Source organism: Enhydrobacter aerosaccus, assembly GCF_900167455.1.
GTDB lineage: Bacteria > Pseudomonadota > Alphaproteobacteria > Reyranellales > Reyranellaceae > Reyranella > Reyranella aerosaccus.
The window spans coordinates 964650-1076955 of sequence record NZ_FUWJ01000001.1 but is presented as its reverse complement, the minus strand read 5'-3'; the positions used below and the strand labels follow the sequence as shown (position 1 = coordinate 1076955).

General features: G+C 64.6%; 108 protein-coding genes and 1 pseudogene (2 of these 109 only partly in view). 42 read left to right on the top strand and 67 right to left on the bottom strand.

Going from position 1 to position 112306, the window contains the following annotated elements; translation table 11 throughout:
• Positions 1-37: the 3' portion of an aa3-type cytochrome c oxidase subunit IV gene (locus B5D62_RS05055; RefSeq protein ID WP_085932693.1), read on the top strand. It extends 170 nt beyond the left edge of the window; 37 of the gene's 207 nt are visible here — the last part of the coding sequence; its start codon lies beyond the left edge, outside the window; its stop codon occupies positions 35-37.
• 67 nt (positions 38-104) lie between these two features.
• On the opposite strand, the gene ndk is transcribed toward B5D62_RS05055, so the two are convergent.
• Positions 105-527 carry a nucleoside-diphosphate kinase gene (gene ndk / locus B5D62_RS05050; protein ID WP_085932692.1) on the bottom strand — a complete coding sequence of 141 codons (423 nt, stop codon included), beginning with the start codon at positions 525-527 and terminating at the stop codon, positions 105-107.
• Positions 528-650: 123 nt separating this feature from the next.
• Here ndk and B5D62_RS05045 point away from each other — a divergent pair, with 123 nt between their 5' ends.
• Positions 651-2576: an ABC-F family ATP-binding cassette domain-containing protein gene (locus B5D62_RS05045; RefSeq protein ID WP_085932691.1), complete on the top strand. Its 1926-nt coding sequence runs from the start codon at positions 651-653 to the stop codon at positions 2574-2576.
• A 3-nt stretch (positions 2577-2579) separates the two neighbouring features.
• On the opposite strand, the gene B5D62_RS05040 is transcribed toward B5D62_RS05045, so the two are convergent.
• Complete coding sequence (locus B5D62_RS05040) at positions 2580-3809, bottom strand: MFS transporter (RefSeq protein WP_085932690.1); 1230 nt, start codon at positions 3807-3809, stop codon at positions 2580-2582.
• Positions 3810-3951: 142 nt separating this feature from the next.
• On the opposite strand from B5D62_RS05040, the gene B5D62_RS05035 reads away from it, so the two are divergent.
• From B5D62_RS05035 to B5D62_RS05025, 3 genes are all read left to right on the top strand, one after another.
• Positions 3952-4989: a cyclase family protein gene (locus B5D62_RS05035; RefSeq protein ID WP_085932689.1), complete on the top strand. Its 1038-nt coding sequence runs from the start codon at positions 3952-3954 to the stop codon at positions 4987-4989.
• A gap of 6 nt (positions 4990-4995) precedes the next feature.
• Entirely contained in the window at positions 4996-6075 is a 1080-nt protein-coding gene (locus tag B5D62_RS05030; RefSeq protein ID WP_085932688.1) for a class I SAM-dependent methyltransferase, read from the top strand.
• A gap of 132 nt (positions 6076-6207) precedes the next feature.
• On the top strand, positions 6208-6690 hold the full coding sequence (locus B5D62_RS05025; protein ID WP_085932687.1) for a hypothetical protein: 483 nt from the start codon (positions 6208-6210) through the stop codon (positions 6688-6690).
• Between the two features lie 439 nt (positions 6691-7129).
• Here the strand turns inward: B5D62_RS05025 and B5D62_RS05020 are convergent, their stop codons facing one another.
• Complete coding sequence (locus B5D62_RS05020) at positions 7130-7582, bottom strand: DNA polymerase III subunit chi (RefSeq protein WP_085932686.1); 453 nt, start codon at positions 7580-7582, stop codon at positions 7130-7132.
• Between the two features lie 7 nt (positions 7583-7589).
• Positions 7590-9080 (bottom strand): leucyl aminopeptidase, encoded by a 1491-nt coding sequence (locus B5D62_RS05015; RefSeq protein ID WP_085932685.1) that lies wholly within the window; start codon positions 9078-9080, stop codon positions 7590-7592.
• A gap of 147 nt (positions 9081-9227) precedes the next feature.
• Between B5D62_RS05015 and B5D62_RS05010 the strand changes: the two genes are divergently transcribed.
• Entirely contained in the window at positions 9228-10559 is a 1332-nt protein-coding gene (locus tag B5D62_RS05010) for a UDP-glucose dehydrogenase family protein (RefSeq protein WP_085932684.1), read from the top strand.
• A 42-nt stretch (positions 10560-10601) separates the two neighbouring features.
• Here the strand turns inward: B5D62_RS05010 and B5D62_RS05005 are convergent, their stop codons facing one another.
• Together B5D62_RS05005 and B5D62_RS05000 are read right to left on the bottom strand one after the other, a co-directional pair.
• Positions 10602-12179 (bottom strand): hypothetical protein, encoded by a 1578-nt coding sequence (locus B5D62_RS05005; RefSeq protein ID WP_085932683.1) that lies wholly within the window; start codon positions 12177-12179, stop codon positions 10602-10604.
• 24 nt (positions 12180-12203) lie between these two features.
• Positions 12204-13343 carry a tetratricopeptide repeat protein gene (locus B5D62_RS05000; protein ID WP_085932682.1) on the bottom strand — a complete coding sequence of 380 codons (1140 nt, stop codon included), beginning with the start codon at positions 13341-13343 and terminating at the stop codon, positions 12204-12206.
• A gap of 290 nt (positions 13344-13633) precedes the next feature.
• Between B5D62_RS05000 and B5D62_RS04995 the strand changes: the two genes are divergently transcribed.
• A complete protein-coding gene (locus tag B5D62_RS04995; RefSeq protein WP_085932681.1) occupies positions 13634-14860 on the top strand; it encodes an HAD-IIIA family hydrolase in 1227 nt (408 codons plus the stop codon).
• Here the strand turns inward: B5D62_RS04995 and B5D62_RS04990 are convergent.
• Positions 14854-16866, bottom strand: a complete 2013-nt coding sequence (locus B5D62_RS04990) for a B12-binding domain-containing radical SAM protein (protein WP_170920790.1) — start codon at positions 16864-16866, stop codon at positions 14854-14856. The genes B5D62_RS04995 and B5D62_RS04990 overlap by 7 nt on opposite strands.
• Positions 16867-17143: 277 nt before the next feature.
• Here B5D62_RS04990 and B5D62_RS04985 point away from each other — a divergent pair, with 277 nt between their 5' ends.
• Positions 17144-18229, top strand: a complete 1086-nt coding sequence (locus B5D62_RS04985) for a hypothetical protein (protein WP_085932679.1) — start codon at positions 17144-17146, stop codon at positions 18227-18229.
• A gap of 7 nt (positions 18230-18236) precedes the next feature.
• Here the strand turns inward: B5D62_RS04985 and B5D62_RS04980 are convergent, their stop codons facing one another.
• The gene (locus B5D62_RS04980; protein WP_085932678.1) at positions 18237-19208 is read right to left on the bottom strand and encodes an aldo/keto reductase; all 972 of its coding nucleotides are present in this window, start codon (positions 19206-19208) and stop codon (positions 18237-18239) included.
• 127 nt (positions 19209-19335) lie between these two features.
• Between B5D62_RS04980 and B5D62_RS04975 the strand changes: the two genes are divergently transcribed.
• Positions 19336-20310, top strand: a complete 975-nt coding sequence (locus B5D62_RS04975) for an NAD-dependent epimerase/dehydratase family protein (RefSeq protein WP_170920789.1) — start codon at positions 19336-19338, stop codon at positions 20308-20310.
• A 4-nt stretch (positions 20311-20314) separates the two neighbouring features.
• On the opposite strand, the gene B5D62_RS04970 is transcribed toward B5D62_RS04975, so the two are convergent.
• From B5D62_RS04970 to B5D62_RS04960, 3 genes are all read right to left on the bottom strand, one after another.
• Positions 20315-21403, bottom strand: a complete 1089-nt coding sequence (locus B5D62_RS04970) for an alpha-ketoacid dehydrogenase subunit beta (RefSeq protein WP_170920788.1) — start codon at positions 21401-21403, stop codon at positions 20315-20317.
• Between the two features lie 16 nt (positions 21404-21419).
• Positions 21420-22349: a thiamine pyrophosphate-dependent dehydrogenase E1 component subunit alpha gene (locus B5D62_RS04965; protein ID WP_218190944.1), complete on the bottom strand. Its 930-nt coding sequence runs from the start codon at positions 22347-22349 to the stop codon at positions 21420-21422.
• A gap of 121 nt (positions 22350-22470) precedes the next feature.
• Positions 22471-23421: an NAD-dependent epimerase/dehydratase family protein gene (locus B5D62_RS04960; RefSeq protein ID WP_170920787.1), complete on the bottom strand. Its 951-nt coding sequence runs from the start codon at positions 23419-23421 to the stop codon at positions 22471-22473.
• 195 nt (positions 23422-23616) lie between these two features.
• Between B5D62_RS04960 and B5D62_RS04955 the strand changes: the two genes are divergently transcribed.
• The 6 genes from B5D62_RS04955 to B5D62_RS04930 all read left to right on the top strand — a co-directional run bounded on the left by B5D62_RS04955 (position 23617) and on the right by B5D62_RS04930 (position 31068).
• On the top strand, positions 23617-24552 hold the full coding sequence (locus B5D62_RS04955) for a hypothetical protein (RefSeq protein ID WP_085932674.1): 936 nt from the start codon (positions 23617-23619) through the stop codon (positions 24550-24552).
• A 14-nt stretch (positions 24553-24566) separates the two neighbouring features.
• Positions 24567-27020, top strand: coding sequence for an O-linked N-acetylglucosamine transferase family protein (locus B5D62_RS04950; protein WP_085932673.1), 2454 nt, complete (start codon positions 24567-24569; stop codon positions 27018-27020).
• Between the two features lie 117 nt (positions 27021-27137).
• Positions 27138-28157, top strand: coding sequence for a GDP-mannose 4,6-dehydratase (locus B5D62_RS04945; protein WP_085932672.1), 1020 nt, complete (start codon positions 27138-27140; stop codon positions 28155-28157).
• Between the two features lie 56 nt (positions 28158-28213).
• Positions 28214-29200, top strand: a complete 987-nt coding sequence (locus B5D62_RS04940) for a GHMP family kinase ATP-binding protein (RefSeq protein WP_085932671.1) — start codon at positions 28214-28216, stop codon at positions 29198-29200.
• Positions 29201-29239: 39 nt separating this feature from the next.
• Complete coding sequence (locus tag B5D62_RS04935) at positions 29240-29749, top strand: dTDP-4-dehydrorhamnose 3,5-epimerase family protein (protein ID WP_085932670.1); 510 nt, start codon at positions 29240-29242, stop codon at positions 29747-29749.
• Positions 29750-29811: 62 nt separating this feature from the next.
• On the top strand, positions 29812-31068 hold the full coding sequence (locus B5D62_RS04930) for a glycosyltransferase (RefSeq protein WP_085932669.1): 1257 nt from the start codon (positions 29812-29814) through the stop codon (positions 31066-31068).
• Here B5D62_RS04930 and B5D62_RS04925 read toward each other — a convergent pair.
• Genes B5D62_RS04925 through B5D62_RS04905 form a run of 5 tightly spaced genes read right to left on the bottom strand, consistent with a single transcriptional unit; the run spans position 31053 to position 36825 of the window.
• Positions 31053-32474: a mannose-1-phosphate guanylyltransferase/mannose-6-phosphate isomerase gene (locus tag B5D62_RS04925; protein WP_218190943.1), complete on the bottom strand. Its 1422-nt coding sequence runs from the start codon at positions 32472-32474 to the stop codon at positions 31053-31055. The two genes, B5D62_RS04930 and B5D62_RS04925, sit on opposite strands and share 16 nt — an antisense overlap.
• Positions 32475-32501: 27 nt before the next feature.
• Positions 32502-33656: an AGE family epimerase/isomerase gene (locus B5D62_RS04920; protein WP_170920785.1), complete on the bottom strand. Its 1155-nt coding sequence runs from the start codon at positions 33654-33656 to the stop codon at positions 32502-32504.
• A 6-nt stretch (positions 33657-33662) separates the two neighbouring features.
• Entirely contained in the window at positions 33663-34655 is a 993-nt protein-coding gene (locus B5D62_RS04915; RefSeq protein ID WP_085932667.1) for a glycosyltransferase family 2 protein, read from the bottom strand.
• 11 nt (positions 34656-34666) lie between these two features.
• A complete protein-coding gene (locus tag B5D62_RS04910) occupies positions 34667-35740 on the bottom strand; it encodes an NAD-dependent epimerase/dehydratase family protein (protein ID WP_085932666.1) in 1074 nt (357 codons plus the stop codon).
• Positions 35741-35760: 20 nt separating this feature from the next.
• Positions 35761-36825, bottom strand: coding sequence for an NAD-dependent epimerase/dehydratase family protein (locus B5D62_RS04905; protein WP_085932665.1), 1065 nt, complete (start codon positions 36823-36825; stop codon positions 35761-35763).
• Between the two features lie 207 nt (positions 36826-37032).
• Between B5D62_RS04905 and B5D62_RS04900 the strand changes: the two genes are divergently transcribed.
• The gene (locus B5D62_RS04900; protein ID WP_085932664.1) at positions 37033-38418 is read left to right on the top strand and encodes a B12-binding domain-containing radical SAM protein; all 1386 of its coding nucleotides are present in this window, start codon (positions 37033-37035) and stop codon (positions 38416-38418) included.
• Between the two features lie 6 nt (positions 38419-38424).
• Here B5D62_RS04900 and B5D62_RS04895 read toward each other — a convergent pair whose 3' ends face one another.
• Both B5D62_RS04895 and B5D62_RS04890 read right to left on the bottom strand, forming a co-directional pair.
• Positions 38425-38673, bottom strand: coding sequence for a hypothetical protein (locus B5D62_RS04895; protein WP_085932663.1), 249 nt, complete (start codon positions 38671-38673; stop codon positions 38425-38427).
• Positions 38674-38780: 107 nt separating this feature from the next.
• Entirely contained in the window at positions 38781-40079 is a 1299-nt protein-coding gene (locus B5D62_RS04890; protein ID WP_085932662.1) for a glycosyltransferase family protein, read from the bottom strand.
• 62 nt (positions 40080-40141) lie between these two features.
• Here B5D62_RS04890 and B5D62_RS04885 point away from each other — a divergent pair, with 62 nt between their 5' ends.
• From B5D62_RS04885 to rsmA, 3 genes are read left to right on the top strand one after another with little or no spacing between them, the layout of a single operon-like run.
• Positions 40142-41461, top strand: a complete 1320-nt coding sequence (locus tag B5D62_RS04885; protein ID WP_085932661.1) for a peptidylprolyl isomerase — start codon at positions 40142-40144, stop codon at positions 41459-41461.
• On the top strand, positions 41458-42468 hold the full coding sequence (gene pdxA, locus B5D62_RS04880; RefSeq protein ID WP_085932660.1) for a 4-hydroxythreonine-4-phosphate dehydrogenase PdxA: 1011 nt from the start codon (positions 41458-41460) through the stop codon (positions 42466-42468). Before B5D62_RS04885 ends, pdxA begins: the two co-directional genes overlap by 4 nt.
• 2 nt (positions 42469-42470) lie before the next feature.
• The gene (gene rsmA / locus B5D62_RS04875) at positions 42471-43313 is read left to right on the top strand and encodes a 16S rRNA (adenine(1518)-N(6)/adenine(1519)-N(6))-dimethyltransferase RsmA (protein ID WP_085932659.1); all 843 of its coding nucleotides are present in this window, start codon (positions 42471-42473) and stop codon (positions 43311-43313) included.
• Here rsmA and gmk read toward each other — a convergent pair.
• Complete coding sequence (gmk, locus tag B5D62_RS04870) at positions 43310-43960, bottom strand: guanylate kinase (protein WP_085932658.1); 651 nt, start codon at positions 43958-43960, stop codon at positions 43310-43312. The two genes, rsmA and gmk, sit on opposite strands and share 4 nt — an antisense overlap.
• Positions 43950-44831 carry a YicC/YloC family endoribonuclease gene (locus tag B5D62_RS04865; RefSeq protein WP_085932657.1) on the bottom strand — a complete coding sequence of 294 codons (882 nt, stop codon included), beginning with the start codon at positions 44829-44831 and terminating at the stop codon, positions 43950-43952. Before B5D62_RS04865 ends, gmk begins: the two co-directional genes overlap by 11 nt.
• A 110-nt stretch (positions 44832-44941) precedes the next feature.
• On the opposite strand from B5D62_RS04865, the gene B5D62_RS04860 reads away from it, so the two are divergent.
• A complete protein-coding gene (locus B5D62_RS04860; RefSeq protein ID WP_085932656.1) occupies positions 44942-45691 on the top strand; it encodes an SDR family NAD(P)-dependent oxidoreductase in 750 nt (249 codons plus the stop codon).
• Here B5D62_RS04860 and B5D62_RS04855 read toward each other — a convergent pair.
• Positions 45677-46978 (bottom strand): SGNH/GDSL hydrolase family protein, encoded by a 1302-nt coding sequence (locus B5D62_RS04855; RefSeq protein WP_085932655.1) that lies wholly within the window; start codon positions 46976-46978, stop codon positions 45677-45679. The two genes, B5D62_RS04860 and B5D62_RS04855, sit on opposite strands and share 15 nt — an antisense overlap.
• Positions 46979-47047: 69 nt before the next feature.
• Entirely contained in the window at positions 47048-47755 is a 708-nt protein-coding gene (locus B5D62_RS04850; protein WP_085932654.1) for a hypothetical protein, read from the bottom strand.
• Between the two features lie 107 nt (positions 47756-47862).
• Here B5D62_RS04850 and B5D62_RS04845 point away from each other — a divergent pair, with 107 nt between their 5' ends.
• Positions 47863-49341, top strand: a complete 1479-nt coding sequence (locus tag B5D62_RS04845; protein WP_085932653.1) for a hypothetical protein — start codon at positions 47863-47865, stop codon at positions 49339-49341.
• A gap of 1 nt (position 49342) precedes the next feature.
• Positions 49343-50602, top strand: a complete 1260-nt coding sequence (locus tag B5D62_RS04840) for an MFS transporter (protein ID WP_085932652.1) — start codon at positions 49343-49345, stop codon at positions 50600-50602.
• On the opposite strand, the gene B5D62_RS04835 is transcribed toward B5D62_RS04840, so the two are convergent.
• Positions 50517-51455, bottom strand: a complete 939-nt coding sequence (locus tag B5D62_RS04835) for a division plane positioning ATPase MipZ (protein WP_231714717.1) — start codon at positions 51453-51455, stop codon at positions 50517-50519. The two genes, B5D62_RS04840 and B5D62_RS04835, sit on opposite strands and share 86 nt — an antisense overlap.
• Positions 51452-53563, bottom strand: coding sequence for a molybdopterin-containing oxidoreductase family protein (locus B5D62_RS04830; protein ID WP_085932651.1), 2112 nt, complete (start codon positions 53561-53563; stop codon positions 51452-51454). Before B5D62_RS04830 ends, B5D62_RS04835 begins: the two co-directional genes overlap by 4 nt.
• Before the next feature lie 59 nt (positions 53564-53622).
• Here B5D62_RS04830 and B5D62_RS04825 point away from each other — a divergent pair, with 59 nt between their 5' ends.
• Entirely contained in the window at positions 53623-55257 is a 1635-nt protein-coding gene (locus B5D62_RS04825; protein ID WP_085932650.1) for an AMP-binding protein, read from the top strand.
• Positions 55258-55649: 392 nt separating this feature from the next.
• Here B5D62_RS04825 and B5D62_RS04820 read toward each other — a convergent pair whose 3' ends face one another.
• Positions 55650-57404 carry an ABC transporter transmembrane domain-containing protein gene (locus B5D62_RS04820; protein WP_085932649.1) on the bottom strand — a complete coding sequence of 585 codons (1755 nt, stop codon included), beginning with the start codon at positions 57402-57404 and terminating at the stop codon, positions 55650-55652.
• Positions 57401-57706, bottom strand: coding sequence for an iron donor protein CyaY (cyaY, locus tag B5D62_RS04815; protein WP_085932648.1), 306 nt, complete (start codon positions 57704-57706; stop codon positions 57401-57403). The genes B5D62_RS04820 and cyaY overlap by 4 nt, the downstream gene beginning before the upstream one ends.
• 141 nt (positions 57707-57847) lie before the next feature.
• Between cyaY and rpmE the strand changes: the two are divergent.
• A pseudogene (gene rpmE, locus B5D62_RS04810) lies at positions 57848-58060 on the top strand (50S ribosomal protein L31); the annotation flags it as partial.
• Between the two features lie 136 nt (positions 58061-58196).
• The gene (locus tag B5D62_RS04805; protein WP_336470145.1) at positions 58197-60248 is read left to right on the top strand and encodes a molybdopterin-containing oxidoreductase family protein; all 2052 of its coding nucleotides are present in this window, start codon (positions 58197-58199) and stop codon (positions 60246-60248) included.
• Between the two features lie 31 nt (positions 60249-60279).
• On the opposite strand, the gene B5D62_RS04800 is transcribed toward B5D62_RS04805, so the two are convergent.
• Entirely contained in the window at positions 60280-61680 is a 1401-nt protein-coding gene (locus tag B5D62_RS04800) for an MFS transporter (RefSeq protein ID WP_085932645.1), read from the bottom strand.
• Positions 61681-61773: 93 nt separating this feature from the next.
• Here B5D62_RS04800 and B5D62_RS04795 point away from each other — a divergent pair, with 93 nt between their 5' ends.
• Entirely contained in the window at positions 61774-62436 is a 663-nt protein-coding gene (locus tag B5D62_RS04795) for a helix-turn-helix transcriptional regulator (RefSeq protein WP_085932644.1), read from the top strand.
• On the opposite strand, the gene soxR is transcribed toward B5D62_RS04795, so the two are convergent.
• Positions 62385-62861: a redox-sensitive transcriptional activator SoxR gene (gene soxR, locus B5D62_RS04790; RefSeq protein WP_085932643.1), complete on the bottom strand. Its 477-nt coding sequence runs from the start codon at positions 62859-62861 to the stop codon at positions 62385-62387. The two genes, B5D62_RS04795 and soxR, sit on opposite strands and share 52 nt — an antisense overlap.
• A gap of 89 nt (positions 62862-62950) precedes the next feature.
• Here soxR and B5D62_RS04785 point away from each other — a divergent pair, with 89 nt between their 5' ends.
• A complete protein-coding gene (locus B5D62_RS04785; protein WP_170920783.1) occupies positions 62951-63922 on the top strand; it encodes a questin oxidase family protein in 972 nt (323 codons plus the stop codon).
• A 16-nt stretch (positions 63923-63938) separates the two neighbouring features.
• Here B5D62_RS04785 and B5D62_RS04780 read toward each other — a convergent pair whose 3' ends face one another.
• Both B5D62_RS04780 and B5D62_RS04770 read right to left on the bottom strand, forming a co-directional pair.
• Positions 63939-64901 (bottom strand): hypothetical protein, encoded by a 963-nt coding sequence (locus B5D62_RS04780; protein WP_085932641.1) that lies wholly within the window; start codon positions 64899-64901, stop codon positions 63939-63941.
• Positions 64902-65207: 306 nt separating this feature from the next.
• Entirely contained in the window at positions 65208-65519 is a 312-nt protein-coding gene (locus B5D62_RS04770; RefSeq protein WP_170920782.1) for a putative quinol monooxygenase, read from the bottom strand.
• 283 nt (positions 65520-65802) lie between these two features.
• Here B5D62_RS04770 and B5D62_RS34250 point away from each other — a divergent pair, with 283 nt between their 5' ends.
• The 4 genes from B5D62_RS34250 (at position 65803) to B5D62_RS04750 (ending at position 68325) form a co-directional block, all read left to right on the top strand.
• Positions 65803-66936: a bifunctional transcriptional activator/DNA repair enzyme AdaA gene (locus B5D62_RS34250; protein ID WP_336470144.1), complete on the top strand. Its 1134-nt coding sequence runs from the start codon at positions 65803-65805 to the stop codon at positions 66934-66936.
• Entirely contained in the window at positions 66929-67453 is a 525-nt protein-coding gene (gene ogt / locus B5D62_RS04760; protein ID WP_085932638.1) for a methylated-DNA--[protein]-cysteine S-methyltransferase, read from the top strand. The genes B5D62_RS34250 and ogt overlap by 8 nt, the downstream gene beginning before the upstream one ends.
• Positions 67454-67564: 111 nt before the next feature.
• A complete protein-coding gene (locus B5D62_RS04755) occupies positions 67565-67939 on the top strand; it encodes a hypothetical protein (protein WP_085932637.1) in 375 nt (124 codons plus the stop codon).
• An 11-nt stretch (positions 67940-67950) separates the two neighbouring features.
• Positions 67951-68325, top strand: coding sequence for an MDR/zinc-dependent alcohol dehydrogenase-like family protein (locus B5D62_RS04750; protein WP_085932636.1), 375 nt, complete (start codon positions 67951-67953; stop codon positions 68323-68325).
• Between the two features lie 7 nt (positions 68326-68332).
• Here the strand turns inward: B5D62_RS04750 and B5D62_RS04745 are convergent, their stop codons facing one another.
• The 5 genes from B5D62_RS04745 to B5D62_RS33285 are packed head-to-tail and all read right to left on the bottom strand — an operon-like array spanning position 68333 to position 72241.
• Positions 68333-68794 (bottom strand): DUF934 domain-containing protein, encoded by a 462-nt coding sequence (locus tag B5D62_RS04745; protein WP_085932635.1) that lies wholly within the window; start codon positions 68792-68794, stop codon positions 68333-68335.
• Positions 68781-70454, bottom strand: coding sequence for a nitrite/sulfite reductase (locus tag B5D62_RS04740; protein WP_085932634.1), 1674 nt, complete (start codon positions 70452-70454; stop codon positions 68781-68783). Before B5D62_RS04740 ends, B5D62_RS04745 begins: the two co-directional genes overlap by 14 nt.
• Positions 70447-70761, bottom strand: coding sequence for a DUF2849 domain-containing protein (locus tag B5D62_RS04735; protein WP_085932633.1), 315 nt, complete (start codon positions 70759-70761; stop codon positions 70447-70449). Before B5D62_RS04735 ends, B5D62_RS04740 begins: the two co-directional genes overlap by 8 nt.
• Positions 70761-72101 (bottom strand): siroheme synthase CysG, encoded by a 1341-nt coding sequence (gene cysG / locus B5D62_RS04730; protein ID WP_085932632.1) that lies wholly within the window; start codon positions 72099-72101, stop codon positions 70761-70763. Before cysG ends, B5D62_RS04735 begins: the two co-directional genes overlap by 1 nt.
• A complete protein-coding gene (locus B5D62_RS33285; RefSeq protein WP_170920781.1) occupies positions 72098-72241 on the bottom strand; it encodes a hypothetical protein in 144 nt (47 codons plus the stop codon). The genes cysG and B5D62_RS33285 overlap by 4 nt, the downstream gene beginning before the upstream one ends.
• A gap of 246 nt (positions 72242-72487) precedes the next feature.
• On the opposite strand from B5D62_RS33285, the gene B5D62_RS04725 reads away from it, so the two are divergent.
• Together B5D62_RS04725 and B5D62_RS04720 are read left to right on the top strand one after the other, a co-directional pair.
• On the top strand, positions 72488-72937 hold the full coding sequence (locus B5D62_RS04725; RefSeq protein ID WP_085932631.1) for an Hsp20 family protein: 450 nt from the start codon (positions 72488-72490) through the stop codon (positions 72935-72937).
• A gap of 187 nt (positions 72938-73124) precedes the next feature.
• Positions 73125-73673 carry a VOC family protein gene (locus tag B5D62_RS04720; RefSeq protein ID WP_085932630.1) on the top strand — a complete coding sequence of 183 codons (549 nt, stop codon included), beginning with the start codon at positions 73125-73127 and terminating at the stop codon, positions 73671-73673.
• 21 nt (positions 73674-73694) lie between these two features.
• Here the strand turns inward: B5D62_RS04720 and B5D62_RS04715 are convergent, their stop codons facing one another.
• Together B5D62_RS04715 and B5D62_RS04710 are read right to left on the bottom strand one after the other, a co-directional pair.
• Positions 73695-74624, bottom strand: a complete 930-nt coding sequence (locus B5D62_RS04715; protein WP_085932629.1) for a fumarylacetoacetate hydrolase family protein — start codon at positions 74622-74624, stop codon at positions 73695-73697.
• The gene (locus tag B5D62_RS04710; RefSeq protein WP_085932628.1) at positions 74621-74953 is read right to left on the bottom strand and encodes a carboxymuconolactone decarboxylase family protein; all 333 of its coding nucleotides are present in this window, start codon (positions 74951-74953) and stop codon (positions 74621-74623) included. The genes B5D62_RS04715 and B5D62_RS04710 overlap by 4 nt, the downstream gene beginning before the upstream one ends.
• Positions 74954-75017: 64 nt before the next feature.
• Between B5D62_RS04710 and B5D62_RS04705 the strand changes: the two genes are divergently transcribed.
• Entirely contained in the window at positions 75018-75965 is a 948-nt protein-coding gene (locus B5D62_RS04705; protein WP_085932627.1) for a VOC family protein, read from the top strand.
• Here the strand turns inward: B5D62_RS04705 and B5D62_RS04700 are convergent.
• The 15 genes from B5D62_RS04700 to B5D62_RS04630 form a co-directional block, all read right to left on the bottom strand.
• On the bottom strand, positions 75962-76750 hold the full coding sequence (locus tag B5D62_RS04700) for an alpha/beta hydrolase (RefSeq protein WP_085932626.1): 789 nt from the start codon (positions 76748-76750) through the stop codon (positions 75962-75964). The genes B5D62_RS04705 and B5D62_RS04700 overlap by 4 nt on opposite strands.
• A 4-nt stretch (positions 76751-76754) precedes the next feature.
• Entirely contained in the window at positions 76755-77624 is an 870-nt protein-coding gene (locus B5D62_RS04695; protein WP_085932625.1) for a fumarylacetoacetate hydrolase family protein, read from the bottom strand.
• 11 nt (positions 77625-77635) lie between these two features.
• Complete coding sequence (locus tag B5D62_RS04690) at positions 77636-78493, bottom strand: DODA-type extradiol aromatic ring-opening family dioxygenase (RefSeq protein ID WP_085932624.1); 858 nt, start codon at positions 78491-78493, stop codon at positions 77636-77638.
• Positions 78494-78503: 10 nt separating this feature from the next.
• Positions 78504-80840 carry a xanthine dehydrogenase family protein molybdopterin-binding subunit gene (locus B5D62_RS04685; protein WP_085932623.1) on the bottom strand — a complete coding sequence of 779 codons (2337 nt, stop codon included), beginning with the start codon at positions 80838-80840 and terminating at the stop codon, positions 78504-78506.
• Between the two features lie 75 nt (positions 80841-80915).
• Positions 80916-82145 carry a VOC family protein gene (locus tag B5D62_RS04680; protein WP_085932622.1) on the bottom strand — a complete coding sequence of 410 codons (1230 nt, stop codon included), beginning with the start codon at positions 82143-82145 and terminating at the stop codon, positions 80916-80918.
• A 9-nt stretch (positions 82146-82154) separates the two neighbouring features.
• On the bottom strand, positions 82155-82928 hold the full coding sequence (locus B5D62_RS04675) for an FCD domain-containing protein (protein ID WP_085932621.1): 774 nt from the start codon (positions 82926-82928) through the stop codon (positions 82155-82157).
• An 8-nt stretch (positions 82929-82936) separates the two neighbouring features.
• Positions 82937-83641 carry an ABC transporter ATP-binding protein gene (locus B5D62_RS04670; protein ID WP_218191001.1) on the bottom strand — a complete coding sequence of 235 codons (705 nt, stop codon included), beginning with the start codon at positions 83639-83641 and terminating at the stop codon, positions 82937-82939.
• Positions 83634-85376 carry a branched-chain amino acid ABC transporter ATP-binding protein/permease gene (locus tag B5D62_RS04665; protein ID WP_139373722.1) on the bottom strand — a complete coding sequence of 581 codons (1743 nt, stop codon included), beginning with the start codon at positions 85374-85376 and terminating at the stop codon, positions 83634-83636. Before B5D62_RS04665 ends, B5D62_RS04670 begins: the two co-directional genes overlap by 8 nt.
• Positions 85373-86224: a branched-chain amino acid ABC transporter permease gene (locus tag B5D62_RS04660; protein WP_085932618.1), complete on the bottom strand. Its 852-nt coding sequence runs from the start codon at positions 86222-86224 to the stop codon at positions 85373-85375. The genes B5D62_RS04665 and B5D62_RS04660 overlap by 4 nt, the downstream gene beginning before the upstream one ends.
• Positions 86225-86228: 4 nt before the next feature.
• Positions 86229-87404, bottom strand: a complete 1176-nt coding sequence (locus B5D62_RS04655) for an amino acid ABC transporter substrate-binding protein (protein ID WP_218190941.1) — start codon at positions 87402-87404, stop codon at positions 86229-86231.
• Between the two features lie 163 nt (positions 87405-87567).
• Positions 87568-88275 (bottom strand): ABC transporter ATP-binding protein, encoded by a 708-nt coding sequence (locus tag B5D62_RS04650; protein ID WP_085932617.1) that lies wholly within the window; start codon positions 88273-88275, stop codon positions 87568-87570.
• Positions 88268-89017 (bottom strand): ABC transporter ATP-binding protein, encoded by a 750-nt coding sequence (locus B5D62_RS04645; protein WP_085932616.1) that lies wholly within the window; start codon positions 89015-89017, stop codon positions 88268-88270. The genes B5D62_RS04650 and B5D62_RS04645 overlap by 8 nt, the downstream gene beginning before the upstream one ends.
• Entirely contained in the window at positions 89014-89979 is a 966-nt protein-coding gene (locus tag B5D62_RS04640) for a branched-chain amino acid ABC transporter permease (protein WP_085932615.1), read from the bottom strand. The genes B5D62_RS04645 and B5D62_RS04640 overlap by 4 nt, the downstream gene beginning before the upstream one ends.
• On the bottom strand, positions 89979-90833 hold the full coding sequence (locus B5D62_RS04635; RefSeq protein WP_085932614.1) for a branched-chain amino acid ABC transporter permease: 855 nt from the start codon (positions 90831-90833) through the stop codon (positions 89979-89981). Before B5D62_RS04635 ends, B5D62_RS04640 begins: the two co-directional genes overlap by 1 nt.
• 93 nt (positions 90834-90926) lie before the next feature.
• Positions 90927-92114, bottom strand: coding sequence for an ABC transporter substrate-binding protein (locus B5D62_RS04630; RefSeq protein ID WP_419188770.1), 1188 nt, complete (start codon positions 92112-92114; stop codon positions 90927-90929).
• 76 nt (positions 92115-92190) lie between these two features.
• On the opposite strand from B5D62_RS04630, the gene B5D62_RS04625 reads away from it, so the two are divergent.
• Together B5D62_RS04625 and B5D62_RS04620 are read left to right on the top strand one after the other, a co-directional pair.
• A complete protein-coding gene (locus B5D62_RS04625; RefSeq protein WP_085932612.1) occupies positions 92191-93243 on the top strand; it encodes an alcohol dehydrogenase in 1053 nt (350 codons plus the stop codon).
• 24 nt (positions 93244-93267) lie between these two features.
• Positions 93268-94242: a class I SAM-dependent methyltransferase gene (locus B5D62_RS04620; RefSeq protein WP_085932611.1), complete on the top strand. Its 975-nt coding sequence runs from the start codon at positions 93268-93270 to the stop codon at positions 94240-94242.
• A gap of 23 nt (positions 94243-94265) precedes the next feature.
• On the opposite strand, the gene B5D62_RS04615 is transcribed toward B5D62_RS04620, so the two are convergent.
• On the bottom strand, positions 94266-94559 hold the full coding sequence (locus B5D62_RS04615) for a hypothetical protein (protein WP_085932610.1): 294 nt from the start codon (positions 94557-94559) through the stop codon (positions 94266-94268).
• Positions 94560-94587: 28 nt separating this feature from the next.
• On the bottom strand, positions 94588-95331 hold the full coding sequence (locus B5D62_RS04610) for a TlyA family RNA methyltransferase (protein ID WP_085932609.1): 744 nt from the start codon (positions 95329-95331) through the stop codon (positions 94588-94590).
• A 38-nt stretch (positions 95332-95369) separates the two neighbouring features.
• Between B5D62_RS04610 and B5D62_RS04605 the strand changes: the two genes are divergently transcribed.
• Together B5D62_RS04605 and B5D62_RS04600 are read left to right on the top strand one after the other, a co-directional pair.
• Complete coding sequence (locus B5D62_RS04605; RefSeq protein WP_218190939.1) at positions 95370-96113, top strand: SDR family NAD(P)-dependent oxidoreductase; 744 nt, start codon at positions 95370-95372, stop codon at positions 96111-96113.
• A 59-nt stretch (positions 96114-96172) separates the two neighbouring features.
• A complete protein-coding gene (locus tag B5D62_RS04600; RefSeq protein ID WP_085932607.1) occupies positions 96173-96832 on the top strand; it encodes a peroxiredoxin in 660 nt (219 codons plus the stop codon).
• Between the two features lie 130 nt (positions 96833-96962).
• Here B5D62_RS04600 and dxs read toward each other — a convergent pair whose 3' ends face one another.
• Genes dxs through B5D62_RS04585 form a run of 3 tightly spaced genes read right to left on the bottom strand, consistent with a single transcriptional unit; the run spans position 96963 to position 100085 of the window.
• Positions 96963-98870, bottom strand: a complete 1908-nt coding sequence (gene dxs, locus B5D62_RS04595; RefSeq protein ID WP_085932606.1) for a 1-deoxy-D-xylulose-5-phosphate synthase — start codon at positions 98868-98870, stop codon at positions 96963-96965.
• Positions 98871-98898: 28 nt separating this feature from the next.
• Positions 98899-99807, bottom strand: a complete 909-nt coding sequence (locus B5D62_RS04590; protein WP_085932605.1) for a polyprenyl synthetase family protein — start codon at positions 99805-99807, stop codon at positions 98899-98901.
• Positions 99808-99830: 23 nt separating this feature from the next.
• A complete protein-coding gene (locus tag B5D62_RS04585; RefSeq protein WP_085932604.1) occupies positions 99831-100085 on the bottom strand; it encodes an exodeoxyribonuclease VII small subunit in 255 nt (84 codons plus the stop codon).
• A gap of 263 nt (positions 100086-100348) precedes the next feature.
• Between B5D62_RS04585 and B5D62_RS04580 the strand changes: the two genes are divergently transcribed.
• Positions 100349-101287 carry an IclR family transcriptional regulator gene (locus tag B5D62_RS04580; protein WP_085932603.1) on the top strand — a complete coding sequence of 313 codons (939 nt, stop codon included), beginning with the start codon at positions 100349-100351 and terminating at the stop codon, positions 101285-101287.
• 42 nt (positions 101288-101329) lie between these two features.
• Positions 101330-101824, top strand: coding sequence for a PaaI family thioesterase (locus B5D62_RS04575; protein ID WP_085932602.1), 495 nt, complete (start codon positions 101330-101332; stop codon positions 101822-101824).
• A 39-nt stretch (positions 101825-101863) separates the two neighbouring features.
• On the opposite strand, the gene B5D62_RS04570 is transcribed toward B5D62_RS04575, so the two are convergent.
• From B5D62_RS04570 to B5D62_RS04550, 5 genes are all read right to left on the bottom strand, one after another.
• On the bottom strand, positions 101864-102238 hold the full coding sequence (locus B5D62_RS04570; RefSeq protein WP_085932601.1) for a nitrile hydratase accessory protein: 375 nt from the start codon (positions 102236-102238) through the stop codon (positions 101864-101866).
• Positions 102238-102894, bottom strand: coding sequence for a nitrile hydratase subunit beta (gene nthB / locus B5D62_RS04565; protein WP_085932600.1), 657 nt, complete (start codon positions 102892-102894; stop codon positions 102238-102240). Before nthB ends, B5D62_RS04570 begins: the two co-directional genes overlap by 1 nt.
• A complete protein-coding gene (gene nthA / locus B5D62_RS04560) occupies positions 102891-103523 on the bottom strand; it encodes a nitrile hydratase subunit alpha (RefSeq protein ID WP_085932599.1) in 633 nt (210 codons plus the stop codon). The genes nthB and nthA overlap by 4 nt, the downstream gene beginning before the upstream one ends.
• 222 nt (positions 103524-103745) lie before the next feature.
• Entirely contained in the window at positions 103746-104162 is a 417-nt protein-coding gene (locus B5D62_RS04555) for a nuclear transport factor 2 family protein (protein ID WP_085932598.1), read from the bottom strand.
• A gap of 10 nt (positions 104163-104172) precedes the next feature.
• Positions 104173-104835: a 2'-5' RNA ligase family protein gene (locus tag B5D62_RS04550; RefSeq protein WP_218190938.1), complete on the bottom strand. Its 663-nt coding sequence runs from the start codon at positions 104833-104835 to the stop codon at positions 104173-104175.
• Between the two features lie 211 nt (positions 104836-105046).
• Between B5D62_RS04550 and B5D62_RS04545 the strand changes: the two genes are divergently transcribed.
• Positions 105047-105490 carry a hypothetical protein gene (locus B5D62_RS04545; RefSeq protein WP_085932597.1) on the top strand — a complete coding sequence of 148 codons (444 nt, stop codon included), beginning with the start codon at positions 105047-105049 and terminating at the stop codon, positions 105488-105490.
• A gap of 406 nt (positions 105491-105896) precedes the next feature.
• Positions 105897-106757, top strand: coding sequence for a hypothetical protein (locus B5D62_RS04540; protein ID WP_085932596.1), 861 nt, complete (start codon positions 105897-105899; stop codon positions 106755-106757).
• An 874-nt stretch (positions 106758-107631) separates the two neighbouring features.
• Here B5D62_RS04540 and B5D62_RS04535 read toward each other — a convergent pair.
• The 5 genes from B5D62_RS04535 to B5D62_RS04515 all read right to left on the bottom strand — a co-directional run.
• A complete protein-coding gene (locus B5D62_RS04535; protein ID WP_139373721.1) occupies positions 107632-108285 on the bottom strand; it encodes a response regulator transcription factor in 654 nt (217 codons plus the stop codon).
• A gap of 203 nt (positions 108286-108488) precedes the next feature.
• Positions 108489-109271 (bottom strand): bestrophin-like domain, encoded by a 783-nt coding sequence (locus tag B5D62_RS04530; RefSeq protein WP_085932594.1) that lies wholly within the window; start codon positions 109269-109271, stop codon positions 108489-108491.
• A 198-nt stretch (positions 109272-109469) separates the two neighbouring features.
• Positions 109470-109997: a hypothetical protein gene (locus B5D62_RS04525; RefSeq protein WP_085932593.1), complete on the bottom strand. Its 528-nt coding sequence runs from the start codon at positions 109995-109997 to the stop codon at positions 109470-109472.
• A complete protein-coding gene (locus B5D62_RS33900) occupies positions 109987-111309 on the bottom strand; it encodes a DUF2325 domain-containing protein (RefSeq protein ID WP_085932592.1) in 1323 nt (440 codons plus the stop codon). The genes B5D62_RS04525 and B5D62_RS33900 overlap by 11 nt, the downstream gene beginning before the upstream one ends.
• 374 nt (positions 111310-111683) lie before the next feature.
• Positions 111684-112306 carry the 3' portion of a WD40 repeat domain-containing protein gene (locus B5D62_RS04515; protein ID WP_139373719.1) on the bottom strand. Its footprint extends 526 nt past the window's final position, so the window shows 623 of its 1149 coding nt (coding positions 527-1149); its start codon lies off the right edge, out of view; its stop codon occupies positions 111684-111686.

Sequence of the window (112306 nt, the reverse complement as noted above, 5' to 3'; positions counted from 1 at the left end):
GGTCGCCGTGCTCATCGGCGCCGCCCTCGCGCCCTGAGGGCCGGTCCATAGACATGAAAAGCGGCCCCTACGGGCCGCTTTTTTGTTGGCTGCGGTGGTTACGCTCAGCCGACGATCTCTGTGCCCGCAAAGAAGTAGGCGATCTCGGTCGCGGCATTCTCGGGCGAATCCGAGCCGTGCACCGAGTTGGCCTCGATCGACTCGGCGAAATCCTTGCGGATCGTGCCCGCCGCGGCGTTGGCCGGGTTGGTGGCGCCCATGATCTCGCGGTTCTTGGCCACGGCGTTCTCGCCTTCCAGGACCTGCACGACCACCGGGCCGGACGTCATGAAAGTGCAAAGATCGTTGAAGAACGGACGGGCCTTGTGCACGCCGTAGAATTGCTCGGCCTGCTGGCGGCTCATCCACAGGCGCTTCTGGGCCACGATCCGCAGGCCGTTCTCTTCGAAGCGGGCGTTGATCTTGCCGGTCAGGTTCCGGCGCGTCGCGTCCGGCTTGATGATCGAGAAAGTGCGTTCGACGGCCATAAAACCCTCTTGCCAGTATGCATTGGTCGAGTGGGCGGGCCTTATAAACGCGGGGTTTAGGCACGGCAAGCGGGCCAATCGCCTTGGTTCCGCCACCGTGCGCGTGCTAAAGCCCCCGGCCCCATGCTGCACATCACCGATCTTTCCTTCCGCCACGGCGAGCGGGTGCTGTTCGACCGCGCCTCCACGGCCTTCTCAGACGGCTGGAAGGTCGGGCTGGTCGGCCGCAACGGCGCCGGCAAGTCGACGCTCCTGAAGCTGATCCAAGGCCAGCTCGAGGCCGATGGCGGCACCATCAACCTGATGGGCCGCACCCGCATCGGCTCGGTCCCGCAGGACCCGCCCGGCGGCGACATCACCGTCCTCGACGCCGTGCTGGCGGCGGACGTCGAGCGCGCCCGCCTGCTGGCCGAGTCGGAGACCTGCGAGGACGGGCTGCGGCTGGCCGAGATCCACATGCGCCTGGACGAGATCGGCGCTGCCTCGGCCCCGTCCCGGGCAGCCTCGATCCTGAACGGCCTCGGCTTCGACAATGCCGCGCAGGGCCGTGCCTGCGGCGAGTTCTCGGGCGGCTGGCGCATGCGCGTGGCGCTGGCGGGCACGCTGTTCAGCGATCCCGATCTGCTCATCCTCGACGAGCCGTCGAACCATCTCGACCTCGAGGCGCAGTTGTGGCTGACCGAGCATCTGAAGCGGTTCCGCAACACGCTGCTGATGGTCAGCCATGATCGCGACCTGCTGAACGACGTATGCGATCACATCGTGCATATCGATCAGCAGAAGCTCGTCACCTACACCGGCAATTACGACTTCTTCGAGCGCACGAGGGCCGAGCGGCTGGCCAACGATGCCGCCCAGCAGGCCAAGCTCGCCGCCCAGCGCAAGCACATGCAGGCCTTCGTCGACCGCTTCAAGGCCAAGGCCAGCAAGGCGCGCCAGGCCCAGTCGCGCCTCAAGATGATCGAGAAGCTCGGCCCCGTCGCCACCGTGCCGGTCGACGAGCGCATCACCTTCAATTTCCCCTCGCCCGAGCAGCTCGCCTCGCCGATCGAGACGCTGGACGAGGTGACGGTCGGCTACGACAAGGGCCCGCCGGTGCTGCGCAAGCTCGACCTGCGCCTGGACATGGACGACCGCATTGCGCTGCTGGGCCAGAACGGCAACGGCAAGTCGACCTTCATCCGCCTGCTGTCGGATCGACTGGCTCCGCGCGAGGGCCGCGTCAGGCGCACGCCCAAGCTGCGCATGGGCTATTTCTCGCAGGACCAGGAAGAGTCGCTCGAATTCGACCAGACGCCGTTCGATCACATGAACCGGGCGCTGGGACCGGGTGTCGGCGAGGCCAAGGTGCGGGCCCAGCTCGGCCGCTTCGGCTTCTCGCGCGATCGCGCCGATCTCAAGGTCGGCGTGATGTCGGGCGGCGAGAAGACCCGCCTGCTGCTAGCGCTGGCGACGCGCAACGCCCCTCACCTGCTGCTGCTCGACGAGCCGACCAACCATCTCGACATGGATGCGCGTGCCTCGTTGATCGATGCCATCAACGATTTCGAGGGCGCCGTCGTCCTCGTCAGCCACGACACGCATCTGGTGAAGATGGTGGCGGACCAGCTCTGGGTCGTCGCCGGCGGCACCATCACGCCGTTCGAGGGCGATATCGACGACTACCAGGCGCGGCTGCTGCGCGAACGCGGCGGCCGCCCGGCCAAGGAAGCCAAGGCCGAGGCCAAGGCCAAGCGCGAGCAGGAAAAGGCGGCGGCTGCAGCCAGCGCTTCCGCCGCCACCTCGAAGAAGGATCAGCGCAAGCAGGGTGCCGAGGAGCGCGTGAAGCGCGGCCCCTTGAAGCGCGCGCTGGAGAATGCCGAGAAGACGATCGCCAAGCTCACCAAGCAGCGCGGCGAGATCGAGGCCAAGCTGGCAGATCCCGCGACCTATAGCGGCCCGCCAACGCTGGCGGCCGAGCTGCAGAAGGAGAAGACGCGACTCGAGCGCGAGCTCGCCCATGCCGAGCACGAATGGCTGGTCGCCCAGGAAGCCTACGAAGCGGCCTGATCTCTACTCGGCCGCTGCGGCCGGAACGCGGGCCGGCGGGCTCGCTTGGCGGATGATCGTGACGAGACCGGCGTTGAAGACATAGAGGCCAGTGGCGATCCAGAACATCGTCGCGGGCTGGCCGAGGCTCATGAGCTGCCCGAACACCAGCGGCGCCAGGAACGAGCCGAGGTCGAGGCCGGAATAGACGAAGCCGAACACCTTGCCCGAGGCCCCGGCCGGCGTGGCTTGGCGCACGATCATGTCGCGCGATGGGCCGGTCGTGCCGCCGGCGAAACCGGCGAGCGCCAGGATCACCGGCAGCAGCGCGGGCGGTACCGTCTGTGTGGCGATCGGCAGCGTCAGCGCCGCTGCGGCGAGCAGGCCGATCGCCGCCGTGCGCTCGTGACGATGGACGCGATCGGCGAAGTAGCCGCCCGCCAGCATGCCCGCCGCCGAGCCGACGACGAACACCATCAGGCAGAAGGCGGCATAGTTCTCGGTCACGTCGAACATGCTCTTCCAGGCGGGCACCGCGAATTGCTGGATGCCGACCGTGTTGGTCGCCAGGAGGGCGAAGTAGACGAGGCAGAGCAGGATCGGCATCTGCAGGAACAGCGCCCTTATCGAACCGCCACCATGGGCGCCGGCAGCGGCGCGTGCCTTGATGCGGTGATCGACGAGATCGGTGCGATGGACCAGCACGAGGAAGGCCAGCACGAGCCCGGGAATGGCGCCGATCAGAGCGGCTCCGACCCAGCCGATGCTGTGGTCGAGGAAATACATCGCCGGCCCCGCCGCCCATCCGAGCGAGCCGCCGAGACCATGGATGCTGAAGGCACGTCCCAACCGCTTCTGATCCACCGACGCATTGAGGATGGCGAAGTCGGCGGGATGGAAGACGCAGTTGCCGAGCCCGCCGATGATGGCGATGGCGGCAAAGGCCGCGAAGGAATGGGCGATGGAGATCAGCCCCAGCATCAGCCCGAGCGCGGCGAGTCCACCGGCCAGGATGGGACGCGCCCCGAAGCGGTCGACGGCAAACCCGGCCGCAGTCTGGCCGAAGCCGGAGACGGCATAGAACAGACTGCCCAGCAGCCCGACCTCGCCGAAGGACAGCCCCACCTCGTCGCGCACGATCAGCAGCATCGTGACGAACGCGAGCTGATAGTAGTGGCTGGCGCCGTGCGCGACACCGATCAGGCTGATGACCCGGACATCGCGTCGGGCAGGAACGGCGACTGCTGCGGACACTTCGAGATCCCCTTGTTGCACGGATCATAAACGATGCCGCCGGCTTGCTGCTGCGGAATTGCGTGCGGGGGTGCCATGCAAGCGTGATGACGCAACGCACACAGTAGGGCTAGTCTCCCCGCGCTCAGAAGGGAGAAACGCCATGAAGCGCTGGAAATTCCGTCCCGAAGGCTCGACATGGGGCGATTGGGGAGACGACGATCAGCTCGGTCGGCTCAACCTGATTACGCCAAAGAAGGTGCTGGAAGGCATCGCCGAGGTGAAGGAAGGCCTGTCCTTCTGCCTGAGCCTTCCGCTGGATCTTCCCGGCGGCAACGTCCTGAACCCCCGCCGCCTGCCCCCTGTGCTGTCGCCGACGGGCGACGAGAATGGCTGGCGCTTCAACTTCCTCACCAACACCATCAACCCGCTGTTCATGGACGTGGCCAGCGACGACCGCGTGATCCTGACGCTGCAATATTCGACCCAGTGGGACACGCTGGCCCATGTCGGCGGCATGTTCGATGCCGACGGCGACGGCGTGCCGGAGCCGCTCTACTACAACGGCTTCAAGGCCGGCTCCGACGTGGTCGGCCCGCAGCCCGACGCCGGGCGCGACGGCTGCGGCCACATGAGCTACGCCCACAAGCTCGGCGTCGAGAACATGGCGGCCAAGGCCATCCAGGGCCGCGCCGTGCTGGTCGATCTGGAGAAGCATTACGGCCGCGACCACAAGTACGTTAACTACGACGACTTCGCCCGCGTCCTCGAGGCCGACAAGGTGGTGGTCGAGCCCGGCGACATGCTGCTGCTCTACACCGGCTTCACCGACGAGATCGTGACGATGGACAAGAAGGTCGATCCGGCGCGCGCCCATGCGATGTGCTGCGTGCTCGACGGCCGCGACAAGCGGCTGCTGCAATGGATCACCGACAGCCAGATCTCGGCCCTGATCGCCGACAATTACGGCGTCGAGGCCGTCCCCGCCAAGCCAGGTCCGGAGAACGCCGAGCATCCGTCGCTGCCGATCCACAACCACTGCCTGTTCAAGCTCGGCCTCAACCTCGGCGAGATCTGGTGGCTGAAGGACCTGGCGCTATGGCTGCGCGACCGCAAGCGCTCCCGCTTCCTGCTGACGGCGCCGCCACTGCGCCTGCCCGGCGCGGTCGGATCGCCGGCGACGCCGGTCGCGACGGTCTGACCGCCGATGCCCGCATCCTTTGCCGAGCTCGTTGCAAGAAGCCTGAAGTCCGAGCCCTTCGCCCTGGTCGATGTCGGCTGTTCCGGCGGCATCGATCCCAAGTGGCGGGTGTTCGAACCGCAGCTCAGGATCCTCGGCATCGATGCGAGCGAAGGCGAGTGCCGGCGGCTGGCCAGTCTCGAGAAAGGCGCCGACGCGGATTATGTCGCGGGCTTTGCCGGCCTGCCGGAAGGACATCCGCTGCGCCACAAGACATCGGTCGCGCCGATCGGAGACCTGATCCAGCCGCGCTTCAGTTACATGCGGACGCGCGAGATCCGCCGCGCGTGGCTGGCGCAGGCGCCGCACGAGGAGCGGATGCGCCAGAACGAATGGCAAACCACGGAATTGGCCGACGAGGCACGCACGATCGTCGTGCCGCAGCTCCTCGCCGAACGCGGCTGGAAGAATGTCGACTATCTCAAGATCGACATCGATCGCGACGACTTCGAGGTGCTGCTGAGCTTCGACGGCCGCTTCGAGGAATTCGGCCTGATGGCCGTCCAGCTCGAGGTGATGTTCATCGGCTCGGATTCGGATCTGCAGCACAGCTTCCACAACACGGACCGCTTCATGCGCCGCCAGGGTTTCGAGCTGTTCGATCTCGAGGTGCGGCGCTATTCCACCCGCGCCCTGCCCGGCCGCTACATCTGGCCGACGCCGGCGGAAACCGAATTCGGCCGCCCGTTCATGGGCGAGGCCTACTACGCGCTCGACCCTGCAGCCGCCAAAGGGTGCGGTCGCACGCTCGATGCCGGCAAGCTTGCCAAGCTCGCGGCCATCTTCTCGCTGTGGAACGTACCCGACGTGGCGGCCGAGCTGCTGCTCGCCGAGCGCTCGGTCTTCGAGCCGCTGTTCTCGGTCGACGCGGCGCTGGATGCCTTGGCCGCGCAGGTGCAGCCCTTCAGCCTGCGACGCCGCTCCTATGCCGACTATCTCGCTCAGTTCGAGAAGGACTCGGCCGCATTCTATCGGCCCGAGGGCCATGTCCCGCTGCGCGAGCGGCTGGCCGCCGCCTGGCGCGGCTTCGTCCGGCCGCGGCGCTAGGGCTTGCCCCGGCCGTTACCATACGCCGGGAGAGCTGCCGGAATTGCGCAAACTGATTTTCCGCAATTCGGGCAGCTCCCTCCCAGGCCCCAAGGCTGGACGGGATCAGTGGCCGAGGGCAAATAAGCCGCCATGTCGAACCCCGTCGAGCCGGGCGTCCGCAAGCGCGTACGGGACGCCATCTCCAAGCTGATCTGGGACCAGGTCACGCCTTGGGTCTACATGAACGACGACGGCGTGCGCGTGACGAGCCATGACGGCCAATCGCTCTCCTTCCCCGATAAGGAATCACCCGGCGCGAAGGATCTGTTCTGGAGCGGCACCTATATCGAGCCGTTCGTGACAGAGATCTGCCACCAAGAGATCGCCGCAACCTGCCGCTGGGCGGATGCGCAGGGTGTGCCAAGACGGCAGGCGCTGAGCGAGCTGCGGACCGAATTGCTGGCGGGCTTCATCCGCCTCTACTGGACGATGGCGGACGTCCACCGCCAGACCTGGTGGAAGCTGCCCAACGGCGCCGTGCGACGCGATACCAGCGGTGAAGTCGATCGCATGATGACCTTTCTGGATGCCGCGCTCGCCAAGGCCGCCAACGGGGCTGTCGCCTCCGCCTGAGCACCGCCGGGACTTTCCGCAATTCGGGCAGCTCTTCCGGGGCGGAGTCCCTCCGGGAAGCCGGCTGATCGGCTGTCCTTGGATAGTTAGATATAAGTAATATATATCAATATATTGATATATATCTATTCCCTTCTCTCTCTTTGCCCGGCAGACATGCTCCCCGTCGTGAGAGCTGCCCGAATTGCGGAAAATCGGAATGCCCTCCCCACCTGTCCTCCGATCGGATGGAGACTCATAGGAGCGCGCCACTCCAGTGGCGCATTCATACAGATGAGCGCAACTGGAGTTGCGCGCTCCCTTGAGCAGCTACGCAGCACCAAACCTCGACCTCATCCCGAGGAGCCGCGAAGCGGCGTCACGAGGGGATGCGAGGCCGGGCGTGGTGCGGAATTGCGGAAAGTGGATTTGCGCAATTCGGGCAGGTCTCGGGGGGACCTCAGGCCTTCTTTTCCCAGCCACCGGTCGCGGTCTGCTGCCAGTAGACCAGCGTGTGGCCGGCGGCCTTGTAGGCCTTCCAGCGATCGCGGGCCTCGGCGACGGCCTGGTCGTCGCGTCCATCGAATAGTTCGAAGCAGCGCTTGTAGCTGTCCAGTCGGTCCGAATGGGCGTGGTCGGCGACGAACAGGAAGCCGGCGCCGTTCGGGTTCTCGTCGAGATGCGTCAGCCAGATCGGCTGGCGGTCGGCATCGCCTTCCTTGGCGGAGCCGTGCGGCAGGAAGCCGTTGGGATCGTAGGTCCACAGATGGGTGTTGAGGACATCGACCCGCTCGGGCGAGCCCAGCATCACCACGGCGCGCTCGCCGGCCTGCAGGGTCTTCACCAGCAGGCGCGGCAGCGCTTCTTCCAGCGACGAGCGAGTCAGATGGTAGAAATTGACTTCCGTCGCCATCGAGGCATCAGCGCTCGTAGCTATCCGCGATCCACCGATCGAGCAGACGCACCCCGAAGGCCGTCGCGCCCTTCGGAGTGGTGTCGTTGCCCTTGGCCGACCACGCCACGCCGGCGATATCGAGATGCGCCCAGGCCACGCCCTCCTGCACGAAGCGCTGCAGGAACTGCGCCGCCGTGATCGATCCGCCATCGCGGCCGTTGCTGACGTTCTTGATGTCGGCGATGTCGGAATCGATCAGCTTGTCGTACTTCGGACCGAGCGGCATGCGCCACAGCTTCTCGCCGATCTCAGCACCCGCGGCCCGCAGCTGATTGGACAGCGGGGTGTTGTTGGAGAACAGGCCGGCGCGCTCATGGCCCAGCGACACGATGATGGCGCCGGTGAGCGTCGACAGCTCCACCATCGCCTGCGGCTTGAACTTCTCCTGCGCGTACCACATCGCGTCGCACAGGATCAGGCGGCCCTCGGCGTCGGTGTTGATGACCTCGACGGTCTGGCCCGACATGGTCTTGACCACGTCACCGGGACGCTGCGCCTTGCCGTCCGGCATGTTCTCGACCAGGGCGCAGACGGCGACGACGTTGACGCGCGCCTTGCGGCCCGCCAGCAGCTTCATGGCACCGGTGACGGCGCCGGCGCCGCCCATGTCCCACTTCATGTCCTCCATGCCGCCCGCGGGCTTCAGCGAGATGCCGCCGGTGTCGAAGCACACGCCCTTGCCGATCAGGGCGACCGGGGCCTGGTTCTTCGGTCCCTTCATCCAGCGCATGACGAGAAGCTGGGACTCGCGATCGCTGCCCTGGCCCACGCCCAGCAGCGCGCCCATGCCGAGCCGCTTCATCTCGGCCTCGCCCAGGATCTCGACCTTGACGCCGAGCTTGGTGAGTTCCCTGGCACGGCGCGCGAACTCGGTCGGATAGAGCACGTTGGCCGGCTCGCTCACGAGATCGCGGGTGAAGAAGACCGCATCGACGGCGGGCTCGAGCGGCGCATAGGCCCGCTTGGCCTCGGCCACGGCCGAGACAACGACGGTGACCTTCTGCAGCGTCGGCTTCTGCTCGGCCTTCTCCTTGGTCTTGTACTTGTCGAAGCGATAGCCCCGCAGCTGCGCGCCGAGGGCGATGTGGGCCGCGATCTGGGCCGGCGACAGCTTGCTCTTCTCCACCACGTCGACGACCACCGTCACCGCCTTCTGGCCAGCGGCATTGGCATCGGCCACGACCAGGCCGCCCAGGCTCTCCGCGCCCCGGGCGTCGAGCTCGCTCGCCTTGCCGACACCGAGCAACAACAGGCGGCCGATATCGGCCTGGCCCAGCACGACCAGGGTCTGGCCCTTGGCACCGGTGAAGCGGCTCGCTTCGATGGCCCGGCCGATGGCGCCATCCGCCCCCTCGTCGAGGCTCTCTGCCGTCGGCAGGAGTTGCTTATCGGCTGAAACGAATACCGCGACATTGCCGGAAAGAGCCTTCGGAAAGGCCGAAAATTCCACTTTCATTGGATTCCCTCAGGTTTGGAGCGGAGTTTTCGCCCCTGCGACGGGACGGCGCAAGCCGCGAATCGGCGCCCATTGGACGCAAATTCGGGGCTGGCGTCCCGGCGCTGCCGACAGTATCAGTACCGGCCCTCAAAACGGGAATGGATTATGACCTCAGCTTCTCTGCCTCGCGTTTCCGTCGTCGGCCTCGGCAAGCTCGGCGCCCCCCTCGCCGCCGTTCTGGCAAGCCGTGGCTTCACGGTCATCGGCCTCGACGTCAACAAGACCTTCGTCGATGCCATGAATGCCGGCAAGATGCCGATCGTCGAGCCGCAGCTCAACGAGCTGATCGCCGCCAACAAGGAGCGGCTGTCGGCCACCATGGACGCCAACGAGGCGGTGCAGAAGAGCGACGCCAGCTTCGTGATCGTGCCGACGCCGTCCGACAGCACCGGCTTCTTCTCCAACCGTTTCGTGCTGCAGGCCATGGAGACGCTGGGCAAGGCGCTCCGCACCAAGAAGGGCTATCACGTCGTCGTCATCACCAGTACCGTGATGCCGGGCACCACCGGCACCGAGATCAAGGCGGCGCTGGAAGCGGCATCGGGCCGCAAGGTCGGGCCCGAGCTCGGCCTCTGCTACAATCCGGAATTCATCGCGCTGGGCAGCGTCGTGCGCGACATGCTCTATCCGGACTCGATCCTGATCGGCGAAAGCGATGCCAAGGCCGGTGACATGCTGCAGACCATCTATCTGCAGATGTGCGAGAAGAAGCCGCCGGTGCAGCGCATGAACTTCGTGAATGCCGAGCTCACCAAGATCTCGGTCAACACCTACGTCACGACCAAGATCTCCTACGCCAACATGCTGGCCGACCTGTGCGACCGCCTGCCGGGCGCCGATGTCGACGTCGTGACCAAGGCGCTGGGTGCCGATACCCGCATCGGCGCCAAGTATCTCAAGGGCGCGATGGGCTATGGCGGTCCCTGCTTCCCGCGCGACAACGTCGCCTTCGCCGCCTTGGCCCGCAAGATCGGCGCCCGAGCCGACGTTGCCGAGGCGACCGACCGTATCAACAATCACCAGATCGAACGCGTCTCGGGCCTGGTGGCCAAGTTCGCCAAGGCCGGCACCCGCATCGCCCTGCTCGGCCTGTCGTACAAGCCGCAGACGCCGGTGGTCGAGGAAAGCCACAGCGTCAAGATCGCGGCCAAGCTGGCTGACGCCGGCTACATCGTCACCGTGCACGATCCGCTGGCGCAGGATGCGGCCCTCACCGTGCTGGGAGAAAAGGTCGTGGGTGCCTCGTCCCTGGACAGCGCGGTGCGCGACTGCGACCTGCTGATCGTCGGCACCGGCTGGCCGGAGTACAAGGCGATCGATCCGGCCTGGTGCAAGCGCAACGGCCAGCGCCTCACGATCCTGGATCTGTGGCGCACCCTGCCCGCGGACAAATTCGCCGACGTCGCCGACGTGCTGTATCTCGGCTCGGGGCGCTAAGCGCCCCGACGACCCGCTCCGGAGAGCCCGGAGCGGCGATCGCTAGATCGCGTATCGTCCGCGCAGACGCAGGACCTTGCCCTTCATGGTCGGGTCGATGCGCGGATTGCCGGCCAGGACCTGACCGCAGAACGGGTTGATGTTGGCGCTGATATAGTCGGTGAACAGCGGCCAGAACCGGTTGTAGATCACATTGACCCCGATGAAGCGGCGCGACAGGCGGCGATGGGCCGGTCGGGTCTCTTCCTCGCGAGCGGCGGCCTGTCGGAACAGGCGCTCGACGCCCTTGAGCCGCTTCTCGTCGATCGCCTCGAGGATGCGCCCGGTGCGCACCGGCTCGTTGATGCCCTGGGTCGCCACGCCGAACTCGAAGATGAACATGTCGGTCCGTCGCAGCAGGTCGTTGAACGGCCCCGCTTCCACACCCGGCGTATCCAGGGGCAGGCCCTCGCATTCGCGCGGCACCAGGATCGGTCCGGTGAATCCCATGGCGCGCCACGCCACCGCGAAACGGCTCAGGAAATCGGGACGAGTGCCGACGAACATAAGCGCCGAATTGCGCGGATAGGTCAGCACCTGGTCGCACACGAACGGCAAGGTGTGCGGCAGGTCGTAGGTCAGATCGTTGTAGAGATGCCACTCGAGATTGGTCGTCCGGTACGGCTCGGCCGCCGGCTCGAGGGCGGCCGAGATGCCGGCAGAGAAGCGCTCGAAGGCGGTATCCCTGTCGAGGCGGATCTCCTCGATCTCCATCTCCGGCCAGCCCCAGTTCTCGGCCTGATCCGGCAGATACGGCGTCGAGACGTCCCAGATGAACCGATCCTGGTCGTTCATCTTGGTCTGCCGGCCCTTGTTGTTGGCCGCTGCGACGCGCGTGTGATCGCAGTGATAGCCGAACACCTTGTCGACCAGCGTATCGACGGAGCCGCGATAGAGCGCCAGCCGCGCCGCGAGGTTGGAGTCGCAGTGCCAGCCCAGCAGCATCTCCTCGTCGAAGCCGTGGATCGCGAACATGTCCTCGCGCAGCGCGGCCTGGAAATCGCCCAGCGCGTCGTAGCGCATCGGCATGAAGTTGTGCACGACCTGATTGAGATGGAAGCGCCTGGACCAGTCGCGCAGCTTGGCGATGTTGCCGACCGCATCCTTGCGGTCGAAGGCGGCCTCCCACAGCATCTCGGGCAGCTCGAAGCGCGGCACCTGATAGAAGCCGTCCGGAATTTCGCCCAGGATGTCGCTCAGCGATTGCTTCTCGTCGCGCGGCACCAGCAGCATGTCGGTGTTGGTGTAGAGGATCCAGCGGTTGCGCGGATTGGAGCGCCGTAGCGCCACGTTGCGCGACTGCGCCTCCAAGGCCACCAGATGGGTCCGTGCCTTGAGATGCACGTGCTGCTCGGGTCGCACGCGGAAGATGCGGAGCACCTTCTTGGCCTTCTCCGTCAGTGTATCCTGGATCGCTTCCGGGAAGGTCGGATGATCGTCGGGCGTGTTGTAATCGACGAACAGGATCTCGTCGTCGGGATCCGACATGACCTCGGCGATCGCGTTGAAGCTGATCGCAGCGCGCTTGTGGAGGTTGTAGCCGTGGCTATCGTTGCGGCCGTAGATGATGACGGAGAACATCTGGTCCTCGTGCGACTGATGCGATTACGAGCCGAGCCGCGCCAGTTCGTGGCGCGCCGCGGCATACTCGATCATGGAGGGCGGGGCCTTCTCGACCACCTCGTTGAAGCGCTTCCGCGCCTCGGCCGGATCCGACGGCAGAGCCAGGACGCCGATCTGGAACAGGGCTTCCGCCCGCCGCTCCGGTGTATCGGCGCAGGCCAGCACCTCGTCCGCCGTCAGCTTCGCGGCGTGCAACGCCAGCAATGGCTGCGGCCAGACATCGATCGTGTCGATCTGGATCGGACCGGCAGAACGATCCAGCCGATGCAACGCCGTCAAACGATAAAGCTGCCAGTACGGATCGTGAGGCTCCTTCTCGAGCGCCCGCTCCCATTCCGGCAAGGCCTTCTCGTAATCGGCAAGACGCAGCGCCACGCAGCCCCGTGCCGAAGCGTGTTCCGCCGGCAGAAGCTCCAGCTGCCGGCGCCAATCGGCATCGGCTTGGTCCAGCCGCCCCACCGCCAAGCGCGAGATCGCGCGACCACTCAGGATGTCGGGATTCTTGGATCGTCCGGCAACGGCGACATCGAACGCCTGCAGCGCCTTGTCATGCTCACCGAGCATGGCGAGCGCCTCACCCTTCAGCGCCATCACGTCGGGATGGTTGGGCTTCCAGCGCAGGATGTCGTTGTAGTCGTTCAGCGCTTCCTTGGGGCGACCCTCGGCGAGATAGGCATTGCCGCGGGCGATATGCGGCAAGGTATGGCGTCTGATCGAGTGCAGCACCGACGTATAGGCGGCGATCTCCGCCGTGAAGCGTCGGCGCTGGCGCAGCACGAACGGGCGATCGGGAGCACTGTCGCGGATCTGCGATCGCAGCTTGCGCACGGCTTCGTACTTCGACATCGCCTGTTCAGGCTTGCCCTCGATGTCGAGAATTTCGCCCTGGGCCTCGAGAGCCTCGGCCATGGTGGGAGCAAGCTCGCCAGCGCGAACGAACAATCGGGACGCCGTGTCGTAGTCGCCGGCGCGCGCCAATCCGCGGGCGCGCACATAGAGCAGTTCCGGGTCCGTCTCTTCCGGAGGCTTGGGTGCACTATGAGTTGCGAAGCGATCGAGGCCTTTTCTCCAGGTGTCGAGCAACACGCCGGAAAACCGCATGAACAGGCTGGCGTCGGTCACCCCAAGGCTCCCGACTGGATGAACAAGCCGTTCCGAGGGTATCTGTTGGCAGCAAAGCCGGGATTCGAAAGGGGCATAAACGACAATTATCTCAAGTCGATGAGGGGCGATCTTTGATTGTGGGCGTCCGCTAGCTTACAGACCTTCATCAGTCAAGGCGACGGCGCCGGCCCGCGCTTTTCGTGATCACGGCCCTTGGTTTCCCAAATTTCATTGCGCTAGTGTCGCCAGCGGCGATCATATATATCAACCCCGCTTTTTGATTCACAGCCCCGGATTCGCCCCCAAACATGCCTGTCACTCAAGCAGTCTGCCTGGTTGGTGGCCGCGGCACGAGGCTGGGGACACTCACCGACCAGACGCCCAAGCCCCTGCTCGCCGTAGGGGGCCGTCCCTTCCTCGACTATCTCATCCATGACGCTCGTCGCTTCGGCCTGAATCGGCTGTTGTTGCTGGCCGGTTATCAATCGCACGAGATCGTTTCGCGTTACGATGGTAAGCGCTTCGACTCGCTCGCCGTCGATGTCGTTGTCGAAGCGGAGCCGGCTGGGACCGGTGGAGCGCTTCTTCATGCTCGAGACAGACTCGACGACTCCTTCTTTCTCCTGAATGGAGATTCCTTTTTCGACTTCAACTGGCTGAATCTCGCGACGGCAGACGCGCACGAACACTGGGCGATGCACGTGGCGCTTGCCACCGGCATCGTCGGCAGCCGTTACGGCCGAGTCGAGTTGGCCGGCGCACGGATAAAGGGCTTCCATCCGGAAGGCGACAGTTCACAGCCCATCAATGCCGGAATCTATCTGGCCCGTCGCAGCCTGCTCGACGAGATCAAAACTCTGCCCTGCTCCCTGGAGCGCGAGATCCTGCCCAAACTGGCACAGGAAGGACGCCTCCTCGGGTATGCGGCCCGAGGCGCCTTCATCGATATCGGCGTGCCGGACGACTTCGCCCGAGCCCAGACGTTCATCCCGGCCTGCATGCGTCGGCCGGCGGCATTTCTCGATCGCGACGGCGTGCTCAACCGCGACGACGGCTATGTCCACCGCATCGATCAGGTCACGTGGATCGACGGCGCCATCGATGCCGTCAAGTGGTTGAACGATGCCGGCTATTACGTCTTCGTCATCACCAACCAGGCGGGCGTCGCGCACGGTTACTATGCCGAAGAGCAGATCCATGAGTTGCACGGCTGGATGGCGGAAGAACTGCAGAGCCGCGGCGCCCATGTCGATGCGTTCGAATACTGTCCCTTCCACCCCGAGGGCGCGGTCGATCGCTACCGGCAGGTGTCGGAGTTCAGGAAGCCCAAGCCGGGCATGATCCGCCGCCTCCAGCAGGAGTGGCCGACCGATCCTGCCAAGTCATTCGTGATCGGCGATCGCGATACGGACATGGAGGCGGCGGCTGCCGCCGGCCTCCCGGGCTTCAAGTTTCCTGGCGGAAACCTGGCCGAATTCGTCAAAAGCCACGTGACGGCTCGCCGTGTTGGAGAGACGGCAACAGCGCCTCAGTAATGACCCGCGAGTTCCGGCGTGACGGCGGCGGCGCGCGGTGAATAGAGATAGGCGCCCTTCTTGTTGCCCCACCAAACGATTTCGCGGCACCATTTCTGGAAATCGTCGTAGGGCTTGCTGGTCCGGTCGATCTCGACCACCAGCGGCGACTCGCGCAGCAGCGCTTCCTCTCCGGCCCGCACCTTCTGCCAGTAATCCAGCAGGTCGTAGCGCAGCCTGACCTTCAGGTCGGTCTTGGCGAAGGGCTGATGTACCAGGGCATGGTTCAGCCGGATCGCCTCGTCGATGATATCCATCGGCAGATTGGAGCTCTTCTGCTTCACCGTTTCGGCCAGCAGCCGCCCGGCCTCGGCATAGAAGGCATCGAACTTCCCATCGGCGGTCAGCTTGACGAAGATATACTCGTCCGCCGGCCAATAGATGCCGAGATATTCCTTCGAGAAGACGTATTCCGCGCCGCCGTTCTGGATCGACTGGGCTTCCTTTTCGAAGAAGGCGTTGATCTCGGCGATCATCGGGAAGCGGGCCGGATCGGCCGCCATGAACGCCTCGATCATGTCGCGGTAGGAGATACCGGAAATCCCATGCGCCATGATGAGAGGAATCTGGAACAGCTTGTCGAAATGCAGCAGCGCGGTCATCCAGCAGAACGTCCGCGTCCGCCGCCAATCCGCCTTGGGCATGGCCGCCGTCGCCACGACCAGGTCCTGCACCTCGGGCACGTCGTCGTCCAGTTCGACGCGCTCGCCGTGGATGTTGATGATCTTGGACTCGACCGTGACCATGCCGTACTTGGCCTGATAGGCGGCATCGCCCATCTCGGCATTCGGCAGGATCGACAGGTTATTGAACTGGATGCGGTTGTGCTGGCCGTTCTCGATCAGCTGGTCGACGCCCTTGACGAACGACTCGTAGGTCTCGCCCGGCAAGCCGAGGATCAGATCCGAATAGGTCTCGACCTTGTCCTTGGTGAAGCGGCGCTGGAGCTCCATGTAGGTATCGAGCGAGATATTGTCCCGCTTGATCGCCTCGAGCGTCGTCATGTCGACGCTCTGCATCGAGAGCGCCACGCCCTTGTTCAGGCCGGCATCCGACAGGATCTTCTGCGTCAGATAGGCGCGTTCGGTGGCGTTCTTGGTGTTCTGCACCGACAAGGCGACCGGATATCCCGTCTTCCTCTTGGTCTCGGCAACGTAATTGGCGATGTCGACATCGCGCTTCTGGATGCCGAAGTTGGCATCGCAACAGAAGATGTACTCGATCTTCTTCTGGGCAAACCAGTCGACTTCGCGGAACAGCCGTTCCTCGCCGAACTTCGTCACCTTGCCCGCCGTGGCGGATCCCCAATCGCAGAAGGTACAGCGGAACGGACAGCCCCGATTGGTTTCCCACAGCCCGATCCAGCTTTCGTGCTGGTTGGCCGCCATGATCTCGTCGAATGCCCCCTCCAGGAACGGCGACGGGATTTCATCCAGGTCCCGCACCCGGTCGATGTTCGGGTTGCGCACGAAGCTTCCATCGGCCGCGATGAAGCTCACGCCGGGCAGTCCTCGCCACGCTTCGCGGTCGGGAAACGCCTCGAGCAGTTTCAGGAAGGTGCGTTCACCCTCGTTGTGGACCGCGAGATCGATCTGCCGATTGGCGCGCAGAAAAGCCTCGGGCTGGTCGGGGACATGCGGCCCGCCAAAGACGATCATGATGCCGGGCTTCGACGCCTTGAGCCGGCGCGCGATCTCCAGTGAGATACGACCGTTCCACACGTAGGTACTGAATCCCACGATATCGGCACCCAGCAGGGCGTTCACGGCGTCGGAAATGCGAATCCGCTTGTAGAGGGCCGGGAGGAAGCGATAGCGGCCCGGATCGGGCGACTTCTGCTGCACATAGGTCTGCAGCAAGGCGATCGAGTAAGGCAGATAGTTCTGCCCGGAAAAGGAATTGTTGATCTGGACGAGGCCCACCGCAACCCTATCCTCGCGATCTCCAGCCGCGCGGACTTCCGTCATAGCGTGGGTTTCGTTCGGCGGTGACATCCAGACTCCGTTGCTCTCCCCGCCGGGAGCACGATCGGCCCCATGGCCGAATGGTCCGGTGGTCGGGGTGGTGTTGATCCCTCAAATTAGTTGAGGCCGCCCCGAAAGCAATACCAATAGCCCGCGTCGGCCGAAGGCGGCCGCTGGTACTTGGGGCGGGAAGGTGTGCAATTTGCCTCCGTAAAGGCACATCGATAGCCTGCGAAAGATCAGACAAGCCGTGAACCATGCCCTATAAGCGGGCCGCCGAATGAACGCCCAACCCTATGTCAGCTTCGTTACCTGGGGCCGCAATGACGGATATACGCCAGGCTATGTGGAACGAGTAAGTCGCGCGACCACGACCCTTGCCCGGCAGCTCGACGACGCGTCCGTGCCTTCGGAAATCGTCTTGGTCGAATGGAATCCGGCGCCGGACCGGCCTCTCCTGCTGGATGTGCTGGATATCCCCAACCGATCGAGACACGTCGCCGTCCGCGGAATCATCGTCGATCCGAAGTATCATTACCGCCTGGCCGGCGCGCACGAACGCGGCCTGAACGGCGGCGAGGCCTCAAATGTCGGCATCCGCCGCGCCCGTGGCCGGTTCATAACCCCGAAAGCCAGCGACACCGTCTTTTCGCCCGAGGTCATCGAGCGGATCGCCCGCCAGGACCTCGATCCCGACACCATGTACCGCATCGATCGCCACGACATCGCCGATGACGCGGTTTGGCAGCTCGAGGGGCCGGAGTTGCTGACGGGGCTGGGGTCTGCACCATCCACGCCCCAATCGTGCCTCCAACAGTCGCCGCTGTGGCAAATTCGCGACCTGCACACCAACGCCTGCGGCGATTTCACCCTCATGGCGGCATCCTACTGGCATCGTCTGCGCGGGCACGCTCGAGACCGCACCGTCCTCGCCCTCGACGTCGATTCTCTGGCCATGCATGCGGCGGCCGCACTCGGAGCCCGGGAATGCCGATGGCCCGCGGCCTGCCGCGTCTACAAGCCGGTCCACGGCAACTTGAACAATGCCAGGGTCACCCAGGTCTGGCGGCCGTGGCAGCGCCGCCTCGAAGCCTATCTCCTGAGGAAATTCAGCAGCGAAGCCGCGCACCAGGCCAGGATGTTACTGGACTATCCGCGGCGTCGGGTGCGGGGCGTCAATTCGGTATTGGGCCCCTCGATCGAGCGAAATTTCGTCTGGCCCGCGACTCGCTGGGCCCGGGGCGAGAAGCCTACCCCGTCCCAGCCCGAGGATTGGGGCTTGGCGGCAGAAAAGCTCGAGACCAGGTCCCTGTGCCGGGCTGCCTGGGAAGAAATCGCGGCCGCGGAACCTGTGCCGGCAGGCTGACCGTGGGCTAAGCGCCTGCCCTGCCGACGAAGAAATCCCGAGTACGGTTGATCTCGAGGACCGCCGCCACGGCAGCGGCCGGCAATGGCCCCAGGTCGCTCGCCCGCGCGTTCTGTTCCGCTTCGTCGGATGTGAGGATGCCCGGAATGGTGGTCGAGAGTTCGGGGAAGGCCAAGCAGAAGCGCAACGCAGCCTGAACCGCCGACGGCCCCGGTTCGGCTCCCACGGCGTGAAGCAGATCGGCCGCGCCATCGATCCAGTTGTCGAGCTGGGCTCGGGACCAGCCAAGCCGATGATCGCCCGGCGGGAACGTGGTGTCCCGCCGAACCATGCCCGACAGGAAGCCGAAGTTCAGCGGCGTGCGGCCAATGACTCCGACCTGCCGTTTCACCGCCTCCTGCAAAAGACCGGTCGTCACGGCGCGGACGTCCATCATGTTGAAATTGATCTGGATGACCGGCGCCGACGCCATGCTTACGGCCTCGAGCGCTTCCGCGGGACCTTTGGTGGATACGCCCCATGCCCTGATCTTGCCCGCCTCCTGCAAGTCCCGTAACGCGCCGACCGCCTCACCGACCGCGAGCGTCTCCCGAGCCGGATTGTGCAATTGGAGGAGATCGATGTAGTCGGTCTGCAAGCGCCGGAGACTGCCCTCTGTCGAGGCGATGATCGCTCGTGGCGAAAAATCGGGAGGACGATCCCACGACTCATAGCCGGCCTTGGTGGCGATCACGACCCGGTGGCGTTCGGTCCGGAACGCTCGGCCAATCAGTTCCTCGCTGTGACCACTGCCATACGCACTCGACGTATCGAAGAACGTGATGCCGCATTCCAACGCGCGCGCGAGTGCCGCCAGCGAGGTGCGATCGTCGGTATCACCATAGGAAGTATGACCGGTCGTCCGGCCGCCGATGCCCCAGGCGCCGAACCCGATTTCGGAGACCAGGAGTCCCGTCTTGCCTAGCGGCCGGTATTTCATGCCGCTCCTTTAGAGGGCCCCTTGGTGTCTTTCAACGCCGATGGCCAGCAAAGGGACGATCTGGCAAAGGCTTCGCTGCGCGGGCGTGCGCATGCTAAGGCGAAGGCACAGTTGTGACGTCGAGAGCATGATGGACTTTACGGGCAAGCGAGTGCTGGTCGCCGGCGGCGCCGGCTTCATTGGAACAAATCTGGCGCTCAGGCTCGCCCGCGAAGGAGCGCGGCTGCGCCTGACGATCCACGATAAGCCGCTTCAGGCTGCTTTCCCGGATGCCGAGGTCCTGCAGCTCGACCTGCGCAAGGCCGAGGATTGCGTGCGAGCCGTCGACGGCATGGATTTCGTCTTCCTCTGCGCGGCTCATACATCGGGAGCAGCAGTCATTCGCGCGACGCCGCTGGTGCACATCACGCCCAACGTCCTGATCAATACCCTTCTCCTCGAAGCCGCCTATCAGGCGCGCATCCAGAAGTTCTGCTTCATCTCGAGCGGCGCTGCCTACCCACCGACCGGTGCCCGCCCGGTGACCGAGCCGGAGATGTTCGACGGCGATCCAGATGACGTCTACTTCCCCGCCGGGTGGATGAAGCGGTATGCGGAAATCCTCTGCCGCACCTACGCCGAGAAGATCGCGTCACCGATGCCGACCGTCGTCGTGCGCCCTTCCAATGTCTTCGGCCCCTACGACAAATTCGATTTCGGTGTCAGCCATGTCACCGCGGCGCTGCTGCGCCGCGTCGTCGAGCGGCAATCCCCGATCGAGGTATGGGGAACCGGACGCGACATCCGCGACGTGATCCATGTCGACGATTTCATCGACGGCATGCTCGCCGCCTTCGCCACTGACCTTCCGCATTTTGCCGTCAACATCTGTGCCGGCAAGGGACATACCGTGGAGCAGATCCTGCAGGCCCTGCTCAAGGTGGATGGCTATACCGGCGCCGATATTCGCTTCGACCCGTCCCGCCCCAGCACCATTCCGGTGCGTCTCATGGACAACAGCCTGGCGCGGTCCAAGCTCGGCTTCGAGGCGCGCCTTTCCCTGGAGGAAGGGCTGCGCCGCACGATCGAGTGGTACCGAGCCAACAAGATGGCCGCGGCCTGACGGGTCAGAACGGACCGCGGAACCGCTTGTAGCCTTCCGTCATCGACCGTTCGGTCGGCAGCGGAATTCCGTGCTCCTGGCCCTTCACCTGGGTCAGGATCGCATCGACGGTCTCGTGCTGGCTTGGATAGTAGAGGTCCTCGAGGCTCTTCGCCGTCGGACAAGGCGCCTTGGCCATGCCCAGCATCGCCGGCGGCACCCTCAGCAAGCCCGGATCACGCATGACCAATTGCCGGCACACCTCGCCCGCGAGGCCATATTCGAGCCAGGATGTATCGGCGATCACCAGCCGACCGGTCTTGCGGACGCTGTCGACCACGAGATCCCAATCGGGATCGCTGATCGAATTGAGATCGATGACCTCCGCCTGGATGCCCGCCTTGTCCTCGGCATACTGCGCAGCACGCAGTGCCTCGATTACCATGACAGAAGTTGCCACCACGGTGACGTCCTTGCCGGGGCGAGCGACGTAGCTGGTGAGCGGAATCTTCGATCCGGAGTCGGCGACCGAAAAGTCGAGATTGTAGAGCAGACGATGCTCGATGCTGATCACGGGTCCCGGATGCTTGTTGATGATCTGCGGATACATGTCCACGATCGCCTGGCTGGTCGCCGGCATCACCACCGTCAGACCGGGGTAGTGCGCGAAGGTCGCCTGCGGGCTCTGCGAATGCTGTGCCCCCTGTCCCCAGCTGCGACCGACCACGACGCGGATCAGCATCGGGCAGCGCATTAGACCGCCAAACATATAGGAATACTTGGACGCCAGATTGATGATCTGGTTCATCGCCAGGAAGGCGAAATCGGCGCGAATGTGCGTGGTGATCGGATAATCACCGACCAAAGCCGCTCCGATCGCCGCACCGGTCATCCCCTCTTCCATGAGTGGGACGTCGAACACGCGGTCGGCACCGTATTTTTCAGCAAGCCCGGTCGTCGACCCGAAGATGCCCTTAAAGTCATCGACCCCCTGCCCCATGATGAAGACATTGGGGCTCGAGGCGAGACCGGCATCCATCGTTTCGAGAAGCGCACCCGCATAAGACAGGACACGTGTTGCGGTGGGCTTCTGCTTCGTCGCAGTAACGTTCATTGTCGGCATCCGCGAATTAGAGGACATCGGTGAGCAGTTCCGCCCGTCCGGGCGTGGGACTGCTCTCGGCGAATGCCACGGCCTGGGCGATCTCGCGTTCGACTTCCGGCGTCAGCGCTTCGACCAACTGCCTGTCCTGGATCAGCGGATCGTGCCGCTTCCACCGGTCGATATCGGCCTGGGCTCGGTAGCCGAAATGGAAATCCTCGCCGACGCCAACATGTTCCTTGTAGCGTGCGGTGGCGATCTCGAGCAGGAACGGCTCGCCTGCACGCACTCGCTCCACCGCCTCGACTGTCGCCTCTCGGACCGCAACGGCGTCCCACCCTTCATCCAATCTCCGGGTGGCAATCCCGTAGGAGGCGGCATGCTGCAACAAGCCGTAGGATTGCCGGATGTGGCGGTGGCTATGAACCGCCAGACCGTTATCCTCGCACAGGAAGAGAACCGGTGCCTTCGTCAGCGCGGCGAAGTTCAGACTTTCGTGGTAGACGCCCTCTTCGGTTGCACCGTCGCCGAACACAGTCACCGCGATACGCGAGCTCTTCCGGCGCTTGAAAGCCAAGGCGGCACCGACGGCATGCGGTATGGCACTGGCGACAACGGCGGACGAGCCCATGAGGCCGACCTCCGGGGCAGAGAGGTGCATCGATCCCGCCTTGCCTTTCGAAACGCCCCCCATCCTGCCGTAGAGCTCGGCAAACATGGCATCCAGCCGACCGCCCTTGGCGATATAGAAGGCATGCGACCGATAAGTCGCAAAGACCACGTCATCCTTGCGCAAGGCATCGCACGCGCCGACGGCAACGGCTTCCTGCCCGATGGAAAGATGCACAGGGCTTTGGATCTTGTCGGAGGGATAGAGCTCGATGATGCGCTGTTCGACGAGTCTGATCAGAAGCGCGGTTCTGAAGAGACGGCGATATAACTCGTCACGGCTGCTCAAATTCGACTCTCCCCATCGCAAGGGCCACTGTTCACCTGGATTGGCGCCACAGTCGTACCCAAAGGAGGAAGGTCTTTCAATGCGCCAACCTGGGAGCAGAGCCGTCGCTTCCGCCAAGCCATCAAGACTTGTTAGCCTGCCGGTACCATGCGACAGCATCCGAAAGCCCTTCCCGGAGGCCAGTCCTGGCTTTCCAGCCCGTGGCCGCTCCAAACGCTGATCCTGACACTGCCAGGGTGGACGGGCCGCCGCCTCGCGCAAGATCGTGGCGGATATCGGCGTCGATGAAGCCGTCCAGATCGACAAGCTCCCGCACGATCCTGTTTACGGTCACGTCGTCCGGAGAGACGACGTTGAATGTCGCGTAAGTCGGCAGGTCTGCGTCCAAGGCCGCGAGCACGGCCTGTGCTAGATCGGCCCCGTGCAGCAGATTGCGCGATTGCTCGCCGTTGCCCCAGATCTCGATCGGTCGAACGCGATCCACGACCTTGGAGATCAAGGTCGGAACGAAATGACCGGTCTGAGGCGAGAAATCGTCGTAACGGCCATAGACGAGGGTCGGACGCAGGACGATCCCCGATCCGATTCGCTGCAGGCGCTCGACATACCAGCGCAGCTGCTGTTCGCCATATCGGTGCATTGAGCCGACGCCGAACCATTGCCCTTGCGGTTCCCCTGTCATGGCATCGCTCTCGACCGCCGGCCGCGACAGGGCCGGATAGACGGTACAGGAACTGACGAGGACAAAGCGCGGCACCCGGACCGCCGCCGCCGCCTCGAGAACGTTTGTCACGATTCTCAGCGTATCGACGATGGGCGTGACAGGATCGTGCTGGAGGACGCTGCTCGTGGCGAGCTGACCGGCGCACAGTACAGCACAGTCGGCCTTCTCCAGTACGGGCTTTGCGGCATCCGTCTGGCGGAGGTCGCACTGCATCCAGTCGATCTGGGGAACGTCGTAGGGAGGACGGTGGCGGAAGGTGCCGATGAGGCGCTCGGACCGTTGCTCTGCAAGGGCTTCGACAAGGTATCTACCGACGAGGCCGGTGGCCCCCAGGACTGCAATTGTCACGGCTTCAGCCGACCTTCCCACTGGGGCTTTCTCGCGCCGACACCAAGTTGCTCCGCCGCTTCCAGTCGTTGTACAACCTCGGCAAGTTCAAAGTGTCGCCCTTTCACTGCTTCGTAACGCACGGAGTCGCATGCCGCAACGTCGTCCCTCTGCCCCCGACCGCTTCCAGACGTCGCTCCGTTTCGCGGCTTTCCCATGAATACCGAAGTCACGATTGGCCCTGCCGAGTTCGAGCAGGCACTCGGCATTGCGCCTGGAACCCTGGATGCCAGAACCACAGAGCTTCTGCACAGCGCAAAGCTCACCTACGCAAGAATAGATGCCGCAGGCCAGTCGGCGCTCGAGGCCGAGACGATGCAGCGCATCGACGAAGGCTTCACCGTCGTCGGCGAGCACCGCAAGGAAATCTGGCGGGACGCTTGGCAGGAGCAGTTGGAGCGGTTCGAGGCGTCCGGATACGACTTGACGGCCCTGAACCCCAAGTTTGTGGATGGTTCCACGATCTTGCGCTGGCAAGGCCAGTACGTGCTCAGTCTGAGCAATCAGTTCGAACTCCGGGTGATGGAAATCCTCCGGGATGTGCTGTTTCGAACCTACCTTTCGGACGTCGACAGATTTTTCGAATTCGGCAGCGGCAGCGCCTTCAATGTCGCGGCCTATGCGAAGCTGTTTCCGGAAGTCCCCGCCTGCGCGCTCGATTGGGCTCCGGCGGCCGTACGGATCGCCGAATTGTTGCGCGAACGTCTGGGGATGAAGGTCCGCGGCGAACGCTTCGACTTCTTTGCCCCCAGCAAGGATCTCGTTCTCGGTCCGGGCGCCGGTGTATTCACCATGTGCGCTCTGGAACAGACCGGCGACCGCTTCGGCGCATTCCTCGACTACTTGCTCCAGCAGCGTCCTCGCCGCGTTGTCCATGTCGAGCCGACGGTCGAACTCTACGACCCGACGACCAGACACGATCAACTCGCTATCGAATACCACACTCGCCGCAAATACCTGGTTGGATTGCTTCCGGCTCTCAAGAAGCTCGCGGCGGATGACCGGATCAACCTGGTGTATTCGCGACGCCTGCGCTTCGGCAGCCGCTTCCATGAGTGCTTCAGCATCCATGTCTGGGAGCCGAAGGAGTGATCCAAGGGGGCGCTATGGGAGGCGTCCCGGCAGACGCGTCCAAACCGCTGTTTTCGATCATATGGTACGGCCGCGATCGAGCTGCCTCCGCAAGGGAAACCCTGGAGGCGATGCGTCTGCAGACCCTCACCGACTTCGAATTGATCGTCGAGGATTGCGGGTCGACTGACGGCACGTTGGAATTGTTTCGCGCTGCCGCCGACAGCGACAAGCGGATCCGGATCTTCGAGCGCTGTGCGGACCATGCGGGAGACGCGATTCTGTCGGCGCTCCGCCGATGCCGTGGGGAATACCTTGGCATTTGCCCCAATGAAGGACGTTTCCACGCGGACGCCCTTTCGAAATTGCAACGCGAGTTCGAGTTACGGCCCTCGATCGGCGGGATCTGCACCGACGGCTTCTTGATCAACGCCTTCGGCGATTGCCTCAAGCAGGCGGATATCGTCGCGCTTCTTCTCACGCCCTACAGGCCCTTTCTCCCTGCCGCTTTCTTTCGACGCGCTGCACTCGCCGCGGTCGGATTGAGCCGGCATGACTGGCTCTCCCACTCGCTGGCGCTCGATCTCTGCTGCCGTGTCGCCAGTACATGGGGCCTCGCTTATTGCGATCTGCAGATCATCGAATGCCGCGATCCGTTGCGGCAGGTGGACGGCCTTGCCAATTCCGTGCAGCGCGCGATCGACGATCGCCTCGAACTGGTCACGCAGCAGTTCTCGCGTAACGGCTTCTTTGCCAATGGCGGACCGTCGCTCTCCTGGGAGAGCAAAGCCGACCAGCTCGCCATCCTGTGGCAGGATTTCCGGGCCCTCGGCCGCCCCGAAGTCGAAGCCGAGATCATGGCGCCCCTGATGACGGTGGTCGCCGGCCTTCGCCAGCAGCTGCGCGTCGACCATCGGACCTTGCGCAATCTCCATCGGCTTCTCTGTCTCCGCAGCCACAACCTTGGATTGATGGAAAAGCCCATCCAGAAGATGCTGGCCGCCCGGGCGGGAAAGGAAGACCGCAAGTCGATCGACGCCGGCTACAAGGTCTGGGATCATCCTCTCTGGGGTCAGTGGGTCACGCAGAAGGTTGTTGCCCTCACCCTGCCGAGCGCACGATTTCATCCGGCCGCGCCGCCGTGGGATGCGATGTATGCCGAACTCTACGCGATGGCCGGCGAGCGGTATGAAACCCGAGGACAGATCGATCTCGCTCTCGCCATGTGGGACCGCGCCCGGCCGCCCGACAGTCCGACCTTGGACAGCGTCGCCTGCCAGGCGATGCTGAAAAGCCCGACGGCGACCGACGAGGCCTTGGCTGCCCGCCAGGCCGAGTGGGTTCGACGTCATCTCGGCGACCGACCGGCAATCACGCTTACTCCGAAAAGCCGTAATGGCCGGAAGATCCGGATCGGCTATCACTGCGCCTTCATGGACAAGGACACGATGCGCAACATGATGCGCGAAGTGATCAAGGCCCATGACCGCGCCAAGTTCGAAATCTATGGCTATGCGCCGGAGAAGCTGCCGGCGGATATCCTGGCCATATTCGATGTCTGGCGTCACACGCCTCCCGCCAGCTGTTCGGACCGCGAGTTCGTCGAGCTGGTCCGGTCCGACGATATCGACGTCTTCATCGAACTGACCGGCTTTTCCCCAGGCCATCGCTTTGGCGCGATGAGCCTGCGATGCGCGCCCGCTCAGGTCAGTTTCCTCAATCACACCGGCACGAGCCAGGTCCCCAACGTCGATTATGTCATCAGTGACGAGGTCTGCATCCCGACCGGATCGCCTGCCGAGAGATACTATTCTGAAGAGATCTATCGCCTCCCCGGCAGCTTCTTCTGCTTCGACTATTCGAAGCTCGACGAACCTCCGGTCACGGAGGCACCGCATCTCAAGAACGGCTACGTCACGTTCGGATGCTTCGGGACCGGCGCCAAGATCGGCCGTGAGCTCGTCGAGATCTGGGCTCGACTGCTGCATCGCGTCCCGGACGCTGTCCTGCACGTTCAGAATCCGCAACTGTCGCAGGCGAGCGACCGCCGGTTCATGTCGGACCGTTTCGAGGCTTGCGGAATCCCGCCCGACCGCCTTGTGCTGGAGGGAGGCGTGGACCGTCCGCTCCTGCTTCGCAGCTATGCCCGGGTGGATATCAGCCTCGACACCTGGCCCTACTGCGGCGGCAACACGATCGCCGAGTCGCTGTGGCACGGTGTGCCGGTTGTGACCTATCGCGGCAACCGCTTTGCCAGCACCTATGGCGCCTCGCTGGTGGCAGCGGCCGGATGTGCGGATCTCGTTGGACACACTAGTGACGAGTATATCGAAGTTGCCGCCAAGCTCGCTGCCGACAGCGACAAGCTCGTGCAGCTTCGGCGCAATCTCAGGCGCATGTCCCTGGAGTTCGGCCTTGGGGATTCCAAGCTGTTCGCCCGGCGCCTGGAGGAGGCCTTCACGACCATGCTCGACAAGTGCGGCGCCTGATTTTGAGGGCAATCGACCTCAAGGTCGGGCTGGCGGCAAGGCGTTGGCTGTGTTAGCGCATCGCCGCCGATTTGAGGCGGATACTATCGAAATTCGAACAGCGAGGACGACACGAACATGACGGCCAAGCGGGTCTTCATTACCGGCATCACCGGCATGGTCGGGTCTCACCTCGCAGAATACCTGATCGCCAATACCGATTGGGACATCTACGGCCTTTGCCGCTGGCGCAGTCCGCTCGACAATCTCAGCAACCTGGTCAGTCGCATCAATGCGCGCGATCGCGTGTTCCTGCTGTATGGCGACCTGCGGGACACCATCTCGATCCAGACGGCGGTCGCCCAGGCCCGGCCGGATTACGTCTTCCACCTCGCGGCACAGAGCTTTCCGAGAACCAGCTTCGACGCACCTCTGGACACGATGGACACGAACATCCAGGGGACGGTGCGCGTCCTGGATGCCCTGCGGCAGACCAGTCCCAAGGCCGTGATCCATGTCTGCGCCTCGTCCGAAGTCTTCGGCCGCGTCCCGAAGGAGAAGCTACCAATCGACGAGGAGTGCACCTTCCACCCGGCCTCTCCCTACGCGATCTCGAAGGTCGGCACCGATCTGGTGGGCCGTTTCTATGCCGAGGCCTACGGCATGACCGTCATGACGACGCGAATGTTCACCCATACCGGGCCACGTCGCGGTGACGTCTTTGCCGAATCGACCTTTGCCAAACAGATCGCCATGATCGAGCGCGATCTCATTCCGCCGGTGGTGAAGGTTGGCAATCTGCAATCGCTGCGGACAGTCGCCGATGTGCGCGATGCCGTGCGGGCCTATTTCATGCTCGTGACCGTCAATCCGATCGTCGGCGCCTACTACAATATCGGCGGCAGGCACTCCTGCACGGTCGGCGCGATTCTCGACACCCTCCTGTCCTTTTCTCCGCGCAAGTCCGATATCCGGATCGAGGTCGATCCGGACAGGCTGCGCCCCATCGATGCCGACCTGCAGGTCCCGAACACCGCGAAGTTCGAGGCCCACACGGGCTGGAAGCCGGAAATCCCCTACGAGCAGACGCTGCGCGACCTGCTCGACTACTGGAGGGGCCGGGTTCAAACCGAAGGTAATCGCTTCCTGACGCGCTAGCGTCAGAGCTTCCCCTTGAGGCCGGCATTCCAATAGGATTATCTCATACGATGTTAATGGCGATCTCTCGGACGCCGTACCGAATCTCGTTTTTCGGTGGCGGTACCGACTATCCTGGCTGGTACAAGACCCACGGCGGCGCCGTGCTCTCCATGGCAATCAACAAGTATTGCTACATTACCGGTCGCCACCTGCCCCCGTTTTTCGGTATCAAGCACCGGATCGTCTGGTCGCATATCGAAACGGTCGGGGCGATCTCCGAGATTCTTCATCCGGCGGTCCGCGAAGGCCTGCAGGCTGTCAGTTTCGACGACGACGAGGGAGTGGAACTCCATCACCAGGGCGACCTGCCGGCGCGATCGGGAATCGGATCCAGCTCTGCCTTCGCCGTCGGACTGATCAATGTGCTGCATGCCATGCGCGGCAGCACCATCGACAAACACGCTCTGGCGGAAGCCGCCATCGATCTCGAGCAGAACCGGCTGAAGGAAGCCGTCGGCTGCCAGGATCAGATCGCCAGTGCCTATGGCGGCTTCAATGTCATCCAGTTCAAGTCCGATGGCGGATTCGCCGTCGAACCGATCGATCTTGCCGAGGATCAGCGCGAGGAATTCGAGCGCCGTCTGGTGGTGGTCTACACCGGCACCAGCCGGCTCTCGAGCACGCTGTCGAAGCAGCTCATCGACAATTTCGATGCCCGCGTCGCGTCGCTCAAGAAGATGCAGGCGATGGTTCCGGAGGCTGTGAATCTTCTCCGCAGCAGCGACTTCGATTCATTCGGGCGACTTCTGCACGAGAGCTGGGAACTCAAGCGATCGCTGACCAGCGCCATCAGCACATCGACCATCGACCGGATCTATGACGACGCCATGCGCGCGGGAGCGCTGGGCGGCAAGCTGCTGGGAGCCGGCGGAGCCGGCTTCATGGTCTTCGTCGTTCCCGTCGAGCGGCGGCGGCAGGTGCGCGAGGCGCTGTCTCATCTCATCAGCGTGCCGGTGCGGGCCGACTTCACCGGATCGACGATCATCTATCGTCAGGAATAGAAGGCAGGGGACGGCCCTCGGGCCGAACGGGAGAACAGGATGGAAGTCTTTCCGACCAAGCTGGACTCGGTGCTGCTGATCAAGCCGCCGACAATCTTCGAGGATTTTCGGGGTCACTACGTCGAGACCTACAACAAGAACATCTACTACTCGTCCGGCATCCCGATCGAGTTCATCCAGGACGACATTTCCGTGTCCTATCGCCATGTCCTGCGCGGCATTCACGGCGACAACAAGACCTGGAAACTGATTTCCTGCCTGCACGGCTCCTTCTACTTCGTGGTCGTGAACAACGACCCGGATTCAGCCCAGTATCGGCAGTGGACCTCGTTCACCCTCTCGGACACGAATCGCCTGCAGGTTCTCGTTCCTCCCAAGTTCGGCAACGGTCACGTCGTCATGAGCGAGCGCGCGATCTTCCATTACAAGCAGACCTCGGAATACGATCGCGCCTCGCAATTCACGATCCACTGGAATGATCCGACCTTGAAAATCTGGTGGCCGATCCAGAGCCCGATCGTTTCCCAGCGGGATCAAGGCGCGCAGTGACAGGAGCCTCCGCCGGAAAAGCCCACGCGAAATCCGGCGAGAGCCCTCTCGTCTCTCTTTTCATGTTTGTGCGCAATGGCGCGCCTTCTATCCGGCGCGCCCTCGAGAGCATACGCGCCCAGACCTATCCAAACATCGAGTTCATCGTCCAGGACGGCGTATCGACCGACGGCACGCTGGACATCCTTCGGCAGTACGGCGAGCGCGTGCAGCTCGTATCGGAGCCCGACAACGGACCGAGCGAAGGTTTGTGGCGGGCACTCAAACGCTGCAATGGCGAGTTCATCGGCTCCTGCCTCGCTGACGAGGAGCTTCTGCCCGATGCGGTGGAACGAGCCGTCGCCTTGTTGCAGAAAAGCCCTGATGCCGGTGCCATCACCGGCGATGCGATCCTGACGGATCTTGCCGGCAAGCAGACCGGATTCTGGAAGAGTGGTCCCTTCAACTTCCTCGACTATCTATCGTGCGATTATACTCCCTATTTCGTCTCCAGCTTCTTTCGTCGCCAGGCGCTGATCGATGCCGGTCTCCAGGCGGAGACCTGGGGCATGGACTGCATCGAGTTCGAACTCTGGTGTCGACTGGCAGCGCGCGCCCGCGTGATGTACGTGCCCGAGACCTTTGCCAAATACGCTTCGCACGCCGGTCAGAGCAGCAGCAACCCGCGCGATGCGACAGTGCATTTCAGGGGGCGTCTCGAACTCATTGCCACGATCTGCACCAGCTCGAATCTGGTGGGCGGCGATCCGATGCTGCGGGCGCTTTCCATCTGGGGCCATGCTCGCGCGTTCATCAATCACGCGCTGGCAGTAGGCCGTCCCGAACTGGCGCAGGCGCTCTTCGAAATTGCCAAGGATGTTGCCGGCCGGTTTCCGCCGGTCGACCTCGACGGCTTCCCCTACGACGAAGCCTACGTCTATCGCCGAACGGCCAGAGCTGCCTGGACCGACCTCCTGCAGCGCACACCGTCGTCCGTGAAAAAGCTGGTGGGACAGCCGCGGCTGCAGCAGTGGAGCGAGCGTTTCCAGGCCGCGCTCGTCGCGGCTCGCTTCTCCCCGTCCACCGATGCCCCTTCCTCTCGGGAAGCGCTGATGACGGCTCTTGGCCGCCGCGACGCTGCGCCGGCCGGTCCAGCTATCGTGCTGCCGCCTCCCCCTCCCCCAGAGATGAAGGCCCGGATGTATGCCCGGCTTGCCCAAGGGTACGAAAGCGAAGGACGCTTCCAGGAAGCATCGGAGACCTGGCGCGCCGCGGCCCGGCTTGTCGGGTTGATCCCGCCGGTCCCGCCCGAAGAGCGGGTCGGTTACACGGCCGCCTGAGGACGCTGCAGGCTGTCCTCGTGGCGGACGAAGTCCTCCTCGTCGAGGTGTTCGCCCGTCTGGATCTCGATGAACTCCAGCATCTCCGATCCCGGGTTGCGCAAGCTGTGGATGCCGTTCCGTGGGATCAGAATCGAGTCATTCACGGCAAGGGTGCGCGTCTTGCCATCGAGCAGTACCTCGCCGACGCCGTTGACCACGAACCAATGCTTGTCGCGTCGTCTGTGGCTTTGCAGGACCAGCCGCTCGCCGGCCTTCATGGTCAGCCGTCGCACCCGGAAATGCAGTCCGCGCCCGATATCCTCGGCGCTGCCCCAGGATCGATGCATGCGCGCATATTCGGTTGCCGCCTTGTGGTTGCGATCCGACATGCGCTGGACGACGTCCTTCAGCCGCGGCAGGTCGTCGTGATGCCCGACGAGAACGGCGTCATGCATCGCCACCACGACCAGGTTCTCGACGCCGATCACGGCCGTGAGCGGGCCATCGGAGCGGACATAGGAATTCCGGACCTGATCGAGCTCGACCGGCCCTTCCGTGACGTTCCCGGCGCTATCGGCGGTGCCGACATCCAGCATCGCCCCCCAGGTGCCGAGATCGGACCAGCTGAACCGAGCCGGGACGACCCAGCACTTGTCCGTCCGCTCCATGACCGCGTAATCGATCGACTTCGCTGGCGCCTGGGCGAATGCGTCGGCGTTCAGAAACACCGTCGCGCCGTCCCTCCTCGCCTTGGCGACAGCCTCTTCCACGGCGGTCGCCATGGCCGGCTCGAAGCGCGCCATCTCAGCCAGGAGCAAAGCCGGCGAGAACAGGAAATTGCCGCTGTTCCACAGCAGCCCTTCCGAGATGTACCGCAGCGCCGTCTGTGCGTCGGGCTTCTCCACGAAGGCGGCGACCTTCCTGACGTCACCGATCTTCTCGCTGCCGAGCCGGATATATCCGTAATCGGTCTTGGGTTCGGTCGGCGGTATGCCGAACGTGACGATGCCGCCCTGGCGCACCGCCGCCAGTCCGTCGCGGCACCCAGCCCGGAACTCTTCCTCGCCGATGATCAGATGGTCGGAGGCAAGGGCCAGCACGGCCTCCGTGCCCAGGCTCTTGGCATAGGCCGCAGCGGCTCCGATCGCGGGTCCCGAGTCGCGACGTGACGGCTCGATCAGCAGGTCGATCTCGATACCCAGCTCGCGCGCCTGCTGCTCGGCCATGAATCGGTAATTTTCGTTGGTCGCAATGACCGGCCGGCCAAATAGGGACTTGTCTCCCACGCGCAGCAGCGTCTGCTGGAAGGTCGAGCGCTCGCCGAGCAGGGGCACGAACTGCTTGGGCATGCTCTCGCGTGACAGAGGCCACAGGCGCTTGCCCGAGCCCCCGACCAAGATGATGGGCGTGATCAATGCGGTCATGACAAAACCATTTCGAAAGGTCGCGTGTCAGGTGCTTGGCGCGACAACAAAGCGATCGAGCTCATCGACCGCACAAAGCACATGGTAAAGAGTACTGCTCGGCATCGTGCTTGCCGCCGGTCCGCCGTTGGCGTCGAGCCGATCCATCCAGCCGCCGGGATGTGCTGGCTTGAAGAATCGCTCGAACAGGAGCGTGGCAAGCTCGCCCGCCTTATCGGCCGCCGCGACACGGCCTGCCCTGGCTTCGGCGACATTGGCCTTGATCGCCTCGGTCATCGGCCAGGTGCGATGTGAGGGCAGTCGGTGCGTGCCGTCGATCAGCACTTCGTCGACCATCAGGCCGGCAGAATCATATCCATGGCGCGCGGCATGCGCATAGAGACGATCGATATAGGGCTGAACGAAACGGCCGGTCTCGTGCTCGAACCAGCGCAGGAGCCAGACCCATTCGCTGTGGTGCCCGGGCTCGACGATGTCGCCAGCCGCGCCGGCGGCAGGGTGGAGCGCGTTGTCGAAATACTCGCCCAGAGTGCCGGAAGAAGCGCGGAAAAACCGCGAACTGAAGAGCGCGAACATCTCTCCGGCCCGCGCCAGGAAACGGCCCTCGCGCGTGACGGACCATAGCGACAGGAAGGCCTCGAACAGATGCATGTGCGGATTCTGCCGCCGCGGTCCCTCCGCCTGAGGGAGGGCCTCGATATAGCCGCCCGAGTTCGGCGCATGCATGTCGCGGTCGATGAAGGCCAGCGTCTCGTCCGCAAGGGCCAACGCCTCGCGACGGCCTGTTGCCCTGATGTAGGAGCTGATGGCCAGAAGCGCGAAGGCGTGACTGTAGAGATCACGCCTGGCATCGCCGATCCGGCCATCGGCATGGACCGAATAGACCCACCCTGCTTTTCCATCGGGTCGGTAATAATCGCGGACCAGAGCTTCATACGCCCGCTCGACGATCTCGACCGCGCCGGAGAACCACTTCCTCTCGGCAGCCAAGGCGTAAGAGAAGATCTGCCGGCTCTGAACGATCAATCGCGTCGGGACATCGAGAAGCGGCACGCCATCAAGGTCGAGCGCTTCCCGAAACCGTCCCGTCTTGGGGTCAAAGCCGGCGGTTGCCCAGAGCGGCAGGGCCTGGTCGACGGCCCAAGCTCTCAGGACGGCGCTGCTCTCCTCGAGGCCCTGCACGATCGCCTACCTCTTGTTCAACAGCGCAAGCAGTCTGGCGAGCCAAGGCGGCCGTCGGGACTGACTCATCGCGAAGTGAAGCGTCTTCACTGCCTGCTCGTAGCGCATCGTCCCGATTGCGCCGGTCAGCGCGTCGCGCCGCTCCAGCATCACGTTCAGGATGAGATTGAACACGCTCTCGCTGATGGGGGCCCAGTTCTTGCGCGACGTCTGCGACGCTCCGCCGAGCATCAGGCCATCGGAATGCTTGTTCTTGCCATGCATGCGATAGGCATAGAGCGCCTCATGGACGGCAATGCAGCCTACGATCAGGATGCAGAACGTCGACAGATAGAAATCCAGATAGAGTCGGAGCTGCTCGTCATTGTCCGGCAGAACGAGTTCGATGATATCCCGCCGGAACATCATTGCCGCCGTGCTGTTGGACGACCAGGTGGGCGTCCAGTGACCGTGAAGGGTCATCATCGGATTGGCCGGAAACCGGGCTTGGCCCGATGCGGCATCGATCGCCGGCGCTGCGTCCGGTTCGATCGGCCGGTGAAGCTCGTGATTGGGCGGAAGCTCGAACCACCAGGCCGTGCCGGCCAGCAGTTCGCCATCGCCATTGATGAAGTGCGAATCGCAGTAGGTGAAGGCCACCGGAAAGTCGGCATTCAAGTGCGCCGCGAGATGGCGTTCGACGAAGTTCTCGTACCAGACGTCGTCCGAATCCAGGAAGCAGACGAAGGGCGCGCGCAATTCGGCGACGCCGCGCCGGATCGCGCCCGTTTGGCCGCAGTTCTTCTCCAGCCGGACGTACCGGAAGCGCGGATCCGACATCCTCGCCAGCGTATCGCGAATGATCTTGTCGGAACCGTCGGTCGATGCGTCGTCGACGACGATGACCTCGATGTTGCGAACCGTCTGGCGCGCCGCCGAGGCGATCGCATCGGCAACATAGGATTCGTTATTGTGGTTGGCGATGACGACGCCGACGCGGGGCAGTTTCGCAGTTCCCATTTGGCTCGTCTTCAACCTGCGTTCAGCCGACGTTGCGATACGGCGTCGACGATCTCCGACACCGTTTCTTCAAGTGTTACCCGACGCTTCCAGGCGGGATAATGCTCCTCGAACTTGCCGGTATCGGAGATCCACCAGATGTGGTCGCCGGTGCGATTGTCGTCCGAATAGGTCCAGTTCATGGGCCGGCCGGTCGCCCGCTCGAACAGGGCGATCGCCTCGAGCATCGAGCAATTGGCGAAGCGCCCTCCCCCCATATTGTAGACCTCGCCGCTGCGCGGCGCCTGGATGAACGCCCAGAAGGCGTCGACCAGGTCGGCCGAATGGATATTGTCGCGCACCTGCTTGCCCTTGTAACCCAGCACCGTATAGGGCTCGCCGGTGACGGCGCATTTGCCGAGATAGGCCAGGAAGCCGTGCAGCTTCGCTCCGGCATGGTGCGGCCCGGTCAGGCAACCGCCCCGGAAGCAGGCGGAACGCAGACCGAAATAGCGGCCATATTCCTGCACCATGACGTCGGCGGCGACCTTGGACGCCCCGAAGACCGAGTGGAGGGTATTGTCGATGCTCATGGTCTCATCGATGCCGTCGGCGGCATAGCGATGGTCAGGGGCAAGTTCCCAGCGCGTCTCCAGTTCGACCAGCGGCAGGATATTGGGCTGGTCGCCATACACCTTGTTCGTCGACGTGAAGACGAAGGCCGCCTCGGGCGCGTGCAGGCGCGTCGCCTCGAGAAGGTTCAGCGTACCCGTGGCGTTGACCGAAAAGTCGGTCAGCGGCTCGCGGGCGGCCCAGTCATGGGACGGTTGCGCGGCCGTATGCACCACCGCCGAGATGGCCTTGCCATGACGGGCGAACAGCGCCTTTACAGCGCCGAAGTCCCGGATGTCCACGTCATGCGCAGTGAAATTACGGTAGGCCTTCTTCAAGCGCTCGCGATTCCAGGCGGTGCTCGCTTCGCCGCCGAAGAAATAGGCCCGCATGTCGTTGTCGAGACCGACGACGTCGAACCCCTTCTCGCAAAAAAAGGCGACCGCCTCGGACCCGATCAGCCCTGAAGAACCGGTCACAACGACAACTGACATACTTCTTGTCCCCTGCCCACTCAGCCTGCCAACACGGGACGCAACGCGTCCTGATGGGTCCGCAACCAGCCAAAGATATCATCGAGAACGTCCGCTGCCCGCCATTTCGGCGTCCAGCCGGAGCGACCCGTCACTGCCCCTGCATCGGTGACATAATACGGCACGTCGTAAGGGCGATCCACGGAATCACTCGCGATCTCGATCGCGCGGCCAGCCCGTGCCCTGCACTCTCGCGTGAGTTCGGCCAGGGACAGGCTGAGGGCCGGGCCGCCGCCGACATTGTGCGGCACGTCGCTCCAGCTCTGCGGCGCCTCGAGTTGCAGCTTGATCAGCTCATAGAGATCCTCGACATGCAGGAAATCCCGCACCTGCCGCCCTTGGCCGCCGTAGCCGATATAGGTCAGGCTCCCCCCGAACAGGTGTCGGGCGGCCCAGAGAACGAATACGCCCTGGTCGACCTTGCCCATCTGCCACGGACCGGTCAGGACGCCGCAGCGATTGACGATTGCCGTCAAGCCATACAGCGCCCGGTATTCCTCGATCAGCAGTTCGGCGGCGAGCTTGGTGGCGCCATAGAGAGACCGCGCTCCCGCCAGCGGAAAATCCGCGGAGATGCCGGCTTCGGACCAGCCCAACCCATGGGCTCCGGGCCGGACAACGAACCGCTCGTTCTTGACCTCCAGAGGGATCTCCCGCAGGGCCTTCATCGGATAGACCCGGCTCGACGACAGGAACACCAGGACGGCCTTGTTGCGGCGCGCCGCTTCCAGGCAGTTCACTGCCCCCGTGAGATTGCTGTCGATCAGATAGGCCGGCGCGCCGTCGTAGCCCGCCTGCACCGAAGGCTCGGCAGAACATTCGAGCATGACATCGAAACCGCCGGCATTGTCGAGGTCGTAGGCCAGCCGCACGTCGCCATGGACAAAACCGACGCCGGCCTCACGGAGGCGGCCCAGGATGAGCTCCGATCCACGCCTTTTCAGGTTGTCGAGCGCCACGACCTCGGCCTTCGGCCGGTCCCGCTTGAACAGGATGGCAAGGCTCGATCCGACAAAACCCGCTCCCCCAGTCACCAGAATTCGCATTCGAGCCCCATCCCACGGCCATCTTCGGCATCGGCGGGCCTTCCCTATCCCCAGGTCGTGGCGCCGCGCAACAGCTTTGGGGTCACGGCAGCGTCGGCACCGGTTGCCAAGGCCCTGGCCCTTCGATACGAAGCCCGGCCGTCGCCTATCCCCAGGGATCGAATCCGCTAAACTCCGCGCCTGCGACCAAGGAAATCGAACGCCGCCATGCGAGTCCTGTTCACCAATCCCCCGTGGTGGGTCACCAAGAAGCCACTGCGGGTACCGCCTTTTGGCAAGCGGCTGGCCATCGACTGGCACGGCGTGCGGGCCGGATCGCGCTGGCCGTTCACCCAATGGGGATTGTCGCGGCCGGACTACCATGTTTTCGGCGATTATGTGCCCTATCCCTTCTTCATGGGATACGCGACGACCTACCTGGCGCAGAAGACCGGCGCCGAGGTGGTGCTGCGTGACAGCGTGGTCATGAAGGAGTCCTACAAGAGCTACTTCCGGTGGCTCGAGGGCGAGCGGTTCGACTACATCTTCATCGAGAGCGCATCACCCAGCTGGGAGCACGATGTGCTGGTGATGCGCGAGATCAAGAGACTGCGGCCGGAAGCCAAGATCGTGGTCGCCGGTCCGATCGCGACCATGGGTGCCAAGATCCTGGAACAGGCGCCCATCGTGGCCGCCATCAAGGGCGAATACGAAAAGGGAGCGGTAAAGGTCGTCAATGGCGCCGAAGGTGTGATCGACTTCGATCTGCTCACGCTCGAAGAGATGAACGCGGCGCCGTTCCCCTATTACGACGACGTGATTGCCGCCAAATATTGCGATTCCAACCCAAAGGGCGTGCAGTTCCCGCAGGCCCATGTCTGGTCCAGCCGGGGCTGTCCCTACAAGTGCATCTTCTGCGTATGGCCGGCGGCGATGACGGGCAACGATCCCGACGGCACGCAAAAGCGCAGCGTCCGCCAATATGGCGCCGACTACATGGAAACGTTCCTGTCGGAGATCGTCGGCCGCTACAAGTTCAAGTCGATCTACTTCGACGATGACACCTTCAACCTCGGCAATCGCCACGTCGAGCGGATGGCGGCCGTCATGCGGCGGATCGGCATTCCCTGGTCGGCCATGTGCCGTGCCGACACGATCAGCGTCGACCTCTGGAAAGTCATGAAGGACAGCGGCTGCTTCGGCGTGAAGCTCGGCTTCGAGAGTGGCAACCAGTACGTCGTCGACAAGATCGTCAACAAGCACCTCGATCTCGATTATGCCCGCAAGGCGGTCGAAGAGATCAAGCGTGTCGGCATGACAGTGCACGGCACCTTCACCTATGGCCTCCCCGGCGAAACGCCCGAGCAGATGCAGGACACCAAGCGCTACCTGCATTCGCTCGGCCTCGACACCTGGCAGGAATCCGGCACGGCAGAGATCGAAGGCTCACCTCTGCATACGCTGGCGCATCAGGGGAACCTCGGCAAATACCAGGGTGCCCAAGTCGATCAGGGATACCAGCGCGCCAAGGACGGGAACGTGAAGTTCCAGGAATTGACGCGGCAGCTTCAGGAAGGCCGCACCGCGGCCGGGCAGATCAGCGCAGACAGCTGAGTGCGGTTACAGGCTGAAGAGCAGCTTGGTGATCAGCAATATGCAGAAAAGCCCCCACAGCACGAGAGCCTGCAGGTAGAAGAGCTTGGCCGCTTGGCGATATTGCGACACCCGCATTGACTGATCCAGAGGGAGGTAGAGGTCGCGCCGGGGATCGTGTGCCGGGAATTCCCGTGCGATCACGAGGTTGCTCAGCGTCGCCAGGGTGGACATCAAGACGGCAAGAATGCCGATGGCCACGGTCGCGCCTGTCATGCGGTTTATGCATCCTTTCACTCTTGCCGTCGGCGAGGCCGAGGCACTGGCATGACCAGTGCCCGAGCTTCGGCGAAATTTCAACAGCCTCAGAGGCCATTACCCGTTTAGGGAGAACGCATGCGCCAGCCCCAAAGGGCTCCGAAGCCGCGCTTTATGCGAACAGCGGCGCGCCGCGCCGTGCCGGTAGCGCCCTGCAATCCCGCCGCCTCGATCGCGGCAGCGACGAACCGATCCGGCCCATGCTTCTCGCGCCAGGCCAGGCCGGCGTGATAGGCGCGCTCTGCCAGGGGATCGAATTGGTCGATAGCCTCTCCGATCGCGTCTGCAATCGATGCCGCATCCCAGCGGCCGAAGGTCGTGCCCGGACCGCCCGCCGCCTCCACGGCCGCCGACAACGTGGTGTCGGCCGGCACGACGACCGGCGCTCCGGCCGCCAGGGATTCCCCGACGATGGCCGAATAGGCGCCCTCATAGCGCGCGGGATCGTACGGCAAGGCGATGATGTCGCATCGGTCGAGCAAGGCAAACCAGGCGTCGTGGATGGCCGGCTGCACCAGAAGCTCAAGCCGCGATTCGTTGCGCGCCACCACCCTCAACCTGTCCGTGGCCTCGACCATTCCCTCTGGATCACTCTGGTGGGCAATCACCTTCACATCGGGATGCTGTCGCAGGAGAAGAGGCACGAAGTCTGCGGCCAGCTGCCATCCCTTGTCCGGACGTTGATGACCTAGCAATCCGACGACCAGTGCCGCCGCCGTCCGCCGTCGGTGCCGGAGCGGCGGCAACGGCTGCGGCAAAGGCACGACGGTAACCGGAGTCCCGAGGATGAAGGCATATTCCTCCGCGGCAGCGGAGGTCATGGCGAGGAACGACAGACGCGCAAGCCACGGTGGACCCAGACGCTCCGCAACGTGGCGATAGAGGATGGCCGTTGGCTCACGCACCGTGAACACTGGTGCGCCCTCCGGGCCCGAGCGCGCCAGACCGGCTTCGGTGCCCAGCTCGATGGCAACCGCGGGCGCCATCCCCGGATCCGCGAACGCCGACTTCATCCACAGGCCCAGTGCCGCAATCTGCGCTGGCTTGGCCGAATTGAAGTAGATGAAATCGAACGGACCGAACTTGGCCCAAGCCTGCCGCAAATCCGCCATCGTGACGTCAACAGCGGCCGTGAAGTTGGTCAGCCAACCGGCGATGGGATCCGTCGACGGCCCGCCGTAGGTAAAGAAGCGGAAGAAAGGCTGAGCGCCTGCCTTCTGCTGCAAGACTGGAAGGAGTTCGTGATGGCCGAGGACGGTGACATCGTGTCCCAGACGCCGGAACGCTGCGGGAAGAGCCACGCCGGAGCTGGCATGATGGCCCTCGAGGCTGCGCAGCCCGGTATCGGCGTAGAGAATTCTCATTTGCGGTCCCAGGCTTTTGCCAGATCGGCCCGATTCCGCCAAGTCTTGCGCTCGTTGCGGCGATGAGCATGCTGAATATAATGCAAAAACCCTCTCGTTCCCCCATCGGTGAAATGCCTGCGTTGCTTCTCCGCGCCTTAGTGGCGACTGTCCTCGTTCTCTGCCCGCTCTTTGCCTCGGCCCAAGGCCTGAGGGTGGTCGCTCGCGTCAACGACGAGGCCATCACGGATTTCGATCTGAACCAGCGGATCATCTTCGCGATCCGCAGCTCCGGCCTGCAGGACACGCCGGAGATGCATCAGCGTCTGGCGTTGCAGATCCTGCGCCAGATGGTCGACGAAAAGCTGCAGATCCAGAATTCCAAGGCACTCGGCGTCGCTCCGACCGAAGGCGAAACGAATGCGCGCGTCGGCGAAATTGAAAGAGCAGCCGGCATGGCCCCCGGCAGTTTCCGGGCCTATCTGCAGAGCATCGGCGTGCCGTTCGACATCGCCTCTCAGCAGATCCAGGCAAGTATCGCCTGGACCAAGGTGATCCGGCGACGCATTCGACCGCAGGTCGACGTGTCGGATGGTGAGATCGACGACGCCCTGAACCGGATGCGGGCCAACGTGGGCAAGACCGAGACGCATGTCGCCGAGATCTTCGTCCCGATCGACCGGCCCGACCAGGCGGACGAGGCGCGTCGGTCGGCCGATCGCATCGTCGAGCAGCTGAAGCGTGGCGCTTCTTTCTCGGCGCTGGCTCAGCAATTCTCGCAAGGTCAGACGGCGCGGAACGGCGGCGATCTGGGCTGGGTCCTTCCTGGCTCGCTCGATCCGACGCTCGATGCCGCTATCGAGAAGTTACCTGTTCGACAGGTTTCGGAGCCGATCCGGACACCGGCCGGTTGGCATGTCATGTTGGTGGTCGATCGCCGTCCGTTCGCGACCGCGCGCCCCGACGACGTGCGTCTCAACCTGGTGCAGATGACGCTGGCGCTTCCGGCCAATGCTTCGCCGGATGAAATCAGCCGCGCCAGCGCCGAAGCGCAAAAAGCCATGGCGGGTGTGCATCAGTGCACCGATCTGCATGCCCAGGCGAGGCAGCTGAAAGGTGCGACGTCGGGCGACCTGAAGGGAATTCGGGTTGGCGACCTCGCCGCGAACCCACAAATGTATCAGGACATCCCGAAGCTCGGAATCGGTGGGACTGCCGGGCCCTTCCGTGTCGCGGAGGGACTGCAGGTGGTGGCGCTTTGCAGCAAGGAAGGCGCCAGTGGCCTGCCGTCGCGGGAAGCCATCTCGCAGCAGCTCCTGCTCCAGAAGATCGAGGCCGCCGCCCGCCGCTACATGCGCGACCTTCGCCGCACCGCGACGATCGACATCAAGCAGCCGGCATGACCATGACGCCGCTCGCCATCACGATGGGCGAGCCGGCTGGCGTCGGCGGCGAATTGACCCTCAAGGCCTGGCTGGATCGCGATCAGGCCGCGCGCCCCTTTTTCGTTCTCGACGATCCGGCGCGCCTCACGGCGATCGCCGCCGCGCTCGACCTGCCTGTGCCGATCAAGCCGATCGCGCGGCCCGCCGAGGCAACCGCCGTGTTTCCGACCGCGCTGCCCGTGCTGCCCGTCGTCCTGCAGGCCCCTGTGCGAACCGGCCGCCCCGATCCCGCCAATGCGCCGGCGACCATCGGTGCGATCGAGCAAGCCGTGGGGTTCGCTCTCGACGGACAGGTCGCGGGCGTCGTCACCAATCCCATCCAGAAGAAAACGCTGCAGGACGCCGGCTTTCGGCATCCGGGCCACACGGAGTTCCTGGCCGAGCTCGCGTCGCGCGCCGCGGCAAAGCCGGTCGATGTCGCCATGATGCTGGCCTGCCCCGAGTTGCGCGTGGTGCCGGTCACGATCCATGTCTCGCTCGCCGAAGCGGCCAGATCGCTCACCACCGACGCGATCGTGCGCATGGGCCGCATCACTGCCGCCGGATTGAAAGAACTGTTCGGCATCGCCAAGCCTCGGCTTGTCATCGCCGGCCTCAATCCGCATGCCGGCGAACAGGGGGCCATGGGTGACGAGGAAAGCCGGATCATCGCCCCAGCCATCGCCGCCCTTCGGAAAGATGGCATCGCCGTCCAGGGTCCCGCTCCGGCCGATACGCTGTTTCATCCCGCCGCGCGCGCGACTTACGATGCCGCGCTGTGCATGTATCACGATCAGGCCCTGATCCCGATCAAGACCATCGATTTCTCCGGTGGCGTCAATGTCACCCTCGGCCTGCCGTTCGTGCGCACGTCGCCGGACCACGGAACCGCTCTCGATATCGCCGGAACAGGCCGTGCTGACGCAACCAGCCTGAAGGCCGCGCTGGCCATGGCGGACGACATGGCGCGACGCCGCAACGCCTGACGATGGAAGCGCCGTCCATCGATCCGGTGGCCGCGCTGCCTCCCCTGCGCGAGACCATCGCCGCCCATGGCCTCGACGCGCGCAAGCGTTTCGGCCAGCACTTCCTTCTCGACCTCAACCTCACGCGCCGCATCGCCCGCGCGGCCGCGCCCCTCGACCAAGGCACGGTCATCGAAGTCGGTCCCGGACCCGGCGGATTGACCCGCGCCCTGCTGCTGGAAGGCGCCGCGCGCGTCGTTGCGATCGAAGTCGATCCTCGCGCCATCGATGCCCTGCGGGAGTTGCAGACGGCATCGGCCGGACGCCTGCACCTCATCGAGGGCGATGCGCTGTCGATCGATCCGGCCACGCTCGGCCCCGCGCCCCGTCGCATCGTCGCCAACCTGCCCTACAACGTCTCCACGCCGCTGCTCGTGCGCTGGCTGCATGCGGCCAGCGACATCACCGATATGGTCCTGATGTTCCAGAAGGAAGTTGTGGATCGCCTTGCTGCCGCGCCGCGCACCAAAGACTACGGCCGGCTTTCGGTATTGGCCCAGCATGTCTGCGAGGTTCGCCGCCTGTTCGACATCCCGGCCTCCGCCTTCGTGCCGCCCCCCAAGGTGACCTCTTCGGTCGCCCATCTCACGCCGCGTCCCGCCGATCAGCGTCTCGCCGATCTCGGCCCCTTGGAAAAGGTGACGGCCGCGGCGTTCGGCCAGCGTCGCAAGATGCTGCGCGGATCCCTGCTGGGAGTCTTCCCCAACCCCGTCCCGGTTCTCGAGAAGCTTGGACTTCAGCCCACGGCGCGAGCCGAGGAACTGTCGGTTGCCGACTTCGTGCGCCTGGCGGCCGCTCTGCCCTAACGGCCTTCGCGAAGCGCCTTTACGAAGTCGGAAAGCCCGTACTGCCGTTCGCGCTTCAGGCGCTCGGCCGTCAGGATCGACTTGAGCTGCGTCAGGCTCGTGGCGATGTCGCGATTGATGATCACGTAATCGTATTCGGGCCAGTGGCTCATCTCGTCCGCCGCCTTGGCCATGCGCTGGGCAACGATGTCCGGCGCGTCCTGCGCCCGGGTGATCAGCCGACGTTCGAGATCGCGTGTCGAGGGCGGCAGGATGAAGACCCGCACCAGATCCTCGCGCCCCTTCTCGGAAAGCTGCTGCGTTCCCTGCCAGTCGATATCGAACAGGACATCGCGTCCCTGGCTCAACGCCGCCTCGACAGGGGCCCTGGGCGTTCCGTAGTAGTGATTGAACACCCGGGCGTGCTCTAGAAACTCGTCACGATCGATCATGTCGCGGAACGTCGCGGTATCGACGAAACGGTAATCCACTCCGTCCTTTTCACCGGGCCGCTTGGCGCGTGTAGTGCAGGAAACGCTCAGCTGAATCTCGGCGTCATTATCCAGAAGCTGCCGCGACAGCGTCGTCTTGCCGGCGCCAGAGGGCGAAGAAAGGACCAGCATCAGTCCGCGCCTCTGAAGCACCGGCGCGCCTGCATCATTCGACATTCTGTACCTGCTCCCGCATGCGCTCGATCGCGCCCTTCAAGTCGATGCCGATCCGCGTCAGTTCGATGTCGGCCGATTTCGAACACAGCGTGTTGGCTTCGCGATTGAACTCCTGGCACAGGAAATCGAACTTCCGGCCGACAGGATTGTCCGGCCGTGCCTCAGCCAGCAGCGTACGCGCCTGGGCGACATGGGCGGACAAGCGATCCAACTCCTCGCGCACATCCGCCTTGCCGACGAGCAAGGCCACTTCCTGGGCGAAGCGCTCTTCCGACAATGCCGGCGCGCGGTCGAGCAATTCCGCAAGCTGGGTCTGGAAGCGGGCACGCACGGTACCGATCTGGGCCTGCGCCCGTTCGGCAGCGCGGGTGCACAACCCTTCGATTTCGTCGACATGGCCCGAGATCACCGTGGCCAACGCCTTGCCCTCGGCCGCGCGGGCCGAGGCCAGCGCCTTCAGGGCCGCGTCGAGCGTATCGCTCAGGGCTTTGTCGAGACGAACCAGCGCTTCCTCGCTCTCTTCTCCTTGTTCCTCTTCCTCGATGACTCCCCGGACACGCAGCAGGCCGTCTGCACTAGGAGCCGTCGCGCCGGCCTGGCGCATCTCCGCCACCAGGACAGACAGCTCGCCAAGGAGCGCACGATTGATGCGCAGAGGCTTGGACGAGCGCTCGCTGGCCACCGTGAGGGAGAGGGAGATATTCCCGCGCCTCAGCTTGGCGCCGGCGGCGGTACGGGCCGGATTCTCCAACCGCTCGAATCCCTGCGGGACGCGACACCGGACCTCGAGATTGCGTCCATTGACGCTGCGCGCCTCCCAAACCCAGCGTCGAAGGTCATCCGCTCCCTGGGCGCGCGCGTATCCCGTCATGCTTGCGATCAAAAATCCAACTCCGTCTCCAGTCCACTGGCCGCGCTGCGGCGCGACACTCTAGTATCGGTGCGGTGTGGGTACAACGCGGAGCGCTCGAAGGTTATCCCATGAAGAGTTTCACCAACATTGTCATCACGGGCGCTTCGAGCGGGATCGGCCAGGCTCTGGCTCTCGATTACGCCGCACCGGGCATCGCCCTGGCCTTGAACGGCCGGGACGACGAACGACTCCGCGCCGTCGCCGAGGCCTGCCGCGCCAAGGGCGCTTACGTCGATGCGCGAGCCATCGATGTCACTGACCGTGAGGCCCTTGCCGCGTGGCTTATGAATTTCGACGACGACCATCCGGTCGACCTGCTGATCGCCAATGCGGGCGTATCCATCGACAAGGACAACTCGTCGCTCGACGACTTCTCGACCGTGCGCAACACGATGGCTGTCAATATCGACGGCGTCTTCAATACGGTCGAGCCCCTGATCGGCCGCCTTATGGGCCGGAAGCGCGGGCAGATCGCCGTCGTTTCCTCGCTGGCTGCATTCATCGGCCTGCCCTACTCGGCATCCTACAACGCCAGCAAGGCCGCCGTTCGCGTCTGGGGCGAAAGCATCCGCTATGTGCTGAAGAAGGACGGAATCGGGGTCAGCGTCATCTGCCCGGGCTTCGTCACCACGCGTATCACCGCCGATGCCCCTTTCCCCATGCCCTTCCTGATGTCGGCGGAACGGGCTTCGTCGATCATTCGCCGCGGACTGGCCCGTAACAAGGCCCGCATCGCCTTTCCAATCCCGACCAAGGCCGCCGTGTGGTTCGGCGGCCTCCTGCCTGGCGGTTGGACAGCCCGGCTAATGGGCGCCTGACGAACGCTGCTTTTGCTTCGCCATCATCGCCGTCAGTTCGGAATAGACGTGATCGGCGGCGATGCCGACACCCTTCTCGGTCCAATGCGCGTCGATCATGCGGTACGTGCCGGACACGCCCATGAAGTCCTGGCGCAAGTCGACGAACGGGACATCGGTGTGGGCGAGCGCCTGGGCAAGCTTCTGGTGCCAGACGTCAGTCAGGATGTACCAGCTGTAATAGCGCGGCCAGGGCTTCCAGAAGTCGACGAAGTCGGGGGCGACGCTGGCATTCGGAATCAGGAACACGCGGAGTGGGACATGGTGCTCGGCTGCCAGATTCTGCATGGCCTGCAACCACGACAGGGTCGCTGAGATTTCGCCGTCGGCCTTGTACTTCTCCGCATCCTCAGGCGTACGGATCGTTGCCTGGTTGTCCTGCCGAACTTCCGACGCCACGATCAGATTGAGCAGCCAGCCCATCAGATATTCCTCGTCATGCGGGCGCTTCTCGAAGGCCGCCCAGAAGCGGTCGCCGCCACGGGACAGGATCTCGGTAAGCTTCTGCTCGCTGAGGTCCGGATAGTAGTATTTCTTCACGTGCTCGACGGTGGCCGGGATGCGATCGGCTGCCGGTCCATGGGCGATCGCATAGAGCGTGTCGAACTCGCCAGGAATCGGTTTGTTTCCGCGCAGGAATTCCGACAGCCGCAAGCGGTTGACGAGCAGCCAGTTGGTGCGCGGCATGATGCTGCCCAGGATCGATCCTCCCGGCGATTCATCGACCAGGGGCGGAATCAGGCTGCCATAACCGGCATCGGCGCCCATGAAGTCGTTGCCGGAGAAGAAGAAGACCAGCAGCGCATCGGGAGAGAGGGCCAGCGCCACATCCCGCATGCGGTAGTAATAGCTTCGGGGATTGGTGGCCGAGATCCCGAGATTGACCGCCTCGAACCCCTTCACGCCGTGCTCGGTCGCGCGTTCTTCCACCGCAGCCGGCAAGGTCTGCGGGTTGAGCGCGAATTCGACGAAACTGTCGCCGACGAAGACGCTGCGGAACGATACATCCGCGGGCTTCGCGAGAGAGTGCTCGCGATCGTTCATGCCCCAGGAATTGAACGGCTTGCCCATCCACGGCTTGTCGGTCAGGGCCTTCATGGTCGTATCCATGTTGACCGGCGGAATGGTCCGCAAGGCGCGCGCCGGCCAGGCCGGCACGTAGAAGCTGGCCAGGGCCTCGATTCCGGCCAGGGTCACCACCGTCAGGATCAGGCCGTAGACGACGGCAAACCAGCGCGTCTTCTTCATATCGGCGCCACTTCGGGGGGAGCGTTCAAAAGGATCGGGACATCCGGAAGAGGCGCGGCGAGATCCATCTCACTTCATCTGATTTGTCAGCAGCGCGGCGGCGCCGCCCTTCTCTTTACCATACTTCAGGAGCGCGTCGCGCCCGCCCGCCGCATAAGCGGCGACGGCCCCCAGCAGCCGCTTGAGCTGCTCCGGACTGTTGCGGTCGAACCGACCGTATGCGCCCCGGGTCAGCTTTGCGATCTGCGGGAAGAGCCGGGAAGCAGTGCGATCGTTTCCTTCCTGGAACACGAAGACCGGCAGGCCGAGCAGGCCCAACTGTCCCGCCTCGTGGCCGACCTGATCGACATCCTCCTCGCAGCAATCGCCGACAAAGACCGCAGCATCGAGCCGGCTCTCGCGCCGCTGGTCAGCAGCATAGCGCAGCAAGCGGCCAATCTGTGTCCGTCCGGCAAGGCAGCGCACCGAGCCCATCAACCGGGCAAGCTCCCGCCCGTCCGACGTCCAGCGGCTGACCTTCAATTCATCGAACCCGCGATAGAAGGCGAGGCGGACGTCGAGACCACCCAGCGCCTCGGCCGCCACGAACATCTCTCCCTGAATGCCGCAGGCATGATCCCAGGTCGGTTCGCGGCTTGCCGTCGCATCCATGGCAAACAACAGCCGGCCGCGACCCCCGCTGCCTCGGGACGCGGGCAATCTTCCGACCTCGCGCACAAAGGCATCGACCGCACTGGCATCCGTCGAAACGGCTGGTGTCTTGCGTTCATCGGGCATTCTTTGACCCTTTCCTGCCTGTCGAATATGGTGCGCGCCGCTCGTGGACGCCATGAGCATGAGAGCTTCCCGGGAGACGTTTTCTGAAAGCGACCGACCTACTGCTGGTGATCACCTCGATCCTCCTCAGCACGGTCGTTGCCGAGGTCGTCGTGCGCGGGATCGACGGATTGCCATTGTTTGCCGTGCCGTTGCCCGAGGGTGTCGGCGTTGCCGCGACCAGCCAGCAGCGCGACGAAATCCCGCTGGCCTCCGGAGTATCGCGGGACTGGTTCTTCGACGATCCGCCGCCCCTGCCGAACCGGACGGCCACGCGTGAAGACTGGCAGCGCCTGTTCAACGATGTGCGGAACCATCCGGCGACGTACGCCCCCTTCCGGCCTGCGGATATCTTCAAGGCTTGGAATTCCGTCTTTGCCGGCGATCCTTGCAGGAACAGCTTCCTCAAGCATGCGCCGGGAATGCTGTATCTTTACGATCCGCCCGACGAACGGCGCGTACCGCCCTATCGCTTCCTGCCGGACGTGACGACTCCCCTCGGCCTGGTCACCAACCAGATCGGATGGCGCGGACCGCCGATCGTCGAACCGCGGGCGCCGAACACCATCCGGATCGTCTTCGTCGGCGCGTCGACCACCGTCGATGGCCACCACCTGCCGTTTTCATATCCCGAGTATGTCGGCTACTGGCTGAATGTCTGGGCCAAGGCGAAGAAGCTGAACGTGCGCTTCGAGGCGCTGAACGCCGGCCGCGAGAGCATCACCTCGACCGATATCGCCGAGATCGTGCGGACGGAAGTGGTGCCGTTGCGGCCTGATCTCGTTGTCTACTACGAAGGGCACAACCAGTTCTGGCTGCCGACAGTATTTCCCGACATGCCGCAGAACGGCGACATCGTGCGGCCGACGCTGCCGATCGAGACGCCGCCCTCCTGGCTTCTTGCGGCCACACGCTTTTCCGATCTCGCTCGACGCATCCAGGCGGCCATCGGCTATACCGGCAGCAATCTCGATGGCCGTGAATGGCCGAAACCCGATTACAAGATCGTCATGCCGGCCGGCCTCGACGAGAAGAATCCCGATATCGCCGATCCGCGCCTGCCACTGCACCTCGATACCATCCTGCACGATCTCGATCAGATCCGCGGCGATCTGGCGGGAATCGATTCCGAACTGGCCCTGAGTTCTTTCGTCTGGATGGTGAAGGACGGACTCGTGCTCAATCCGATCCGCGACAAGTACATCCTCGAAGACCTGAACATCAGCGAATACCCGGCGCGCTATCGCGACATCGTGCGGCTCGCGGCATTCCAGAACCGGGTGTTCGAGAAATACGCGGCCGAGCATCACCTGCCCTTCATCGATGTCGCCCACGACATGCCGCTCGATCCGACCCTGTTTCAGGACGCCATCCACAATACGGCGGGCGGCGTGCGAACACGGGCCTGGGTCGTGCTGCAGTACCTGATCCCGGTCGTGGAGCGGCATCTGGCAAGCGGTGCCTGGCCCAAGCCGCTGGCGAAGGATCCGCCGCCCCTGCCGACATTCAAGCCGCGACGCATCGAACTCGACTGCAAGCCGGGATGACATGACCGCGAAAGCACAGACGGCCACCGCGCTATTCCTGCGAGTCTTTCTGCCCTTCGCGTTCGTCTATTTCCTTTCCTACATCGTGCGCGGCGTCAACGCGGTCATCTTCCCGTATCTCGAGCGCGACGTCGGCGTGACGGCGGAAGATCTTGGCTTGCTGACATCAGCCTTCTTCCTGTTCTTCGCCGCCTGCCAGCCGATGCTGGGCGTGGCGCTCGACCGTTATGGGCCGCGTCGCTTGCAGTCGACCTTGATGGCCGTTGCAGCGCTTGGTGCGATCCTGTTCGCGCTGGCGACGTCGCTGTCCGGCCTGGTCCTGGCGCGCGGGCTGATCGGCCTTGGATTCGCCGGCGGGCTGATGGCCGCCATGAAAGCCATCACCATCTGGTATCCGCCGCGCCGCTGGGGACTGATCACCGGCTTTCACATGATGGCCGGCGGAGCCGGTTCCATGGCCGCGACCGTGCCCGTCGAATGGTCGCTGTCGGTCGTGACATGGCAGGGCCTGTTCTTCTGGCTGGCGGGCATTTCCCTCTTCGCCGGCGCGTGGCTGTTCGTGGCCGTGCCCGAAGGTTCCGCTCCGACCGCCTCCGGCACGTTGCGCGACCAGTTCCGCATCACGCGGGTGATTCTGACCGACTCCTATTACTGGCGCATCCAGCCGTTGCTGTGCCTGCAGCAACTCACCTTCATCGCTTCCGTCTCTCTCTGGATCGGGCCATGGCTGCGCGACGTCGGCGGCATCGCCGACAAGGGGGGGCGCGCCGATATCCTGCTCTACACTTCCGCCGCGATGACGCTTGGCTTCGCCGCCAGCGGTCTCGTCGCCGACGCCTTGCGGCGGCGCGGCATCAGCGACCTCGCTTCCACCAACGTGGTGACGCTGCTGTTCGCGCTCGTCGTCGGCTGGCTGGCGTTCCTGCCGCCCGACCATCCGACCGTCGCATGGATGCTGTTCGGCTTCCTCGGCGCCTATCCGATCCAGTACTTCCCGCAACTCATCGCGTCATTTCCCGGAGCCTATGCCGGACGCGTCAGCACCAGCGTGAACCTTCTGGTGTTCGTGGTGATCTTCTTCGGCCAGTGGGCCATGGGAAAGGTCGTGGGCCTGTGGCCCCAGACGGCGACGGGCTATGCGCCAGATGGCTACGCCTGGGCTTTTGGCTCCCTGTTCATCCTGCAGCTTGCGGCTCTGCTGTGGCTGCTTCTGTCACCGGGGCGTCCAATGACAAGTCACGCAGCGGCGGTGGCAGATTGAGCGACGCCACGAGGTCACGCACCTCCTGCCGTGCCGCGACGTGGCTCAGGGTCAGCGATGGGCCGCCGCCATTGCCGCCGCGCTTGAGATCGAGCAGCGTCAGGCCATTCAGGAAGAGCTCGCGGTAGATCACGCGCTCACTGAGGCCCGCCGCGACGCGGAAGCCGATACGCTTGGCCAGAGCCTCGATCACCGTCCCCATGTCGCGCTTGTTGCGCGCGGCCAACGACGATAGGCGATTGCGCATCACAATCCAGTCGACCGGGCGGCCGCCCTGGATGGCGCGGACCTGGCGCTGCTTCCACACCGCCTCGGCATAGACCGAGGGACGCACGATCTTCAGCGTGTCGGGATCGACGCGCGCCAGCAGATCGAGATCGATGAAGCTGTCGTTCAGCGGAGTCAGCAGCGTATCGGCCCAGGTATGGGCGAGGCGCGACAGGTGCGTGTCGCTGCCGGGTGTGTCGATCAGCACGAAATCGGCGCTCAACAGCGGCGGCTCGAGCGCGTCCTCGAAGCGGGCCTGCTCGTCGGCTTCCGCCGCGGCGCGATCGGACAGGGTCGAGGGCATGACGGCGGCATGCACCGGCATCGGCAGCTCGATATTGCGGCGCCGGGCGTAGGCGGCCCGATTCTCGACATAGCGGCTGAGCGTGCCCTGTCGCGCGTCGAGATCGAGCGTCGCCACCGAAGCGCCCTCGCTCATCAAGGCGACCGCGATGTGAAGGGCCGTCGTGGACTTTCCCGACCCACCCTTCTCGTTGCCGATCACCAGGACGTGGGCGCGTCCCGGCACGCGCTCGACCTGGGTCTGCGTGATGCTCGGATTGACCGCAGGCTGGAACACGCTCACGGGAGCTTCCGGATCCAAACGGCGGTGTCGTGGAACACCGCGCCACCATTGGGCCAGCCCGGATCGGCCGACGTCACGGCGTTGATGCCGATGCCGGTCTCGAAATTGCGATTGGGCCAGATACCTTCGACCACCACGACGCCGCGCTGCTGACCGGCCTTCGGTTTTGCGTGGACGATCGTGCTGCCGCGTTCGTTGCCGAGTTCGACCCGGTCACCGTCGGCGATTGCCATCGCCGCACAATCCTCGGGATTCATCATCGCGGTCGGCCTCACCTCGCGCTTCTGGCTCGAGGGCGTCTCGGTGAAGGTGGAGTTGAGGAAGGTGCGCGCCGGTGCCGCCACCAAACGGAAGGGCTTGTCGGTCGTGGCGTTATCGATGACATCAAAATGGTCGGGCAGGCTCGGCATGTCCCTGCCGCGCGGACCATAGGCCGACCAGTCCGGCTTGAAGCGGAACTTCTTGTCGGGCCAGGCGAAGCCGTCGAGGAAATGCGAGGTCTCGAAGCCGAGATGGAAATCCTGCCCGCCGCTGCGCCAGTTGGTCTCCGCGTCCCACATGCCGGAGGCCTTCAGTGATTCGTCCATGATCTCCCAGACCGTCATCTCGAAGCCGCGATGCGTCGCGCCCAGCCGCTTGGCCAGTTCGCTAATGACATAGTGGTTCTCGCGGCACTCCCCCGGCGCTTCTACCACCTTCTTCGTGACCTGGAAGTAGGTATGGCCGCTGGCTGTGTAGAAGTCGTCGTGCTCCAGGAACATGGTCGCCGGCAACACGATGTCGGCATAGGCCGCCGTCTCGGTCAGGAACTGCTCGTGCACGCAGGTGAACAGGTCCTCGCGCTTGAAGCCCTTGTGCACCAGTTCGAGCTCGGGGCAGACCATAGCCGGGTTGGTGTTCTGGATCAGAAGCCCCGTCACCGGCGGGCCGTTCTTCAACGCCTCGCGATCGCCGGTCAGGATCGGCCCGAGCCGCGACTGGTCGAGTTCCCGGATCGACGGATCGATCAGGTCGTGGCCCTCGATCAGGCTCTTGCTGATCGGATACATGCCGGTATGGCCATAAAGGGCGCCGCCGCCCTTCGCCTTCCACGCGCCCGTCACCGCAGGCAGGCAGGTCACCGCATGCATGTTCGCCGCGCCGTTGCGTGAACGGCTGAAGCCGTGATGGCAGCGGATGAAGGCGGCCTTGGCCTGACCGTACAGGCGCGCGAAGGAAACAATCTCCTCGACCGGCAGGCCGGTGATCGCGGCGGCCCACTCCGGCGGACGCTGGGCGACATGGGCCGCCAATTCGTCCGGCGCGTCGGTGTAGCGATGCAGATAGTCCCAGTCGGCGTAGCCTTCCTTGAAGAGCACATGCATGACGCCGACCGCGAGCGCGCCATCGGTGCCGGGCCGCACCGCCAGATGCATGTCGGCCTGCTCGGCCGTGCCGGTGCGATAGGGATCGATCACGACCAGCTTGGCGCCGCGCTTCCGCGCGCGCATGGCATGGGTCATGACATTGACCTGCGTGTTGACCGGGTTGCCGCCCCAGATCACCACCAGATCCGAGTGGTCGTCGATCTCGCGCAGGTCGGCACCGCGCTTGGCGCCGACGCCTGCGATCCAGCCGGTATCGGAAAGCGCCACGCAGATGGTCGAGAACCAGCGCGAGTATTTCATCGCATGGCGCAGTCGGTTGATGCCGTCGCGCTGCACCAGTCCCATCGTGCCGGCATAGTAATAGGGCCAGATCGTCTCGCTGCCGTATTGGCGCGCCTTGGCGATGAACTGCTCGGCAACGATGTCGAGTGCATCGCTCCACGAAATCTCGGCGAACTGCCGTGATCCCTTCGGCCCCACCCGGCGAAGGGGCTTCGTCAGGCGATCGGGATGGTGGATGCGCTCGGCATAGCGCGCCACCTTCTCGCAGATGACGCCGGCGGTGTAGCTGTTGCGCTGCGAGCCGCGGACGCGGCCGATTCGTGTCGGCGACAGCCGCTCCACCTCGAGCGCGCAGGTGCTGGTGCAATCGTGCGGACAGACGGACGGCACAATGGTGATGCCCGTCTCGGCGCCCTTCGCGCGCGTCGCGGGAGCGTGGGAATGATCGTCCGGGCTCATGGCGAAAAGATACTCCCGCTGGCTTGGGATGGTCCACCTGCCATAGAGTGCCGCCCGCCATGATCCCTCGCGGCCTTTCCTACGACGAAGCCATGCGTCGCTTCCGCTGGCGCATCCCGGAACACCTGAACATCGGCCGGGCGGTGTGTGAGCGCCATCCCGCCGACACGCTGGCCCTGATTGTGGAAAACGCCGACGGCAGCGTGCGCAACTGGACCTTCGGCCAACTGCTGGCCGCCAGCTCCCGGCTCGCCAACGCCCTCACTGACAAAGGCGTCCACAAGGGCGACCGCGTGGCGGTGTTCCTGAGCCAGGGCGCTGAGCTCACCATCGGTCATCTCGCCGGCTATCGCCTGGGCGCCGTGGTACTGCCGCTCTTCACGCTGTTTGGCGAAGAGGCGGTCGAGTACCGGCTGGCGAACGCCGAAGCCTCGGCGATCGTTACCGATCTCGCGCAACTGCCGAAGGTGCTCGCCGTGCGGGAGCGCTTGCCGCATCTGAAGACGGTCATCGTGATCGGCGCCGGCGCTCACGGGCAGGACTTCTTCGACTGGGATCTTCTGCTGGCGAGCGCATCGGATCGCTTCGCGACGGTCGATACGCGCGCGGAAGATCCGGCGCTGCTGATCTATACGTCGGGCACCACCGGCCAACCGAAAGGCGCCCTGCACGCCCATCGCATGCTGCTGGGCTCGATCCCGCCGGTCGAGCAGTGGCTGAGCCATTGGCCGCAGGGCAACGAGGTGATGTGGACGCCGGCCGAATGGGCGTGGATCGCCGGCCTCTACGACGCCCTCTTCCCGGCCTGGTACTATGGCACGCCGGTGGTGGCGCACCGTTTCGCCAAGTTCGACCCGGAGCGCGCCTTCGCCCTGCTGGCGCGCCACAAGGTCGGTGTCGCCTTCATTCCGCCGACGGCGCTGAAGCTGATGCGGCAGGTGGACCAGCCGCGCCAGCGCTGGACCTACGATCTGCGCGCCGTCAGCACCGGCGGCGAGGCCATGGGCGAGGAACTGCTGGCCTGGGGGCGCGAGACCTTCGGCACCACGATCTCCGAAGGCTACGGCCAGACCGAGATGAATCTCATGCTGCTGAATTCGCCGGACTGGTTCGAGGTCCGACCAGGGTCATGCGGCCGTGCCTGCCCCGGCCGAAAGGTCGCGATCGTCGACGAGGCCGGCAATGTCCTGCCGCCCGATGTCGAAGGGCAGATCGCCGGCTGGCGGCACGACCCCATCGTCATGCTGGAATACTGGCGCAACCCCGAGGCGACGGCGCGCAAGTTCGCCGGCGACTGGCTGTTGACCGGCGATCTCGGCCGCATCGATGCGGACGGCTATGTCTTCTTCAAGAGCCGCGATGACGACGTCATCACCTCGGGCGGCTACCGCATCGGCCCGGGCGAAATCGAGGAGTGCCTGATGAAGCACCCGGCGGTGGCGATGGTCGGCGTGGTCGGAGTACCGGACAAGGTCCGTACCGAGATCGTGAAGGCCTTCGTCCAGCTCCGCTCCGAGATCCCGCCGACCGAGGCGCTGAAGACCGAGCTGGCGGACTATGTGAAGAAGCGCCTCGCCGCCCACGAGTATCCGCGCGAGGTCGAGTTCGTGACTGAACTGCCGCTGACGACGACCGGCAAGATCCTGCGCCGCGAACTTCGACGCCTCGATGCCGAAGGCAAGGCCGCCCGCTGACAGGAGGCCGTCCAGCCCGCCGTCCCAAGGGGCTGGGACGGGTTCGAATACGATGCCGACAGGTTTTTGGCGGCGCTGTCCCGCCGTCCCGCCCGTCCCGCTGTGTCCCGCGTGTCCCTAAAACAGCCCGAGAAGCGTCTGGGCGTTGCTGTCGGTTCCGTTGCCGATCAATGCCAACAAGCCGATCAGCGCGGCCGGCCACCAATCCGCAATTCGGCTTAGCCGATTTGAATAAGTTATTGAATCGATTGAGGAAGAGCGCAGCGAGAGTCGAGCGAACATGGCGGACCCAATATGTGGTCGATGTAAAAATACGACTGAAATATGGCTCGAACGATATCCACCAGTGATCTGAAATTCAACGATATTTTCAGATCACTTAAAGTGCAAACTCAGCTGGCGGCAGCCGACAGGTTGAATTGCAATTCGGCAAGCCGCGCATAGAGCCCACCCCGTCGGGCCAGTTCGGCATGCGTGCCGACATCGACCACCCGGCCCGCATCCACCACGGCGATCCGATCGGCCTTCTGCACTGTCGCCAGTCGGTGCGCGATCACCAGGGTCGTCCGCTTGTGCATCAGCGCATCCAGGGCCTGCTGCACGGCGAGCTCGCTCTCGGCATCGAGGGCGCTTGTGGCCTCGTCGAGGAGCAGCACGGCCGGATCGCAGAGAAGCGCCCGGGCAATGGCGATGCGCTGCCGCTGGCCGCCCGACAGACGCACGCCGCGCGCCCCGAGATGCGTGGCGAAGCCCTGCGGGAGGGCTTCGACGAAGCCCAGAGCCGATGCCGCCTGGGCCGCCGCCCGCACCTCGGCGTCCGACGCCTCAGGGCGTCCGTAGCGGATATTGTCGGCGACCGTGGCGGTGAACAGCATGGGTTCCTGCGGTACGATCGCGAACTGGCGGCGCAGGTCGGCCAACCGAAGATCGCGGATGTCGACCCCATCCAGCCGAATCGTGCCGGCCTCGGGATCGTAGAACCGTAGCAGAAGATTGAAGACCGTCGTCTTGCCGGCACCCGAGGGGCCGACGATCGCCACGGTCTCGCCCGACGCCACCGAGAGATCGAACCGCTCCAGGGCCAGCGCGTCGGGCCGCGTCGGATAGCGGAAGGAGACCTGCTCGAACGCCACGGTCCCTTTGACCGGCTGTTGCAGCGTCTTCGGTGTCGGACTTTCCAGGATGACGGGCTGCTCGGCCCGCAATTCGGACAGGCGCTCGGCGGCACCCGAAGCCCGCTGCAGATCGCCGATCGTCTCGCTGATCGCGCCGCCCGAACTGGCCACCAGCACGGCATAGAAGACGAAGGCCGACAGGTCGCCGGCGGTGATGCGCCCGGCAAGCACGTCCAATCCGCCGATCCACAGCAGGAAGCCCACGGCGGCGAAGACGATGAATATCACCAGGGTCGTCATGATGGCCCGGCGCGTGATGCGGCGGACTGCAGCGGTGAAGGCCAGTTCGGTCGCCTCGCCGAAATGTCCTGCCGCCCGTCCCTCCTGCGCGAAAGCCTGGACGGTGCGGATGCCGTCCAGCGTTTCCGCCCCGTCCGATACCATGTCGGCGATGCGCGCCTGCGCCGCCCGCGACAGCGCCCGCACCTTGCGCCCGAAGATGATGATCGGCGCCACCACGACCGGCACCACCGCCAGGACCAGCGCGGCCAGCTTGGGATTGGTGATGACGAGCATCGCGATGCCGCCGATGCACATCAGGGTGTTGCGCAGGGCAACCGAGGCCGAGGAACCGATTACCTGCTCGATGAGCTGGGCATCGGACGAGATCCGGCTCATCACGTCGCCGGAACGCTTGATCTCGAACCAGGCCGGCCCCAGCCGGATGACGTGCGCGAAGAGGTCTCGACGCAGGTCCCCAACCACCCGCTCGCCGAGCCACGAGACGAGATAGAAGCGCGCGCCCGAGGCGATTGCCAGCACGCCAGCCACGGCCAGCATCGAGGCCAGCGCATAGTCGAGCACCGCCGGCTTGCCTTCGGCGAAGCCGCGATCGATCAGGGCGCGCAGGCACGCGCCGAATGCCAGCACCGTGCCGGCGGCCACGATCAGCGACAGCAGCGCCAGGGCGACCCGGCCGCGATGCGGCCGGAGATACGGGGCAAGAAGCCGAAGGCCTGCGAAACGGTTCATTCCGGATGCCACTCCAGGGCAACGCCCAATTCGGCCGAAAGGATCGCCAAAAGATCGCTGCCGCCGCGCGTGTCCGCCCAAAGGCCGGACTGGGTGTCGAAGGCAAAATGGCGGGCGCCGCTCTTGGGCGAACTCAGCCAGACTTGCCTGGTGGGTGCATGTTTATTGACGATCCAGGTCCCGTCGGGCCCCTCGACCGTCAGCACGCCGCCCTGGCGCTCGGCGTCGGCGTGGTCGCCGATCCCCTCTTCCAGGGCCTCCAGAAGGCTGTCCGCGAGGTTTTCGAAGCTGGTGTCGGTCATGATGGGGCGGTCTACAAGCCTGCGACTGGCCCGACAACCGGGCTTGTGGACACACCCCCGGGCCGGTATAAGCCGCGCCCTGTTGCCTGAATCTTGGCCAGGGGCCGGTCGGAAATCGGTCCTGGAGCGCTGGAGAAGCCTATGAAAGAGAAGATCCACCCCGACTATCACGAGATCACCGTGACGATGACCGACGGCTCGTCGTTCAAGACTCGGTCGACCTGGGGTAAGGAAGGCGCGACGATGCGCCTCGATATCGACCCGAAGACCCACCCGGCCTGGACGGGCGTGCGCCAGTCCATCGACCGCGGCGGCCGCGTGCAGCGCTTCAAGGACCGCTTCGGCATGACCGGCGGCGTGGGCGCCGGCACCAAGTCGTCGGGTGCGAAGCCCGAGGCGACGCCCGCTAAGGGCGCAGCCAAGAAGAAGTAAGGCCTGGATTCTTCACGACCTCTGATAGAGTACCGTCTTCCAAATTCGGGGAGACGGTGTGGTGAAGTCCGTAAGAGTTGTCTGTGCACACGATTGTCCTGACATGTGCTCCCTCATCGCGCATGTCGACAACGGCAAGGTCGTGCGCGTGCAAGGCGATCCGGATCACCCCTATACGGCGGGGTTTGCGTGCGGGAAGGTCAACCGCGACGCCGATCTCGTCAATTCTCCCGAACGCCTTAAAAGCCCGCTGAAGCGCACCGGTCCGAAGGGCACCGGCCAGTTCGAACCCATTTCGTGGGACGACGCGCTGGACGAGATCGCCAGTCGCTGGAAAGCGATCATCAAGGAGAGCGGCCCGCTCGCCCTGCTCGGCTACGCCTACTCCGCTCATCAGGGTCTGATGAATCGCGGCCTGGTGAACGGCCTGTTCCACGCCTTGGGCAGCACTCGGCTGCAGGCCGGCACCGTCTGCGACACCTGCTGCGAGACCGCCTGGGACATGACGGTCGGACCGGTCGGCGGTGCCGACCCCGAATCGGTCGTGCATTCCGATCTCGTGATCGCCTGGGGAGCGGACCTCGCCGCCACCAATGTGCACTTCTGGGCGCTGGTCGAGACGCAGAAGAAGCGCCGCGGCTTGCCGCTGATCGTCATCGATCCGCGCCGCACGCGCAGCGCCACGGCGGCCGATCTCTATCTGCCGATCCGGATCGGCACCGATGCCGCCCTGGCGCTGGGCGTGATGCATATCCTGGTACGCGACGGCCTCGCCAACCGCGATTACCTCGCCAGCCACACGGTCGGCTTCGACAAGGTCGAGCGCGAGATCCTGCCGAAGTTCCCGCCGGCCCGGGTCGCGGAGATCACCGGGCTGCCGGTGGCCGATATCGAGAAGCTCGCGGCGATGTACGGCAAGGCGAAGGCGGCATTGATCCGGCTTGGTGAAGGCATGACCCGCCTCGCCGCCGGCGGCCAGGCGCTGCGCAGCGTCGCGCTGCTGCCGGGCGTGACCGGCCATTACGGCGTGAAGGGCGGCGGCGCGCTGCTCCTGACCGCAGCGTCCTGCGATCTCAACTATGCCGCCGTGCGCAAGCCGTCCGGTCCCGCCACTTCCCGCCTGGTCAACCATCTGAGACTCGGCGAGGAACTCCTGAACATGAAGGATCCGCCGATCCGAGCGCTCTACATCTCGGCCAACAATCCGGCCGTCACCTGTCCAGAGGTGTACAAGGTGCAGAAGGGCCTGGCACGCGAGGACCTGTTCACGGTCGTGCACGATCCCTTCATGACCGATACCGCGAAGTACGCCGACATCGTTCTGCCCGCGGCGAGCTACCTCGAGACCGACGATCTCTATCGCGCCTACGGTGCCTATTGGATGCAATGGGGCCAGCAGGCAGCCACGCCCCAAGGCGAGGCGCGCTCCAACTTCGACGTCGCGCAGGCCCTCGCCCAGCGCATGGGACTGACGGACCGCATCTTCACGTTGCCGCCGCACGAGGCCGCGAAGGAGCTGTTCAAGGGCGCGACGGGCCCTGCCGCCAAGGCGGATCCGGACAAACTGTTCGCCGGTGAACCGATCCACATCGCGCACGATTGGGCCGGACAGCCCTTCGCGACTCCCTCGGGCAAGCTCGAATTCCATTCCGAGCAGCTGGCACGACAGGGCCTGCCGCCCCTGCCCGATTGGAACGAGGACCCGCTCGAGGCCGCCGAGGCAGCGAAATGGCCGCTCCGCCTGCTTACGGCGCCGGGCTATTTCCAGGCGCACACGGCCTTCTCCGGCGTCGACTTCCTGCGCACCCGCGAGGGCAAGCCCTGTTGCATTCTTCATCCGACGGACGCCGAGGCGCGCGGCCTCGAGGACGGCGCGGCCGTGCGCCTGTTCAACGATCGAGGCGAGATCGCGCTTACCCTGCGCGTGAGCGACGAGGTGCAGCCTGGCGTCGTGCTGGTGCCCGGTCAGCGCCCGACCAGGGAGGCGGTCGCCGGCACCATCAACATGCTCTGCTCCGATCGCTACACCGACATGGGCGAAGGCGCCACGTATCAGAGCACCTGGCTCGAGGTGGCGGCTTGGCCTGCGGCGCGGCAGGTGGCGGCGTAAAGAGACCCGACGGCGGCGTATCGCGCTGCCTTCACGCTTGGCGCACGTGGCTCAATCGCAGGCTCGCCAAGCTGGCGGTCGCCGCAACCGCGACAAAGCTCACCGGCACCCATAAGGCCGCCTGCGCGACGGCCTGATCGGTGAGTGTGCCCGAAAGCCCGCTGGCGTTGGCGGCGACGCCGGCGAGCGCCGCTCCCAACGCGAACCCCATCTGCTGGACTGTCGGAACGGCCGCCGCCGTTGTCGCTTCGTCGCCAGCACGCGCACCGCTCATGATGCGGTGAGCGACCAGGGGCCAGCATTGTCCGATCCCTATTCCCAGCACCATGATGGCCACGATCAGGGGCACGAACGTCGACAGTGGCATGAGCACGGCGATGCCGATCAACCCGATGCCCATGATCGGCGGACCTGCCAGCATCAATCGATCCGGCCACCGTCCCGATGCACCGGCGATAACCAGCGAGGCGATCGTCCATCCCATCGAGCCGCTGGCGACGACGAAGCCCGCGGCGAGCGGATCCAACCCGTGCAGGCGTTGCAGAAAGAGCGGCACATAGAGCTGCAATGGGCTGAAGGTTATGCACAGCAACAGGGCGAGCCACAGTCCCACACCTGTCGGGGTTTGGAGTGAAAACGCATCACGCGGCAGCAAGGGCGTCGCCGCCGCGCGATCGAGCTTCAGCATCACGACCAGGATGCCGACCGCGGCAGCAATCAGTACCGTCTTGGCGATCGGTGCCGCGACAATCGATGCACAGGAGGTCGAGGCGATCGCGAGGCAGATCAAGGCCACACGACCGGTCGGTACGGCTGGCGCCTTGGACCGGCGTCCCGACAGGGGTGGCAGAACGAACACCGCGCTCACCGCCAGGAGGACCGCAACGATTGCCGTCGCGATGAACGCGCCGCGCCAGTTTCCGAACCGGGCGAAAAGCCCTCCCACCAGCGGCCCGATCAGGACGGACATGCTCCAACTGCCCGACATCAGGGCAATGACCCGCGACCACATGGCCTCGGGAAAGGTGCCACGGACGATCACATAGGCCACAGCCGCCTCGAGGCCGCCGCCAAAGCCTTGGACCAGACGTCCGACCACCAGCCAGCCCATGGTCTTTGCAAGCGAACAGAACACGGCGCCGAAGCCGAATGTCAGCACGCCGACGCAGTAGGTGTTGCGGGGCCCGAACTTCGCCGCGAGCAGTCCGGAGCAGCTTGCAGCAACGATGGAGGACGCAAGGGATGCGGTCGTCGGCCAGCTCAGCATCGCCACGCCGCCGAGCTCTTCGACGACGGAGGGCAGAACGGTCGCCAGCAGCAGGACATTCATCGACTGCAGCAGGACACCGCCCAGCAGGATGGCGAGCATCGCCGCCCACTCCACCTTGAGAAGCGAGCGCCACCCTCCGTGCGAGACAGACTCCCGTGCCATGGCGCCTCGCTCCCTGTTCCTCGGATGTACGATTGCCGGCGACCGACATCCCGTTTAATATATAAACTTATTGCTTTCTAAATCAGTGGCCGCATGAGTCAAGACGATCGAAGCCAGGATCGAATTCTGTTCCTCCTGAAGACCCGAGGGGCGCAGACTGCCGCCGAGATCGGCGCGCGGCTCGACATGACGTCTGTCGGCGCCCGACAGCATCTCCTGAAGCTGGAGACGGCCGGTCTGGTCGAAAGCGAGGACCGTCGTCAGGGGCGCGGGCGACCGCGGAAATGCTGGCGCCTCACGCAGCAAGGTCATGGCCGCTTTCCCGACCGGCATTCCGAACTGACGCTTGAGCTGCTGAGATCGACGCGCGAACTCTTCGGCGAAGACGGACTCGAAAGACTGATCGAGCACCGGGAGCACGCAAGCATCGCCCTCTATCGCCGGGCGGTCGACGGCCAGCGATCACTGCGAGGGAAACTGGCGGCGCTCGCCGATATCAGGAGCCGGGAAGGCTACATGGCGGATGTCGTCGCAGAAGCGCGCGGCGGTTTCCTGTTCATCGAGAACCACTGCCCGATCTGTGCCGCCGCCATGGCATGCCAGGGCCTGTGCCGTTCCGAGCTGACGATCTTCCGGGCGGTCCTCGGCAAGGAGGTCGCGATCGAACGGATCGATCATATCCTTGCGGGAGCCCGACGCTGCGCCTATCGGGTCGGCGCACGTCCCTTGCCGGTCGGTCGGTCGTCCCGCCAGTAGAGTGGGCCAGGTCCGAGAGTGGCAGCACGATCGCCACGATTGACCATCGCGCAATGCTCCAGCGACAAGCATCCGCAGCCGATACAGCGCGTCAGTCCCTCGCGCAGGCGCTGAAGTTCGGCAATGCGCCGGTCGATCTGGTCCGTCCAGGGACGGGACAGTCGCGCCCAATCGCGCGCCTTCGGGATGCGGCCGTCGGGCAGCTTGGCGAGTTCGGTTCCGATCTGCTCCAGCGACAGGCCGATGCGTTGGGCAAACACGATGAACGCAAGGCGCCGCAGCACGGATCGTGCGTAGCGCCGGTGGCCGGAACCCGTCCGCCCTTCCGAGGCGATCAGGCCGCACTCCTCGTAATAGCGCAAGGCGGAGGCGGCGACGCCGCTGCGTTTCGCCACCTCGCCAATCGTCAGCAGGACGTCTTTCATGATCGGCAGTATCGCGGTCGAGTCACTTGACTTCAAGTTCACTTGAACTTGTAGCCTGTGTCGATGCGATGCCCGAGCGGAGAACGACGATGACGATGTCACGGCAAGAGGCGATAAACGACGCCCTGGCACGCCTGCACGACGTCGGCTTCACCTGGGGGCCCGACTATGCCGGGCACGGTCCCATGGTCGCGGAAGCCATCAGCATGCTGGGCCATGACGAGGCGGTGGCGGGCTGGGTGGACTCCTACAAGAGACGACGGCGCCACAAGGAGCCGCCGCCTCGCTATCGAGCGATCGACGGATCCGACGACGGATCCGACATGGAAAACTGGCGGAGCGCTCTTGGCGATCCCTCCCGCCTGTCCGACTGGCACGATTTCTTTGGCCGCCAGTTGTCCGAAACCCAATGGCAGGATGCGACGAAGGAGTGGATTCCCCGGCTGATCGACGGTCTTGCGGGCGGGCTGACCCACGGCCTGATCCGGACCGCCCATGCGGTCCGTGGCATGCCTGCGGACGGCCAACCGACAGACTTGCAGATCGACGAGCTGGCGCGTGGTCTTGCCTATTGGGCCGCGACCTATCGGTCTCCTGAAGACGATGGCGCTCTGGAGACGACCATGCCGCGAGACGCGGCTCGACCCGAGACCAGCCTGGTGCTTAGCGCCTGGACGGCCTTCAATGCCCGCCTTCTGCTCGGACACCTCGACCGAAAGATCGTTTCCGTCATCCAGCTGGTCCACACGATCACATCCGCGGCCGCGCTGCGCACCCTGTTGCCGCTCCTCTGCTCGGATGTCGGTTGGCACGCCTGCGAGCGCGTGCGACGTGTGGGAAGGAACATCGCCGGCCTTGCTTTGGGTTCGGCACCATCCGCGCCGGAGACGTTGGCGCTCCAGCCTTCGCTGCCTTGGGAAGAATTGGCCGGCCGGGCTGTCGCCCATGACGACGAGCACGCCGTCAAACTGACCGAAGCCTGCCTGCAGGAGGACTTCGTCCGCCCCGATCCCATTTATCGCGTCCTGGCCGGAGCCATCCAGCACAGGCTCGCGGCTTGATCAGGAATGGGTGCGCCTACCAGAAGCGAAGCGCGCCGAGCCAATAGCGCGCACTTCTCTCGTCTCGGTCGCGGCCGCCGAGGCCGGCTGCGATGCAAGCGGCGGCACAGGCGACGGCAAATGTCGCCGCGGTGAGAAAGCCGGCCAGGGCCGTCTTCTTCCGCGCCTGGTTCGCGACGTCCCGCGCCTTCTGTTCGGCATTCCGTGCCTGGGCGAAGGCGTCGTCGACGCGCTTCTCGGCATCTTGCTGCGACAGTCCCGTCTGGCGGGCGACGACCTGGCCCAGATAGGTGCGATCCTGCTGGGGCAGCGAGCCATCCGACAGGCTGCGCGTGAAGACCCGCACCAACGGCCCCCGATCGACCTGCGCCTGCCCGGGCTGCTCCTGTCCTGGCTGCCCCTGTCCCGATTGGGCACCCTGCTGCGCCTGATTGGTACCAGTATCCGGCGCATTCGGAGCCGGCCGAAGCAGCAGATCGGTGGCATAGTCCGCCGGGTTCGGCAGGCTGTTCGATGCGCCCGCAGCCGCCCCGCCTGCCGCGCTGGCGGAAACAGCGGACGCCGCCTCCAATGCCGTCTTGGCGGTGCCCGCGGCGCCGGAGGCAACAACGGCCGCCGAGATCACCAACCCCAGCGCCCACACGGCAAAGCCGTGTGTCCCATCGCGGAAGTGGCGCTCCGCCTGCGGTCCATCCAACCAGGGAGCCCGCATGCGGCCGGCGAGATAGCCACCGGCGGCATAGCTGCACACCTGCACCATCGCGACATAGAGCGTCGCCACGATCATGAAGGTGGGCGCCGACAAGCCACGATACGGATAAGGCGATATCGCCGACAGCCCCAGCGCCGAGCCGAAGGTCAACAGGACGAACGAGATCGCAGCCGCGCCGATGGCGCCCGCGATCACCGGCCCCCATTCGAGATACTGGAATCGCGGCGCACGGACCGCGACATCGGTAGTGGGTGCAACATCCGGCATTCAGGCCTCCATCGGCTGCTTGGAGTCGAGTTGAAGTCGATCAGCGAAAGCCGACGAATGACAGGATCGCCATGACGATCACGACCAGGCCAACCAGATAGATGATGGCGTTCATGCGGTTCCTCCGAGGGGATATCGGCAGGAAAACGGCAGGTCGTACCGGAAGGTTGCCGCGGGGGCGGTTCAGCGGTGCCGACGAGACACGCAGCAGACCCTCAACAACCCAAGAAGGGATCGGCAACAGCACAAGAAGGGACCGGCCCCGACGGCCGATCCCCTGCGTGTGATATTTCTGCGGTCGCGGTCTCAGACGAGGCGGTGTTGGATACGCTCGCGCTTCGCAAGCTTCGGCACGGCCTGCTCCATGATCAGCGTCTTGAAATGCTCGGTCTCCTGATGCGCCGCAAAGGCCTCTGCGTCGGCGAAGACTTCGTAGAAGAAGAACTTGGTCGGATCGCCGACCGCCTGATGCGTGCGCACCACCTTGAGGCCGGGCTCGCGCTCGGCGAGGGGCAGGAAGGTCTGGACGATTTTGGTCAGCGCATCGACCTCGGACGGCTTGGCCTCCCAGGTGACGGTGAACACCAGGTCGTCCTTGCGGACATCGGCGTCGGACATGGTCATCTCCTTCGTGGTCGTTGACGCGGCGACACTAGGGCATCGCGCTGGGCCATTGCTTCGGCCGCGCTCGAAGGAGCGCTGTTCGGTTTCCCGATAGACGGCCGAAGGATTTCAGGGACTTGACCGGTAGGTCCGGCTATTTTTCCTTACGCAAGCAGCCGTTATCTCTGGAGTCTCCGGCATGACTGGGCGTCCCCATTCGATCCGCAACATCCCGTGGGCGGTGGTGTACGACGCGGCGAAGATCGCCCCGCTGTCGCTCGGCATGCAGGCCTGACCAATGAAGTCCGAAAACCGCCAGCGACGCCGCCGCAACGGTGAAATCATCGACGGCATGAACCAGTCCAACGAACTGCTCGATCGCGAGGCCTGTTACCGGGCCTTCCAGACGCACGATCCGCGCTTCGACGGCCGGATCTTCGTGGGTGTCACTTCGACCGGCATCTATTGCCGGCCGATCTGCCCGGCCCGCGTGCCCAAGTTCGAGAATTGCCGCTTCTTCGCCTCGGCAGCCGGCGCCCAGGAGGCCGGGTTCCGGCCCTGCTTGCGCTGCCGTCCGGAGATCGCACCCGAACTGGCCTTCTGGCGCGGCACGTCCAACACGGTCAATCGGGCCCTGAAGCTGATCGCCGACGGGGCGCTCGACGAGAGCGAGGCCGGCGTCGAGGCGCTGGCCGCCCGGCTCGGGGTCGGCGGCCGCCAGCTGCGGCGCCTGTTCCAGCAGCATATCGGCGCCTCGCCGATCGCCGTCGCGCAGACGCGGCGCGTGCTCTTCGCCAAGCACCTGATCCACGATACGCGCCTGCCGATGACGGAGGTGGCGTTGTCGGCCGGGTTCAGGAGCGTGCGCCGCTTCAATGAGACGTTCCGCAAGATGTTCGGCCGTCCGCCCAGCGCCCTGCGTCGCGGCCATAAGGCGGCCGGAACCGGGACAAGCCACTCCGCCCAGGAAGGTGTCACCCTGCGCCTCTCCTATCGGCCGCCCTATGATTGGACCGGGATGCTCGAAGCCCTTGCCGCGCGAGCCGATGCGCGCCTCGAGCATGTCGACGACGATGTCTGGCATCGCATCGTCGAACTCGATGGCAAGCAGGGCACGGTCTCCGTTGCGCATCTTGCCGAACGCAATGCCGTAGCGGTCACCATCCGCTTTCCCGAGGTGCGGGCGCTGCCGGCGATCGTGGCGCGGGTGAAGCGCGTGTTCGACCTGGGCGCGGACATCGCCACCATCGGCAGCCATCTCGCCCGTGATCCCAAGCTCGCGCCGCTGATCGCCAAACGGCCGGGCCTGCGCGCGCCGGGCGACTGGGACCGCGACACCGTGGGGACCTCGCTCGATTCCGACGCGCCGCCGGCATGGCGGCCCTGGCATGCCTATGCCGCCCAGCATCTGCGGATGGCCTCTCATGGCTGAGCCGGTAATCCTGTTCCACGACCGGCTCGCCACGCCCATCGGCGAGTTGATCGTCATCGCCGACGGCGACGGCAAGCTGCGCGCCATCGACTGGACGGATCACGAAGCACGCATGAACCAACTGCTCGCGCGCGCTTACGGCAGTCACGGATACAGACTGCAGCCGAAGCGCGATCCGGGCGGATTGACCGCCGCCATGCGCCGCTACTTCAAGGGCGAGATCGCCATCCTTGCCAGCCTGCCGGCCGCGGCGCCCGGCACCGCATTCCAGACGGCGATCTGGAAAGCCCTGCGGCGGATCGAGGACGGCGCGACCATCAGCTATGCCGAACTGGCCCGGCGCATCGGCAAGCCCAAGGCGATTCGCGCCGCCGGACTTGCCAACGGACAGAACCCCGTCAGCATCGTCGTGCCGTGCCATCGCGTGATCGGATCGGATGGCAGCCTGACCGGCTATGGCGGCGGTCTCGAGCGCAAGCGCTGGCTGCTTGCGCACGAAGGTGTCAGCGTCCGTTGATCAAATCGCAGCAAAAGTGCTGACATCTCGTAAAGCCGACCGCCAATTGCAGCGAGCGCTTGTAGACCGGCCGACGATCATCATAATGGAGATCGTTCGAACGGACCTTGCGTGCCCCTTCATATCGACATCGACCACGACCAGCGCCTGGTGCGTACCACAGCCAGTGGTCTGATTTTTCTGAAGGACGTTCTCGACTACCTCGACACGGTCGCAACGCGCGATGTCATGGCTTACGCAAAGCTGTTCGATGCGACACGAGCCGAATTCTCGCTCAGCGACGACGACATGATGGTGCTCGGGGCGCGCGTCAGCGCCTATGCCGAGATGGACCCGCGCGGTCCGATCGCCCTGATCGTGGCGTCCGACACAGCAGAGGATCTCGGCCGACGCTATGCCAATCTCGGCGGCGCTGCCCGCCCTCTCAAGATCTTCCGCAAGATCGACGATGGGTGGAAGTGGCTGCAGGCCGAAGCCAAGTCCTGACCGGAGTCCTTATGTCTGTCCGCTTCACGATCGACCATGCCGCCCGCTTTGTTCATGCCGTTGCCGAGGGCGTCTGCACCTTGAAGGATCTGGAGGACTATCTCGATCAGATCGTCGTGCAGGGCGCCATGCCCTATCGGAAGCTCTGGGACTGCAGCCAGGCCAAGTATCAGTACACCGATGCCGATGTGATGGAGGTCGGAGCCCGGGTCTCGGTCTATGCCAACATGGACCCGCGCGGCCCCATTGCCATCGTGGCGACGTCCCCATCGACGATCGAGGCGTCGCTGCGCTTCGCCAATCTCGGCGGCGCCAAGCGGCCCGTGAAGGTTTTCTCGACCGAGGCCGAAGCCCGACGTTGGCTCTTCAGCCAGCCGGAGAACTGAAGCCGGCTCAGTCCGCTGCCAGTCGGACGTTGCGGCGCTGCAGCCTCAGCTGGGACGCTGTGGCACGACCGTCGCCGGTCGGCTGGTAGACGACGCTGAACAGCGTGCGTGCCGAAGCCAGGGCCTCTCCGAATCCCGTCTGCTCGCTCTCGAACGAGTCGAAGCCGCACCGCAGCAGAAACGGCAACTGATCCCGCAGCACGCCGCCGGTTGCGCGCAATTCGCCGCGATAGCCGAACCGTTCGCGCAGCAGGCGCGCCTGGCTGTAGGCGCGGCCGTCGCTGAACTTGGGAAAGTGCAGCACGATCAGGCTGAGCCCGCCGAGATGGGGCTGCAGCGCCTCGACCGGATCGGTGTTCGCCAGCGACACGGCCGGCGCTTTTCCATCCTTCAGCCATTCGGCGAAAGCGACCGGAACCGGACCCTCGTCGGCCACCGGCTCGATCGCCCCTTCCCTATACAGCGCCATAGACTCGATCCTTGAATGGTTGGGCGCCGATGCGCCGGTAGGTGTCGACGAAGCGCTCGCCCGTGCGTCGCGTTTCGAGATAGGTCGCCACCAGCGCGTCCACCGCCTCGACGACCTTGTCGGCCGCCACCGCCGGCCCGAGAATGGTGCCGAGCGTCGTCTTGCCGAAATCGACATCGCCCCCGAGGCTGATCTGGTAGAGCTCGACGCCGTTCTTGTCGACGCCCAGGATGCCGATATGGCCAACATGGTGATGACCACAGGCGTTGATGCAGCCAGAGATCTTGATCTTCAGATCGCCGATATCGTGCTGGCGGGCGAGCTCGGCGAAATGCAGGGAGATGCGCTGTGCCACGGGGATTGACCGGGCATTGGCCAGCGCGCAGTAGTCGAGTCCCGGGCAGGCGATGATATCGGTGATCTTGCCGACATTGGCCTCGGCAAAGCCCAGCCGCCGAAGCGCCTTGTAGACCGCCGGGAGATCCTCGATCGCCACGTGCGGCAGAACCAGGTTCTGCTCGTGACTCACCCGGATCTCGCCCTGGCTATAACGATCGGCGATATCAGCGATGCCTTCCATCTGGACGGCGCTGGCGTCGCCCGGCGGCGCGCCGGCCGGCTTCAACGACGCCGTCACGATCGCGTGCCCCGGCACACGATGCGGCGCGGTGTTGGAGATCAGCCACAGCGCGAAGTCCCGATCCTCGAGCTTCAGCGCCTCGACCTCCGGTACGCGGGTGCGCTTGGGCCTCAGAGGCGGCGGCGCGAACTGGCGGGCGATCGCCTCGATCGTCTCCGGCGCCAGCTTGAGCGCACCGTCCTTGATCGCGGCGAACTCGGCCTCGACTTCCTCGCGCACCTTCTCGACGCCGACCTCGTGGACCAGGATCTTGATGCGCGACTTGTAGAGGTTGTCGCGCCGGCCATAGCGATTGTAGACGCGCAGCGTCGCCTCGAGATAGGCCAGCAACTCTTCCTTCGGCAGGAACTCGCGCAGGGTCTTGCCGATCAGAGGCGTGCGACCGAGACCGCCGCCGACGATCACTTCGAACCCGACATCGTCCTGGTCGTTGCGCCACAGGCGCAGGCCGACATCGTGAACGCGCACGGCCGCACGGTCGTTCGGCGATCCGGTGATGGCGATCTTGAACTTGCGCGGCAGAAAGCTGAATTCGGGATGAAACGTCGACCACTGGCGAATGATCTCGCACCAGATGCGCGGATCCTCGATCTCGTCGACGGCCGCGCCGGCAAAGTGATCGGCCGTGACGTTGCGGATCAGGTTGCCCGAGGTCTGGATGGCATGCATGTCGACCTCGGCCAGCGCCGCCAGCGCGTCCGGCGCATCCTCCAGCTTGATCCAGTTAAGCTGCAGGTTCTGACGGGTCGTGAAGTGACCATAGCCGCGATCGAATCGCCGCGCGATATCGGCAAGCTTGCGCAACTGGCGCGACGACAACGTGCCGTAGGGAATGGCGATCCGCAGCATGTAGGCATGCAGCTGCAGATAAAGGCCGTTCGTCAGTCGGAGGGGCTTGAATTGCTCCTCTGTCAGCTCGCCCGCCAACCGACGGCGCACCTGGTCGCGGAACTGCTCGACCCGCTCCGCGATCAGCGAGCGGTCGTAATCGTCATACCGGTAAAAATGGGTGTCAGGCATAACGCACCGCATCGGCAGCGATGGCAGCGAAGGTCAGCCCCGACGCCCGGATCTTCTCGCGCAAGGACAGCGGCTCGATACGCCCGTCGTCGTCCTCACTGACCGCGACCAGAAAGGGATCGACGATGTCGAATGCCTCGGTCTTCGCCCGCTCGAGCAGGATCTCCGCCGACCGCTTGTCGCGCGCGACCTCCGCCCGCTCCAGACGTTCCGTCCACTGGCCCGCGCCGTCGAGGAACACGACAGCGCCGTCGACAAGGCGGTTGGCGGACGCCACTTGAAGATCGCCGCTGAGATTCTTGGCCATCAGGACACCTGAGCTACGGGTTGTTCGTGGATATGGGCGAGTGACACCACATCGCCCACGATGATGAGGCTGGGCCCGGCGCCGCCAGTCGGCGTATGAGCAGCAGCCAGTCGGGGCAGATCGGACAGGCAGCCCACCGAAATTCGTTCATCCGGCCGCGTGCCGTTTTCGACGATTGCGACCGCCGTCTGCGGAGGGGCACCGGCCTCCAGCAGGCGATCCCGCACCGCGGCGGCCTCGGTTGCGCCCATATAGATCGCAACCGTATGTCCTTGCGCGGCGAGCGCCGGCCAAGCGGGTGCCTGTCCGCCCTCGGCCACATGGCCCGTCACGAAGGTCACGGCGGAGGCGATTCGGCGGTGCGTCAGCGGGATCCCTACCGACGCCGCCGTCCCCAGAGCAGCCGTGATGCCGGGTACGACGGTGGCTGGTAGACCGGCGGCCCGTAGCGCCTCGAGTTCTTCGCCGCCACGGCCGAAGATGAACGGATCGCCGGCCTTGAGCCGCACGACCGTCTGGCCGGCCTGCACACGACGGATCATCTCCGCCTCGATCGCACGCTGCGTCCAGCCCGTGTGGCCCTTGCGCTTGCCGACGGCGAGCAGATCCGCGTCCCGCCGCGCGCGCTTGAGGATCGCCGGCGGCACGAGATCGTCGTGCAGAATGGCGTCGGCTTCCTGCAGCAATTGAACCGCCTTCACGGTCAGAAGATCGGGATCGCCAGGTCCGGCGCCGACAATATGGGCGATACCAATCGCCGGCCGATCGTTCCGGGCACTATCGAGTTCGCTCAGCATGAGGCGCCGGGCGGCCGGAACATCGCCGGCAAGCGCCAAGCGTCCAACCGCGCCCTCCACGACCCTCCGCCAGAATGCCCGGCGTCGCCCCGGTTCGCCGATCAGGGCATTGACCTGCGCTCGGAATGCCTTTGCCAGATTCGCGAGAATGTCGATGCGCTCGGGCAGAACTGTCTCGATTCGCGTCCGCAGCATCGTCGCCAGCGTCGGCGACGCACCGCCGCTCGATATCGCCACGACGATATCGCCACGATCGACGATGGCGGGCATGATGAAATCGCTCAGACCTGGGCGGTCGACGACATTGACGGGTACGCGTGCCCGCCGCGCGACCTGAGCTGCCGCGGCGTCACGTGCCGGGTCCCCAGTGGCGACGAACACTGCAGACACATCGGCAAGCATGTCCACGACGAGCGCCTCGACCCGCCTGACCGCGGCCCCCGCCGAAGCGGCCAGAGCCGCCCGGCGATCGGCAGCGTGACCCTGCCCCACGACGACCACGGTGCGGCCGACGAGGTTGAAGAAGAATGGCAGGTGCTTCATGCCAGCAGCCAGCGAAGCAGTACGCCAAGCGCCAGCATTGCCGCGACCTGCACCGCCCCCACAAGCCACAGAACGGCATTCGGATGCCGCTCGTAAAAGGCCTGCCAGGCTGTCGGGGAAAACTGGTCGATAAGGGCCATCACTCCGCCCGTTGTTCGTACTCTCGATCTGGCGCTTTTTCGCATGTCCGCCAGGGCGGGAATTTCCGAAGGTTTCCAGGGTCTTGGCAAAATCTGCTGCCCAGAACCATTTGCAGAAAAAATTGCTCTCCCGCCCTCCACTCGGCCCTCTTGAAGCCCGCCGCACCCTTCCTAAATTTGCTGGTGTCCGCCGTGCCCATCCGGGGCGGGGATTTCTGACATCGCTCAGCTAGGAGGATGACTACTATGCGTGGATTCGATTATTCGCCGTTCTATCGCGCCACTGTCGGCTTCGACCGGGTGTTCGATCTGCTCGACAACGTGGCTGGCCAGACCAGCGGCAACGGCTACCCGCCCTACAATATCGAGAAGGTCGGCGAGAACGCCTACCGTATCGTCATGGCGGTTGCCGGCTTCGCCGAGAACGAGCTGAACGTAACCCAGAAAGAGAACGAGCTTCTGGTCACCGGCCAGGCCGCACCGACCAACGACGAGGGCAAGCAGTACCTTTATCGCGGTATCGCCGGCCGTAACTTCGAGCGTCGCTTCCAGCTCGCGGACCATGTGAAGGTCTCGGGCGCGAAGCTCGCCAACGGCCTGCTGACCATCGAACTGCAGCGCGAGATCCCGGAAGAGAAGAAGCCCCGTGCCATCCAGATCCAGGCCGAGGCGAACAAGCCGGCGCTGACGCACTGACGATCTTCAGGGCAACCTGCAGCCAGGTTGCTCCTATGAGGGGCGCCGCGGGCAACCGCGGCGCCTTTCGTTTGCGCGTACGATACCCGTTCGCACTCGCATTTTCGGCCGCCGGCTCCCCATCTCGGCGTCCTCTTCCGCCTTGCCGCCCAGGAGCTACACTTTCCGGCAAAGGGGGAAGCGAGCCATGCCAAAAGCAATCAATGCCCAGCTCACACATTTCGGACTACACGCCACGAACATCGGCCGAATGGTCGACTTCTACACTGACACCTTGGGGTTCGTGATCAGCGACCGTGGTCGTCTCAAGACGGGCAATCAGGTCGTCTTCATGACCCAAAGCGCGGACTGCCATCACCAGTTCGTCCTGTTCGACGGCCGGCCGGAGGAAATGCCCTATAACCCGGTGAACCAGATCTCCTTCCACCTGGATTCACTCGACCACCTGAAGGCCTATCGCCAGGCCCTGACCGCCGCGGGAGTCATCGAGCTGCGCCAGACCGATCACGGCAACGCATGGGCTTTCTATTTCAAGGATCCGGAAGGCAATACCGTCGAGATGTATTGCGACACGCCCTTCCACACGCCGCAACCATGCGGCGAGCCGCTCGATCTCGACCTTTCAAACAGCGAGATCGAGCAACGCACCGAAGCCATGTGCCGGCAGCGTCCGGGATTCATGACTCGCGAGGCCTGGATGCAGGGCATCCAGGCCAAGCTCGACGCGCGTCCTTGATTGGAACGCCCGGCCCTACGCCTATTTGGCGTACTTGCCGGTAAGCTGCGGCGTGTGTGGTCCCTCGCCGCCCTTGTCCTTGTGCTGCGACCGCGTGGTCCGCGCCCAGGTGCGCTTCAGTTCGTCCTTCACGCTGACATGCAGCGTGCCGATCTTCTCCACCGTCAGTTCGATCTTGTCGCCATCCATGAAGGCGTTGAGACCCCGATGGTTGGTGCCGGTGGCAAGGATATCGCCCGGCTCCAGCGTATGGATTGAACTCGCCCATTCGATGCAGCGCGGGATCTTGTGCGCCATGTCGTTGGTATTGAACTTCTGCATCACCTGGCCGTTGTTGGTCAGCGAGATGGCCAGGTTCTGCGGATCAGGAATCTCGTCGGCGGTGACGATGCACGGCCCGATCGGCGCGAAGGTGTCGCGGGACTTCATCTGGAAGAAGACATTGCCCGGCGGCGGCAGGCCGCGCGCGGAGCCGTCGATGAAACACGTATAGCCGAAGATGTAGTTCATCGCCTCGGCCTGCGGCACGCGGGTGGCGCGCTTGCCGATCACCAGCGCCAGTTCCGCCTCACCCTCGAAGATGGTCGCCGGCACGTCCGGCAGCACCATCGTATCGCCGTCGCCGATCACCGCTGTCGCCGCCTTGTGGAAGGCATTGATCTGAGGCTTCTCCTTGAGCGTGCCGTCCTCCATGTAGTTGACGGCCATGCAGACGATGTTTCCGGGCTTCGGGACGGGCGCTCGCAGACGGACCGAGCCAAGAGAAACGCCCTTCCCCGCCGCTGCCGCCTGCTCAACCTTGGCCTTGTGGGAGTCCCACCGTGCGATGAGGCCGATGATCAGATCGCGGTTATCCAGATGCGGAATGTCCTTCACCGCATCCGTCACGTCGACGACGGTATCGCCCTTGATCACACCCAGGCGGTAATCATTGAAATAGCAAAGCTTCACTTCTTCTCTCCCTCTCCAAGTACTTCCTTGGCGACGAACGCCGCCGACATGGCGGTCGGCCAGCCGGAATAGAATGCGAGATGCGTGATCAACTCGACGAGTTCGTCATGCGTCACGCCGTTGGCGATAGCGCGCGCAAAATGGCCGCGCTGCTGTTCGGTGCGGTTGAGCGCGACCAGCGCTGCACAAGTGATGAGGCTGCGATCCCGCTTGGACAGGCCGGGCCGCTCCCACACGTCTCCGAAGACGACCTTTTCGGTAAGGTCGATCAACTTGGGCGCGAATGACCTTAGCTGATCCCGGGGATTGGAAGCCGGTGCTTTCGTCATGATGATCCTCCTTTTCAGTCGCCGGTTGACGGGATAGCGTTCGACAAAAGCTTGGGAGGAAACAATGGCCGCAATCAAGGTCGCAGACTTCGCCTTTCCGCGTCTGGAAGCGCCTGATCTCGACGAAATGGAAGAGTTCCTCAGTCACTTTGGCTTGATCCGCGCGGAACGAACGCCGGACGCGCTCTATATGCGCGGGACCAACGACCGTCACCATCTGCATGTGACCCATAAGGGCGGGACCAAGTTCATCGGCTTTGCCTACCATGCCGGAAGTGAGGAGGACCTCGAGCGTCTTGCGCGACTGCCTGGGGCGTCGGGAATCGAGAACCTGGACGAGCCCGGCGGCGGCAAGCGCGTGCGCCTGACCGAGCCGAACGGCTATCAGATAGAAGTCATCGCCGGCATGCAGAGTGCTTCTCCGATCAAGATCGAGCGAGATCTCCTCAATTCGGGCAGCGAACCCCATCGCCGCGCCGGCCGCGTCATGCGGCTGTCCAAATCGCCGACCTCGGTCCATCGGATCGGTCACGGCGTTCTGGCCACACCGAAGGTCAAGGAGACAGTCGCCTGGTTTCGCAACACTCTCGGCATGATCCGATCCGACGATGTCTATGCCGGCGACCAGGACAACATCATCGGCGCCTTCAGCCGTCTCGATCGAGGCGACGATTACGTCGATCACCACGTCCTGTTCTGTGTCCACAACGACAAGACCGGACTCAACCACGTCTCGTTCGAGGCGCAGGACGTCGACGCCATCTTCCAGGATCACGAGTACCTGAAAGGGCTCGGCAAGTACGACCATATGTGGGGCATCGGCCGTCACCTTCTGGGCAGCCAGGTCTATGACTATTGGTGCGACCCGTGGGGTCGGGTGCATGAACGCTGGGCTGATACCGACCGCCTGAATGCCGCGAACGGCGGCAACCTGATCAGCGCCGAGGAAGGCTTCCAGTCGCAGTGGGGCGAAGATCCCCCGGAACGTTTTCTCGGCCACGCCAGCCCCTAGCGCCGCATATTGGCGCGAAGCCAGGTGACGGTCGCCGCGACTACCTGGTCGTCGATTCCATAGAAGCCGTGGAAGTGCGACGACCCGCAACGGTCGGCGCCGCGGGTCGCGGGGCCGCCGCCGTTGAGGGTGACGATGTCCACCTTGGGCGCTCCGACAAGCAGGGCCTTGAACCTGTCGGCATCTTCCGGTCGGGACACCGGACAGGAATCCTGGACATGCCTCAACAGCAGGATGGGAATGTGGATCCGGCCCACATCCCCGACCGTGCTGGCGCTGCCCCCTTCCCCGGCGTCCGCCATCAGGACGCCCGACGAGATCACGGCGGCATCCGGCAGCGCAGCCGACTGCTTCAGCAGCAACGCTGCGATCGAGATCGCCCCGCGACTGGTCCCGATGACGGCCACCGGCACGCCGAGCTTGCGCGCTTCGCCGACCACCGCCCCTAGATCGGCCGCATAGCTCGATCCAAATCGGAAGCCCTGAGTGCCCCGCAGATCGCTCGCAACATCGGGCGCGAAGGTCGCGTAGCCTGCCTTCACGTAGGAGGCGCGCGTGCGGATGACCTCGTTGTCCCGCAGGCTGGTGCCGATATGGCCTTGCGCGTCGAGATCGAGGATCCCGTCAGCGCCAGCCAGGAGGATGACGCTGCCGACTGGATTGGCCGGCCGGTCGGTCAGCACCCGCAAGACGGCACCTGGCCGGGGCGTCAAGGTCAGCACCGATTCGCCCGCATGGGCCTGGATCGCCACGATCATCGCGAAGAGGAAGATGACGATCCGCATGCCGCTAGCGTCCCTTCATCTTGTCCGGCAGACGCTCGTCATTGCCGAGCGCCACCCGCCGCACACCCTCGCTGTCGGGGCTCGACGGGAAGCCGTCGCTGGACCGGGGCGCCGGAGCCTCGACGACTTTGTTGGACAGCCGGCCCACGCCCGTCACCTCAACATCGATCGTGTCGCCGACATCGAGCGGCCGTGAGTTCGCCGGCGTGCCGGTGAGAAGAATGTCCCCCGGCAGGAAGGTCATGTGCCGCGCCAGGTCCGCGATCAGGTATCCGCAGTCGAATATCTGCTCGCTGATCGCTCCCTCCTGAACGACTTTCCCGTTGCGGTAGGAACGAAGCGTGGAGTTGCGGATATCGACTCCCGACACGAGCCCCGGTCCGATCGGGCAGAATCCGTCCATGCCCTTCACGCGCAGCATGGAACCGGCATCGGTGTCGCGGAAATCGTGGCAACCGAAATCATTGGCCGGCGCAAAGCCAGCGATGCAGTCCCAGGCTTCTTCCCGTGTGACGTTCTTCGTCACCTTGCCGAACACGACTGCCAGCTCGCCCTCGTAGTTCACGTACTTGTAGCCGGCGGGCCGGATCAGTTCGCCTTTGTGCGCATTCAGAGCGGTCAGCGGCTTCTGGAAGTAGGTGGGCGTCTTGGGCGGAACGCGCGTGTTGTTGAACTCGTAGTAGCGCGAGATGTAGTTCACGTGCACACAGATGATCTTGGTCGGAGAGCATGGCGGCAGGTGGACGACATCCTTCTCGTCACAGGTCCGGCCGTCGGCAAAGACGATCTTGCCGTCCTTGAACTCCGTCCAATAAGCGCTCCCGTCCTTGATGACGTGACGGATTTCCTTGCGCGTTCCCTCCAAAGCACTCATCTGCCCATCCTCTATTGAATCTCGAACCAAACATGCGCGTTGCCGGTGCCGGCAGCGTTCTCGTACTCGGAAAGCTGGATGCCCCTGGCACGGCAGGATCCACCGCCCAGCGCCCCCATCATCTGCGCATAATGCGCGCCGTGTCCCTCGTACTTCGCCCTCTCCAGCTCCGGAAAGCGATGGAGGACGATGTCGTGGCGTCCCTCCTTCCAGAGATCGAGGACTTCCATATCAAGCGCCCTGTTCTCCGGATCGGAGACGTTGTCGGGATGCCAGACCCGCGGGTTGGGCGGCACATGGTCCAGATCGTAGAATTTGTGGCTCATCGCGCCGGACGCCAGCAGCACGACGCGTGCGTCCGATCGCCGGATCGCCTCGCCGATCACCTCGCCCATCTGCAGGAAGTGCCGTAGCTGTGCCGTCTGGCAGGTACCGACGCTCAAGACCTTCTCGCCGCGGCCGAGATAATGGATCACGTTGAGCGTCGGATACTGTAGCGGCAGCGTTTCGTCGGTAACGTTCCGGGCGCCGACCTTCCTCTCCTGCGCGACCTGCTCGACCAGGGCCGCCAGTTCCGGCGCGCCGCGATGATCATAGGCAAACCGAGACATCGAGAAGGGAAGCTCCGACGACGTGTACGAGCCTTTGTAGTGCGCCGCCCCCGCCACCAGGTGCAGGCCGGTCGTGATCCAATGGGTATCGAACAGCACGAGCGTATCCGGTTTCACCTCGTCGATCTTCGCCCGCACGCGGTCGAAGCCTTCGATGAGGTCGGTATCGCGCCCATTGCCGCGTCGTACCCGGATCTCCTTCGGCTGCACGAGGCCCGGATGGTGTGAGACGATCGCAGCGCCGACGATTTCACCCAAGGCCGCCTCCCTATTTCGCCGTGGCCTGCCGAATGGCCTGCCAGACATTCTGCGCCGTCGCCGGCATGGGAACATCCGTCACGCCGAGCGGCGCCAGGGCGTCGATCACCGCATTCATCACCACCGGCATAGCCCCGACGGTGCCGGCCTCGCCAGCCCCCTTGGCGCCGAGCGGATTGTACTTGGTCGGCACCGGATTCGACTTGATCTCCATGCTGCACATCATGTCGGCGCGCGGCATGGCGTAGTCGAGGAAGCTCGCCGTCAGGAGCTGGCCGCTCTCGCGGTCCCACACCACCTGTTCGCTCAGGATCTGGCCGACGCCCTGTGCGACGCCGCCGTGGATCTGGCCCTTGAGACCGATGGGATTCATGACGGTGCCGACGTCGTCGACGACAGCATAGCGGTCGAGCTTCACCTCGCCCGTTTCAGGATCTACCTCGACCTCGCAGATGTGACAGCCATTGGGATAGGTGTCCTTTTCCCCCAGGAAGGTGGCGTTCTCGTAGAGCCCGCCCTCGAAGCCACCCTTGGGCCATTTGGTGGGATTGAAGGCGGCCATTGCCACCTGCTTCAGCGATACGGACTTGTCCGTTCCCGTGACCTTGAAGACGCCGTCGGCGAATTCGATGTCCTGTTCACCCGCCTCGAGCAGGTGACCGGCCAGCTTCTTGCCTTTTTCGACCACCTTGTTGGCAGCGAAAAAGAGCGCCGAGCCACCGAGCACCGTCGAGCGGGAACCGTTGGTGCCCATGCCGAATGCCACGCGGTCGGTGTCGCCATCGATGAACTGCACGTCGGCCGGATCGATGCCCAGCCGCTCGTTCAGGATCTGCTTGAACATCGTCTCGTGTCCCTGCCCCTGGGCCTTGGTGCCCATCAGCAGTGCCGCGGTACCGCTCGGGTTGAAGCGGATCTCGGCATATTCCGGCTGGGCCGTTCCCGCCGCCTGCTCGATGGCGTTGATGATGCCAAGTCCGCGCAGCTTGCCTTGTCTCTGCGACTCGGCCTTGCGCGCCTCGAAGCCCGCGACATCGGCCAGCTTCAACGCCATGTCCAGATTCTTCTCGAACTGGCCGCAATCGTAGAACGGACCGACCGGGCTCTGATACGGCAAGGCCGATTCCGGCAGCATGTTCCTGCGTCGCAGCTCGACACGGTCCAGGCCCAGCTCGCGGGCGGCATCGTCGATCAGCCGCTCGATCAAATAGATCGCCTCGGGCCGACCGGCGCCGCGATAGGGAGCCGTCGGGTTGGTGTTGCTGAGCACGCCCACCACATTGATGTAGGCCTTGGGAATCCTGTAGACGCCCAGCACCGTGCCAATCATCCCGAACGGCGACAGCAGGTTGCGGTCCGATCCGACATAGGCGCCGATATTGGCGAGCATATGGAGCCGCAGGGCGACGAAGTTGTTGTCCTTGTCGAGGGCCAACTCGATCTCGCCGATATTGTCGCGCCCGTGCTCGTCGGCCATCACGGCCTCGCTGCGCTCGCACGTCCACTTCACCGGGCGCACGAGCTTGCGTGCCGCCCACAGTGTCAGGCGATGCTCGATATACTGCCAGCCCTTGGTACCGAACCCGCCACCGACATCGCCCGAGATCACGCGCATCTTGCTCTCGGGCACCTTGAAGACGTTCTGCGCCAGCATGTTGCGCACCCGGTGGGGATACTGCACGTCCGCGTACAGCGTCATGCGATCCTCGCCCGGATCATAGGTCCCGAGCGTGCCACGCGGTTCCATGAACTGGGCGTGGACCCGGGTGATCACGTAGCGGCGCTTGATCACCTTGGCCGCTGTTTTGATTGCCTCGTCGGTCGCCGCCTTGTTGCCGCGCTCCGTATGGTTGGAGATGTTGTCGGGGCACTCGTCCCAGACCGCTGCCGCGCCCGGCTTCACGGTATCCTCGGTCGCCGTCACCGAGGGGAGCGGCTCGTAATCGATGTCGACCAGCTCGGCCGCGTCCTTGGCCTGGGCCAGCGTGTCGGCAACCACCATGACGACCGGATCGCCGACATAGCGCACGCGGTCCGTCACCAGCGGCGGCCGCTGCGGCGCGAACATCGGCTTACCGTCGGGCCGCTTTCTCGGCATGTTGGCCTTCGGCATACCAAGCCCATCCGCCGCCACATCGTGGCCGGTATAGACGGCAAGGACACCGGGCGCGGCCTTTGCCGCCTCGACGTCGATCGAGCGGATCTTCGCGTGCGCATGCGGCGAGCGAACGAACACGGCATGAGCCTGCCCGGGCAGATTGACGTCGTTGATGAAGCGTCCCTGCCCGCGCAGCAGGCGCGGATCCTCGAAGCGCAGGACAGGTTGACCGATACCGTACTTGCTCATGATGCTCTCTCACTCCGAACAATCAGACCCTACGATTGGCTCACCGCGCGGGCGAACGCATGTCATGGCTCGATGTCAGCCGATCGGCCCCATGAAGACGGGATCGGCATAGGTGTCCGACATCGGCTCGAGGCTCTCCGGCCATTCCTTCGCCACGGGCCGACGTTGCGCGGCCGGCCTCGGCTGACCGTCCCAGCCCACGCGCTCCATGTAATAGTAGAGCATCAGGGTGTGTCCGGCTGGATCGACGATATGGGCGGCGTAGTCGACGCCCGGATGGAGATCCGCCGGAATGGCCTCGGTGAACTGCACACCCTTCTTCTTCAGGAAGGCGACGGCATCGCGGAGCTGGCGGTAGCTGCCGACCTGCAGGCCCATGGACGCAACCGATGTATTCGGATTGAGCCCCAGTTCGGCCCGCAGCGCCTTCGGCATCAGCGACAGGCTGTGATGCTCGCTGCCGTTGCGCAGATACACGCAGCGATGGCCCTTGTAGGTCACGACCTCGGTCCGCACGAAACCCATGGTCTTCGTGTAGAAGGCCTCGGAAGCGCCGACGTCGGCAACGAACAGGCTCATCGGACCGATATTCACGATCTTGAACGGCCGCGGCAACTTCACCCCGGCGACGACATATTCCTCGTCGGATCGATCGCGGATGGTATTGCCGGCATTGATGTCGACGCCCTTCGCGATCGCCTCGCGGACCTCGGTTTCTTCCGAGATCTGCGGCAGTTCGGGGCGTTCCCGAAAGGCACGGTAGTACATGGCCTCGGGCTTGCTGCGGCCATCCCAGCCGATCTGCTCCATGCCATAGTAGAGTTCCACCGTATGGCCGTCCGGATCGCGGATGTAGGTGTGCCAGTTGCTGCCCGGCATGTCGCGGCCGACACGCCGGATCTCGACCTGCTTGTCGCGGAAATAATCGGCCGCCGCGAACACCTCTTCCATCGTCCCTACCTGCCAGGTGATCTGGTTCACCGTTACGTCTTTCGAGACGGCATCGTCGCCGAAGATCGCCCCCATCGACTTGTGCGCCAGGAGGAAGGCGTGATGATCGGTGTTGTGGCTCATGAACACGATCCGCGTATCCTGCATACGCTTGGCCATCTCCTCGCGCCCCGCGATCTTGCTGAAGTCCCGCGTGTCGGTGATGCGAAAGCCCAGCAGGCCGGCATAGAAATCGAGGCCGGCATCGAGATCGGGTACGTTGAAGCCGAAGTGACCGAGGCGACGGATCTTGAACGGCTGCGGATATCGGATGCCGCCAATGTCGTAGGTCGATGTGCGCTGAATCGTATCCATCGCTTCCTCCTATCCCTTGGTTCGCCGTGACGACCGGGCATTCGCCGCATGGAGCGTCAGTCCCGGCACTTCGGACCCGGCCTGTTCGACCGTGTTCCGTATGTGTCTTTCGATCAGGCTGCAGGCGAGATCGACATCCCGCGCCAATACGGCATCGCGCAGTTCGAGATGCTCGTTGCGCCGCCGCGAACGGGCGTGGATCATGGTCAGCCAGTGATACCGTCGTGCCTGATCGAACAGCTCGCTGCGGAAGTGCAGCGACCAGGGCGACGTGCAGGTCGCGACCAGCGCATCATGGAAGCGCTTGTGCCGTTTGCCCCATTCCCGCTTAAGACTCACAGGATCATCCGGTGTCGGCTTCCCGAGCTTCGACAGCAGGAAGTAGGAGCTCACGATCTCCGCCTCCCAGGCGTCGGTGCCGTTGCGGATGGCATCCGCCAGCGTCCTCGTCTCGAGATAGACGCGCAGCTCGGACAGATCGAGAAAATCGGCCAGGGAAATCGGCGCCACGGAGAATCCGCGCCCTGCCTCCGTTCGCGCCAGGCCTTCGGAGACGAGATGCGACAGCGCCTCGCGAAGCGTGCCGACCGACGTGTCGTAACGCTGGCGCAGCTCGCCGAACCGCAGGCGCTGATCGGGCTTCAGCACGCAGCACAGAATGTCCTCGCGCATCTGGCGCAGCACCTCGAAGGTGGCCGCATCCTCGCGCAACACGTCCTGCGGCGCCGTCGTCGCCGGCGATCTGTCGACAATTTCCACCGGCATCTTGAGGATCTTCGCCATCGGTCCTCTCACACTCCAAGATAGGCTTCGCGGATATGCGGCTGGTCCAGAAGCTCGTTCGGCACCCCCTGAGCGACGATACGGCCCTGCTCCAGCACGTAGGCACGATCGGCGATGCCGAGCGCCTTCAGCACATTCTGCTCGACTAGCAGGACTGCGGCCCCATCGTCCCGCACCCGCACGATGATGTCGAACATATCGTCCACGATCGCCGGCGCCAGGCCCAGCGATGGCTCATCGAACAGCACGATCCGCGGGCGTGCCATCAGCGCCCGGCCGATCGCCACCATCTGCTGCTGGCCGCCGGACAACTCGCCGGCCGGCTGCAGCCGCTTCTGCCGCAGAACCGGGAACAGCGCATAGACCCGTTCGAGGGAGTCCGACCGTGCGGCTCGGGCGGCCTGTAGATAACAGCCGAGCTCGAGATTCTCCTCGACCGACATCTTGGCGAACAGCCGGCGCCCTTCGGGCACGAGCGCGATGCCGTGGCCGCAGAATTCGTGCGCCTTCAGGTTCGTCATGTCCACGCCGTCGAAGCGCAGATCCCCCTGGCGACAGCGCAGCAGACCGGCGATGGCATTGATGAGCGTCGTCTTGCCGGCGCCATTGGGGCCGATCACCGAGACGATCTCTCCGGCATCGACGTCGAGCGTCGCGTCCCAGACGGCAGGGGCATCGCCGTAGCCGATGTGAAGGTGGCGAGTCTCAAGCAGCATAGGCTTTGCCCAGATAGATCGAGACCACGCGCGGATCGCGCATCACCTCGCGCGGAGCCCCGAGAGCGAACAACCTTCCCTCGTTGAGGACGGCGACACGGTCGGAGAGTTCCACCACGGCGCGCATCAGATGCTCGACGAAGACGATGGTCGCACCCTGGGCACGAATCGCGCGCACCAGCTGGATGGCATTGTCGACCTCGGTCGGATTGAGGCCCGACAGCACCTCGTCGAGCAGCAGCAACTTGGGCTTGGCGGCAAGCGCCCGGGCCAGTTCGAGGAATTTGCGCTCGTGCAGGTTCAAACCCGCCGGCAGCACCTCTTCCTTGCCCGACAAGCCGGTGAAGCCAATCCAATGCAAGGCTTCATCGCGGATTTCCTTGCTCGACCGCGAGGGACCGCCGAAGGCAGCGGCGGCAACGACGTTTTCGAGCACCGTCATGTTCGTGAACGGCCTCGGGATCTGGTAGGTCCGCGCCACGCCCCGCCGCGCGATGTCATGCGCCGGCAGTGCGCCGATCTGCACCCCGTCCACGGCAATGGTGCCGGTGGTGAGCGGATAGTGTCCCGAGATGACGTTGATCAGCGTGGTCTTGCCCGAGCCGTTGGGTCCGACGAGACCGACGATTTCCCCTTCGCGTACATCGAGATCGACTCCGGCCAAGGCCTGCAAGCCGCCGAAGCGCTTCGTGACGGCGCGCACCTCAAGGATATTCCGATCCTTGATCGGACGGGCCGCCGGCACGACCGGCGCCACCTCGGCACGATGAGGTTGCGACACGGCCCGCCTCACCCGCCATTTCTTGAGGGCGGGAATCAGCCCATCCGGCAGCCACAGGATCGACAGGATCAGGATCGCGCCGACGATGGCACGGCCGACCATCGCCTCCCCGCCGCTGATGAAGGCATAGAGAAGGACTGTAATGAACGTCGCGCCCACGGCCGGACCGAACCAGTGACGAGAGCCCCCGATCACGCTCATCAGGACCACGAACAGCGGGACCGTCAGTTCGAAGGTCCCGGAGACCGTGATGAAGCCGACATAGAGAGCGTGGACGCCGCCCACAGCGCCGGCGATGCCGGCCGACAGAGCAAAGGCCGCGATCTTGTACTTGAAGGTCGGCACCCCCTTGGCTTCGGCCACGTCCTCGTCGTCGTGGATGGCATAAAGCCCCATGCCCAACCGCGAATGCGCGACTGTCCAGGCAATGGCAAGCGTGGCCAGACACAGGATGAAGCCCAGCAGATAGATCGTGCCCGTCGGCGTCGGCAGGAGGTCCGGGATCGGCACCGCGCTCATGAAGATCCCGGCGCCGCCGTCGATGGGCGTGTTCAGGATCACGGTTGCGATCACGAACGTAACCGAGAGCGTCAGCAACGCGAAAAGCTCCCCGCGCAGCCGTCGCAGCCGGAAGACGACGGCGCCGATCGTGACGCCAAACAGCGCCGACAGGCCGGCTGCCACCGGCAGGGTCAGCAGGACCGGCACCTCGAACTTGGTCGCCAGAGTAGCGGTCGTGTACATGCCGATGCCGAAGAACGCGGCGTGCCCGAGGCTGAAGTAGCCGGCGAAGCCGCTGAGGATCGCCCAGCTCGTCGCCAGCGAGACCCAGAAGAAAACGAGATAGAAGAACGAATCGTAGAAGGCCGGCAGGCCCGCGACCGGCAGGAACGCGAAAACCAGGATGCCCAGAACCGCGCCGAGCTTCGCCAGGCCTTGGGCGTTCGTCATAGCCATTCCGGATCCCACAGCAGGATGACGATCAGCACGGAGAAGGACACGACGGGCGCCCAGGCCGGGCTGAGGACCGCCATGGCAAGCGACTCGCTGGCGCCGATCAGCATGCCCGCCAGGAGAGCGCCCAGCGGGTTTCCCAACCGTCCGATGATCACCACCGCGAATACCACGCCGAGCCAGGCCCAGATCTGCGCCGGGGCGAGCGTCGCGATCAGGGCAATGAAGGTCCCGGCAATGCCGGCATAGGCGGCACCGATGCCCGACAGAAGATACGCCAGCTTCCGATGATCGACGCCGTAGGCCGCCGCGATGTCGGCGTCCTCCGCCGCGGCCCGCAGACCCTTGCCCACATAGGTCTTGCGCAGCCACATCCACGTACCCCAAGCGAGCACGCTCGCCACCACGCACAACACCAGTTCGAGCACCGGGACGAAGAACGGCCCGACCTTGAACGACAGCGTGGAATAGTGAGTCTCGAAACGGCGGTAATCGGCCGTCCAATAGATCTGGATGCCAGCCTCGACGATCACGGCGAAGCTGAAGGTAATGAGCAGCGAGGCAAGTTCGTTCACATGGAAGCGATCGAACAGCCAGTACTGCGCGGCACCGACTCCGAACATGACCGGCACGACCATGGCAGCAGACCACCACGGCGCAACGCCGTACTTCGTGCCGAGCTCGTAGACGATGTAGGCCGACAGGAACGCCAGCGCGAAGTGGCTGAGATTGACCAGCCGCAGCAGGCCCCAGCTCAGGCTGAGGCCCATTGCAAGCAGCCCGTACATCCCGCCAGCGAGAACGCCGGAGATCAGGGCCTGGCCGAGGAGCGTCGCACTCGGCATCCGTTCAGGCGCCCAACAGCGACACGCCGGGCGCGGCGAACTCCTTCGGCCACACGACTTTCCATTCCTTGTCCTGCACCTGCTTGATCAGCTGGGCGGCGCCGCCGTGGTTGTAGGGTCCGTCGAAGCGAAGGCTGCCGTAGATCGTCTCCACGCGATGCTTCTTCAGCCAATCGGCGATGGCCTTGTCGTCGAGGCTGTTGGCCCCGTTCACCGCCGCTTCGAGGATCTGCCATTCCGACACCATCCCGGCTGCCTGGGCGTCGATGATCGCATAAGGCAGGTTCGCCTTGGTCGCGCGCTCCTTGAACTCCCCGGCGATACGGCGAACCCCGGGGCGGCTCAGGAAAGGCTCCGACGGCTCGAGGAAGGTCGAGCACAGCGCCTTGTCGCCGTCCGGGGACAGGGCAAGCGGGCCGGGCGCAGGGTAAAGGTGAAAGTGGTTCTTCGGCTTGTAGTCGAGCTTGTGCAGCGCCTCGAGAAGCTGGTTGCTCTCCAACCCGAGCGAGCCGACCCAGAGGAAATCGGCATTCGCCTCCTTGACGCGCGCCGCGATGGCGCCGAAATCGCGATTGCCCGATTCGTATTCGAGATAGAGCGTGACCTTCACGCCCCTCTTCTCCGCCTGGTCCCTCATGCCCTGGGCCATGAACTGCGCCGATGGAAACTTGCTGCTCAGCACGACGATGGTCTTGGGCGGGTTGGGCAGGCTCGCCATCGCATCGAGGATGACGTTCGGATAGGTCTTCTCAGGTTCCGGCCCGAACGGCGTCGCCGGGAAGGCGCGGTCGTAGGTCTGTAGCTTGGGAATGCCCATGCTGCTCTGGATCATCACCTTGCCGTAACGCTGCGCGACCCCCATCGCCGCCAGGATAGGCGCGGTGGCATACGGTCCCTGGATGAGGTCGACCTTATCCACCGTGATCAGCTTCTCGTAGAGGCTGCGTGCCACTTCCGGTTTGGACTGGTCGTCGAGCAGCACGTATTCGACCGGCCGGCCGAGGAAGCCGTTCCGGCCGTTGATTTCGTCGACCATGATCTCGGCCGCGATCTTGTGGATGGCCGCTGTCTGCGCCAGGAAGCCCGTCAGGGACAGCGTGCCTCCCACTCTCACCGGCTTGCCCGACGGCGCGGCGCGCAGGATCGACGGCGCCGCTAGCGCCGCTGCTCCTGTCATCATTCCAGCCAATATCCGACGACGGCGCCAAGCACCTTTCCGCTCGATCATCGCTTCCTCCAGCTGGCGCGCTTCTTTATTTCGGCGCCGTTTCCTGGATGTTGGGATAACGCCCGCCGGCTGTAAACAGGTTTTCGAAAGTTTCGAAAGTTTTCGAATATCTGGATTACCGCCTGGTAACGCCGAGGAATCTTTCGAGCAGCGATGCGTCTGCCAGCAATTCGGCACTCGCTCCCTGATGCACGATCCGGCCACGCTCCAGGATCAAGGCGCGCCGGGTGATCGGCAATATCTTGTGCGCATGCTGCTCGACAATGAGCGCCGCCATCCCTTCCGCCCGCAGAAGCCGGACGAGTGCCGACAGCAACTCCTCGACGATGATCGGCGCCAGGCCCTCGGTGGGCTCGTCCAGCAACAGCAGTCGTGGATTGGTCGCAAGCGCGCGACCGATGGCCAGCATCTGCTGCTCGCCGCCCGACAGGGCTCCGCCCATATTCCCTCGCCTCTCCTTGAGACGCGGAAAAACTCCGTAGATGCGATCCACGGTCCACGCGCCCGGTCGTGCAACCGCCGTCAGGTTTTCCTCGACCGTCAGCGATCGGAAAATGTTGCGTTCCTGCGGAACCCAACCGAGGCCGAGCCCCGCCCTCTCCTCCGGCGACAAGGGAGCGAGTTCCCGCCCCGCCAGAGTGATTGAACCATCGAAACGACGTGTGACACCGACGATGCTGTCGATCAGCGTCGTCTTGCCGACGCCGTTGCGACCGAGCACGGCCATGGCCTCGCCCGCTTCCAGCCGGAAGGTCACATCCGAAAGAACCACGGCACGGCCATAGCCGGCGCGAAGACCCGTTACAGCCAGCAGATCAGCCATGATCGTTGCCGCCCAGATAGACGGCGCGCACGCGCGGATCGGCAGCGATGACTTCGGGCTCGCCCTCGACCAGCAGTGCGCCGTCGACCAGGACCGAGATGCGCCGGGCAAAGCTGAAGACGAGGTCCATGTCGTGCTCGATCAACAGCACCGACACCTCGACCGGGAGAGCGGCAATCGCATCCAGAATGTCACGACGCTCCGCCTCCGGTACTCCGGCGGCGGGCTCGTCGAGCAGCAGGACCTTAGGCTTGCAGGCGAAGGCAACGGCGATTTCGAGCAACCGCTGCTTGCCGTAGGGCAGCGTGTCGGTCCGGCTGTCGAGAACATCGGCGAGGCCGAACCGCTCCGCCACCGCCGTGATTTCTGCCACGACAGCGTCACCCCCGACCGCATGGGACCAGCGACCGCCCAGGCCCAGCTGCTCATCGATCGCAAGTGCCAGGGTTTCGAGCGGCGTCAGATCGCCGAACAGCTGGTTGATCTGGAAGGTCCGCACGAGACCGCGCCGCACCCGCGCCTCGGCGCTCAACGAAGTGACATCTTCGCCGGCGAGAAGGACACGACCGGCGCTCGCCGGCAGGACGCCAGTCAGCAGATTGACGAATGTCGTCTTGCCGGCGCCATTCGGTCCGATCAGCGCGTGCCGTGCTCCCTGCTCGAGCGTAAACGACACATCCCGGGTGGCGACCAGGCCGCCGAAGCGCTTGGCGAGGCCGCGCGTCTCCAGAGCCGCGGTCATCGACCGAATCTCGCCAACAGGCCGCGCATGCCGCCGGTCAGCCGTTCGCGTCCCAGCATGACGAACGCCACGAGGAACAGGCCGATCCAGAACTGCCAGTATTCCGGCGTCACGGCCGCCAGGGCGTCCTGAAGGGCCTCATACAGGACGGCGCCCAGGATGCCGCCATAAAGCCAGCCCGCGCCGCCTATGATCAGCACCAGCAGCACATCGGCGGAGCGATGAAACTCGAAGAAGTCCAGTGAGACGAACGCCGTTGTCTGCGCAAGCAAGGCGCCCGCCGCGCCGGCGAAGGCCGCCGCCAGCGTGTAGACCGCGATCAATCGCTTATGCACGGGCACGCCGAGCGCCGAGGCCCGCAGGCGATTGCGCCGGATCGCCATCAGGGACAGGCCGAACGGCGAATACACCACTGCCCGCGCGACCAGCATCAGAACGAACAGCGTCGTCAGGCTGTAGGCGTAGGCCACTCGGCCGTAGAGATCGAATTCGAACAGACCAAGCAACGGCCCCATGGTCACCCCCTGCAGACCATCGGCGCCGCCCGTGAGATCGGGAAGAGCATTGGCAAGCTCGCCCAACAGCATCGCGACCCCCAGCGTGACCATGAGGCGGGTCAGGTCGCTGCCGCGCAGCACCAGGAAGCTGGTGGCGAATCCGAGCGACGCCGCGGCGACGGTCGCGAGGGCGAGCCCGACCGTCGGATCGTCGGTGACATGCTTGGCGAGAAGGCCCGCCGCGTAGGCACCGAGCCCCAGGAACGCGGCATGGCCCAGCGAGATGATTCCGGCGTAGCCCAGGATCAGGTCGAGCGAGAGAGCGAACAGCGCCAGGATCGCAATCTCGTTCAGGATCAGGTGCCGGCCCGCCGGGAGGAACAACGCTGCGAAGGCCGCTAGCCAGAACACGATCTCCGCCCATCGCCACCGCGCCCGTCGCGCCAGAGCCTGCCCAACCCACATCAGCGCGGCCGGCCAAATAGGCCATGCGGCCGCAGCACCAGCACGGCGATCATGACGAGATAGACGATGAACGCGCCGATGGCCGGGATGTAGTACTTCCCGGCAACATCGGCGATGCCGAGCAGCAAGGAGGCGATGAACGGGCCGACAACGCCCGACGTCCCGCCGACCGCGACGACGATCAGGAAGTAGATCATGAAGCGCAGCGGAAAATTGGGATCGAGCCCCAGGATCTCCGACCCCAGCGCGCCACCGAGGCCGGCAAGACCGGATCCGACCGCAAAAGTCACGGCGAACACCGTTCCGACGGGAATGCCCAGGCCGCGTGCCACCCGCGCATCGTCGACCGCGGCACGCAACCGGCTGCCGAACCGCGTGTGCGTCAATCCAAGCTGCAGGCCGACGGCCAGCAATCCGCACAGGATGACGATGAAGGCGCGGTAAATGCCGACATGCATCCCGAGCATGTCGACGCGACCCGTCAGCCAGGCCGGCAGCTTGATCGTCTGCTGGCTTGCTCCCATCGCCCAGGTCGTGCCGGAGACGGCCATGAAGACGAGCCCGATCGAGAACAGGACCTGATCGAGGTGGCTGCGCCGGTACATGTGGCGATAAAGCGTACGCTCGAGGACCAGGCCCAGCACCGCCGCCACGAGGAAGGCCGCCGGCAGGCAAGCCAGGAACGGGACGCCGCCGCGATCCATGAGCAGCACGGTCGCGTAGCCGCCCGCCATCGCGAAGGCGCCGTGTGCCAGATTGACGAAGTTCATCAATCCCAATGTGACGGCCAGACCACAGGCCAGCACGAACAAGAGCATACCGTACGCCACGCCATCGAACAGGATGGTGGCCATGCCTACGATCTTCTTTCGAAGGAGCCGCTCACGCCGAGGTGCTTCAGCGCGGGATGCATCTCAGCGGATGAGCAACGGCGCGCCACCTCGGAGCTACTTCTTCTTCGCGGCCTTCACCGGATCCTTGACGTTGGGAATGGTTTCGAACTCGACATTGTAGAGTTCGCCATCGACCTTCTGGACCTTGCGCACATAGATGTTCTGTACGATGTCCCGGGTCTCGGGATCGATCGAGATCGGCCCGCGCGGGCTTTCCCAAGCCATCCCCTTCATCGCTTCGAGCAACTTCGCCCCGTCCGTCGAGCCGTTGGTCTTCTTCAAGGCTTCGTAGATCAGGTGCATGCCGTCATAGCCGCCCACCGCCATGAAGTTGGGGCGGAGGCCGCCGTTGGCCTTCCTGAAAGCGCTGACGAAGGCCTTGTTCACGGCGCTGTCGTGCGCGGCCGAATAATTGTGGGCATTGATGACGCCGACCATGACGTCGCCCATGCCGTTCAACTGGTCGTCGTCAGTCACGTCGCCGGTCGCGATCAGCTTCATGCCCGACTTGTCGAGACCGCGCTCGACGAACTGCTTCACGAACTGCGCCCCGGCCCCCGACGGCACGAACACGAACAGCGCGTCGGCCTTGGCGTCGGCGGCCTTTTGCAGGACCGGCGAGAAGTCGGGGCTGCGCATCGGGACGCGCAGGTTCTCGATGATGGTGCCGCCCTTGGCCTTGAATTCGTCGCTGAACGACTTCTCGGCATCGATGCCGGGGCCGTAATCGCTGACCAGGGTCACCACCTTCTTGATGCCGTTCTTGACCGCCCAATCCGCCATCGGCACCGCAGACTGCGCCAGCGTGAAGCTGGTGCGCACCACATAGGGCGATGCCTCGGTGATCGACGAGGTTCCCGCCGCCATGACGATCTCCGGCACCTTAGCCTGGGTGGCGATCGGCGCCGTCGCCAGCGCGGATGGCGTGATGCCGAACCCCGCGAGGAACGCGACTTTGTCGTTGACGATGAGTTCCTGCGCCAGCCGCTTGGTGACATCCGGCACGCTGGTATCGTCCTTGAGGATCACCTCGACCTTCTTGCCCGCGACCGTCGTGCCGTTCAGCGCCTGATAGAGCTTCACCGCCGCGTCGATCTGTTTGCCGGTCGATGCCTGCTGCCCCGTCATGGGCAGGATGAGACCGATCTTCACGGTGTCTTGCGCGGCGGCGCCAGACGAAACCGAAACGGCGGCAATAAGCGCCAGGAGGGCACGTCTCCGCATTGTTTTCCTCCCAAACATTCTTGTTGCCGAACTACTAGCACAAATGGCCGCGGGATGCTCTATGCTCGGGCGACGAAATTATGGGAGTCGCCCAATGAAGAGCTACAAGGTCGTCGAATTTGGCCAGCCGCTGCAGCGCGTCGAGGAACCCACCCCTGCTCCAAAGGGCTCCGAAGTGCTCGTGCGGATCACTGCCGCCGGCGTCTGCCACAGCGACGTCCATCTGTGGGAAGGCTTCTTCGACATGGGCGGCGGCAACAAGGTCTCGACCCAGAAGACGATGAACCCGCCCCGCACGATGGGACACGAGATCGTCGGCGAGGTGGTGGCCCTCGGTCCGGATGCCAAAGGCGCGAAGGTCGGCGACAAGGCCGTTGTCTATCCGTGGATCGGCTGCGGCACCTGCTGGTACTGCAGCAACGGCCGCGAGCATCTCTGCCCGACACCGCGCGCGCTCGGCGTGAACAACGACGGCGGCTATGCCGACCATGTGCTGGTGCCACATGCCAAGTATCTCTACCCTTATGGCAACATCCCGACCGAGCTTGCCTGCCTCTATGCCTGCTCCGGCATCACCGCCTTCAGCGCCGTGAAGAAGGCGCAGGGCGAGGATGCCGGCAAGCCCATCCTCGTCATCGGCGCCGGCGGCGTCGGCCTGATGGGCGTGCGCTTCGCCAAGTCGGTGCTGGGCCGCGAGCCGATCGTCGCCGATATCGACCCAAACAAGCGCAAGCTCGCGCTCGAGAACGGCGCCGTGGCGGCCATCGATCCGCGAGAGAAGGACGCGCGCAAGCAGGTCATGGAGCTGACGGGCGGCACCGGCGTCGGTGCCGCGATCGACTTCGTCGGCGGCGAGAGCACGTCGCAGTTCGGCCTGCGGGCGCTGGGTCGCGGCGGGCGGCTGATCATCGTCGGCCTGTTCGGTGGCACCTTCAGCATCCCGTTGCCGATGTTCGCCTTCACCGGCTGCCAGATCGTCGGCTCCGTCACCGGCAGTCCGGCCGAGATGAAAGAGATGATGGATCTCGTGACCGCCGGCAAGGTGACGCCGGTGCCGATCATCAAACGCACGCTCGACGAAGCGGACACCACCCTGCAGGAGTTGCGCAAGGGACTGATCATGGGACGGGCGGTTCTCGTTCCCTGACACCCGACTTGTGACGAGGTCATTGTGAGCCAGGCCGGGCGGGCGCTCGCCCATGCCTTCGAACTGGGCGCGCTTCAACCGAAGCGCGCCTTCTTCCTGCGCGCCGAAATGCCGACGCCGATCGGCGCCGACTGCGAGCAATCGTTTCGGCCTGAGTTCCTGCGCCTCGAGCGGGCCGGCCGGTCAGTCGTCCCGCGCCTGGACGATGGCACCTATCCTTTGGGACTTGTGCTGCTGACCAAGCACAAGGAAGAGAACTTCGCCAATATCGCCCGCGGCTGGAGCTTGCTGGAACCGCGCGGCACGCTGGTCTGCGCCGGTGCCAACGAGGACGGCGCTGCCAGCCTTGAAAAGCAGGTCGGCAAGGCGTTCGGTCTCGTCGACATGCTGTCGAAGTTCCATTGCCGCGTGTTCTGGCTTGTCCGGACGGACCGGGAGCCGCCGGATTACTGGCGGGCGCTGACGCAGCTGCAGCCTGTTGGTGACGGCAACTGGCTCAGCCAACCGGGCATCTTCAGCTGGGACCGCATCGACGACGGCTCTGCCCTGCTCGTCCGTTGTCTGCCGAATGATCTCGCTGGCCATGTCGCCGATTTCGGCTGCGGTTGGGGTTATCTCACGCGCCACGTCCTGCAGAGCTGCGCCGATGTCGCTCAGATCGACCTGATCGATGCCGAGTGTCGGGCCATCGAGGCGGCCCGCGCCAATGTCGCGGACAAGCGGGCACGCTTCCATTGGCTGGATCTCACCACGGAGGCGGCGCCGACGGCCTACGATGTCATCGTCTGCAACCCGCCCTTCCATACCGGCCGGGCTTCCACGCCGTCGCTCGGCCAGCAGGTGATCCAGGCCGCCTCTCGCGCGCTCAAGCCGGGTGGCCATTTCTACATGGTCGCCAATCGCGGCCTGCCCTATGAGCCGCTGCTCAAGGCGCACTTTACCTCGTTCGAGACGCTGGCCGACAATAACAAGTTCAAGGTCAGCCGCGCCGTTCGCTAGGACCTGCGCAGGCGTGATGCGGCTCAATAAGATCGCACGTCACAGGCCTTTGCATCGTTCTCGACGGCGGGCGTAAGCTCTTCCCAGCCCGCAACCGTGAACGTGCAGACCGCCACGGACTTTTCGGCCTGCATCGTCACGATCACCAAAGTGCCGTTCCCTTGCGGGCTGGCAACCGTCGCCGTCGCGACGATCTTGAAGCCTCGCGACATCAATTCCTTGAACGGCAGCTGCTTGTCGATGGCATGAGCACGCGACGCAGCAAAGCTCGCAAGGATCGCGCCTGAAACCACGACCAACCTGGCAATCCGCATCATCTCGATCCTTCTCCACTCGATCCGGCCATCATCGCGGTGACAACAATCCGCAAATCAGGAACTCCTTGTTGCCCTCGGCGCCGGTGATCGGGCTTTCCGTCACACCGAGCACGCGCCAACCGGGCTGTTCGTCCAACCAGCCGGCGATCGTGTCGCAGACCTCCCGATGCAGCTCGGGTTCGCGCACGATGCCGCCCTTGCCGACGCGGCCCTTGCCCACTTCGAATTGCGGCTTGATCAGCGCCACCAGATGAGCGCCGGGAGCCGCCAGCGCCAAGGCCGCCGGCAACGCCGTGCGCAGGCCGATGAAGGACGCATCGCAAACGATGATGTCGATCGGCTCGGGAATCTGCGTCCTGCCGATATCGCGAATGTTAGTCTTCTCCATCGAGACCACGCGCGGATCGGACCGCAGCTTCCAGGCAAGCTGGTTGGTCCCGACATCGACGGCATAGACCTTCGCCGCTCCGCGCTGCAGCAGGCAGTCGGTGAACCCACCGGTCGAGGAACCGACATCGAGGGCAACGCGGCCCGCAACGGGGATGGCGAAATGATCCAGCGCCTTTTCGAGCTTCAGGCCGCCGCGCGAGACATAGGGATGCGGCTGCCCGCGCACTTCGAGGGGGGTGTCGCTCGCCACGCCGTAGCCCGCCTTGTCGAGCCGCTTGTCGTTGGAGAAGACCAGACCGGCCATCACCATCCGCTGCGCTGCAGCACGCGTCTCGGCCAAGCCGCGCTCGACCAGCGCCACGTCCAGGCGGGTTTTCGCCATCGCTTTCCCCTTTCGCGCCACCTGCTAGCATGACCTGCATGAGCATGAAACTTCTCGAGGGTGAACGTGCCCTCGTCACGGGTTGCGCCGGCGGCATTGGCCGGGGCGTCGCCAAGGCGCTGAAGGCCGAGGGCGCGACCGTCCTCGGTAGCGACATCGCCGCCCCGCCCTCCGAGGACGGGATCGACTTCCTCGCCGCCGACCTCGCCAAGCCCGATGGATGGCGAGCGCTGCTCGAAGGAGCGCTCGAACGACTGGGATCGATCTCCCTGTTCGTTCATGCCGCCAGTCCACGGCGCCTGGAAAGCGACACGCCGCTTACGGTGAGCGAGGACACCTGGGATGCCATGACCGGCATCAACCTCCGCTCGGGATTTTTCCTGGCGCGTGAGATCGGCCGGCACATGCGCGACGGCAAGATCAAGGGCCGCATCCTGCTGATCACGTCGCAGCATCGCGAGACGCCGCGCAACCTGCCCCATTACAGCGCCGCCAAGGCTGGCATGACGATGGCGATGAAGGAGCTGGCACGGGTGCTGGCGCCGGACGGCATCCGCGTCAATGCCATCGCCCCCGGCGCCATCCCCGGCGGCGGCTTCGTCGCCGGCAATCTCGGCGAGCTGGTGGCGCAGATCCCCCTCGGCCGGGCCGGCACGCCGGACGATGTCGCGCAGGTCGCTGTCGCGATCCTGTCGGAGAGATTTGGTCGTTATGTGGTGGGGACGACAGTAGAAGTTGATGGCGGATTGGGCCTCATAAGCTGGATTCCTGCTCATGCTTGACCGCCACGCGCCTAAGCGTTGAGTTACTCGCATCAACACTTTCGATAGAGGGATTCACCATGACCTTGCGCATCAATTCCACTGCGCCGGACTTCAAGGCCGACACCACCCAGGGCCCCATCGAGTTCCACAAGTGGATCGGCGACGGCTGGGCGATCCTGTTCTCCCATCCCAAGGACTTCACGCCAGTCTGCACGACCGAGCTCGGCTACATGGCGCGACTGAAGCCGGAGTTCGACAAGCGCAACACCAAGATCGTCGGCCTGTCGGTCGATCCGGTAACGAACCACTCGAAGTGGGCCAAGGACATCGAGGAGACGCAGGGCGCCGCGGTGACCTATCCGATGATCGGCGATCCGGAGCTCAAGGTCGCGACTCTCTACGACATGCTACCCGAGGGCGCCGGTACGACATCGGAAGGCCGCACCGCCGCCGACAACGCCACCGTGCGCTCGGTGTTCATCATCGGGCCCGACAAGAAGATCAAGGCGATGCTCACCTATCCGATGGGCTCGGGCCGTAACTTCGACGAGGTGCTGCGCCTTCTCGATTCGATCCAGCTCACCGCCCGGCATCAGGTGGCGACGCCAGTGAACTGGAAGAACGGCGAGGACGTGATCATTGTCCCGGCGGTCTCCGACGAACAGGCAAAGGCCAAGTTCCCAAACGGCTGGCGGGCCATCAAGCCCTACCTGCGGATCGTGCCGCAGCCGAAGTGACAACGGCTTAGCCGTTGTCATCCCGAGGCCAACGGCCGAGGGATCTTTACTGGATCAGTAAGGATCCCTCGCGGAGTTTACCCATCGGGCGGCATGCGCCGCCCGATGGGCTCAAGATGACAGTTTGGAATTATCCCCGCGCCCGCTCCGCCTGCCGCCCGAGCGCGGCGAGCGCCGTCGCAACGATATGCGGCGCATCGAGCCCGGCCTGCTGATACTGGCGTTGCGGGGAGGCATGATCGATGAAGCGATCCGGCAGCACCAGCGGCCGGATCTTGAGCCCGTGATCGAGCAGGCCCGCCGTGGCGAGATGCTGGAGCACGTGGCTGGCGAAGCCACCGACAGACCCTTCCTCGATGGTGATCAGTACTTCGTGCTCGCGCGCCAGGCGATTGATGAGATCGGTATCGAGTGGCTTGGCGAAGCGCGCATCGGCCACCGTGGTGCTGAGGCCCTTGGCGGCCAGATCCTCCGCGGCGACGAGGCATTCGGCCAGCCGCGTACCGAGACTCAGGATCGCGATCTTGCTGCCCTCGCGGACGATGCGGCCCTTGCCGATCTCCAATGGCGTGCCCTTGCCGGGCAGGTCGATGCCGATGCCCTCGCCGCGCGGATAGCGGAAGGCCGACGGACGATCGTCGATCGCCACCGCCGTCGCCACCATGTGCATCAGCTCGAGTTCGTCGGCCGCCGCCATGACGACGAAATCCGGCAGGCAGGCGAGATAGGTGATATCGAAGCTGCCGGCATGGGTAGCGCCATCGGCGCCAACCAGACCGGCCCGATCGATGGCGAAGCGCACCGGCAGTTTCTGGATCGCGACATCGTGCACGACCTGATCGTAGGCGCGCTGCAGGAACGTCGAGTAGATCGCCGCGAACGGCTTGAAGCCCTCGCAGGCCAGGCCGGCAGCGAAGGTCACGCCATGCTGCTCGGCGATCGCGACATCGAAGGTCCGTTCCGGAAAGCGCTCGGCGAACTTGTCGAGGCTGGTCCCTGATGGCATAGCCGCGGTGATGGCGACGATCTTGTCGTCCTTCTCCGCTTCGGCGATCAGCGCCTTGGCGAACACCGCCTGATAGGCTGGCGCGTTGGCCACCGGCTTGGCCTGCTTACCGGTGATGACGTCGAACTTCACCACGCCGTGGTACTTGTCGGCGCTCTTCTCGGCCGGGCCATAGCCCTTGCCCTTCTGGGTCACGACATGGACCAGGATCGGCTTGTCGAGGTCGCTGTCGCGGGCATTGCGCAGCACCGGCAGCAGATGCTCGAGATTGTGACCGTCGACCGGGCCGACATAGTAAAAGCCAAGCTCGTCGAACAGCGTCCCACCAGTGACGAAGCCGCGGGCGAATTCCTCCGCCCGCTTGGCCGCCATTTCCAGCGGCCGCGGCAGCGCCTCGGCGAAGGAGCGGCCGATGTTGCGCAGCGTCACGTAAGGCCGGCCCGACAGCAGGCGCGACAGGTGGCCCGACAGCGCGCCCACCGGCGGTGCGATCGACATGTCGTTGTCGTTCAGCACCACGACCAACCGGCTGCGCAGCGCGCCGGCGTTGTTCATCGCCTCGTAGGCCATGCCGGCGCTCATGGCGCCATCGCCGATCACGGCCACGACGCGATTGTCGCCGCCGGCCAGATCGCGCGCCACAGCCATGCCCAGGCCGGCCGAGATCGAGGTCGAGGAATGAGCCGCGCCGAACGGGTCGTATTCGCTCTCGCTGCGACGGGTGAAGCCGGACAGGCCCCCCTCCTGGCGCAAGGTGCGAATACGGCTGCGACGACCGGTGACGATCTTGTGCGGATAGGCCTGATGGCCGACATCCCAGATCACCCGATCGCGCGGCGTGTCGAATACATAGTGCAGCGCCACGGTGAGCTCGACCACGCCCAGGCCAGCACCAAGATGGCCGCCCGTCACCGAAACCGCCGAAATGGTTTCCTGACGCAATTCGTCGGCGAGCTGACGCAGCTGATCCGGCCGCAGCCGACGGATGTCCGCGGGGATGTCGACGGTATCGAGAAGCGGCGTGTTGCTCATGAAACTCACTATACTCTGCTGGCTGACGTCATGCGCGCCGGGAAACGACAAATTCGGCGGCCTGCTTCAGCAAATGGGCCGAGGGGCCAAAGGGTTCCAGATGGGCCGCAGCCTGATCGGCCAGCAGCCTCGCCTGGGCCCTGGCCCGTTCCAGCCCCAAGATCGAGACAAATGTGGCTTTTCCGGCGGCGATGTCCTTGCCGGGGGTCTTGCCCAACTCCTCCGCCGTGCCTTCGACGTCAAGAAGGTCATCGACGATCTGGAAGGCCAAGCCAAGATCGTGTGCGTAGGCGGACAAAGCAAGCCGTAGCGGCTCGGCCGCCTTGCCCAGGATGGCGCCAGCGGTGCAGGAAAAGGAGATCAGGGCGCCGGTCTTGAGCCGCTGCAGGCGCGTAATGGCGCCGATCGACATGTCCGGCCCCTGGGTCTCGGCCAGCAGATCGAGCATCTGGCCGCCCACCATGCCTTGCGCGCCGGCTGCCTTGGCGAGCTCCGCCACCAGCAGCGTGCGCACGCCGGGATCGCCATGCGTGTCGCCGTGCGCCAGTACCTCGAAGGCCAGAGCCTGCAGCGCGTCGCCGGCCAAAATCGCCGTCGCCTCGTCGAACTGTTTGTGGCACGAGGGCTTGCCGCGCCGCAGATCGTCGTCATCCATCGCCGGCAGATCGTCGTGGATCAGCGAATAGGCGTGGATGAATTCGATGGCGCTGGCGGTGCGCATGGCGGGCAGCGCCCCGACCTTGAACAGCGTGGCGCTGGCCAGCACGAAGAAGGCCCGCAGGCGCTTGCCCCCTCCGAGGCTGGAATAGCGCATGGCCTCGAACACGCGGGCTTCGCCGGATTCGGCCTTGGGGATGAGACGGTCCATGGTGCGCTCGACGGCGCCGGCGGCATAAGCCAGGGCGGCATCGAAGTCGCGATACGACGACAATGGCATGGGATCGGGACGCTAGTTGGAAATCAGCCGAGATCGGCCGGTTGGCTGGTGACGGACCCATCCGCCGCGAAGACGATCTTCTCGACCTTCATCTTCGCCTCGGCCAGCTTCTGCTCGCAGTGGCGTTTCAGCAGAGCGCCGCGCTCGTAGGCCGAAATGGCCTCGTCGAGCTTCACCTGTCCGCGCTCGAGCTGCTGGACGATGCCCTCGAGCTCCTTCAGTGCATCCTCGAACGACAGGGCGACGACGTCCTTTGGCAGGTTCGGTTCTTTAGCCAATTTGGGTCTCTCAGAGGTGGGGGCGCATGCTACCCGCCGCGGCGGTTCCCGACCAGCGGGCGCGGCACAAAATCCGTGCAAATGACCGGATTCGGCGAGGCTTTTGCCGTTTGCACAACTTCTGCGGTCGAAACCCGCATATCTGGCATGGCCGGTTTGCACGTTCGCATATCAAAACCCCCTCTCGCGCGTTGCAGCAAACCTGAGGGAGTGGCAGCCTTCGCGGGAAAATGAACAGCCATTCACACAGGAGTAAAACGCACATGGGCAATGTCAGTCATCTCGTCACGCGAACGGCGGCCTTGCAGAGTTCGTTCGAGAACGGCCTCGCGGAGGGGATGCCCGCCAAGGACCGGCAGTTCGTGACCGCGCTCGCGCGAGGGCTCGACATCCTCCGCGCCTTCCATGCCGGGGAAGGCATGCTGGGTAACCAGGAAATCGCTCACCGGACCGGGCTGCCCAAGCCCACCGTCGCCCGCCTCACCCATACGCTGACCGAGCTGGGCTACCTCAACTACATCCGCCGTTTCCGCAAGTACGAGCTGGGCGCCTCGGTGCTGGCGCTCGGCTATGCTGCGATCTCGAGCATGGACGTCCGCCGCGCCTCGCGCGGGCCGCTCGAGCAGCTCGCCCATGCCCTCAATGCCTCGACCGCGCTGGGCGGCCGCGACCGTCACTCGATGATCTACCTCGAAGCCTGCCGCGGCCCGTCCGTGGTGGCCATCACCCACGATGTCGGCACGCGGGTGCCGATGGCGTCCACGGCCATGGGCCGCGCCTACCTGTTCTCCCTGCCCGACGTCGACCGCAACAAGCACATCGATGCCATCCGCCGCCGCTGGCGCGACGACTGGACCAAGGTCAAGGCCGGCATGGAGCGGTCGTTCAAGGAGCTGGCCGAGCGCGGCTTCTGCGTCACCTGGGGCGAATGGCTGCCGGAGCTGTGCGGTGTCGGCGCGCCGCTGCGCAACACCGACGGTACCGCGGCCTATGCGATCAACGCCTCGGCACCGATCTACCAGATCAGCCGCGACCGGCTCGAAGCCGACTGGGGTCCGCGCCTGGTCAAGGTCGCCCGCGACATCCGCACGGCCATGGCGGCCCAGCCCGCCAGCGCCCAGCCGATGGCGCCGAACGCGCTCCGGGCTGGGTTCAACGGCAACGGCCATCGTCCGCCGCTGGCGGCAATGGCTCGCCGCTAACAGAAGAAGACAGAACAACGTTAAAGAATTAACGTCCAAGACATGGCTATCCAACGACCGGCCGACGCTCGGCCGGTCGCTCCTTATGAGTTCCGTGGTTTCAACGGGCTGATCGGCCACCAGGTCGTCGCCTGGCGTCCCGGCTTCGTCGAGATGACGCTCAAGGTGCGACCGGAACTCTGCAATGCCAACGGCCTGCTGCATGGCGGCGTGCTGATGACGCTGCTCGATTCCGCCAGCGGCTTCGCCTGCACCTTCAACGACACGGCGACGGCGCGCCGCCTCTCCGTCACGCTTGCCTTCACGACCCAGTTCATCAAGGCGGCGCGCGACGGCGACACCCTCACCATCCTCGGCGCCTGGCGGCCCTCGACCAGCCAGAGCACCTTCGCCGCCGAGACCGAAATCTACGACCAGCACGGTGCCCTGATCGCCACCGGCGCCGGCACCTTCCGCTACCTCAAGGGCGAGCGCAGCGACGGCGTGCTGAACTTCCTCGACACGCCTGAAAAAGCCGAGCAGGAAGCGGCCGAGTAGCGTGCCGCCTTCGCGCCTGATGCGGCGGCGGCCCCTACCCTACCTGAAGTCTTCCGGTCGCAGTTCGATGGGCGTGCCGTGCGGCGTGCGATCGGCGGCATGGTCCCAGGCATCGCGATAGCGTGCCAGGGTCGCAGCATCCGCCACGCCCTTCTCCGCCACCAGCCGTTCGAGCGCATTGAGCCAGTGCCGGTAATAGGTTTCGCCGGTGTCCGGATCGCCGGCCGCCTGGGCGCGCTTGATCTCGGCGCCCAGCGTCGCCGCCCATTCCGGCCAGGTGAAGACGCCGCGCGCATGCAGCGCCAGCGCCATGGCGAAGGCCTGCGCCTCCCACGGCTCGCGAAACACCGGTCCCTCGGCGTCGCACGGCAGGCCGGCAACGGGAATCGTCTGGCGCTCCATGACGTCCGCCATCACGCCGGTTCCAGGTAGGGTTCGAAGGCATCGATCGAAACCTTCAGGGTCGGATCGGCATCCGGCCCCCAGATCTCGCGGCCGTCGAAGACGACCGTATAGAGCCACTGCGGATCGTCGCCACGATCGGTCGCGACCGAATCGGGATAGGCGTGGCAACCATGGATCAGCTCGACCACACCGACCTTGTCGCGGGCATAGCGCGGCAGCCGCGTATGGGTCTGCGGATGGATGTTCGCGGTGCGCACACGATCACCCGGCTTGAAGCGGGCGGGCCCCTGCTGCTGGCGGAAGAACGAGCTGCGCGTCATGCCCGCCGCTACCACCTCGGTCGTGAGCTTGCGGGCCAGCGGCTTGGCCGGCTGCAGAGCATGACCGGCGGCGAGTTCCTCGGCCGTCACGTAACCGCGGCGGAGGAGGTTCTTCTCCATCGCCAGTTCCCAGCGCCAGTAATAGGAGGCGGCGAGATAGACCTGCGGCGGCAACGTCTCCTGGGCGTAACGGCTGTCATCGATGTGCCAGGCGCCGCCATATCCCATTGCCCGATTCATCGCCAGCACGCGCCCTTCCCACTTCTCGTGGAACGGCGGTTCGTTGGCCTCGACCTCGACCTTGCCGAAGCCGTCCATGCCGCCCATGTCGTGCACGCCGTTCACGACGCGATCTCCGACGGCGCGCGGGCAAGGCCGGTGCCGATCATCGAATCGCGGGTAACGAGTTGGGCGAGGCGTTCCTCGCTCCAGCCCTCGGTGCCGGCCGGACGCATCGGCAGCACCAGGAAGCGGGTCTCCGCCGTCGAATCCCACACGCGGATTTCGGTCTCCTTCGGCAGGGCAACGCCGAAATCGGCGAGCACGCCGCGCGGATCCTTGACCGCGCGCGAGCGATAGGGCGCCGACTTGTACCAGACCGGCGGCAGGCCGAGCACTTCCCACGGATAGCAGGAGCACAGCGTGCAGACGATCATGTTGTGGCGCTGCGGTGTGTTCTCGACCGCCACCAGATGATCGCCGACCCGGCTGACATGGCCGAGGGTGTTGACCGCCGCGGTCGCGTCCGCGAGCAGCGCCTTCTTGAAGGCGGGATCGCTCCACGCCTTGGCGACGACCGCCGCGCCGTTACGCGGGCCGACCTTGGTCTCGTAGGTCTCGACGATGGCATCGAGGGCGGCCGGATCGACATAGCCCTTCTCGGTGAGAATCGTCTCCAGCGCCCGTACACGCAATTGCGTCTCCGACAGTTCCGAGCCGTGCTCGTGCTGATGATCGTGATCGTGGCCGGCCATTGATTCGGATCCCTTTGGAACAGAAGATCCTATCGTAGCCGAGGCACTCGCGACGACCAAGGCTTCGCCCCTCGGTGCAGGCAGCCCGCGAGCGCGAGAAAAGCTCATCTCGACAATAGTCGAACGCGCCTTTCGAGGCCTGGCGTCAGAGCGTCCCCGCGATAAGCTCGCGTCCGAGGCGCTAAAGCACTAGCGCTAACTGCGCTAACTGCCGAAAGCCCCTCACGGCGGCGGGCTCGTCCAGGTCGCCTGCGCCTTCGCATCGCTCCAGGCCGAGCCCAATGGTTGCAGGATCACCCAGGTCTCGGCCAGCTTGCCCGCCTCGATACGATAGGCCTGCAGGCCGGCGCGCGTGCGCATTCCGCCGCTTGTGCGGTCGGTCCACTTCATCGTGAAGCGATACCAGGCGCGGTTTCCGTTGAAGCTGTGATCGTAGACGACGATGCGCACATCGGGTCGATCCTGCCGCAGCCGCGCGAGTTCGTCGGCATAGGCCTCACGCGTCACCGTGCGATCGCCGGCTTCGTCGTGACGGATGTAGTGCGGCGCCACGCACTGCGGCACCAGATCGAACCGGCCCTCGTGCCAGACGCTCTCCCAGCGGTCGAACAGGTCGCGCAGGCCGGTGTCGTTGGACATGCCCGCCCCGTCAGAGGCAGGAGGATGCCAGCGACAGCCGGACCAGATGACGATGTGTCGTCCGGCCAAGCAGACTGTGCACCAGCACCATCTCGCGCACCGTCCATTCGAGCGGCTCGATCGCCTGCTCCGGTACGATCCGGCTGTCGCGCAGCAAGGTGAGATGCGGCGTGAAGCGGCGTGCCGGCAGCGGGAGGCCGTCGAGCGCGTCGGTCAGGCGCTGGTGCAGGATCTCCACACCGATCACGCTGTCGTCGCCGCGGAGCACGAAAGCGCCGTTGCGGAAGCTCATGGCGCGGTCGAACGCGACGCGGAAGGTCGGCATCGTGACCGCTGCGGCCCGCTCCGCCAGGGCGTCGGCGAGACGGTCCACCGGCATCGCGTCCCCATCGCCGACATGGAACAGCGTCACGTGGAAATGCTCCGCCCGCAGCGGCTTGCCGGTGAGGCCGTGCGCGACCCTTAGCCGGCTGGCCTGATCCGCGATGCGCTCCGCGATCTCGGGCGGCGGCAGGATGGCCCAGAACAGCCGGTCCGTCGCCATACGGCCGCCCTGCCGGACCTGCTGCTGGCGCCGCTGCAATCGACGCGTCTTCAGTTCCGACGGCCGCTCCCCGCCGATCCCCAATGACGGCCGAAAGGTCTCCAAAGACGACGCGAACAATCCCGGCATGGCGTTCTCCCGCAAGGTCTGTTCATGATATGTTCTTTTCACGCCGGAGGCAATACGGCTGATGACGATGGCTGTCCCGGCCGATGGATTGCCTTTCAGACCTCGAGGTATTTGCTCACTTTAGTGCAATTGTCGCCGTTTTGGGCCTTGGCAGACTGGCTTCACGTGCCGTCGCGCGTACAAATTCAGCGCATCTGAGGCGGCTGTCTGAATGTTCCGGGCGACAGGATACATCTATCTGCTGGTAGCCATGGCCAGCGTCGGTTGCGCAGCGGGCCCTGCGCAAGCCGACGGCGGCCGCCCTCTTCAACACTTGCCTGCCGTCGCCCAAGCCACAGCGCCCGGAAATACGGCGCTCGCCCCCGAGGACATCAATCAACTCCCTGGCGCTTACCTCAACAAGGAGGTGACCATCGCCTGCGAGAAGGTTACCGACGCCGATATCTTCGCCTTCACGTGCCGGGGGCATAGCGGATCGATAATTGGCGAGTCGAAGACGCTGCCGCCCGACGACCTCCACATGATTCTCGATCGGTGCCAGGGTGTCCGTGCTGTTTGCGCAGGGATACTGGTCGGCACCATTGTCCGTCGACACGGCATCCTGTTGATCGTCAATGGACGATTCGTTGAGCCCGATAGTTGGGGCGTCCATTGAGAGATGGCCCATCCAGCCCATACAGGAATTGGCCGACATCGGCGGCCGAATGTCACTCGACGCCGGACTGGAGGGAAGTAACAGGACGCATCGTCAGGTCTTGGCCTCGTCGCCTCTCCAGTAGGGTCGCCTGCTCCCTCAGTCGCGGCGATCGGAAAATACTTTCAGATGGTCTCGCGTCGAAACATGCGGATGATCAGGCAGGTCGATGGCTGACCTTTCGTCGTGCCAGCATCGGCAATCGCATACAAAGATGGAGTTCCTCTGCTCACCGGCTATTGACTATGACGGGAAGGAGCCAGAGCAAAGTGCCGCCAGACGCTTGAGACCGCCGCACACACAGCACAGGCGACACGATATCAGCTCGACGTTCATGATTTGGTGGTTGCCCTTTCTCGAGGGGGTCATGTGGATCGGGCGGGAACTGCGCGGACTTGGTGGTCAGGATCAGGCTTCCCTCTACATGGCTGCAAATCTCTTCATGCTGGAGGCACTGTCCTCCGAGAGAAATGCGCCGACCAATCTGGCAACAGAGCGGCCTTTCGATGCTGTCGAAGAGCACGCGCTGCATGCGCTTAGTTTCTGGAGCTTGGCGAGCTATGCCGAAGCGACGGGAATTCCCCGGCAAACGGCCAGTCGCAAACTCGAAAATCTGGTCGAGAACGGTCAGTTCGTTTTTGACGGAAAGGGTTATCGACCTCGGCAAACGGCGTTGGCCCCCTTCCGGCAATCCATTCCGGTCTTCGGCCTTGCGCGGTGGCTTCTGCACGCGAATGGTCACGATGCAACCGAGTTCAGGTCACCCGAACTCGTCAAGGAGTGGAGCGCCCTCCTCCGCCACTACATCTCCGCCTACCTGGCATTGGTCAAGCCAAGGCGAAGCCTCTCGGGATCGCTGTCGGATGTATCGGTTCAACTCGCGCTGGGCGCTCTCCACGCCGCCGAGGTACGCCGCTATTGTGATCTCAACGGCCCGCGAAGCCGGCCGGACTTCGAGAATTATCGCGCGCTGAGCCCTCATGTCGTCGATGCTCCGCATTCCCTCCGCAAGATCGCACAGCTATGCGGCATCCCGGTGGACAAATGCAGGAACGAGTGCCGCAGGCTTGCGACGATCCAGAAGGTCGTCCGAATGATCGGCGCCGAACATGTCGCGCTGGATGGGTCATGGCGGGAAGAAAAGGTATCGGGCTGCCGGACACTTTTCACGGAAGAGGTCGAGCTGCACCTCAGTCGGTTCTTTCGTTCGCTGGCGCTCAATAGCTGACACGACCGCACCCGCGACGGGCCCGGCAATCGCCGATGAAGTTCCATCGTCACCCCGAGCGGAGCCACCCGAAGGGTGGCGTAGCCGAGGGGCCCGTCTTGGCTATGCTCCGTTCAATGTGGGCGCAGGAAGAGGTCCTTCGACTGCGCCTCGCTGCGCTCGGCTTCGCTCAGGACGACGGAGAGACATCGCCATAGGCGTTTGCCCTACCGCGACAGGCGGGGCAATCGCCTATGAAGTTCTATCGTCACCCCGAGCGGAGCCACCCGAAGGGGGGGCGTAGCCGAGGGGCCTGTCTTGGCTATGCTCCGTTCAATGTGGGCGCAGGAAGAAAGGTCCTTCGACTGCGCCTCGCTGCGCTCGGCTTCGCTCACGACGACGGAAAGACATCGCCATAGGCGTTTGCCCTACCGCGACAGGCGGGGCAATCGCCTATGAAGTTCTATCGTCACCCCGAGCGGAGCCGCCCGAAGGGTGGCGTAGCCGAGGGGCCTCTGTCTTGGCTGTGCTCCGTTCAATGTTGATGCAGGCAGAAGGATCCTTCGACTGCGCCTCGCTCCACTCGGCTTCGCTCACGACGACGGAGAGACATCGCCATATGCATTCGCCCTACCGCGACAGGCGGGGCAATCGCCTATGAAGTTCTATCGTCACCGCGAGCGGAGCCGCCCGAAGGGTGGCGTAGCCGAGGGGCCTGTCTTGGCTATGCTCCGTTCAATGTGGGCGCAGGAAGAGGTCCTTCGACTGCGCCTCGCTGCGCTCGGCTTCGCTCAGGACGACGGAGAGACATCGCCATAGGCGTTTGCCCTACCACGACAGGCTTCACGGCGGGGCTGTGCTTCTCATGGAGTCGAGAGGCCACGGCTGCTTCATCCTATCGGACAGCCCCCAAACACCCATCGCCGAGGCAGTTCACGGGCGACGGCTCATGCGCCGGACACATATGCACCTTCAGAACGGCCTCCATTGCCGATGTGCAGTCCAGTTTCCGCACCACGTTCTGACGCTGACGCTCGACCGCCTTGATGGTCTTCGAAAGATTCCTGGCGATCACCTTGTTGGAATAGCCCAGCTTCATCTGCGCAAGGACCTCCCTCTCCGTCTCGGTCAGGCGCGCCAGCTTGGCCTGAATGAGGGCGCAGCGGGCCTGCTGGAGGACCCTCTGCTGATCCTCGAAACAGAAGCGCTCCAACTTGTTGAGAAAGGCATTGTCGTCCACTGGTTTCTCGAAGATCGTTGCCGCTCCCATTTCCATGGCTGCAACGGCGGTCTGAACATCCGCATAGGCGCTGATCAGGATCGCGGGGACGGAGCTCTTCTGACGCAGAAGCCGCAGGACTTCGAGGCCCGACAGAGACGGCAAGCGGTAATCGAGAACGACACAACCGGGACGGTCGATGCGAGGCCTGTTGAGGAGAGCGGCTGGATCCCTCCATCCCTCGGCCCGCAGGCCGACCGACTCGATCAGCGCACATAGCGAATTTCGAAACTGGTCATCATCGTCGACAACGTACACATGACTGGTCACGAACACCTCTCGCCTGCGGAGTTGTAAGCGCGAAGGAGAATGACGCCAGTCTGCGGATGCCCAAATGAGCTGCCAGTCGACTTAAATGAGCAAATATCCTGAAATCGAGGGAAGGCACGGGATTCACACTCTCCCGAGCTTCCCCAGTTTGGACCGCAGCCCGCTCTTCAGCGCCTGGCATCGAGACATCGTCCCGGCGTCGCTCAGGCGTCGCGCGCCTTCATGAACCCGATCACCTTGACGAGTTCGTCGGGCTTCAGGCCGCTCTCACCTTTGTAAGGCTGGTCGGTGATGAACACGACACCCACGAACAGGCCCAGCACCGCAGCCTGCGCTACCAGCACGACCGTGCGGAATCCTTTTGAATCGAGCGTGCAGTTGATCAGGATCAGCACCCCTATGGCAAAGGCGACCGCGAACCAGTAGAGCGCCGGCAGCCTAACCGACACGGAACCCAATCGCGCCTGGCGCATGTCGGCAATGCCGTCGAGCGATTTCACGGCTTCCGCATAGAGGATGGTCTGCCGGCCCGGCTGCGGCGTGAGCGCCAGCACCCCCTGCGAGACGTCCCGGAATGCGAGGCGCGTGGCGGTGCTGTCGCGCCCCTTAAGCATGGCCTGCCACTCGTCCCGAACGATCGCTTCGGCATAGGCGAGAAGCGTCGGGCGGACCGCAACAGCAGCTGGATCGCCATAACGGGCCAGCAGGCGGTCGAGATTATTGATGGCTACCGCTTCCGACGTGGCGAGGGTATCGAGCTGCCGGTCGTTGCCCTGTGCCTGCACCAGGCTGAAGGCCAGCACCAGACTCGCGATGTTGAACAACGTCGATGCGATCGGCTGGGTGAAGGATGTCCTCTCGGGCGATGGCTTGAGAATCGACAGGCGCCGGATCAACCACGGCAGCACGACCAGGGGAATCATCAGAGCCGCGGAGAACATAGCGGCAAGCACCAACTCGGGGAACGAATAAAGCCAGTCGACCATCTCACGCTTCCTTCCAACAACAGCAACGCGAAGCGGAAGGACTGTAGGCTCCACATGGAGCGTAGCGAAGAACTGCGTCGACTGTCGGTGTGAAGTTTGGCCCGTGTCATCGCGACGTCACGAACCAATCCCGACCTCACGCATAGCTGAAGTGAAACGCTGCCTTCGACCCGAGGCCGTCGGCGCGCGCGTCGGCCGTCAGCTCCTGGCCGCGGTCAGCCAGGCGATCTCGGAGTGGGCGAGATCGATGTTGTGGCGCATCCAGCCGCGGACCGAAGGCTGGCGGCAGGGGCAACGCACCTCGGCCTCCTGCCACTGCACCGCCAACCCGCGCCAGTGGGCGAGCAGCGCCTGGAGCTGGCGCTCGCGGGCCAGGGCATCGAGCACGTCGAGCCCGACCACCTTCAGCTTGTAGCCGGGATCGGGTGCGGCATCCGACAGTGGTAGCGCATAGAGCAGGTCGGGCAACACCGCCCGCCCCCAGTCGGTGGGCGCAAGACGCTCGCCACTCCATGGCGCCACCGCCGTCGCGGCCAGCAATCCGACTTCGCGCAGGCGCTGCACCGCGCCCACCACCACATCGCCGAGCGGCCGCCAGGAGGGCGCTCCGATGTGGCTCAACGCCCGGACCACCTCTTCGAGGGCAAGCGGCGCGGTGGCCGTCACGATCAGGACACCGACGCTCACGGCATCGTCGGGCAAGGTCGCCACGCGGTCAGTCTGCATTGCCTACTCCTCCTCCGATGGTCAGGAACGCATTCGCGGCGCCTGCGGCCGTGCCGACTGACGCGCCGCCGGCGATCCCGGCAATGGCCGACGCGAAGCCGGACAGGCCGGCGCTGCGCAACAGGACCAGCCGCTTGCCATGACGCTTGCACAGACGCTTGAGGTGCAGGCAGGCGTCGTGGCTGACGCAACTCACCGGGCAAACCACAGCGTCGGCGCGCGAGACCAGCCCGCACAGCCGCGTGTTCTGCATTTCGATGCCGCCGTCGTGATAGAGGAAGGTGCCGCCCTTCTCCTCGACATGCGCGCGCAGGCGTGGCGTCACCTCGCGATAGCCGCCGACATAGAGCAGCGCCTGCCCGGCCAGCGTCTCCGCGTCAGAGACCGCCGCCCGGGATGGTTCTTCCATCGGGACTGCGGCCGGTCTCGCCGTCGACTCCACGTCTTGTCCAAGCTTCCTGCCAACCGTCAGTCCTGCGAGTTCGCGCTCGGCGCTGCGGGCCCGCGCCCGCTCCGCCGTGAGGCGTCGCTCCAGGGTCGCGAAGCGTGCCCGAAGGCGATCGATCTGCTTCTCGCGCCGATGGCCAGGGCCCGGCTCGCCGCGCGGCGTCGCGACAGCCATGGCTGCTGCCGTGGCGGCGGCGAGGCGCGCCTCGAGGTCTCGGATACGACCGTCGCGCTCCTGGATGGTCGCTTCGGCGCGTGCCCGCATGCGCTCCAGCTTCTGGCTCAGCTCCGCGTTCGCCGCTTCGAGCTGCCGTGTGCGCTTGATATCGTCGCGGCTCGACTTGCCCATCAGATGGGACAGCATGTGCACTTCGTTGTAGGCGCGGATGCGCAGCGGCCGCGGCGCCGCCTTGGACGTCATCAGTGCCCAGTACATCCCGGCCACATCGCCGCTCGCCATCGCCTGGCGCCACGTCGCCGCCATCGCATCGGGAGTACAGCCGCGCAGACGGGCGATTTGCGCCGCATACTTGCGATCGAGTGTCTTGTGGATCAGCTTCGACACGACCGAGCGGCGCGTGGCGTTGGTGATGAAGTAGCCGTGGATGTCGTGATCGTCGGCATCGGGCGCGATCGTGGCGTCGGTCTTGCGGATCAGCCGATGCAGATCCTCGAAGCTGAGACAGGTGCCGATGACCGAGCAATGCGTGCCCGCCTCGAGCTCCCAGATCCGGTAGCGCCCGGAGGCGGCGTCATCGTCCGTGCCTGGGGGACCGAGCAAGGCGCGGGCGGCCGCTTCCGCCTCGGCCATCTCGGCCCCCGCCGCTCCCTCGCGGCCCATCAGGGGAAGCCGAAAGTCATCCATGGCACGGATGCTCCGGAGTCTGAAGAATGCAGCGTGACAAGGACCGCGGCGACATCGGCCATGCCTGACGTCTCCTGTCCGCGACGCCATCGCTTACCATCATGCTTGGGCCTGATTTGTTAATTGCGACTCATTCTTAATCGCATAACGTCACCATCCCTGTCAACGCGGGCCTGTCAACGCGGGGCGCTCACTCACGCCCATCGCTTCAGCACAACACGACGCCCAGGCCCAAGCAGGCGCCCGGCGCGATAAGCGCCACCAGTTCCTGCTGGGTATCGGGCGCACTGAAGAGTGACGCTACCGAGCCGGAATGCGCGGCATCCCGTCGGAGGACAAGTGTGGTCGTTAACCCGTAATGCGATAGAGCCACGTCATCGCGACCGCAGGTTCGGGTTGAGATCGATAATGTTGAGATAGCCTGAAGAGGAGACAGCAAGCCGCCGTCCATCCGGGCTGATCCCGAGGCCGCTGCCCCCCGCCATGCCGAAGTTCGCGGCGCCAATCAATTGGCCCGTTCGAAGGTCCCAGGCATCGACATACGAGGGCTTCTGCACGTCGATATCTCTTCCCTTTAGAGCAAACAAAAGGCGCCCGTCGGGAGAGGCTATCAGAGCTTGGACGTTCGCCCCCGGCCCCGGATAGGTTCTGATCCGTCTTCCCAAGACCGGATCCCAAGCCTGTACGACGTTTTGAACAAGCCAGGCTGTCTTCTCGTCATCCGGTTGGCCTGGAATCCTGCCGACCATAGCCCCAATGATGATATCGCCGGTCGTGGGATCGAGTATGGCGTTGGAAAAGCTAGCGTCCTTGCCGTAAGGATTGAACCGTGACAGCCGCCTGTTGGCCGCAATGTCCCACGCTTCAACACGCCATCCCGTCTCGATGATGCGGTTCCTCGGCAGGTCCAGGAGGCGCACCCTTGATATGCGCTGTTCCAGCGGCCCGATCCGCCAGAGCTCCCGGCCGGACGACGTATCGAACGCGACTGTCCAGA

Bases quoted from the DNA above. Each gene is read 5' to 3' on its own strand.
- B5D62_RS04945 (WP_085932672.1), top strand. From the start codon at position 27,138: ATGACGGCCAAGCGGGTCTTCATTACCGGCATCACCGGCATGGTCGGG.
- B5D62_RS04580 (WP_085932603.1), top strand. From the start codon at position 100,349: ATGGGCAATGTCAGTCATCTCGTCACGCGAACGGCGGCCTTGCAGAGT.
- B5D62_RS34250 (WP_336470144.1), top strand. From the start codon at position 65,803: ATGAAGTCCGAAAACCGCCAGCGACGCCGCCGCAACGGTGAAATCATC.
- B5D62_RS04735 (WP_085932633.1), bottom strand. From the start codon at position 70,761: ATGGCCAAGAATCTCAGCGGCGATCTTCAAGTGGCGTCCGCCAACCGC.
- B5D62_RS04955 (WP_085932674.1), top strand. From the start codon at position 23,617: ATGAATACCGAAGTCACGATTGGCCCTGCCGAGTTCGAGCAGGCACTC.
- B5D62_RS04525 (WP_085932593.1), bottom strand. From the start codon at position 109,997: ATGCAGACTGACCGCGTGGCGACCTTGCCCGACGATGCCGTGAGCGTC.
- B5D62_RS04610 (WP_085932609.1), bottom strand. From the start codon at position 95,331: ATGGCGAAAACCCGCCTGGACGTGGCGCTGGTCGAGCGCGGCTTGGCC.
- B5D62_RS04995 (WP_085932681.1), top strand. From the start codon at position 13,634: ATGCCTGTCACTCAAGCAGTCTGCCTGGTTGGTGGCCGCGGCACGAGG.
- B5D62_RS05025 (WP_085932687.1), top strand. From the start codon at position 6,208: ATGTCGAACCCCGTCGAGCCGGGCGTCCGCAAGCGCGTACGGGACGCC.
- B5D62_RS04785 (WP_170920783.1), top strand. From the start codon at position 62,951: ATGACGATGTCACGGCAAGAGGCGATAAACGACGCCCTGGCACGCCTG.
- B5D62_RS05035 (WP_085932689.1), top strand. From the start codon at position 3,952: ATGAAGCGCTGGAAATTCCGTCCCGAAGGCTCGACATGGGGCGATTGG.
- B5D62_RS04660 (WP_085932618.1), bottom strand. From the start codon at position 86,224: ATGCCGAGTGCGACGCTCCTCGGCCAGGCCCTGATCTCCGGCGTTCTC.
- B5D62_RS04605 (WP_218190939.1), top strand. From the start codon at position 95,370: ATGAGCATGAAACTTCTCGAGGGTGAACGTGCCCTCGTCACGGGTTGC.
- nthA (WP_085932599.1), bottom strand. From the start codon at position 103,523: ATGGCCGGCCACGATCACGATCATCAGCACGAGCACGGCTCGGAACTG.
- ogt (WP_085932638.1), top strand. From the start codon at position 66,929: ATGGCTGAGCCGGTAATCCTGTTCCACGACCGGCTCGCCACGCCCATC.
- B5D62_RS04885 (WP_085932661.1), top strand. From the start codon at position 40,142: ATGAGCATGCTGAATATAATGCAAAAACCCTCTCGTTCCCCCATCGGT.
- B5D62_RS04575 (WP_085932602.1), top strand. From the start codon at position 101,330: ATGGCTATCCAACGACCGGCCGACGCTCGGCCGGTCGCTCCTTATGAG.
- B5D62_RS04645 (WP_085932616.1), bottom strand. From the start codon at position 89,017: ATGACCGCGGCTCTGGAGACGCGCGGCCTCGCCAAGCGCTTCGGCGGC.
- B5D62_RS04820 (WP_085932649.1), bottom strand. From the start codon at position 57,404: ATGAACCGTTTCGCAGGCCTTCGGCTTCTTGCCCCGTATCTCCGGCCG.
- B5D62_RS04590 (WP_085932605.1), bottom strand. From the start codon at position 99,807: ATGCCATTGTCGTCGTATCGCGACTTCGATGCCGCCCTGGCTTATGCC.
- B5D62_RS05010 (WP_085932684.1), top strand. From the start codon at position 9,228: ATGACCTCAGCTTCTCTGCCTCGCGTTTCCGTCGTCGGCCTCGGCAAG.
- B5D62_RS04770 (WP_170920782.1), bottom strand. From the start codon at position 65,519: ATGTCCGACGCCGATGTCCGCAAGGACGACCTGGTGTTCACCGTCACC.
- soxR (WP_085932643.1), bottom strand. From the start codon at position 62,861: ATGAAAGACGTCCTGCTGACGATTGGCGAGGTGGCGAAACGCAGCGGC.
- dxs (WP_085932606.1), bottom strand. From the start codon at position 98,870: ATGAGCAACACGCCGCTTCTCGATACCGTCGACATCCCCGCGGACATC.
- B5D62_RS04700 (WP_085932626.1), bottom strand. From the start codon at position 76,750: ATGCGGATCGTCATCTTCCTCTTCGCGATGATCGTGGCGATCCAGGCC.
- B5D62_RS04635 (WP_085932614.1), bottom strand. From the start codon at position 90,833: ATGGCCACCATCCTGTTCGATGGCGTGGCGTACGGTATGCTCTTGTTC.
- B5D62_RS04825 (WP_085932650.1), top strand. From the start codon at position 53,623: ATGATCCCTCGCGGCCTTTCCTACGACGAAGCCATGCGTCGCTTCCGC.
- B5D62_RS04795 (WP_085932644.1), top strand. From the start codon at position 61,774: ATGAGTCAAGACGATCGAAGCCAGGATCGAATTCTGTTCCTCCTGAAG.
- B5D62_RS33900 (WP_085932592.1), bottom strand. From the start codon at position 111,309: ATGGATGACTTTCGGCTTCCCCTGATGGGCCGCGAGGGAGCGGCGGGG.
- B5D62_RS04975 (WP_170920789.1), top strand. From the start codon at position 19,336: ATGATGGACTTTACGGGCAAGCGAGTGCTGGTCGCCGGCGGCGCCGGC.
- B5D62_RS04615 (WP_085932610.1), bottom strand. From the start codon at position 94,559: ATGATGCGGATTGCCAGGTTGGTCGTGGTTTCAGGCGCGATCCTTGCG.
- B5D62_RS05045 (WP_085932691.1), top strand. From the start codon at position 651: ATGCTGCACATCACCGATCTTTCCTTCCGCCACGGCGAGCGGGTGCTG.
- B5D62_RS04685 (WP_085932623.1), bottom strand. From the start codon at position 80,840: ATGAGCAAGTACGGTATCGGTCAACCTGTCCTGCGCTTCGAGGATCCG.
- B5D62_RS04725 (WP_085932631.1), top strand. From the start codon at position 72,488: ATGCGTGGATTCGATTATTCGCCGTTCTATCGCGCCACTGTCGGCTTC.
- B5D62_RS04640 (WP_085932615.1), bottom strand. From the start codon at position 89,979: ATGTGGGTTGGGCAGGCTCTGGCGCGACGGGCGCGGTGGCGATGGGCG.
- B5D62_RS04830 (WP_085932651.1), bottom strand. From the start codon at position 53,563: ATGAGCCCGGACGATCATTCCCACGCTCCCGCGACGCGCGCGAAGGGC.
- B5D62_RS04540 (WP_085932596.1), top strand. From the start codon at position 105,897: ATGTGGATCGGGCGGGAACTGCGCGGACTTGGTGGTCAGGATCAGGCT.
- B5D62_RS04915 (WP_085932667.1), bottom strand. From the start codon at position 34,655: ATGGGAACTGCGAAACTGCCCCGCGTCGGCGTCGTCATCGCCAACCAC.
- B5D62_RS04555 (WP_085932598.1), bottom strand. From the start codon at position 104,162: ATGTCCAACGACACCGGCCTGCGCGACCTGTTCGACCGCTGGGAGAGC.
- pdxA (WP_085932660.1), top strand. From the start codon at position 41,458: ATGACCATGACGCCGCTCGCCATCACGATGGGCGAGCCGGCTGGCGTC.
- B5D62_RS04550 (WP_218190938.1), bottom strand. From the start codon at position 104,835: ATGCCGGGATTGTTCGCGTCGTCTTTGGAGACCTTTCGGCCGTCATTG.
- B5D62_RS04990 (WP_170920790.1), bottom strand. From the start codon at position 16,866: ATGACGGAAGTCCGCGCGGCTGGAGATCGCGAGGATAGGGTTGCGGTG.
- B5D62_RS04695 (WP_085932625.1), bottom strand. From the start codon at position 77,624: ATGAGTGCTTTGGAGGGAACGCGCAAGGAAATCCGTCACGTCATCAAG.
- B5D62_RS04680 (WP_085932622.1), bottom strand. From the start codon at position 82,145: ATGGATACGATTCAGCGCACATCGACCTACGACATTGGCGGCATCCGA.
- B5D62_RS04980 (WP_085932678.1), bottom strand. From the start codon at position 19,208: ATGAAATACCGGCCGCTAGGCAAGACGGGACTCCTGGTCTCCGAAATC.
- B5D62_RS04710 (WP_085932628.1), bottom strand. From the start codon at position 74,953: ATGACGAAAGCACCGGCTTCCAATCCCCGGGATCAGCTAAGGTCATTC.
- gmk (WP_085932658.1), bottom strand. From the start codon at position 43,960: ATGTCGAATGATGCAGGCGCGCCGGTGCTTCAGAGGCGCGGACTGATG.
- B5D62_RS04860 (WP_085932656.1), top strand. From the start codon at position 44,942: ATGAAGAGTTTCACCAACATTGTCATCACGGGCGCTTCGAGCGGGATC.
- B5D62_RS05020 (WP_085932686.1), bottom strand. From the start codon at position 7,582: ATGGCGACGGAAGTCAATTTCTACCATCTGACTCGCTCGTCGCTGGAA.
- cyaY (WP_085932648.1), bottom strand. From the start codon at position 57,706: ATGACCGACACCAGCTTCGAAAACCTCGCGGACAGCCTTCTGGAGGCC.
- B5D62_RS04940 (WP_085932671.1), top strand. From the start codon at position 28,214: ATGGCGATCTCTCGGACGCCGTACCGAATCTCGTTTTTCGGTGGCGGT.
- B5D62_RS04720 (WP_085932630.1), top strand. From the start codon at position 73,125: ATGCCAAAAGCAATCAATGCCCAGCTCACACATTTCGGACTACACGCC.
- B5D62_RS04675 (WP_085932621.1), bottom strand. From the start codon at position 82,928: ATGGCGAAGATCCTCAAGATGCCGGTGGAAATTGTCGACAGATCGCCG.
- B5D62_RS04900 (WP_085932664.1), top strand. From the start codon at position 37,033: ATGCGAGTCCTGTTCACCAATCCCCCGTGGTGGGTCACCAAGAAGCCA.
- B5D62_RS04530 (WP_085932594.1), bottom strand. From the start codon at position 109,271: ATGGTCGACTGGCTTTATTCGTTCCCCGAGTTGGTGCTTGCCGCTATG.
- rsmA (WP_085932659.1), top strand. From the start codon at position 42,471: ATGGAAGCGCCGTCCATCGATCCGGTGGCCGCGCTGCCTCCCCTGCGC.
- B5D62_RS04630 (WP_419188770.1), bottom strand. From the start codon at position 92,114: ATGTTTGGGAGGAAAACAATGCGGAGACGTGCCCTCCTGGCGCTTATT.
- B5D62_RS04855 (WP_085932655.1), bottom strand. From the start codon at position 46,978: ATGAAGAAGACGCGCTGGTTTGCCGTCGTCTACGGCCTGATCCTGACG.
- B5D62_RS04950 (WP_085932673.1), top strand. From the start codon at position 24,567: ATGGGAGGCGTCCCGGCAGACGCGTCCAAACCGCTGTTTTCGATCATA.
- B5D62_RS05015 (WP_085932685.1), bottom strand. From the start codon at position 9,080: ATGAAAGTGGAATTTTCGGCCTTTCCGAAGGCTCTTTCCGGCAATGTC.
- B5D62_RS04545 (WP_085932597.1), top strand. From the start codon at position 105,047: ATGTTCCGGGCGACAGGATACATCTATCTGCTGGTAGCCATGGCCAGC.
- B5D62_RS04935 (WP_085932670.1), top strand. From the start codon at position 29,240: ATGGAAGTCTTTCCGACCAAGCTGGACTCGGTGCTGCTGATCAAGCCG.
- B5D62_RS04745 (WP_085932635.1), bottom strand. From the start codon at position 68,794: ATGGCGCTGTATAGGGAAGGGGCGATCGAGCCGGTGGCCGACGAGGGT.
- B5D62_RS04740 (WP_085932634.1), bottom strand. From the start codon at position 70,454: ATGCCTGACACCCATTTTTACCGGTATGACGATTACGACCGCTCGCTG.
- B5D62_RS04930 (WP_085932669.1), top strand. From the start codon at position 29,812: ATGTTTGTGCGCAATGGCGCGCCTTCTATCCGGCGCGCCCTCGAGAGC.
- B5D62_RS04985 (WP_085932679.1), top strand. From the start codon at position 17,144: ATGAACGCCCAACCCTATGTCAGCTTCGTTACCTGGGGCCGCAATGAC.
- B5D62_RS04925 (WP_218190943.1), bottom strand. From the start codon at position 32,474: ATGACCGCATTGATCACGCCCATCATCTTGGTCGGGGGCTCGGGCAAG.
- B5D62_RS04780 (WP_085932641.1), bottom strand. From the start codon at position 64,901: ATGCCGGATGTTGCACCCACTACCGATGTCGCGGTCCGTGCGCCGCGA.
- B5D62_RS04705 (WP_085932627.1), top strand. From the start codon at position 75,018: ATGGCCGCAATCAAGGTCGCAGACTTCGCCTTTCCGCGTCTGGAAGCG.
- B5D62_RS04895 (WP_085932663.1), bottom strand. From the start codon at position 38,673: ATGACAGGCGCGACCGTGGCCATCGGCATTCTTGCCGTCTTGATGTCC.
- B5D62_RS04910 (WP_085932666.1), bottom strand. From the start codon at position 35,740: ATGTCAGTTGTCGTTGTGACCGGTTCTTCAGGGCTGATCGGGTCCGAG.
- B5D62_RS04625 (WP_085932612.1), top strand. From the start codon at position 92,191: ATGAAGAGCTACAAGGTCGTCGAATTTGGCCAGCCGCTGCAGCGCGTC.
- B5D62_RS05005 (WP_085932683.1), bottom strand. From the start codon at position 12,179: ATGTTCTCCGTCATCATCTACGGCCGCAACGATAGCCACGGCTACAAC.
- B5D62_RS33285 (WP_170920781.1), bottom strand. From the start codon at position 72,241: ATGGCCCTTATCGACCAGTTTTCCCCGACAGCCTGGCAGGCCTTTTAC.
- B5D62_RS04865 (WP_085932657.1), bottom strand. From the start codon at position 44,831: ATGACGGGATACGCGCGCGCCCAGGGAGCGGATGACCTTCGACGCTGG.
- B5D62_RS04890 (WP_085932662.1), bottom strand. From the start codon at position 40,079: ATGAGAATTCTCTACGCCGATACCGGGCTGCGCAGCCTCGAGGGCCAT.
- B5D62_RS04665 (WP_139373722.1), bottom strand. From the start codon at position 85,376: ATGACGAACGCCCAAGGCCTGGCGAAGCTCGGCGCGGTTCTGGGCATC.
- B5D62_RS05030 (WP_085932688.1), top strand. From the start codon at position 4,996: ATGCCCGCATCCTTTGCCGAGCTCGTTGCAAGAAGCCTGAAGTCCGAG.
- ndk (WP_085932692.1), bottom strand. From the start codon at position 527: ATGGCCGTCGAACGCACTTTCTCGATCATCAAGCCGGACGCGACGCGC.
- B5D62_RS04905 (WP_085932665.1), bottom strand. From the start codon at position 36,825: ATGCGAATTCTGGTGACTGGGGGAGCGGGTTTTGTCGGATCGAGCCTT.
- B5D62_RS04970 (WP_170920788.1), bottom strand. From the start codon at position 21,403: ATGAACGTTACTGCGACGAAGCAGAAGCCCACCGCAACACGTGTCCTG.
- B5D62_RS04750 (WP_085932636.1), top strand. From the start codon at position 67,951: ATGTCTGTCCGCTTCACGATCGACCATGCCGCCCGCTTTGTTCATGCC.
- B5D62_RS04650 (WP_085932617.1), bottom strand. From the start codon at position 88,275: ATGGCTGATCTGCTGGCTGTAACGGGTCTTCGCGCCGGCTATGGCCGT.
- cysG (WP_085932632.1), bottom strand. From the start codon at position 72,101: ATGAAGCACCTGCCATTCTTCTTCAACCTCGTCGGCCGCACCGTGGTC.
- B5D62_RS04840 (WP_085932652.1), top strand. From the start codon at position 49,343: ATGACCGCGAAAGCACAGACGGCCACCGCGCTATTCCTGCGAGTCTTT.
- B5D62_RS04655 (WP_218190941.1), bottom strand. From the start codon at position 87,404: ATGATGACAGGAGCAGCGGCGCTAGCGGCGCCGTCGATCCTGCGCGCC.
- B5D62_RS04600 (WP_085932607.1), top strand. From the start codon at position 96,173: ATGACCTTGCGCATCAATTCCACTGCGCCGGACTTCAAGGCCGACACC.
- B5D62_RS04570 (WP_085932601.1), bottom strand. From the start codon at position 102,238: ATGGCGGACGTCATGGAGCGCCAGACGATTCCCGTTGCCGGCCTGCCG.
- B5D62_RS04850 (WP_085932654.1), bottom strand. From the start codon at position 47,755: ATGCCCGATGAACGCAAGACACCAGCCGTTTCGACGGATGCCAGTGCG.
- B5D62_RS04800 (WP_085932645.1), bottom strand. From the start codon at position 61,680: ATGGCACGGGAGTCTGTCTCGCACGGAGGGTGGCGCTCGCTTCTCAAG.